105 protein-coding genes, 3 tRNA genes and 2 pseudogenes (2 of these 110 cut by a window edge) are annotated in these 115,343 nt (G+C 39.5%); 66 read left to right on the top strand and 44 right to left on the bottom strand.

From position 1 onward, the window contains the following. From PTUN_RS09385 to PTUN_RS09370, 4 genes are all read left to right on the top strand, one after another. Positions 1–1,144, top strand: partial view of a methyl-accepting chemotaxis protein gene (locus PTUN_RS09385; RefSeq protein ID WP_009840010.1) — the 3' portion only. It extends 848 nt beyond the left edge of the window; 1,144 of the gene's 1,992 nt are visible here — the last part of the coding sequence; its start codon lies off the left edge, out of view; the stop codon is at positions 1,142–1,144. 667 nt (positions 1,145–1,811) lie between these two features. Next, positions 1,812–4,055: a CTQ-dependent lysine 6-oxidase LodA gene (gene lodA, locus PTUN_RS09380; RefSeq protein ID WP_040644147.1), complete on the top strand. Its 2,244-nt coding sequence runs from the start codon at positions 1,812–1,814 to the stop codon at positions 4,053–4,055. Positions 4,056–4,057: 2 nt separating this feature from the next. Continuing rightward, positions 4,058–5,164: a lysine-epsilon-oxidase maturase LodB gene (lodB, locus tag PTUN_RS09375; RefSeq protein ID WP_009840008.1), complete on the top strand. Its 1,107-nt coding sequence runs from the start codon at positions 4,058–4,060 to the stop codon at positions 5,162–5,164. A 206-nt stretch (positions 5,165–5,370) separates the two neighbouring features. Next, entirely contained in the window at positions 5,371–5,616 is a 246-nt protein-coding gene (locus PTUN_RS09370; RefSeq protein WP_009840007.1) for a hypothetical protein, read from the top strand. A 79-nt stretch (positions 5,617–5,695) separates the two neighbouring features. On the opposite strand, the gene PTUN_RS09365 is transcribed toward PTUN_RS09370, so the two are convergent. Together PTUN_RS09365 and parS are read right to left on the bottom strand one after the other, a co-directional pair. Continuing rightward, entirely contained in the window at positions 5,696–6,169 is a 474-nt protein-coding gene (locus PTUN_RS09365; protein ID WP_009840006.1) for an RES family NAD+ phosphorylase, read from the bottom strand. Then, a complete protein-coding gene (gene parS / locus PTUN_RS09360; protein WP_009840005.1) occupies positions 6,169–6,603 on the bottom strand; it encodes a type II RES/Xre toxin-antitoxin system antitoxin in 435 nt (144 codons plus the stop codon). Before parS ends, PTUN_RS09365 begins: the two co-directional genes overlap by 1 nt. A gap of 234 nt (positions 6,604–6,837) precedes the next feature. Between parS and PTUN_RS09355 the strand changes: the two genes are divergently transcribed. From PTUN_RS09355 to PTUN_RS09325, 7 genes and pseudogenes are all read left to right on the top strand, one after another. Continuing rightward, on the top strand, positions 6,838–8,079 hold the full coding sequence (locus PTUN_RS09355; RefSeq protein ID WP_009840004.1) for a DEAD/DEAH box helicase: 1,242 nt from the start codon (positions 6,838–6,840) through the stop codon (positions 8,077–8,079). Positions 8,080–8,983: 904 nt separating this feature from the next. Beyond that, positions 8,984–9,112, top strand: a pseudogene (locus tag PTUN_RS22425) (transposase zinc-binding domain-containing protein); the annotation flags it as partial. Between the two features lie 499 nt (positions 9,113–9,611). Then, complete coding sequence (locus PTUN_RS09345; RefSeq protein ID WP_009840003.1) at positions 9,612–9,977, top strand: GntR family transcriptional regulator; 366 nt, start codon at positions 9,612–9,614, stop codon at positions 9,975–9,977. Next, positions 9,974–10,846 (top strand): ABC transporter ATP-binding protein, encoded by an 873-nt coding sequence (locus PTUN_RS09340; RefSeq protein ID WP_009840002.1) that lies wholly within the window; start codon positions 9,974–9,976, stop codon positions 10,844–10,846. The genes PTUN_RS09345 and PTUN_RS09340 overlap by 4 nt, the downstream gene beginning before the upstream one ends. Then, positions 10,846–11,748 carry a hypothetical protein gene (locus PTUN_RS09335; protein WP_009840001.1) on the top strand — a complete coding sequence of 301 codons (903 nt, stop codon included), beginning with the start codon at positions 10,846–10,848 and terminating at the stop codon, positions 11,746–11,748. Before PTUN_RS09340 ends, PTUN_RS09335 begins: the two co-directional genes overlap by 1 nt. Positions 11,749–11,990: 242 nt before the next feature. After that, positions 11,991–12,429 (top strand): annotated as a pseudogene (locus PTUN_RS22180) (transposase); the annotation flags it as partial. A gap of 220 nt (positions 12,430–12,649) precedes the next feature. Next, the gene (locus PTUN_RS09325) at positions 12,650–13,858 is read left to right on the top strand and encodes a serine hydrolase domain-containing protein (RefSeq protein WP_009840000.1); all 1,209 of its coding nucleotides are present in this window, start codon (positions 12,650–12,652) and stop codon (positions 13,856–13,858) included. A 585-nt stretch (positions 13,859–14,443) separates the two neighbouring features. Here the strand turns inward: PTUN_RS09325 and PTUN_RS09320 are convergent. Beyond that, a complete protein-coding gene (locus PTUN_RS09320) occupies positions 14,444–16,036 on the bottom strand; it encodes an L-lactate permease (protein ID WP_119081571.1) in 1,593 nt (530 codons plus the stop codon). A gap of 158 nt (positions 16,037–16,194) precedes the next feature. Between PTUN_RS09320 and PTUN_RS09315 the strand changes: the two genes are divergently transcribed. After that, complete coding sequence (locus PTUN_RS09315) at positions 16,195–16,389, top strand: helix-turn-helix domain-containing protein (protein ID WP_009839998.1); 195 nt, start codon at positions 16,195–16,197, stop codon at positions 16,387–16,389. Between the two features lie 631 nt (positions 16,390–17,020). After that, complete coding sequence (locus tag PTUN_RS09310) at positions 17,021–18,202, top strand: glycerophosphodiester phosphodiesterase family protein (protein ID WP_232285027.1); 1,182 nt, start codon at positions 17,021–17,023, stop codon at positions 18,200–18,202. A 380-nt stretch (positions 18,203–18,582) separates the two neighbouring features. Here PTUN_RS09310 and PTUN_RS22175 read toward each other — a convergent pair whose 3' ends face one another. Further along, positions 18,583–18,990 (bottom strand): tyrosine-type recombinase/integrase, encoded by a 408-nt coding sequence (locus PTUN_RS22175; RefSeq protein ID WP_009839994.1) that lies wholly within the window; start codon positions 18,988–18,990, stop codon positions 18,583–18,585. Continuing rightward, positions 18,960–19,400 carry a phage integrase gene (locus tag PTUN_RS22170; protein ID WP_009839993.1) on the bottom strand — a complete coding sequence of 147 codons (441 nt, stop codon included), beginning with the start codon at positions 19,398–19,400 and terminating at the stop codon, positions 18,960–18,962. Before PTUN_RS22170 ends, PTUN_RS22175 begins: the two co-directional genes overlap by 31 nt. 80 nt (positions 19,401–19,480) lie before the next feature. On the opposite strand from PTUN_RS22170, the gene PTUN_RS09290 reads away from it, so the two are divergent. Next, entirely contained in the window at positions 19,481–19,705 is a 225-nt protein-coding gene (locus PTUN_RS09290) for a helix-turn-helix domain-containing protein (RefSeq protein WP_009839992.1), read from the top strand. A gap of 306 nt (positions 19,706–20,011) precedes the next feature. Here PTUN_RS09290 and PTUN_RS09285 read toward each other — a convergent pair. The 4 genes from PTUN_RS09285 to PTUN_RS09270 form a co-directional block, all read right to left on the bottom strand. Beyond that, positions 20,012–20,088 (bottom strand) — tRNA-Val (locus PTUN_RS09285). A 26-nt stretch (positions 20,089–20,114) separates the two neighbouring features. Further along, positions 20,115–20,191: transfer RNA gene (locus tag PTUN_RS09280), tRNA-Val, on the bottom strand. 104 nt (positions 20,192–20,295) lie between these two features. Then, positions 20,296–21,315 (bottom strand): DUF3080 family protein, encoded by a 1,020-nt coding sequence (locus PTUN_RS09275; protein ID WP_009839991.1) that lies wholly within the window; start codon positions 21,313–21,315, stop codon positions 20,296–20,298. Then, the gene (locus PTUN_RS09270) at positions 21,299–22,648 is read right to left on the bottom strand and encodes an MATE family efflux transporter (RefSeq protein ID WP_009839990.1); all 1,350 of its coding nucleotides are present in this window, start codon (positions 22,646–22,648) and stop codon (positions 21,299–21,301) included. Before PTUN_RS09270 ends, PTUN_RS09275 begins: the two co-directional genes overlap by 17 nt. Positions 22,649–22,718: 70 nt before the next feature. Here PTUN_RS09270 and PTUN_RS09265 point away from each other — a divergent pair, with 70 nt between their 5' ends. Next, a complete protein-coding gene (locus tag PTUN_RS09265) occupies positions 22,719–23,348 on the top strand; it encodes a riboflavin synthase (protein WP_009839989.1) in 630 nt (209 codons plus the stop codon). A gap of 60 nt (positions 23,349–23,408) precedes the next feature. Here the strand turns inward: PTUN_RS09265 and PTUN_RS09260 are convergent, their stop codons facing one another. Both PTUN_RS09260 and PTUN_RS09255 read right to left on the bottom strand, forming a co-directional pair. Beyond that, positions 23,409–23,612: a CPXCG motif-containing cysteine-rich protein gene (locus tag PTUN_RS09260; protein WP_009839988.1), complete on the bottom strand. Its 204-nt coding sequence runs from the start codon at positions 23,610–23,612 to the stop codon at positions 23,409–23,411. 63 nt (positions 23,613–23,675) lie between these two features. Further along, positions 23,676–24,542, bottom strand: coding sequence for a fructosamine kinase family protein (locus tag PTUN_RS09255; RefSeq protein WP_009839987.1), 867 nt, complete (start codon positions 24,540–24,542; stop codon positions 23,676–23,678). 234 nt (positions 24,543–24,776) lie between these two features. Here PTUN_RS09255 and PTUN_RS09250 point away from each other — a divergent pair, with 234 nt between their 5' ends. Next, positions 24,777–25,478: a DUF445 family protein gene (locus tag PTUN_RS09250; protein WP_040644259.1), complete on the top strand. Its 702-nt coding sequence runs from the start codon at positions 24,777–24,779 to the stop codon at positions 25,476–25,478. 67 nt (positions 25,479–25,545) lie between these two features. Here the strand turns inward: PTUN_RS09250 and PTUN_RS09245 are convergent, their stop codons facing one another. From PTUN_RS09245 to cobT, 4 genes are all read right to left on the bottom strand, one after another. Further along, entirely contained in the window at positions 25,546–25,899 is a 354-nt protein-coding gene (locus PTUN_RS09245; protein WP_009839985.1) for a DUF3718 domain-containing protein, read from the bottom strand. A gap of 170 nt (positions 25,900–26,069) precedes the next feature. After that, entirely contained in the window at positions 26,070–26,666 is a 597-nt protein-coding gene (gene cobO, locus PTUN_RS09240; RefSeq protein WP_009839984.1) for a cob(I)yrinic acid a,c-diamide adenosyltransferase, read from the bottom strand. Beyond that, on the bottom strand, positions 26,656–27,438 hold the full coding sequence (locus PTUN_RS09235; RefSeq protein WP_415906961.1) for an adenosylcobinamide-GDP ribazoletransferase: 783 nt from the start codon (positions 27,436–27,438) through the stop codon (positions 26,656–26,658). The genes cobO and PTUN_RS09235 overlap by 11 nt, the downstream gene beginning before the upstream one ends. After that, positions 27,438–28,433, bottom strand: a complete 996-nt coding sequence (cobT, locus tag PTUN_RS09230) for a nicotinate-nucleotide--dimethylbenzimidazole phosphoribosyltransferase (protein WP_009839982.1) — start codon at positions 28,431–28,433, stop codon at positions 27,438–27,440. The genes PTUN_RS09235 and cobT overlap by 1 nt, the downstream gene beginning before the upstream one ends. Before the next feature lie 147 nt (positions 28,434–28,580). Here cobT and cobU point away from each other — a divergent pair, with 147 nt between their 5' ends. The 4 genes from cobU to PTUN_RS09210 all read left to right on the top strand — a co-directional run bounded on the left by cobU (position 28,581) and on the right by PTUN_RS09210 (position 32,519). After that, positions 28,581–29,150 (top strand): bifunctional adenosylcobinamide kinase/adenosylcobinamide-phosphate guanylyltransferase, encoded by a 570-nt coding sequence (gene cobU, locus PTUN_RS09225; RefSeq protein WP_009839981.1) that lies wholly within the window; start codon positions 28,581–28,583, stop codon positions 29,148–29,150. After that, a complete protein-coding gene (locus PTUN_RS09220) occupies positions 29,147–29,740 on the top strand; it encodes a histidine phosphatase family protein (RefSeq protein WP_009839980.1) in 594 nt (197 codons plus the stop codon). Before cobU ends, PTUN_RS09220 begins: the two co-directional genes overlap by 4 nt. Positions 29,741–29,858: 118 nt before the next feature. Continuing rightward, positions 29,859–31,241, top strand: a complete 1,383-nt coding sequence (locus PTUN_RS09215) for an amidohydrolase (protein ID WP_009839979.1) — start codon at positions 29,859–29,861, stop codon at positions 31,239–31,241. Positions 31,242–31,253: 12 nt separating this feature from the next. Beyond that, a complete protein-coding gene (locus PTUN_RS09210; RefSeq protein ID WP_009839978.1) occupies positions 31,254–32,519 on the top strand; it encodes an amidohydrolase family protein in 1,266 nt (421 codons plus the stop codon). Positions 32,520–32,706: 187 nt separating this feature from the next. Here PTUN_RS09210 and PTUN_RS09205 read toward each other — a convergent pair whose 3' ends face one another. Both PTUN_RS09205 and PTUN_RS09200 read right to left on the bottom strand, forming a co-directional pair. Continuing rightward, the gene (locus PTUN_RS09205; protein WP_009839976.1) at positions 32,707–33,159 is read right to left on the bottom strand and encodes a DUF3010 family protein; all 453 of its coding nucleotides are present in this window, start codon (positions 33,157–33,159) and stop codon (positions 32,707–32,709) included. A gap of 68 nt (positions 33,160–33,227) precedes the next feature. Next, the gene (locus PTUN_RS09200) at positions 33,228–34,220 is read right to left on the bottom strand and encodes an endonuclease/exonuclease/phosphatase family protein (protein WP_009839975.1); all 993 of its coding nucleotides are present in this window, start codon (positions 34,218–34,220) and stop codon (positions 33,228–33,230) included. Positions 34,221–34,477: 257 nt separating this feature from the next. Here PTUN_RS09200 and thrS point away from each other — a divergent pair, with 257 nt between their 5' ends. From thrS to rplT, 4 genes are all read left to right on the top strand, one after another. Beyond that, positions 34,478–36,388, top strand: coding sequence for a threonine--tRNA ligase (gene thrS / locus PTUN_RS09195; protein WP_009839974.1), 1,911 nt, complete (start codon positions 34,478–34,480; stop codon positions 36,386–36,388). Positions 36,389–36,445: 57 nt separating this feature from the next. Further along, complete coding sequence (gene infC, locus PTUN_RS09190) at positions 36,446–37,012, top strand: translation initiation factor IF-3 (RefSeq protein WP_009839973.1); 567 nt, start codon at positions 36,446–36,448, stop codon at positions 37,010–37,012. A gap of 187 nt (positions 37,013–37,199) precedes the next feature. Then, positions 37,200–37,400, top strand: coding sequence for a 50S ribosomal protein L35 (rpmI, locus tag PTUN_RS09185; RefSeq protein WP_009839972.1), 201 nt, complete (start codon positions 37,200–37,202; stop codon positions 37,398–37,400). Between the two features lie 15 nt (positions 37,401–37,415). After that, the gene (rplT, locus tag PTUN_RS09180; protein WP_009839971.1) at positions 37,416–37,775 is read left to right on the top strand and encodes a 50S ribosomal protein L20; all 360 of its coding nucleotides are present in this window, start codon (positions 37,416–37,418) and stop codon (positions 37,773–37,775) included. An 88-nt stretch (positions 37,776–37,863) separates the two neighbouring features. Here rplT and PTUN_RS09175 read toward each other — a convergent pair whose 3' ends face one another. Further along, positions 37,864–38,691 (bottom strand): SDR family oxidoreductase, encoded by an 828-nt coding sequence (locus tag PTUN_RS09175; protein WP_009839970.1) that lies wholly within the window; start codon positions 38,689–38,691, stop codon positions 37,864–37,866. A gap of 108 nt (positions 38,692–38,799) precedes the next feature. On the opposite strand from PTUN_RS09175, the gene PTUN_RS09170 reads away from it, so the two are divergent. From PTUN_RS09170 to PTUN_RS09140, 7 genes are all read left to right on the top strand, one after another. Next, the gene (locus PTUN_RS09170; protein WP_009839968.1) at positions 38,800–39,531 is read left to right on the top strand and encodes a substrate-binding periplasmic protein; all 732 of its coding nucleotides are present in this window, start codon (positions 38,800–38,802) and stop codon (positions 39,529–39,531) included. Between the two features lie 10 nt (positions 39,532–39,541). After that, positions 39,542–41,302 (top strand): M14 family metallopeptidase, encoded by a 1,761-nt coding sequence (locus PTUN_RS09165; protein WP_009839967.1) that lies wholly within the window; start codon positions 39,542–39,544, stop codon positions 41,300–41,302. Positions 41,303–41,305: 3 nt separating this feature from the next. After that, positions 41,306–41,947, top strand: a complete 642-nt coding sequence (locus PTUN_RS09160) for an MBL fold metallo-hydrolase (protein ID WP_009839966.1) — start codon at positions 41,306–41,308, stop codon at positions 41,945–41,947. 79 nt (positions 41,948–42,026) lie between these two features. Then, entirely contained in the window at positions 42,027–42,485 is a 459-nt protein-coding gene (locus PTUN_RS09155) for an Lrp/AsnC family transcriptional regulator (protein ID WP_009839965.1), read from the top strand. 144 nt (positions 42,486–42,629) lie between these two features. After that, entirely contained in the window at positions 42,630–44,186 is a 1,557-nt protein-coding gene (locus tag PTUN_RS09150) for a SulP family inorganic anion transporter (RefSeq protein ID WP_009839964.1), read from the top strand. A 134-nt stretch (positions 44,187–44,320) separates the two neighbouring features. Continuing rightward, positions 44,321–45,397, top strand: coding sequence for a sensor histidine kinase (locus tag PTUN_RS09145; protein ID WP_009839963.1), 1,077 nt, complete (start codon positions 44,321–44,323; stop codon positions 45,395–45,397). Further along, a complete protein-coding gene (locus tag PTUN_RS09140; RefSeq protein ID WP_040644144.1) occupies positions 45,390–46,214 on the top strand; it encodes a LytR/AlgR family response regulator transcription factor in 825 nt (274 codons plus the stop codon). The genes PTUN_RS09145 and PTUN_RS09140 overlap by 8 nt, the downstream gene beginning before the upstream one ends. Here PTUN_RS09140 and PTUN_RS09135 read toward each other — a convergent pair. Together PTUN_RS09135 and pyk are read right to left on the bottom strand one after the other, a co-directional pair. Continuing rightward, the gene (locus PTUN_RS09135; RefSeq protein WP_009839961.1) at positions 46,211–47,218 is read right to left on the bottom strand and encodes an ATP-dependent 6-phosphofructokinase; all 1,008 of its coding nucleotides are present in this window, start codon (positions 47,216–47,218) and stop codon (positions 46,211–46,213) included. The two genes, PTUN_RS09140 and PTUN_RS09135, sit on opposite strands and share 4 nt — an antisense overlap. Positions 47,219–47,331: 113 nt before the next feature. Beyond that, positions 47,332–48,768 (bottom strand): pyruvate kinase, encoded by a 1,437-nt coding sequence (gene pyk, locus PTUN_RS09130; protein ID WP_009839960.1) that lies wholly within the window; start codon positions 48,766–48,768, stop codon positions 47,332–47,334. A gap of 390 nt (positions 48,769–49,158) precedes the next feature. Between pyk and gndA the strand changes: the two genes are divergently transcribed. Continuing rightward, positions 49,159–50,532, top strand: coding sequence for an NADP-dependent phosphogluconate dehydrogenase (gndA, locus tag PTUN_RS09125; protein ID WP_009839959.1), 1,374 nt, complete (start codon positions 49,159–49,161; stop codon positions 50,530–50,532). A gap of 76 nt (positions 50,533–50,608) precedes the next feature. On the opposite strand, the gene ansA is transcribed toward gndA, so the two are convergent. After that, on the bottom strand, positions 50,609–51,619 hold the full coding sequence (gene ansA, locus PTUN_RS09120; RefSeq protein ID WP_009839958.1) for an asparaginase: 1,011 nt from the start codon (positions 51,617–51,619) through the stop codon (positions 50,609–50,611). A 39-nt stretch (positions 51,620–51,658) separates the two neighbouring features. After that, the gene (sppA, locus tag PTUN_RS09115) at positions 51,659–53,527 is read right to left on the bottom strand and encodes a signal peptide peptidase SppA (RefSeq protein WP_040644255.1); all 1,869 of its coding nucleotides are present in this window, start codon (positions 53,525–53,527) and stop codon (positions 51,659–51,661) included. A gap of 168 nt (positions 53,528–53,695) precedes the next feature. On the opposite strand from sppA, the gene PTUN_RS09110 reads away from it, so the two are divergent. From PTUN_RS09110 to PTUN_RS09070, 9 genes are all read left to right on the top strand, one after another. Beyond that, a complete protein-coding gene (locus tag PTUN_RS09110; protein ID WP_009839956.1) occupies positions 53,696–55,657 on the top strand; it encodes an FAD-dependent oxidoreductase in 1,962 nt (653 codons plus the stop codon). Positions 55,658–55,729: 72 nt separating this feature from the next. Beyond that, positions 55,730–56,407, top strand: coding sequence for an HvfX family Cu-binding RiPP maturation protein (locus tag PTUN_RS09105; RefSeq protein ID WP_009839955.1), 678 nt, complete (start codon positions 55,730–55,732; stop codon positions 56,405–56,407). A gap of 63 nt (positions 56,408–56,470) precedes the next feature. After that, positions 56,471–57,019: an NAD(P)H nitroreductase gene (locus PTUN_RS09100; RefSeq protein WP_009839954.1), complete on the top strand. Its 549-nt coding sequence runs from the start codon at positions 56,471–56,473 to the stop codon at positions 57,017–57,019. An 8-nt stretch (positions 57,020–57,027) separates the two neighbouring features. Next, positions 57,028–58,044, top strand: a complete 1,017-nt coding sequence (nagZ, locus tag PTUN_RS09095; protein ID WP_009839953.1) for a beta-N-acetylhexosaminidase — start codon at positions 57,028–57,030, stop codon at positions 58,042–58,044. Further along, positions 58,034–59,404 carry an SLC13 family permease gene (locus PTUN_RS09090; protein ID WP_009839952.1) on the top strand — a complete coding sequence of 457 codons (1,371 nt, stop codon included), beginning with the start codon at positions 58,034–58,036 and terminating at the stop codon, positions 59,402–59,404. The genes nagZ and PTUN_RS09090 overlap by 11 nt, the downstream gene beginning before the upstream one ends. Positions 59,405–59,497: 93 nt before the next feature. Continuing rightward, positions 59,498–59,875, top strand: a complete 378-nt coding sequence (locus PTUN_RS09085) for a hypothetical protein (protein ID WP_009839951.1) — start codon at positions 59,498–59,500, stop codon at positions 59,873–59,875. Between the two features lie 57 nt (positions 59,876–59,932). Next, positions 59,933–60,023: transfer RNA gene (locus PTUN_RS09080), tRNA-Ser, on the top strand. 55 nt (positions 60,024–60,078) lie between these two features. After that, the gene (locus tag PTUN_RS09075) at positions 60,079–60,468 is read left to right on the top strand and encodes a hypothetical protein (protein WP_009839950.1); all 390 of its coding nucleotides are present in this window, start codon (positions 60,079–60,081) and stop codon (positions 60,466–60,468) included. A gap of 60 nt (positions 60,469–60,528) precedes the next feature. Further along, positions 60,529–61,146, top strand: coding sequence for an FKBP-type peptidyl-prolyl cis-trans isomerase (locus tag PTUN_RS09070; protein ID WP_009839949.1), 618 nt, complete (start codon positions 60,529–60,531; stop codon positions 61,144–61,146). A gap of 113 nt (positions 61,147–61,259) precedes the next feature. Here the strand turns inward: PTUN_RS09070 and PTUN_RS09065 are convergent, their stop codons facing one another. After that, entirely contained in the window at positions 61,260–63,638 is a 2,379-nt protein-coding gene (locus PTUN_RS09065) for a TonB-dependent receptor (RefSeq protein WP_009839948.1), read from the bottom strand. A gap of 180 nt (positions 63,639–63,818) precedes the next feature. Between PTUN_RS09065 and PTUN_RS09060 the strand changes: the two genes are divergently transcribed. Beyond that, complete coding sequence (locus PTUN_RS09060; RefSeq protein WP_009839947.1) at positions 63,819–64,355, top strand: YaeQ family protein; 537 nt, start codon at positions 63,819–63,821, stop codon at positions 64,353–64,355. Between the two features lie 90 nt (positions 64,356–64,445). Here PTUN_RS09060 and yfaE read toward each other — a convergent pair whose 3' ends face one another. The 5 genes from yfaE to ubiG form a co-directional block, all read right to left on the bottom strand. Beyond that, positions 64,446–64,709, bottom strand: a complete 264-nt coding sequence (gene yfaE, locus PTUN_RS09055) for a class I ribonucleotide reductase maintenance protein YfaE (protein WP_009839946.1) — start codon at positions 64,707–64,709, stop codon at positions 64,446–64,448. Then, positions 64,709–65,839, bottom strand: a complete 1,131-nt coding sequence (gene nrdB / locus PTUN_RS09050; protein ID WP_009839945.1) for a class Ia ribonucleoside-diphosphate reductase subunit beta — start codon at positions 65,837–65,839, stop codon at positions 64,709–64,711. Before nrdB ends, yfaE begins: the two co-directional genes overlap by 1 nt. 53 nt (positions 65,840–65,892) lie before the next feature. After that, positions 65,893–68,175 (bottom strand): class 1a ribonucleoside-diphosphate reductase subunit alpha, encoded by a 2,283-nt coding sequence (gene nrdA / locus PTUN_RS09045; RefSeq protein ID WP_009839944.1) that lies wholly within the window; start codon positions 68,173–68,175, stop codon positions 65,893–65,895. 400 nt (positions 68,176–68,575) lie between these two features. Continuing rightward, entirely contained in the window at positions 68,576–69,229 is a 654-nt protein-coding gene (locus tag PTUN_RS09040; protein WP_009839943.1) for an HAD family hydrolase, read from the bottom strand. Positions 69,230–69,235: 6 nt separating this feature from the next. Beyond that, positions 69,236–69,943 carry a bifunctional 2-polyprenyl-6-hydroxyphenol methylase/3-demethylubiquinol 3-O-methyltransferase UbiG gene (gene ubiG / locus PTUN_RS09035; protein WP_009839942.1) on the bottom strand — a complete coding sequence of 236 codons (708 nt, stop codon included), beginning with the start codon at positions 69,941–69,943 and terminating at the stop codon, positions 69,236–69,238. Positions 69,944–70,097: 154 nt separating this feature from the next. On the opposite strand from ubiG, the gene gyrA reads away from it, so the two are divergent. The 10 genes from gyrA to PTUN_RS08985 all read left to right on the top strand — a co-directional run bounded on the left by gyrA (position 70,098) and on the right by PTUN_RS08985 (position 80,811). Next, on the top strand, positions 70,098–72,797 hold the full coding sequence (gyrA, locus tag PTUN_RS09030; protein WP_009839941.1) for a DNA topoisomerase (ATP-hydrolyzing) subunit A: 2,700 nt from the start codon (positions 70,098–70,100) through the stop codon (positions 72,795–72,797). A 158-nt stretch (positions 72,798–72,955) separates the two neighbouring features. Then, complete coding sequence (gene serC / locus PTUN_RS09025) at positions 72,956–74,038, top strand: 3-phosphoserine/phosphohydroxythreonine transaminase (RefSeq protein WP_009839940.1); 1,083 nt, start codon at positions 72,956–72,958, stop codon at positions 74,036–74,038. Further along, positions 74,038–75,315, top strand: coding sequence for a 3-phosphoshikimate 1-carboxyvinyltransferase (gene aroA / locus PTUN_RS09020; protein ID WP_009839939.1), 1,278 nt, complete (start codon positions 74,038–74,040; stop codon positions 75,313–75,315). The genes serC and aroA overlap by 1 nt, the downstream gene beginning before the upstream one ends. 94 nt (positions 75,316–75,409) lie before the next feature. After that, entirely contained in the window at positions 75,410–76,090 is a 681-nt protein-coding gene (gene cmk / locus PTUN_RS09015; protein WP_009839938.1) for a (d)CMP kinase, read from the top strand. 99 nt (positions 76,091–76,189) lie between these two features. Further along, the gene (rpsA, locus tag PTUN_RS09010) at positions 76,190–77,857 is read left to right on the top strand and encodes a 30S ribosomal protein S1 (RefSeq protein ID WP_009839937.1); all 1,668 of its coding nucleotides are present in this window, start codon (positions 76,190–76,192) and stop codon (positions 77,855–77,857) included. Positions 77,858–77,916: 59 nt separating this feature from the next. Further along, entirely contained in the window at positions 77,917–78,207 is a 291-nt protein-coding gene (gene ihfB, locus PTUN_RS09005) for an integration host factor subunit beta (RefSeq protein ID WP_009839936.1), read from the top strand. A 12-nt stretch (positions 78,208–78,219) separates the two neighbouring features. Continuing rightward, positions 78,220–78,483 carry a lipopolysaccharide assembly protein LapA domain-containing protein gene (locus PTUN_RS09000; RefSeq protein WP_009839935.1) on the top strand — a complete coding sequence of 88 codons (264 nt, stop codon included), beginning with the start codon at positions 78,220–78,222 and terminating at the stop codon, positions 78,481–78,483. A 3-nt stretch (positions 78,484–78,486) separates the two neighbouring features. Beyond that, positions 78,487–79,623 (top strand): lipopolysaccharide assembly protein LapB, encoded by a 1,137-nt coding sequence (lapB, locus tag PTUN_RS08995; protein WP_009839934.1) that lies wholly within the window; start codon positions 78,487–78,489, stop codon positions 79,621–79,623. A 10-nt stretch (positions 79,624–79,633) separates the two neighbouring features. Next, on the top strand, positions 79,634–80,335 hold the full coding sequence (gene pyrF, locus PTUN_RS08990) for an orotidine-5'-phosphate decarboxylase (RefSeq protein WP_009839933.1): 702 nt from the start codon (positions 79,634–79,636) through the stop codon (positions 80,333–80,335). Positions 80,336–80,421: 86 nt separating this feature from the next. Continuing rightward, on the top strand, positions 80,422–80,811 hold the full coding sequence (locus tag PTUN_RS08985) for a hypothetical protein (RefSeq protein ID WP_009839932.1): 390 nt from the start codon (positions 80,422–80,424) through the stop codon (positions 80,809–80,811). Between the two features lie 81 nt (positions 80,812–80,892). Here the strand turns inward: PTUN_RS08985 and PTUN_RS08980 are convergent, their stop codons facing one another. Both PTUN_RS08980 and PTUN_RS08975 read right to left on the bottom strand, forming a co-directional pair. Further along, a complete protein-coding gene (locus tag PTUN_RS08980) occupies positions 80,893–81,723 on the bottom strand; it encodes a CvfB family protein (protein ID WP_009839931.1) in 831 nt (276 codons plus the stop codon). Further along, positions 81,723–83,045: a DEAD/DEAH box helicase gene (locus PTUN_RS08975; protein ID WP_040644142.1), complete on the bottom strand. Its 1,323-nt coding sequence runs from the start codon at positions 83,043–83,045 to the stop codon at positions 81,723–81,725. The genes PTUN_RS08980 and PTUN_RS08975 overlap by 1 nt, the downstream gene beginning before the upstream one ends. Positions 83,046–83,228: 183 nt before the next feature. On the opposite strand from PTUN_RS08975, the gene trhO reads away from it, so the two are divergent. Next, positions 83,229–84,215, top strand: coding sequence for an oxygen-dependent tRNA uridine(34) hydroxylase TrhO (trhO, locus tag PTUN_RS08970; protein WP_009839929.1), 987 nt, complete (start codon positions 83,229–83,231; stop codon positions 84,213–84,215). 95 nt (positions 84,216–84,310) lie between these two features. Here trhO and asnB read toward each other — a convergent pair whose 3' ends face one another. From asnB to PTUN_RS08955, 3 genes are all read right to left on the bottom strand, one after another. Continuing rightward, on the bottom strand, positions 84,311–85,987 hold the full coding sequence (gene asnB, locus PTUN_RS08965; protein WP_009839928.1) for an asparagine synthase B: 1,677 nt from the start codon (positions 85,985–85,987) through the stop codon (positions 84,311–84,313). Between the two features lie 133 nt (positions 85,988–86,120). Beyond that, a complete protein-coding gene (locus tag PTUN_RS08960; RefSeq protein WP_009839927.1) occupies positions 86,121–88,775 on the bottom strand; it encodes an ATP-binding protein in 2,655 nt (884 codons plus the stop codon). Positions 88,776–88,783: 8 nt separating this feature from the next. Then, entirely contained in the window at positions 88,784–90,046 is a 1,263-nt protein-coding gene (locus PTUN_RS08955) for an ABC transporter substrate-binding protein (protein ID WP_009839926.1), read from the bottom strand. Between the two features lie 139 nt (positions 90,047–90,185). Here PTUN_RS08955 and PTUN_RS08950 point away from each other — a divergent pair, with 139 nt between their 5' ends. Beyond that, the gene (locus tag PTUN_RS08950) at positions 90,186–90,923 is read left to right on the top strand and encodes a dienelactone hydrolase family protein (RefSeq protein ID WP_009839925.1); all 738 of its coding nucleotides are present in this window, start codon (positions 90,186–90,188) and stop codon (positions 90,921–90,923) included. A 113-nt stretch (positions 90,924–91,036) separates the two neighbouring features. Here the strand turns inward: PTUN_RS08950 and PTUN_RS08945 are convergent, their stop codons facing one another. From PTUN_RS08945 to PTUN_RS08910, 8 genes are read right to left on the bottom strand one after another with little or no spacing between them, the layout of a single operon-like run. Then, complete coding sequence (locus PTUN_RS08945; protein ID WP_009839924.1) at positions 91,037–91,696, bottom strand: 3-oxoacid CoA-transferase subunit B; 660 nt, start codon at positions 91,694–91,696, stop codon at positions 91,037–91,039. A 14-nt stretch (positions 91,697–91,710) separates the two neighbouring features. Next, on the bottom strand, positions 91,711–92,409 hold the full coding sequence (locus tag PTUN_RS08940) for a CoA transferase subunit A (protein ID WP_009839923.1): 699 nt from the start codon (positions 92,407–92,409) through the stop codon (positions 91,711–91,713). A 21-nt stretch (positions 92,410–92,430) separates the two neighbouring features. Further along, positions 92,431–93,339 carry a hydroxymethylglutaryl-CoA lyase gene (locus PTUN_RS08935; protein WP_009839922.1) on the bottom strand — a complete coding sequence of 303 codons (909 nt, stop codon included), beginning with the start codon at positions 93,337–93,339 and terminating at the stop codon, positions 92,431–92,433. Then, positions 93,332–95,302: an acetyl/propionyl/methylcrotonyl-CoA carboxylase subunit alpha gene (locus PTUN_RS08930; protein ID WP_009839921.1), complete on the bottom strand. Its 1,971-nt coding sequence runs from the start codon at positions 95,300–95,302 to the stop codon at positions 93,332–93,334. Before PTUN_RS08930 ends, PTUN_RS08935 begins: the two co-directional genes overlap by 8 nt. A 23-nt stretch (positions 95,303–95,325) precedes the next feature. Beyond that, positions 95,326–96,096 (bottom strand): enoyl-CoA hydratase-related protein, encoded by a 771-nt coding sequence (locus PTUN_RS08925; RefSeq protein ID WP_009839920.1) that lies wholly within the window; start codon positions 96,094–96,096, stop codon positions 95,326–95,328. Positions 96,097–96,105: 9 nt separating this feature from the next. Further along, positions 96,106–97,713 carry a carboxyl transferase domain-containing protein gene (locus PTUN_RS08920; RefSeq protein WP_009839919.1) on the bottom strand — a complete coding sequence of 536 codons (1,608 nt, stop codon included), beginning with the start codon at positions 97,711–97,713 and terminating at the stop codon, positions 96,106–96,108. 9 nt (positions 97,714–97,722) lie between these two features. Beyond that, positions 97,723–98,898: an isovaleryl-CoA dehydrogenase gene (locus PTUN_RS08915; protein ID WP_040644141.1), complete on the bottom strand. Its 1,176-nt coding sequence runs from the start codon at positions 98,896–98,898 to the stop codon at positions 97,723–97,725. 18 nt (positions 98,899–98,916) lie between these two features. Further along, the gene (locus tag PTUN_RS08910) at positions 98,917–99,312 is read right to left on the bottom strand and encodes a MerR family transcriptional regulator (RefSeq protein ID WP_009839917.1); all 396 of its coding nucleotides are present in this window, start codon (positions 99,310–99,312) and stop codon (positions 98,917–98,919) included. 291 nt (positions 99,313–99,603) lie between these two features. Here PTUN_RS08910 and PTUN_RS08905 point away from each other — a divergent pair, with 291 nt between their 5' ends. The 9 genes from PTUN_RS08905 (at position 99,604) to rmf (ending at position 109,583) form a co-directional block, all read left to right on the top strand. Then, positions 99,604–100,788, top strand: coding sequence for an acetyl-CoA C-acyltransferase (locus tag PTUN_RS08905; protein ID WP_009839916.1), 1,185 nt, complete (start codon positions 99,604–99,606; stop codon positions 100,786–100,788). 62 nt (positions 100,789–100,850) lie between these two features. Beyond that, complete coding sequence (locus tag PTUN_RS08900) at positions 100,851–102,341, top strand: CoA-acylating methylmalonate-semialdehyde dehydrogenase (RefSeq protein ID WP_009839915.1); 1,491 nt, start codon at positions 100,851–100,853, stop codon at positions 102,339–102,341. A gap of 57 nt (positions 102,342–102,398) precedes the next feature. Beyond that, positions 102,399–103,556 carry an acyl-CoA dehydrogenase family protein gene (locus PTUN_RS08895; protein ID WP_009839914.1) on the top strand — a complete coding sequence of 386 codons (1,158 nt, stop codon included), beginning with the start codon at positions 102,399–102,401 and terminating at the stop codon, positions 103,554–103,556. An 11-nt stretch (positions 103,557–103,567) separates the two neighbouring features. Further along, a complete protein-coding gene (locus tag PTUN_RS08890) occupies positions 103,568–104,344 on the top strand; it encodes an enoyl-CoA hydratase (protein ID WP_009839913.1) in 777 nt (258 codons plus the stop codon). Further along, a complete protein-coding gene (locus tag PTUN_RS08885; protein ID WP_009839912.1) occupies positions 104,344–105,459 on the top strand; it encodes an enoyl-CoA hydratase/isomerase family protein in 1,116 nt (371 codons plus the stop codon). The genes PTUN_RS08890 and PTUN_RS08885 overlap by 1 nt, the downstream gene beginning before the upstream one ends. 4 nt (positions 105,460–105,463) lie before the next feature. Further along, positions 105,464–106,354 (top strand): 3-hydroxyisobutyrate dehydrogenase, encoded by an 891-nt coding sequence (gene mmsB / locus PTUN_RS08880; protein ID WP_009839911.1) that lies wholly within the window; start codon positions 105,464–105,466, stop codon positions 106,352–106,354. A 6-nt stretch (positions 106,355–106,360) separates the two neighbouring features. Continuing rightward, positions 106,361–107,122 carry an SDR family oxidoreductase gene (locus PTUN_RS08875; protein WP_009839910.1) on the top strand — a complete coding sequence of 254 codons (762 nt, stop codon included), beginning with the start codon at positions 106,361–106,363 and terminating at the stop codon, positions 107,120–107,122. A gap of 83 nt (positions 107,123–107,205) precedes the next feature. Beyond that, the gene (locus PTUN_RS08870) at positions 107,206–109,035 is read left to right on the top strand and encodes a protein kinase domain-containing protein (RefSeq protein ID WP_009839909.1); all 1,830 of its coding nucleotides are present in this window, start codon (positions 107,206–107,208) and stop codon (positions 109,033–109,035) included. Between the two features lie 377 nt (positions 109,036–109,412). Then, a complete protein-coding gene (gene rmf, locus PTUN_RS08865; protein ID WP_009839908.1) occupies positions 109,413–109,583 on the top strand; it encodes a ribosome modulation factor in 171 nt (56 codons plus the stop codon). A 48-nt stretch (positions 109,584–109,631) separates the two neighbouring features. On the opposite strand, the gene fabA is transcribed toward rmf, so the two are convergent. Next, positions 109,632–110,147, bottom strand: coding sequence for a 3-hydroxyacyl-[acyl-carrier-protein] dehydratase FabA (gene fabA, locus PTUN_RS08860; protein ID WP_009839907.1), 516 nt, complete (start codon positions 110,145–110,147; stop codon positions 109,632–109,634). Positions 110,148–110,341: 194 nt separating this feature from the next. Between fabA and PTUN_RS08855 the strand changes: the two genes are divergently transcribed. The 3 genes from PTUN_RS08855 to PTUN_RS08845 are packed head-to-tail and all read left to right on the top strand — an operon-like array spanning position 110,342 to position 112,445. Continuing rightward, positions 110,342–111,196 (top strand): 6-carboxytetrahydropterin synthase, encoded by an 855-nt coding sequence (locus PTUN_RS08855; RefSeq protein ID WP_009839906.1) that lies wholly within the window; start codon positions 110,342–110,344, stop codon positions 111,194–111,196. Further along, on the top strand, positions 111,189–111,998 hold the full coding sequence (locus PTUN_RS08850; RefSeq protein WP_009839905.1) for a M23 family metallopeptidase: 810 nt from the start codon (positions 111,189–111,191) through the stop codon (positions 111,996–111,998). The genes PTUN_RS08855 and PTUN_RS08850 overlap by 8 nt, the downstream gene beginning before the upstream one ends. A 15-nt stretch (positions 111,999–112,013) precedes the next feature. After that, positions 112,014–112,445, top strand: a complete 432-nt coding sequence (locus PTUN_RS08845; RefSeq protein ID WP_040644249.1) for an acyl-CoA thioesterase — start codon at positions 112,014–112,016, stop codon at positions 112,443–112,445. A gap of 50 nt (positions 112,446–112,495) precedes the next feature. Here the strand turns inward: PTUN_RS08845 and PTUN_RS08840 are convergent, their stop codons facing one another. After that, a complete protein-coding gene (locus PTUN_RS08840; RefSeq protein ID WP_009839903.1) occupies positions 112,496–113,818 on the bottom strand; it encodes a Na+/H+ antiporter family protein in 1,323 nt (440 codons plus the stop codon). Between the two features lies 1 nt (position 113,819). After that, positions 113,820–115,343: the 3' portion of a transglutaminase TgpA family protein gene (locus PTUN_RS08835; protein WP_009839902.1), read on the bottom strand. Its footprint extends 459 nt past the window's final position; the window shows 1,524 of its 1,983 coding nt (coding positions 460–1,983); its start codon lies beyond the right edge, outside the window; it ends in the stop codon at positions 113,820–113,822.

The raw sequence follows: 115,343 nt of genomic DNA, 5'->3' as shown, positions 1-115,343 counted from the left end.
GGCCTTATTAGATATGCCAGAACAAGAGATGAAAATTGGTATTGTACTGCCTGAAGCGGTTATTGAAGAACCCGTAAACAATTTGAGCTTTAGTTTATATGCCACCTTGATCCCAATGATTTTAGTGTTTGTAGCCATTTTGATTTTTAATGCTAATAAAGTAATGGGGTGGGTGAATGAAACCACGGAGCAAATTCGTATGCTGATCAGTGGCGGAAGTACCGCAAAACTCCACATTGAGCGACTTGATGAAATTGGTAAATTAAAAGAAGCGGTTAATCAATACGGTGAGCATTTAAATGGTTTGTTAGGCCAAATTGCCGAAGAAGCGACAGAATCTCAAGTACGTGCCAAACAATTAAACGAGATGTCATCGATGTTGAAACAGCGCGCTGAGTCACAGTTAACAGAAAACAACATGTTAGCTGCCGCTATTACTGAAATGTCGGCCAGTGCATCAGAAGTTGCACAAAATACTAAGGCGACCTCTGAATCTGTAGATGAAACACAAAACTTGGTGCATCGACGGATGGAAGATGTAACCGAAAACAGCAAAGCGAATCAAGCTTTGTCTGAGGTTTTGCAACAAACGGCCGATATTATTAATCGTTTAGCGACCGATGCGCAACAAATGGGTGCAATGCTTGATGTGATAAAAAGTATTTCAGAGCAAACCAATTTGTTAGCGTTAAATGCTGCAATAGAAGCGGCAAGGGCCGGTGAACAGGGTCGGGGGTTTGCTGTGGTTGCAGATGAGGTGCGCACTTTAGCTGGTCGTTCACAAGAGTCGGCAAGTAAAATAGAAGGTATGATAGCGCAGCTTCAAACATCTGCGGCAAAAGGTGTAGAGGTAATTGTAAGCTCACAAACCATGTCGGTTGAGTCTTTAAAACGAACTGAAAAAGTACTCGCGGGTTTTAAAGAAATTATTGAGGTATTTACCGGAATTGGCCTCAGTACCTCACAAATTGCTGTAGCGGCCAGTGAACAATCGAGTGTATCGAGTGAAATAAATCAACTGGCTGAAAGCATACGGGTGAGTAATGATCTCAACTCAAAAGATGCCACCGAGTTAGCCAGAGTGAGTCATTCGTCATCCGAGTTATCAAACCGTTTGTACGAATTAAGTAAAGGACATCGCTAAGCTTCTTTAATCTAACAGCTAAAAACGGGCTTAGTGCAAACACGCTAAGCCCGTTTTTTATTGGGCGCTACACCACATGACCGTAGTAACTTTTTTGTCATTTATTCTTATCTGCTGTTAAGCGAAAAACTTGTCGTTGTTGTCTATGTTGTGTGCGGCTGCAATAACGCAACCTATTACTAAAACACTTGCCATACCAGCCATTATTGGCCGCCAACTATAAAAAAAGTTAAGGCCGTTGCTAAAGCGATGTCGAATTTTGATACCTTCATGATGTTTATTCCTACGTTTATTTATTGTCTGTGATGCGGCGTTTTCGGTGTTTTGAGGTAACAATAGGTCTGAAATGTTGGGTTGTTTTTGCTTAAGTGATAATTGGTCAATCGTGCGGATGTTGGGTAAATGTTAGCAAGGGCGTTTTATAACAATCTATTACAGTTTTTTAGAATTTATCGATAGCTGTAAAAATAAAAATCATTATATAACATGGTCTTAAGTTATTTTTGTTCAGTGTTTTATTTTAGTTCTCTCTAGAATTACGAACACAGAGCTTAATTTTAATTCTGTTTCTGATTTATGTACTACACTTCGACGTACTTGAATTAATTCCCCTTTTTAGGTGTATTTTAATTTTAACTGAACCCATTAATCACTCAAGGATATGATGATGAATTTAAAAATCCATCCCTCAGTCGGTGTTGCCCGTCTCGGTAACAGCGAAATGTGCGATAAAATCGAAAGTCGCGAATGTTTGAGCCCAGAATCAATTGGTGGTTTACCGCTTGAACCAGAATCAGGCTTACCTGTTACGTTTTTTAAAGATACAGCGGGGCGAATAAAACGTCAGGGGCAGGTATTTAAGCTTTTTGATGGCGAAACAGAAATCACTTTAGATGATGATCGAATTGAAGCAATCGTCTGGACAGTTCATTTAGCCAATAAAAAAGCAGCTTGGTATCAATACAGTGAATTACAGGGAAATCTACTTTACGGCGAAACCAATAGCTATACAGCTCGAAAGGTACCATTGAGAAATGCCGATGCAGTTAACAGGAAAAGCTTAATAATAGATCCGGGTCCACGATCGATTTCTGGATGTAATGTATCTGGTGTTGATTTTGATAGAGCTTCAATTCCGCCAAGTTATAAACATGGCTCATTCCCTACAGCCAAACCGCAATATGGCTCTGCAGTTAATACATTGGGGACTTTAAAAACCGATAATAAGGGCCGTTTGATTGTATTTGGTGGTTATGGACATGCAGGAGGTGACGAAGCATTAACGAGTTACGGAGGCTCAGATACTTGGCATGACGATACTGCTGATGGTCCTGTTTATTGCGAAGTAACTTATAAAGATGGAACAACCGTGACTTTGAAAGCTTGGGTTGTGGTGGGGTCACCTGACTTTGCTCCTGAAATTGTCAATATTTCTAGCTTAGATGACACCTTTTTTGACATTGGTGTTCGCTATAAAAATTTAGTGCCAAGTTTATTTTCAAATGGCCATTTTAATGTTGATTACATTGCCAACTATAAGCGCGATATCCTGCCTATTATTGAACGGATCAGTAATTATCAGTGGGTAGCTAATGTTCAGTCCATGAGTGGTTTTTTTAGCTATCAGTTTAATTTTGCAGATAATTCAGAAGCAAACCGCAGCAAAAGACAGGCTTATTATGATTACTTTAGAAAACCGGATCTTAAAATTGGTGCCATAGAAAAGCCTCAGGAAACGCTTTTTAGTGATGTTAATGGCGGCCAATTGCCGATGATGCCAATGAATTCAGGTAGTAACTCGGTGAGTAATACCACAGTTGAAAAGTTTATGGCACTCGATGATACACAGCTGTTTTTACTGGGGCAGTGGGCGTTAGGTAAATTTGAAGACACTCCAGAACCTGCTCCATTTGCTGTACATCCATTAGACAAAGCGAGTATAGGTAATTGTGTTGGCTTACCAATGTGCCCGGGTATTGAAGTCACTTGGAGTTTACAAAACCCGAATTTGTATGAATCTGCTTATGTGATTGCTCATGACGGTGGCATAGGTGCCTATAACGAAACAGGCTTAACACCTTCACGTGATGAATGTGAGGGCGGAGGTTGCCAGCCAGGTGATCTCACAAAGCGTATGGCCTGTCCTTGGCAAGCTGACTTCTTCCAATGTACCGTTCAACCTGTGAACTTTACCGAGCCTTTAATTAACAAAGCAACGCTGAAAACTGAAGAAAAAACACAAACGATACAAACTTGGCTGTTGAGTGTTGAACAAGTTGACGAAGATATGTCGACTATTAAAGCAAGTTTGAATACCCCAACAGTGCAAATTGAAGGCGAGTTTGACAGTGCAGGGTTAAAAGCAATGAACGAAACGCTGCAATTAGGTTCGATTGAGCAAGTTACCGTAACCGATACCACTTCAACGCCACAACCAATTACGCCGACCTATTATAGTTATTGGTGGCCACCACAAAGCCCTTGGGACGTTTTAACTGGCGAACAAACCCAGTTAGGGCAAGCACAAAACCATTTAAGTGCAGGGCAACAAGTGAACTATCAAAGAGGAATTAATAGTTTTACTCAAATGGTTGAACATTGGTCAGCATTGGCATTTATTCGAAATAAAAATGCCCAAAATCAAGGTTTTCCTTACTTTACAGAGCAAGAGAGGAATAATGAATTATTTGAATATAAAGAAGTAACGACAAGTCAGCTTACTGGAAACTCCGCAGATGACGGGACCGCAGTACCTGTTTTTTTTATCAATGATGATAGAAAAGTGATTGAGCAAAAAAGTGAAAAAGGCAGGTTAATGGTTCAGTATTTTGCAGAACGAGCTTTTGCACCTATTAAAGTGAGCGCTGGCGGTTTAGGTTTGCCGCGCTCAGGCTCAAAAGTAAGGCGTTAACCATGGAACAACATGAAGTCGATGTACTGATTGTTGGGGCGGGCCCTGCGGGGGCCGCCTGCGGGATATCATTACGCAATCATGCCAATAAACAAGTCCTGATTATTGATAACAGTGACCTGCAACAAACTCGAGTAGGCGAGCATGTCACCGCAAGTATTTTTGAGTTTATGGATTACTTAAATGTGGCTGATATCAATCAGAGCAGTGAGTTTATAACTGAAAATTATGGCAATACAAGTTATTGGGGGAGTCAATCGGCTAATGAGCACAGTAGTTTATTTACCGCCGCTGGAAATACCTATCAATTACAACGTTCTGAATTTGATACATCACTTTTGTATAATTTTGTTGCAGTTGGGGGGAATGTTTTACTTGATTGCGCTGATATTAACTTTGAACAGCAAGCAGACAATACTTGGGTCGTACATTTACTGCATTCTGTTCGAGGTTCAATTCAGATCAGAGCTAATTTTTTAGTTGATGGTAGTGGCCGCAATGCTCATATTAGTAAATCACTTGGCTTAAGTCGGCACAAGAAAGACGATTTGATGGGAGTGGGTTGTTTTTTAAATGTATCTGGATTAGCGCTAACACAAGAGCAACTGATTGAAACAACTGAAAATGGTTGGTGGTATTGTGCAGCCTTACCAAATGAAAAAGCAGTGGTGACCTTTTTTACCGATATGGACATTATTAAAGAGCTTAAATTAAATAAACCAGATTATTGGAATTTTGAATTGGCGAAAACTAAGCACGTTAAAAAGCGCATTAGTGGCAGTCAGAGTGTGAGTGATAAGTTATGGTTACGTAATGCGAGTTCTCAATTGAGCGAAGGTACTCCCTTGAAAAACTTTGTGGCAATAGGTGATGCTGCAGCATCTTTTGATCCTATTTCTTCTATGGGATTAGGCTTTGCTATCAGTTCAGCTTGTTTTGCGGCTAAAGCAATTCATGCCTCTATTATTGAAAAGACCCAAAAACCTTTATTAGTTTATCAAGATGACGTTGTTAATAATTTTAAACAGTATTGTCAGATACATAAACAGGTATATCAGCAAGAAACAAGATGGAATAATTCTGATTTCTGGCAAAGACGATCTGCTTAAAAAATAAAAAAGCACTTAACCTTTCGGTATAAGTGCTTTTTATTCATTTTTATGCTTTTTATCAATGGTATAGGCGCGCTCTTTAATTTTCGATTTCTCGCTCTCTTGTAATGATAGGTTCCTTCCTTTAATTAACATTGCGTCATTAACGTATTTCTAATACCACCATCGCGCCAATAATTGTGCCGAGCACTAAGGCACTGGCTATGCTTGAAATAACTAATTCGCCTACCACCAATATTTATGTTATCTGCCCATGCATTGCTTTTGTAAACGCACTTGGAAACAGTCAAAGAACCAATCGGGTTAAAAAACTTTTTAAGTCGAATAGACATGTCATGCAAATTTTGACAGGCCAAGATAAGCTCAAAAATATAGCGCTATTTACTTATATACCCGGTTCAAAAGATGGCGTGGCGGCCTATTTACATAGCCGTGGTAAAAATGTTTAGCTCAGAGAAGAAGGCTGCTTGTCTTGGCTACGAAAAAACAACGATATTAAAAAATAGCTCAAATCAGTATGAACAGCAGTTACAGTTTTATGGCTAATCTATTGGGGTAGAAAAAATCTTTGCTATCAATGCATTTTATTTGATTGCAATCTGGATGTGCCGGATTAATTAAAAAGTTATATTCATCATGACACAAGCTCGATGGCACTTGCAGAACAGCAGATTCGAGAGAGTTTAGCCAGTGCGAGCCAATTGCTTGTGTATCGTTAATGTATGGGTGGTCATCCCAAGCGATGGGGAGCTCTGATGCGACAAGCCTTTTTATGCGCAAATCATCAGGGATTTGAATTGTGGTAACACTGAGATTGGTACTCAAAATATCGGTGGTATCGTTAACTAGTCGCTCCAGCATGGCAAGTGATCGAGAGCTTGCTGTGTAAACAACGGGTTTGCCAATAAAATGCCATCGACCCATTGCGTATAAGCCTCCAAGCCCAGTTAAAGCACTTGATATATCATTGTGTTTTTTGGGTGCAATTCGATAGCAGATCACTAAGCTGTGAATCCGTATTCTAGTCCTAACAAAACGCGCTTTATTAATTCTCTGCCGCGAATTGTATGTATCACTGATTTTGGCTCTTGATTACCAAACTGGGTGTTGGGTGTATTTAACCATTCATTCCAGCGTTTAACATCACCAAAGTAAGCCGTTCCTTGTGACGATATTCGCGCTATCTCTAATGCATTTTCGCTTACTTTTGCTCCTAAGCGTTTTTTGTCTGCACTGTAACGTTCGAGTGTACGGGTGGTTGTACCTATCGAAAAAGCCAGTAAATTGTGATCCCAATTTAATTTTTTTCCGAGGGATTTGACACCATTGACTGTGAGGCCCTCCGTCGCGATGTTAATCTCGTCGATTGCATTGGAATGGATGGTTACTTTGCCGTTAGTGACGATCCCTAAGTAGTCTGTATCGACTAAGTTCATGTTAACCTCTATATCTGACAGCTTTCATATATAGTAGCGACAACTGTCGGTTCATGCAATTTTATAATAGGCTAAGCTGCTATTTGTTGCTCTAAAAGTATTATCTGAAACATGGATGACTTTATTTTAGGATTCACTTTAAGTTTAGTCATCGATACCAAGAAAACATTAGCTCTTACCCTGCGCCAAGATGCATAATATGGCCATATTGGTCAATTTTAATAAAGTGAATGTATGTCATTTGACGCTTTAGGCTTATGCGATGAGCTGGTAAAAGCAGTAACAGAGCAGGGCTATACACAGCCAACACCGATACAAGTTGAAGCTATTCCTGTGGTGCTTCGTTTGCGTGATGTGATGGCGGTGGCGAATACTGGCACGGGTAAAACGGCTGGTTTTACCTTGCCTATGGTACAACTCTTATCGGGTGGGGCCATTGCGCAGCCAAAATCGGTGCGTGCGCTAGTGATAACACCTACACGTGAACTTGCGGCGCAAGTTGCACAAAATGTGCAAGACTATAGTCGCCATACGAATATTAGTTCGGCTGTTGTGTTTGGTGGGGTAAGAATTGAGCCACAAATAGCACAGTTAGCTACGGGGGTAGATGTGCTGGTCGCGACACCTGGGCGTTTAGTTGACCTCTATAATCAGCAAGCAATTAACTTCAACCAACTTGAATTGTTGGTATTAGATGAGGCTGATCGGATGTTGGACTTAGGCTTTATTGATGATATTCGACATATTCAAACCTTGCTACCGAGCGAGCGTCAAACTCTGATGTTTTCGGCGACATTCTCAGACGAAATAAAATCTCTGGCCAAAGGCATGCTAAACAATCCGCAGCTGATTGAGGTAAGCCCAGTTAATAGTACGGTCGATACGGTTAAACAAAAGATATACCCTGTTGATAAAACACGCAAAAGCGAAGCGTTAATTTATTTACTTAAAAAGCACCAATGGCGCCAAGTCTTGGTCTTTAGCCGCACGAAGCAAGGCGCCGATAGTTTGGTTACTCAACTGAACAATGCAGGTATTAATAGTGCATCAATCCATGCCAATCGCACGCAACATGCCCGCACCCATGCATTAAATGGCTTTAAATCAGGTGAAATTAAAGTATTAGTAGCCACTGATATTGCCTCGCGAGGCATTGATGTAAACCAATTACCGTGCGTGATTAACCTTGATTTACCTTATGTAGCCGAAGACTACGTCCATCGAATTGGCCGCACCGGCCGCGCTGGCACTGCAGGCTTAGCGATTTCCTTGTTTAGTATTGATGAATCGAATCAATTGCAGGCAATTGAACGTTTGCTAGGTCGCACCTTAGCACGCGAAGTCCTACCGAATTTTGCACCGAGTGAAAAGAAAGCCGTCAGTAAATTCGATGATGACGAGTATGGTAACTTTGAACCCGATCCCGAACCCCGAAGTGGCAAAGGCAAATCTCAAAAGCGAAAGGGTAAGAGGTAAGGGCGGCTAGCTAGAGCTAAACATGCATTGTCAGCAAGATAATGAAATACGGAATAAATACGCCCGTTGAAAATCTAGACGTAAAGATTTAAATGGGTTGTTGCTATAAAAATAGCAACCTGCAAATAATAAACTGGAGTAGTTAAGGTTATTATAAACATCGAAAAATCGTGAAGGTTTCCGATTTGTACATAACCGAAGAATCAGACTATTTTTGGTTATTCATATTATTTTTGATTGCTAAATGATGTGTAGTATTTTTTGGACAGGTAAAGAATATTTTTCGCGAATTAGAATAACGAGTGACTTTATAGGTGAATTATTGTTAATAATAGGAGTTTGGTACAACCGAGTGGATGCGAACTAACGACCCCTACCATGTCAAGACGTATTACATCAAGTTTCAACTAACTGATTTAGATTGATAGTTTAATAAAAACAAAGGGTTGCGTTGATGTGTTTAGGCTGTTTTTGGCTCTATTTAGACAAATAGCACCTATTACAAGGCACTAGATAGGCACAAGTTGAAATGACCAAAAAGACCACTATTTTTAGTGTTTTTTTTGTTTGAACGGCCTGAAATTTTAATAATTAAATAATCACACAAGCTAATTTTTGTTGTGAATTAGCATGCGGTGAGTGTGAGCAATCAAAAATTTTCGCGCATATTTAATCGCGCTTAAAGAATAAAAACGCTTATAGTAATTTACCAAAAAACAAACTGTCTTTAGCAAAATCACCAAATGCATTAATAGTGTTTGGGGTTAATTATAGGAGCTCGTTTTTTTATTGAATTTGCGGTAGGAGTAATTCTAAAGCCTTGTTGAACTAAGCCGGTACGCGGAGATCTAATCCCGACCATTTATGTCACACTTATCTTGGAGTCATCCCACTCCTTAGTTGTGATTATCAACAGATAGGGTGCCGTTGCCGAGACCGCCATTGTCCACGTTGCCAAGGCATGGCGACGGCCAAATGGACCCAAAGGCAGCAAGAAAATCTACTCTCGTGCGCCTACTTTCACCTTATTTTTATGTAGTGGTTTAATAAACCCCTAAATAAATCGTAAGAAAACCCATCTAAAACCCCGATTTAAAATCTCACCTCAAAACAGCCTAAACGATTGAATCAAAATAGGAACTCAGTTTTGGTTCGCTGATTAATTAAAACAAATTAAAAACGAGTAAATCTAAAGGTTCGTTGAGTATGAGCCCGTGACGCTTTAATGGTGTTCTACTTTGCTGCTCACTGAGAACACACAACAAAAAATTGAATCATGTGTACAGATAAAACCCAAGGTGAAGAATAAATCAAGCCACTCTTGTTTTAAATATCACTAAGGCATTGAATTTTAATTGTTATTTTTATCGTTGTTTATTTTAACTGGTTTAAAAATCACTCTTAAATGAGCACTTTGTAGCTGTGCTAAGTCATGATTGAATCAATTTTTAACCACTTTTCTCTTGTGTTATGGTGTGCTGGTGATGTATAACACATATATTGCTTTTAGCATTCAATAAGGAAGAGAGGTTATGACACTTCAGTGGGATACAGAAAAACCTATCTATTTACAGCTCTACCAACAAGTCGTGGCGCGTATTTTAGATGGGCATATCAAAGAAGGAGAGGCACTTCCTTCGGTTCGAACTGTGGCTGCTCAGTATCAAGTTAATCCGATCACTATCTCGAAGGCTTATCAAATGCTGCAAGATGAAGGCATCGTAGAAAAGCAACGGGGAAAAGGATTATTTGTGATGGCAGGCGCACAAGATCACATGTTAACGCGTGAGCGAGAAAGCTTTTTGACTCAGCAATGGCCTGAAGTTGTTAAGCAAATCAATCGATTAAAGCTGTCAGTAGAACAGTTGTTACAACAGAGCAAGGAAACATCACTATGAATCCAATGATAACGATTCGTGATTTGAATAAATCATATGGCAGTAAACGGGTGCTATCAGGCATCAATTTAACCTGCCAAGCAGGGCAGATCATTGGCTTAGTGGGGCCAAATGGCGCAGGTAAAACCACGTGTTTACAAGCGCTTTTAGGACTAACGGACTTTAGTGGCGAGATTGATGTACTGGGTCATCACCCGCAAAAAGATCGGGTCGCAATGCTCGAAGACGTCGCCTATATTGCCGATGTGGCCATTTTGCCTCGTTGGTTAAAAGTATCGCAAGCGCTCAGTTACATGAATGATATTCATAAAAACTTTAATTTAGAAAAAGCGCAGGCATTTTTGGCTAAAACTAACATCAAAACCAGCGATAAAGTTAAAGCCTTATCTAAGGGTATGATTACCCAACTGCATTTAGCGCTCATATTAGCCATTGATGCGAAAGTGTTGGTGCTGGATGAGCCAACTTTAGGACTCGATATTTTAACTCGGCGCCAATTTTACACCCATTTATTGGAAGAGTTTTACACTGACGATAAGTGCATCATCATTACCACCCATCAGATAGAAGAAATCGATCACATTTTAACGGATGTGGCGTTTATTCAAGATGGCCAAATTGTGCTGGCGCAAAACACCGATGACATTCGCGAGCGTTTTTGTTTGCTTGCTGTTAGCAATGAGCATTTAGAGCAGGCTATACAATTGAAGCCACTTTATAAAAACAGCCTATTAGGGCTAACGAGTTTGTTAATCGACCACACACAATTAGACGATACACAACGAGCGCATTTGCCCACACTCGGTGATGTTGCTGTGCCGAGTTTGGCCGATATTTTTGTGGGTGTGATGAGTAAGGAGGCATGCTAATGACACGTTCTATATTTAAAGCATCAATTAAAAAAGAGCTATGGGAATTTAATGGGGTGCTCAAATGGGTTCCTGTCGCATTAATCGCGTTATTGATTGCGATTCCGTTATTGTCTATGGCACTGAATGGTCTTAATGGTGAAAAATTCTTAAAAGGCGTATCACAACTTAACGAGTTTGCCCAAACACCCGAGCTACAAGGCTTTTTCTTTACGTCTGTTGTGTCGCTGTTTGCACCTTTTATTCTGATAGGTTTAATTGTGCAATGTTACTATTTCATCAACTGCTTATTTGATGAACGCCGTGATCGCTCTGTGATATTTTGGCGCTCTTTACCAGTGTCAGACAGCGTTACGGTAGGCAGCAAATTGTTTACAGGAGCATTGGTGATCCCGGCTATTTTTGCCTCTGCGGCCACCGCGTTATTTATTTTAGGTGCGGTGTTGAGTGTGATTTTAGCGCTTGTATTGAACGTCTTTTACGATATTTCGGTGTGGTCATTCTTAGCGCAATTAAACGTATTTTCGAGCCTCAGTGCCATTTGGCTAAGCTTGATTGCAATCGCGTTATGGCTACTTCCTTTGTACAGCTGGTTATTATTGACCTCAATTTATGCTAAAAAAGCGCCGTTTTTATGGGCCGTCTTACCGGTTGTTGCAGTGCTGATTGTTGAAGGGATTATTGTGCATTACTTACACTTGTCACAGCCTTGGTTTGCGTACTCATTAAAAGAGTACTTATCGATAAAGCCGATAATTGAAACCAATAACAGAGATTTATTACTGCCATTTGAAGCGGTTAAGTTACTGTTTAATCAAATCACACTAAGTACTTTTGTTGTCTCGGGTGTATTTATTTACGCGACTTACTGGTTCAGAGTGAACAAAAAAGACGTTGCTTAGTGAAGTAAGCCGATAAGCGCATAGCTAAATTAACGATGTAACACTAGCTGCATCTATCTCATCATCCTGCCGCACCTTTATTTTAGGCGCGGCATTTTTTATCTGATGCTTGACTAAAGAGTGTTAATCAGAGACATGTTTGATTGCACTTTTTGGTTTTTGATTGCTTTTACTGCTTCATAATTACATATTTAGGCTTTCTGATGAGGAACAGAACAAATATAAGACATAATTATTTCTTTTGTCGCGGCCACGCAGGCAATGAGATGTGGCGAAGTGGTACAAATGTAAAAAGCTACAACCAAGAATACACACGATTCTGCGATTACTTAAAAGACTGTAAAATCTGCCCGCAACAACAGCAATCTATGCGAAAACCACCGATAAAAACAGGACGGCAAGTGCAGTTTAAGAATGATGACTCGCGTAAAAAAGTCAGTTACATCGATAAAATGAAGGTCAAAATAGACAGCCCAGTAGGCCGGCGACATCTTTTTATTCAAGGAATGGCAAACGACTCGGCTGTATCGAACTCGCTTTCCTCTAAATAAAAGGCGGAATATCACGGTCAACAAAGGTATGAACAGGCTAACTTTACGCGGTCAAAAGAAAGTGAATGCGCAATGGCAACTGTATTGCTTGGTTCATAATCTAGAAAAACTAAGAAGCAGGATGCATTAAGCAGGGAAACCCTTTTTACACTTAAAAAGGCCTCAAAACCCCCACATAAACCGCAAGAAAACCCAGCTAAAACCCCGATTTAAAATCTCACCTAAAAACAGCCTAAACGATTGAATCAAAATAGGAACTAAGTTATGGTTTGCTGATTAATAAAAACAAATTAAAAACGAGTAAATCTACAGGCTCGTTATATGCCCTAGTAGATATAGTTGAGTCAAGGATGAATATTGTAAATAAAAAGTCTTTATTAGTGCTGCTACTTATCGTTTCAATGTTGATACCTGATCCAGTTGTTGCGAATAACCTACAGAATCAGGGCGTCAACTACCGCAATAAATACCAGCCAATGCTAGATAATCTTGTATCTAAACATATTCCCGGCGCAGTGCTTTTACTTGAATCAAAACGCGACAGGTTTATTGGTAGCGCAGGCTTTAAAGATTTGGAAAAAAAGCAGCCAATGACATCAGATATAGTGATGCCAAATGGTAGTGCAGGGAAGAAGTTAACTGCGTTACTGATCGCTTTGCTGGCAGAGGATGGGATCGTTGATCTTGATGCACCGATAAATAAATACCTTGATAAAGAATTACTCAGGCAAATCCAACATTCGAATAAAATGACTTTAAGGCATTTATTAAATCACACGAGCGGTATTTTTGAATATAACGATGCGGGTGAGTATGCTTTTTTTAAGGCGCAATATGCTCAACGAAATAAAGTGACAACTGACATGTTTCCATTACGCTTTGCGTTGAACCAACCCGCAGATTTTGAACCGGGCAAAGGATATTCTTACTCGAACACAGGGTATGCACTTGCTGGAGTCATTTTAGAGCGCATTTTAAAAGAACACCCATCAAAGGCAATCAGAAGCAGGATTCTAGAACCATTAGAAATGACTTCTAGCTACTCTAAGGGTGTTGAAAAACATCAACCAGAGCTGGCATCGGGATTTTTTATCAATGATGAAGATCCTTCTTTCCCAACCCCGTTGAATGTGTGGGTTGATACAAAAAACATTATTGGATCAACCGCCACTTCTGACGCTCCTTTAGCATCGAATGTTAATGATATGGCGAAACTTCTAAGGGCTATCGTACGCAAAAACAATATGGTCAGTGAAGATGTGAGAACCCAAATGATTGGCGAAGAGCACTTAGTTGAGTCTAGGGGGCCACGTTTTTATCGTGCATCTGATTTCTATTATGGACTTGGTATTTGGGTTGAAGAAATCAACGGGAGAAAATTCTACCATCATGGCGGTACTGAATTCGGCTATTTTACGCAAAATATTTATATACCAGAAGGAGATATCAGTATTACTGCTTTTGCGAATTGCGGTGTAAACGACCAGTGTGAAGAAGCGTTTCAAAACTTTACTTTTGAGGTGTTGGACTCCTTTTTAAACGTTAGTCCGGGCATATAACAAGCCACTCGCTACGCTCGCTGGGACAGTAACACGTAGGCTCTGTCGCTGCGCTCAAAATTTTAGCCTACGTATTACTGCCCCTTAGTGGAAGTTAGTTTTCTCCCACTACAAGTTTCAATTCAACCCACTATTCAAGTTGAAGAGATTGGGCACTTTGAAGATTATGTAGTGGTTTAATAAAACCGGACACTGTTCTGGTCAACTCCAACCGGATACTTTTCTAACTGAGATTTCAAAATCTATCGGTGACTGATCTGCATTTGCTGAATACAGTCGTACTACAGTGTGTTTTTTTTAAATACAAATTATTTAAACTCAATGAGATATTTATGAGTCATGTGTTTTCGATGAAAAAAATGGATATTCAATTGCAAGAACAAGGTAAATTGGTTGATTAATTGATCGCGAAATAATTAAGTAGCGGCGCAGCTAAAAACAAAAAACGACTAGAATCTCTGGGTTTGCCCAGTGTGTGGATTTTTTTATTAGGCCTTACTAAGTTTCGTAACGAGTTTTAATCACTACGTTGAGTATTTGTACTTCGGTGAAGGCGTTTGAACGAGATAAAGTACATTGTTATCTTTAAACAAACATCAACCAAGCCACTGCACTGGCACACAAACAATAATATAGCATTGGCAATAACGTGTAGCGGATGATTTCGCCTTCTCTGCCATGCAACCCCACAACACTCGCCGCGGCGACGACATTGACTACCGCAATCATATTACCGGCGTTTGCGCCTAACATTTGTAGCGCTAAGACTAGACTGGGTTCGAGATGGGCATCAGTCGCGACTGAATATTGAAAGCTGTCAAACATCAAATTCGAAAATGTCGCGGAGCCTGCAATAAACGACCCTAAGGCACCCACTAGCGGGGCGATGATTATCCAAACATCGCTTAAATGAGTTCCAACCCAATTTGCCAAAGCGATTGGCATAGCAGGTAGGCCTGCGCTGTTACTATCTGATTGCAAAAACAAACGCACCATAGGTACAGCAGCACATAGCGAAACCAATGAAGGAAGTAACATGGTTGCACTGTTTTTTAGAGCCGAAGCAAATTGGCTAGGCGTGCCTCTTTGCAACCAGATAGCAATCGCTGCGGTGATAATAAACAAACTACCAGGTAGGTATAAGGGCATAATACGAACAGAAATAGTGGTGCCCAACATCGCTTGCCACTCAAATTCGATGCTTTGTAACCATGCTTTAAATGGCAATTCTGGCAGTCGAGTGAGCACTAATAATAACGCGACAATCAAATAAGGTGCCCAAGCTTTTAGCAAACTCAATGAAGCAGACTTGTCTTGAGCAACCTGTAAATGGCTTGGTTCTAAATTACGATTGATAGATGCGGGGAGTAACATGCCTTTTTTTGCAAGAGGGCAGATAATACACAAGCCAATTAGCCCGCCTAAAATAGAGGGAAACTCAGGGCCGAAAAGCCAAGCCACACAATAAGCCGGTAGCGTAAATGCGAAGGCACCAGCAATCGCAAAGGGGGCCAACGCAAAGCCATCACGCCATTGACAAGACTCACTAAAAAAGCGGCAATAAATCAAAACCATCATCAAAGGCAACAGCGCAGCAACGAAAATGTCGATGCTAATAGCGATCAGCGCAATGTGTGCCACTTGTGCACTCGATATACCAACAATGCCTTGTCCGATCCCGACAATGGCAGGTGTACCCACGGCACCAAAGGAAACAGCACTTGAGTCAGCGATCAGAGCCAGCACAACAGCGCCAAGGGGCGAAAAGCCAAGCGCAACCATCAGCGGTGCAGCAATGGCTGCAGGCGTGCCAAATCCGGCTGCGCCCTCCAAAAAGCTGCCAAATAGCCAAGCGACAATAATCAGCTGCACCCGTTTATCAGGACTAATCTGGCCAAAACCCTGTTTAATGGTGGTGGTTGCGCCTGTTTGCTGCAAGACTTTTAAAAGTAACACCGCGCCAAATACAATCCATAAAATGGTTAGGGTCAAAATCACCCCCTCTAATGTTGCAGCGAGCATGTGCAGAGCGGGCACTTGCCACACAAAAAAGGCACCAAGCGCGGTTGCCGCCAAACTAAGCGGCATTGCATGCTTTGCCGGCAGCCGAAGGTGAACCAACAAAATAAACACACTTAAGACAGGGATTAACGTGGTGATAAGTTGGATCAGAGTCATTGCGCTTAACATCCTGTGCTATTGATAATTAATCTTATCACGTTGCGAAAGTAATGAAATGGCAGGATTAACATTGCATGATGGAACATGGCTAAACCGAATTTTAAGCATCAAATAAATCTATAAATTTATCTAATTCACCAATATCGGGCGACGAGTTGGTATCACCAAATAATGTCGCGCTATTCGATGTGGTATCGTTAGAAAACGCCGAGCAAAATTACTTAGCAAAGGTCGTGGAGCATTTTCAAGGCAACACCGAAGAGTTAGCCCTCAAGTTAGGTGTCAGTAGTCGTACTTTGTATCGCAAACTTACCAAATATGGCGTGTCTTTTACCAGTAAAAACAGTTAAATACATTTTTATTGGTTAACTCTGGAGAGGTTGTCAAGTTGTTTGATTTATGAAAATACGTTATGGATTTGTACTATCACAACATTAATTTTTTAGTGGCGCTCACGTTAGAGCGACGCAGGATGGTTAAATTCTTAAGCGACTTATTATACTCAAAAGACTTATCAGGCATAAAATGTGTTAAACAGCTAAAAGTAAGCCGCGTTATAGAAGCTCCTGAACAATACCGATGCACCAGCATGTGATTAAAGCCGATGATTAAAGTTTACCAACCACAACCAAAGGACGGTAGGATAACTGTTTAACAACTGCACTGCTTCAAGCAGACCAAATAACATGGCGCTCATCAGCGTACAGTCTACTAGCTAAGCTTGTATAGTTGCGCCAAACAAAAATGTGCCCAGTGTTTATCAGGGAATTGTTTGCCTTTGGTACATAAACAATGAATAGAAATCAATGGTTTTTCAACGCATCAGCAACTGACTATAGGTTGGTTTAAACTCCTCAATTCTTTAATACAAATGCAACAAAAAAAGAATAAAATTTAGTAAGTTATATTACTAATATTGAATTTTAAAAAATGAAAGCATTTGTTCTATTAATCCTTATTAGCGCTCTAAGTGGCTGTAACATGGCTAATAATTATATAACAGCAAAAGTAGGTACGCGGCCGTTGTATTTAATTGATGAAATGAAACCATCAGCCTTAAAAACAGCTTTAACTGAGTGTGAAAATATTAACTTTTATCGTACTGACTTTTCGATTGGTCATCGCGGTGCACCCATGCAATACCCTGAACACACTAAAGAATCTTACAGTGCAGCCGCTCGAATGGGCGCAGGCATTTTAGAATGCGATGTGACTTTTACCAAGGATAAAGAACTAGTATGTCGTCACTCCCAATGCGACTTACACACAACAACGAATATATTAGCTATTCCTGAGCTTGCAGCCAAATGCAGTGTACCATTCACCCCAGCAGAACCTAACAACGGCATACCCGCCACTGCAAAATGTTGTACTAGTGATATAAGCCTTGCAGAGTTTTTAACACTTGACGGTAAAATGGATGCGGCCAACACCGAAGCAACTAGCGTTTCAGAGTATTTAAAAGGAACGCCAAGCTGGCGCACGGATTTATACGCTACCTCAGGCACGCTCATGACTCACAAACAAAGTATTGCACTTTTTAAAGAACTAGGCGTAAAAATGACCCCTGAACTTAAGTCGCCTGAAGTTTCTATGCCTTTTAAAGGTATGACACAATCGCAGTACGCCCAAAAAATGTTAGATGAATACACACAAATGGGAGTCCCTGCAGAGCGTGTTTATCCACAATCGTTTAATCTAGAGGATGTAAAATACTGGATCAATTCTAACCCAGAATTTGCCAATAAAAGTATATATCTAGATGGCCGTGATAGTGATGCAGATTTTGACCCTAATACGGCAAGTACATGGCAGCCAAGCATGGTCGAATTGGCAAATGATGGGGTTAAAATAATAGCGCCACCAATTTGGATGCTCATAACAACAGACAAAAATGCAAACATTATACCTTCACGCTATGCGCTAGAAGCTAAAACTGCGGGATTAGATATTATTGCTTGGAGCCTTGAGCGTTCTGGTCCACTAAACAATGGTGGTGGTTACTATTACCAATCTGTTGCTGACGTAATAAATAATGACGGCAAGATGATGGAAGTGCTTGATGTACTGGCACAACAAGTAGGCATAATAGGTATATTTTCAGACTGGCCAGCCACAGTCAGTTATTATGCAAGTTGTAAGAAAATGCCAGTAAGCATTTAAACTTTGTAAATACCTCATGTGAAACGTTCACAAACGTGCTTAAGCGAATACTTGATGGTGATTTTGACCAAGGCATAAATACGCCACAATTTCATAAAGTAGCGAAATTCAGTAAGCCAATATCTTGGCGTCATTTAGCCTTTTGATAGAGCTCGGTTGCTTGGCGAAAAGTGAAGCAAGGGGCAAGAGTACTCGATATTAACTTGCTTATTTAAATCTAAACAAACGTGTTAGGTGAACTCCAAAAATTCAGATTGGTGTTTTAGTGAGGAGTTCTTGTTTGTGACAACTCTGCTCGTGCCATTTATCTAGAACTTAATCGCCCTGTATTCAAGAGCTCTTAATAAAAGCTGATTTAACGGATTTCGATAGAAAGTGGTTTATCGGATTTCGATAAAAGTGTGGTTGAAGGCACTGCCATCTTGTTTGGTATTATTGGGAACATATCGGCTGTAGACTTCAAATAACATTTTTGTGGTGCTGTGGCCCATTTGTTTGGCTATCCATTCAGGGCTTTCGCCTGCAGCAAGCCAAAGGGTGCCGCAAGTATGACGCAAGTATGACGCGTAAAGGTTTAAAGACGCTAAACTTGGATACCAGATGCGTTTAGTAACATTTCGATGATCGCGTGGATTACCTTCGGCATTACAAAATACATAAGGCCGATGACCCGTCACAAGCAATTGCCGTTTAAGTGCGGCAATGACAGGCTTTGATAACTGAATACTTCTATACGATGCTGATGTTTTTGGTGTTTCTACATTGCCATCGACCAATGTTTTTTGCATAAAATCTCTTGTCGATCGAGATTAACGAACTGCCATTTAAGGCCATCAATTTCTGTAGTGCGCATCGCAGTAAAGAATCTTACAGTATAATAATCTTGAAAATCCTCTCGTACGTTTGATAAAAAATATTGTACTTCTGCCAGAGAAAATGGCTCTATGGGCGTTTTATCAATTTTTAACGGTTTAATATTAATAAACGGAGTCGCAAACTCATAACGCAAAGCGGCCTCATTTAAAATCCCACGAAGCGGTGTCATGACATGATTAATCCAATCATTACTTAGTTTTTTATTTCTTGATGACCTTTTCGGTTCGCAGGTTAAAGCACGAAATTTAATAACGTGTGTGCGTGTAATTTCATCGAGGCGTAAATGCCCAAACTCAGGCAGCAAATACCGTTCGAATTTCATCAACACATTTTTATAATGGCTTATTTTCCATAAAATAAGGAACATTTTGTGTTTTTTAAATTGTTTTAGGATGAAATCGAGTGATTAGATTTAAAATCAAAGAGTTAATTGCAGAAAAAGAATTTAATGAGCGTCGTAAAATTACACTCCAAGAGATAGCAGATTCAGCAAATGTAAACCGTACTGCTTTGTCTAAAATGATGAATCCGAGTTATCAGTATTCAACGACAACAAAAGCGATTGAATCCTTATGTCGTTATTTTGAATGTAAAGTTGAAGACGTTATTGAATACTTTGAAGATTGAAGATTGAAGATTGAAGATTGAAGATTTATTTTCCTATTTGTTGTAATCAAATATTCTGCAAAAAATGTAGATAGTGGTCATAGATTCAAGAGGTGCTTTTAACTGTGTCAATTTGATTGTCACCGAATTGGCACATAATCGAAACGCCACGCTATATCTAGCGCTTGACACTATTTTTAGATTGATAAAGTAAGGGTACTATTTTAAGGAGTATTTTTTATTTGGCACATAAAGAGATATTTTTGTCGCAAAATAGAAAATTTATAAGTTTTTAAATTAATGATTTATTGGGATAAAATGAAGTTTTGGTACAACCGAGTGGATTCGAACCACCGACCCCTACCATGTCAAGGTAGTGCTCTAACCAACTGAGCTACGGTTGTATTGCAGGTTTTAACTTGTAAAGAGTTGGTACGACCGAGTGGATTCGAACCACCGACCCCTACCATGTCAAGGTAGTGCTCTAACCAACTGAGCTACGGTCGTACTATATTGCTAGGGCTGTGCCTTAACTGGTCGCTAATATATAGTGAGTTGGTATGTGGATCAAGCCTGAATTTAATATTTTGATTTGTTTGCCGTTTTTTTACTCATTTTGGTGCAATTTTACAGATTTGGTAAAATTGTTGCCACCACTGCACGTGTTTTTTGGCGCTAAGACTCAATTGACTTTGCAAGTTGGTTATTTCTGAATTACCAATGATATGACTCAATTCGGCAGCGATGAGATGACCATTTTCATCATGCCAAAGTAGTGATAAATAAGGCTTGAGTTGTTGAAATTGACCGATTAATTGCGCTTGATAGCCCTGTAAGTTTTGTAAATAAAAGCGAGTAAAGATATTACTAAAGATTGCTACCTTAGGATTACTTTTACCCAGAGGGCAAAATTGCGCCAAGTCTATATTCGATAAACTCGCAGTCAGTTGTTGATTAAGCGCAATTTGTTTTTGCATACTGAGGATGAGTTTGGCGCTAAATTGTGTTTGTTTGAGGAGTGTTAATGCAAGCATTAAATCGTCGGTATTTGTGTGTTCAACATCGGCTAACTTAAGTGCTTGGTCCCATTCTTTTAAGATAGCAAGCGCACTTAAAGTATCACTTAAGCCAGCGGCTTCCTCATTTATAAGTTCTTGACTGCTAAGGGTGAATAAACTTTTTGTTTCAGCCTCGGTCAGTAAAAAGTGTTTAAATTGCGCGTAAATTGTTTGCCGTTTTTGCAGGCTTACTTTTGCGAGAATATTGACTATTTTTTCTTGATCTTGCAGTTGGTTTTGGCAGCTTTCGCTATGCTTTAAAAACTCAATTTGGTATTTAAGTTGTAAGCTCGGCAGGGCTGTTTTACCGAGTTGGTTGTTATGCTGTGCAATCAGTTGGCTTAAATGGCACTGATTGATTTTGGCCAGTTCTAAAATATTAAATTGATTGGTATTTTGCGTTGCAAAAGGCGGCAGATTAATCTTAATTGCCTGAATGTCATTGCGCGGTTCTGCTGGAAAATCAAGGGTATTATGTAAACGTTTAATATAGGTGTTGTAATCCTCACTGGGTGATGGTGAGCACCCTGTGAGGCATAAAAGCAATAATATGACGTTAGTTATAGGTTTCATTTTTAAGTCGTTTAACTACGGTGGTTATTAACAGCACCGCCGCAATCGTTAGTCCTACAATGATGCCAAGCCAAAACCCGTGAGGACCAAGTGGCTCAACTATTAAGTCTGTACGAGCCAATACATAACCTAAACTAAACCCGATCACCCAGTAGGATAAAAAGGTGATATATGAAATTGGTTTGGTATATTTTAAACCCCTTAATACGCCATTTGCAGCCACTTGTAGTGCATCAGGGAGTTGATAAAAACATGCGAGGACCAAAATAGATGAAGCTAAGATTATGACCTCAGGATCATCTGAATAAATTCCGCTAATAAATTCTCGACCAATAAAGGTGATGCTCGCAACAATTGCTGATATGCCGATAGCAAGCATAAAACTAGTAAAGATGGCTTGTTTCATTTGCGAGTAATTTTTTTGCCCTGCAAGATTACCAACACGAATGGTAATGGCCATTGCGAGGCTAAGTGGCATCATAAACAGCACTGTTGAGACACTCGCTGCTACTTGATGCCCAGATACCACCACAGCGCCCATGCTGGCAATAAACAGGGGAATACAAGCAAATAAAGTTACTTCAAAAAAGGTTGCTAAAGAGATAGGCAAACCCATTTTAAACATGCTGTAGATAGCAGGAAAATCAGGTTTCATAGGATTTTTGAGTAAGAAACGGCCATCAATTTTTTTACTGAAATAGCTATAGGTTATCATGCCCGCTGCCATCGCCCAGTATACAATCGCAGTAGCAACACCACAGCCAGCACCACCTAAAGTAGGCATACCAAATTTACCATGGATAAAAATATAATTTGCCGGAATATTGACCGCAAGACCTAATACACTAATAAAAAGAGCAGGTTTTGTTAGTGTTTTGCCTTCAGCAACATTTCTAAAGGTGCAAAATAACAAATAAGCAGGCAGGCCGAATTTGACAAAGTTAATATAATCCAAACTCATGGCTGCTACAGCGGGTTCCATATTGATGTAACTAATCGGAATGCTGACCCAGTTAATGACAACAAAACCAACAATTGTTAAGCCAAAAGCGAGATAAAGGGCTTGGTGAAATTGTTGGCGAATACTGTTTTGATCGTTGGCACCATGATGCTGGGCAACGATGCCAGTTAATGCCAGTAAAATTCCTTGTAAAGTCAACATTACAGGGATCCATAAGCCGGTTGCTATCGATAAAGCAGCTAAATCAGTGGGACTGACTTGACCGGCCATGATAGTATCAACCACGCCCATGAGAACTTGAATGACTTGTGCAATAAAAACAGGAATTGCTAAACGCAATAGGTACTTTGCTTCCCAGGGACTAAATCGCATGTGTATCTTAGATGTAAAAATAAAAAGAACCGTGATTGTAATCTAAATTACCTTAGATAAGGAAAATAAAATGTTTACCGGTATTGTTCAAACTAAAGCCTCAGTTGTTGCTATTACCCAAAGTGAAGGGGTAAAACGTTTGGTGTTGTCTGTATCTGGTCAATATTTAAGGCAGCTTGATATTGGCGCAAGTATTGCCGTTAATGGTTGTTGCTTGACTGTGGTGCATTACGAGCTGGGGATGAAGGATGTGGTTGGCCAAGTCCATTTTGATATTATTGATGAAACGTTACGTTTAACAAATTTAGGTGAATTACAACAAGGTCATCAAGTTAATTTGGAGCGTTCAGTGACGTTTGGTACTGAATTAGGTGGTCACATTGTATCGGGTCATATTCATACTACGGCTAAAGTTCAGACCATAGAGCACACCGGTGATAACTGCTTTTTTTACCTCACACTTGAGCCAAAATGGTTAAATTATATTCTGCATAAAGGCTTTGTATGTGTGAATGGCGCAAGCTTAACGGTTGGTGACGTGACGGAGCAAGGTTTTTATCTGCATTTAATTCCCGAAACACTCGGAGTGACTAATCTTGGATTATTAAGTGAAGGCAGTTTAGTTAATATTGAGGTTGATCAGCAAACCTACACCATAGTTGAGACAATTGAACGTTATATGAAACGTCATCACAGCTAAAAAAGCAGTGTCTAAACGTTAAAAAAACCATCTGTTTGATAAAAACAGATGGTTTTTAGTTTAAAACACTTGTTCATCATCGCTATCGATATGAAGTTCAATCTTGTGGTGTAAATCATCGATATGCATATTGAGGTGAATAGGGTTACAACAGGCTGAGCAATCTTCGTAATAGTCTTGGTCGCCACAGGTAGTATCAATTTCAACAAATACATGATGGCCACAGTGAGGGCAGCTAATTGATTGCATTTTATGGTTTTTCATAAAAACGACTCAATTGTGTAATTTGTAATTAATAAAGTGTAGTTCAAGAGGGTTAAATTATCTCTAATTACGCTCGATAAGCTGCTTAATAAGTGATTTAGCTTGCGTTAAGTACATACCTTGAAAAACATTCGCTTGATTGAGCAAATAGTAAAGTTGGTAAAAAGGTTTACGTTCGCTTGCAGTAGCAGATAACGGATAGTGGGCTTGGTATGCGTGATAAAAGTCTGCGGGAAAATGACCAAATAGTTCACTCATGGCTAAATCGACTTCTCGGTCACCATAATAACAAGCAGCATCAAATACGGCGGCTTGGTGATTGACAAATCCAACGTTTCCTCGCCATAAATGACCATGTAACAATGAAGGTTCAATAACATGGTTATGCAAGGTATGTTTGGTAATTTCAATAAATTCGTTGATATCACAAAAGTGCAGCCCTTTTTCGTGTAATAACTGTAATTGCCAACCAATACGTTGCTCAGCAAAAAAAATATCCCACCGCTTATGCCACCGATTTGTTTGAATGCTTTTACCCAAAAAATTATCTTGTTGCCAGCCAAACATCGCCTGTTCATGTTTTTGGTGCATTTGGGCCAAGCCTTCACCTAATTGCTGCCAATTATCGGTACTTTGATTCGAAAAGGTTAACCATTCAAGCACAATAAAGCTGTGATCTAAGGTGATCCCTGTACAAATACAGTCGGGGACAAAAAACGTGCTATGTAAGGTAAGTTCAGTCAAATTGAAACTTTCTGCTTCAAATTGATCCAGACCATTAAGCTCATTTAATTTAACAAAGAAGTGATGTTGACCATCAGAAATTTTAAAAGCCAAGGTTTGTGCACCTTGATTAAGCTGTTCTTTGTGAGTAATCACAAAATCGATATTTAAATTCTCACTAATTTGTTTAGCTATGGTATGCCACATAGATTGTTCACTCTAAGTTGAAGTAACATTCAGGATTGGAGTTGACGCTTTAAAGTATGGTTAAAAAATCATAAAACTGTTAATTTTTTAATGATTTGCTGCAAATAATAGATTCATTATTTTTAGTTAAAAAGCGCTGCTCTGTCGGCTTGTCATAACCGCTTTGATGCGCATACAATAGCTACGTTTTGGCACACCGTGTCGTATCAGTATTTATTGATGTTGGGAGAGCATGTGAATAAAAGTTTAGTAACTAATTTGGTTACATTATTGTTAGTTTTATGCGGATATGTATTTAATCAAGCTTTATTATTTTCTGTCGGATTATTTGCGTTATCGGGTGCTTTTACAAATTGGCTTGCGGTGCATATGTTGTTTGAAAAAGTCCCTCTCTTATATGGTTCAGGTGTGATCCCGGCAAAATTTGAAGAGTTTAAAGCAGCGATAAAAACCCTGATTATGGAGCAGTTTTTTACTGAAGAAAATATCAATAAGTTTATGTCAGAACAAAATGGTCACGCTCATCATTTTGAATTAACACCCATTATTGAGCAAGTTGACTTAAGCCCTGCGTTTGATTCTTTGGTCGATGTAGTGCAAAACTCCCAATTTGGTGGCATGTTGGCGATGTTTGGTGGCACCGAAGCACTTGAGCCAATGAAACAGCCGTTTGTGGAGAAAATGAAAGCTTCAATGATTGAAATAACGCAAACGGATGACTTTAATGAGTTACTCAAAGCACAAATTGCAAAACCTCAAGTTATTGGTGAGTTACAGCATAAAGTCGCAACCATTATTGATGCACGCTTACTCGAATTAACTCCTCAAATGGTAAAAGAAATGGTGCAGCAGATGATAAAAGCACACTTAGGCTGGTTAGTGGTCTGGGGTGGGGTATTTGGCGGTTTATTTGGTTTAGTAGCAAACATGATTTAATAAATTAAAATCATAAAAAACCGCTCGAACTATGAGCGGTTTTTGAATTGTGTAGCATCACAAAATATTAGCGTGAACCTGCAATAACCACCGAATCTCCTGCTGTCATTGTAATATCTTTAATATAGGTACTTGATACATTCTCATATTTTAGATAATGACCCGTTTTATTTAACTCATAGACCCTTGCAAAAACTGCAAGTGGAGTATCATTACAACGAATATATTGATTTGCCGATTTTCGACTCATAGATTGCTCTTTTAGTGCAACAATAAGCGCAATAGGTCGATTACTTGCTGTTGCCATACAAATACGTGTTTCTTTAGAGTTGTTGGCGGCGATAAATCGATCTGCAGCGGCTTGAGCATTAAGGCTCACTAAAAAAGAGCACGCAGCGACGACTAAGAGAGACTTTTTCATGACGATTCATCCATAGGTGAGTAACCATTAAAGTATGAATGATTTGATATTCGACGATGTTAACAAAAAGCAACAATGTGTAAGTAAGTGTGCAATTCGACACATCTCTATTTAACGTTTTGTTTCGTTTAACTATTGATGTGTCGAGTAATTTAAATTGGACGCTATTTTTACCAATCAACGCCTTTGAGGGCTTTGACACCAGAATCAAATGCATGTTTTACATTTCTGACCTCTGATACGGTATCTGCCATTTCGGTTAATTCACGATGCGCAGCACGCCCTGTAACAACCACGCTTTGCATGAAGGGGCGATTTCGCAGCGCCGTTAATACGCGCTCAAGTGGCACATAATCATAAGTGATCATGTAAGTTAGCTCGTCGAGTAAGACTAAATCAAGGCTTTCGTCTTGTAGCATTTGTTCACATTTTTCCCAAATAGCTAATGCTGCTTCGGTATCTGCAATGCGGTCTTGCGTATTCCAGGTAAATCCGGTACCCATTACATGAAATTCAACGCCATTTTTTTCAAGGAGTGCGCGTTCACCGCATTCCCAATTGCCTTTAATAAATTGCGCCACAGCACATTTTAAACCATGACCAACACCACGGGCGACAGTACCAAAACCTGAAGTCGATTTTCCTTTACCATTACCAGTTATTACAATCATCAAACCTTTTACTGTTTGTGCATTGGCGATTTTAGTATCGACAGCTTGTTTTAGTTTTTCTTGGCGTTCTTTGTGGCGTGTTTCTTTATCTGACATCGGGAGTTCCTAATAAAATAATAAGGGTGAGGTAACCGAGCAATTCACTTGTTTGTTGGGCAAAACCCAAGCAGTCACCGGTGTAACCGTCTAAATGGTGTTCAAACCATTTGATTAATATGCTGCGTAGTACAACTAAAATTAGGATTAAGATCACTAAATTGCTTATGGTTAAATAAACAAAAGTGCTTAAAGCGAGTATAAGTGCGGTACTTATCAGTAAAATAAGTAATGAAGTCAGGCTCATACTATTAGCTAACGGTTTGGTTTTACTGATTAAATCGGCACTGGCATAGTGTGCTGAAAATATGATACTACTGGCAAGGGTGCGACTTAAGGTGTGCATTAGAATTAAAGCAATAGCAGGATCTGCCAGTTCATTCAGTAATAAAAACTTTAATAGCAGGGCACTGAAAAGCCCTAGACTGCCATAAGTACCCACTCGGGAATCTTTCATGATTTCAAGTTTGCGTATTTTGGTATAACCACCACCAAAACCATCGCATACATCAGCTAGGCCATCTTCGTGAAAACCACCCGTTAAGTAAAAACCAACCACCATACTCAATAAAATCGCAATTTCTTGGCTTAATACTAAATGTGCGGTCAAAAATACTGCCGCGCATAACAAGCCAATCAGCGCTCCAACCAGAGCAAAATAACGGCTGGCCTTATTGAGCTTTTCTGGACTAAAGTCAACGATTCCAATAGGTATGCGAGTTAAAAAACCAAGCGCGATTAAAAATATAGACCATTGATTACGCAGGCTTATCACAGCTCAATTCCAACCTCAGTAAAACTGGCCATGTCATTAAAAAAGCTGGCCGCAGCAAGTACTAAAGGTAATGCAAGCGCAGCACCTGTTCCTTCGCCTAATCGTAAGCCTAAATCTAATAGTGGTTCAGCATTAATTGAGCGCAACATTTTTTGGTGGGCTTGTTCCATCGAGCAATGGGCAAAGACCATGTTTTCTTGGCATTTTGGATTAATTTTTATCGCAATCAATGCCGCTGCGGTGACAATAAAGCCATCAATCAGCAGAATCATATTATGTTTAAACCCCGCCAAAATGGCAGCCACCAAATGCGAAATTTCAAAGCCACCAAGTTCAAGTAACAGTTGCTCTGGTGTCAGGTCTGCAAGATTCGTTAGGCGGGCAAGGGCGCACTCTATTAGTTTAAGTTTGGCTTCAAGTTGGCTTGAATTAATGCCAGTGCCAGCGCCAATCGTCTGTGAGGCTGGCAGTTTCAAAAGTGCTGCGCACAATGCCGCGGCTGGCGAAGTATTGCCAATGCCCATTTCGCCAAATCCTAATAGGTTAGTGCCTTGTCTGGCAAGTTGAGCGATAAAATCATCACAAAATGAAAATGCTTGGTCGAGCTGTAGCTTATCCATTGCAGGCGCTTTGCTAATGTCACCAGTGCACTGACCTAAACGGCTTTTGATTAATGAAGGGTGGGTGATATCGGTTAAAATACCACAGTCAATCACCTTAAGTTGCCAACCTAAAGTACGGGCAAAACAATTAATGGCAGCCCCCCCATTTAAAAAATTATTTACCATCAGCGTTGTAACAGCACTAGGTGCAATGCTGATATTATGTGCTGCAATACCATGATCACCGGCAAAAACGAGCATTTGAGGCTGGGTAATGGCTATTTTTTCAGAGCTTTGGATGGTAGCCAATTGCAATGCAAGCTGCTCTAATTTACCCAAAGAACCTAAAGGCTTGGTTTTATGATTAATAATGTCTTGAAAGGTTTGCATGATGACGGCTCATATTAAAGATGGGCTATTGTAAGTAAAACGCTGCTTTGTTACCAGTTTTAACACTAAAACGAGTAGCAAATTAATAACTAAGACTTTGTTTTATCTGCAGCTTTGTTATGCTTACCAAAAATTTAGGAGTGTGGTTTGAAGCATTTAATTATAGGCGGCGTACGCTCTGGCAAAAGTCGATATGCAGAGTGTTTAGCCTCGTTATCGAGCAAACCCGTGCTTTATCTTGCCACGGCAGAGCCAATTGATGCAGAAATGCAAGCGCGGATTGCCCATCATCAAGCTCATCGACCTTCAACCTGGCCAACCATTGAAGCCCCACTGAAGCTTGAACCTATTTTACTTAACCCAAACTATCAACAACACCTTATTTTAATTGATTGTATGACGCTGTGGTTAAACAACTGGTTATATTATTTATCACGAGAATACAAAGGTTTAGAAGCTATTGTTTTAAGTGAATCCGAATATGTCAACAATTCATTTCAACAAGTAAAAAGCGATTTTTTAGGGGCTTTAAAGAACACTCAAGCAGATGTTGTATTAGTGAGTAATGAAGTTGGTTTTTCAATTACGCCAGAAAATGCGTTGGCGCGGCAATTTTGTGATCAGCAAGGCTGGCTCAATCAAGCGATAGCCGAGCAGTGCGAGCAGGTGAGTGCGGTAATGGCAGGTTTACCGTTATTGTTAAAGGGAAAAGTATGAGCCAGATCTTTTTGTTACGCCATGGTGAGGTACAAGGAGGTAAAAAACTACGGGGTAAAACCGATGAACCTTTAACGTCAAAAGGTTGGCAGCAAATGCACCATGCTTTAATAAACATGCAATTTGACCGTGTTATTAGCTCACCATTGTTACGTTGCGCGGAGTTTGCCACTGAATATGCTCATTTACAGCAATTACCGATAAAAATCACAACCGATTTAGCTGAAATAGACTTTGGTGATTGGGATGGCCTCACTTATGAAGCGTTATTCGCTGAACCAAACAGTGCTGCAGAGCGTTATTTTTCAGACCCTTATTCTCACACTATTCCCAATGGTGAAAGCATGGCAGATTTTGCAACAAGAGTTGAAAATGTAATTGAGTTAATCGCCAAACGCTATAAAGAACAACGTGTTTTAGTGGTGACTCATGGAGGTGTTATTCGTCACTTTTTAACACATTTACTTGGTTTTAATCAGGCCCAAATCGGTGCTAAATATTTACCGATTGAAATAGGGCATGGTGCATTAATTAAGCTCGCTTGTTACCAAAGTGACTCCAGTAACCCTCAGTTTTGCTGGCAAATTTAATAAATTAAATAAAAGTTAAATTTTCAGCTTTATTCTTTGTGATTTTGCCGCCAAAGCATCGCAATCTTAAAAATAGTTCGCTAAAGTGTTTTTAACTATAAAAAGGAGAACAATAACAATGCGACATTTTGCCCCATCGGTAATGATGATTGCACTTAGTGCAGCACTTGTTGGCTGTAATGAGTCAGGTCCTCAAGATCCTAAAGTTTCAATCGCTAAAAACCCATACCCAAGCACTTACAAAGTATTACCAAGTTCAACGACTTTAATTCAAAATGCCACCGTTCTAACTGGAACAGGTGAGCGTTTAGATGACGCTGATGTACTTGTTGTTGATGGAAAAATTAGTAAAGTCGGTAAAGATTTAACGGCTGAAGGTGCCACCGTTATTGATGCCAAAGGTAAATGGGTAACACCAGGCATTATCGATGTTCATTCACATCTTGGCGCTTATCCAAATCCAGGAGTTGAGTCTCATCAAGATGGCAACGAAATGACTAATCCTGTGACAGCCGAAGTATGGGTTGAACACTCAGTATGGCCACAAGACCCAGGCTTTAATACTGCACGTGCCGGTGGGATCACTACGCTACAAATTCTCCCAGGTTCTGCTAATTTAATTGGTGGCCGCGGTGTGACGCTTAAAAATGTGCCTGCACATACCATGCAAGCAATGAAATTTCCTGATGCGCCGTATGGCTTAAAAATGGCGTGTGGTGAAAATCCAAAACGTGTTTATGGTAGCCGTAAAGAAGCGCCATCAACACGTATGGGTAACATGGCAGGTTATCGTCACGCCTTTATTGAAGCGACAGAATACAAACGTGCTTGGGAAAAATACGAGCGTGATTACGCCGCTGGTAAAAACCCACAAGCACCAGAGCGAGATTTAATGCTTGATACGCTAAAAGGCGTATTAGATGGCGAAGTGATGATCCACAATCATTGTTATAAAGCTGAAGAAATGGCAATGATGATTGATTTATCTAAAGAGTTTGGTTATCACGCCGGTACATTCCATCATGGTATTGAAGCATACAAAATTGCCGATATGCTTGCTGAAAACAAAAACTGTGCTGCGCTTTGGCCAGACTGGTGGGGCTTTAAAATGGAAGCCTACGACATGGTGCATGAAAACATTGCTATTGTTGATGCGGTTAAAAATTCATGTGCCATTGTGCACTCAGACTCAGATACCACTATTCAACGCTTAAACCAAGAAGCAGGCAAAGCGATGGCGAGCGGAAATAACAAAGGTTTTGCGATTAAAGAACAAGATGCCATTAAATGGATTACAGCGAACCCTGCTAAGTCATTAGGTATTTTAGATAAAACAGGTACGCTAGAGCCAGGTAAACAAGCCGATGTTGTTATTTGGAATCAAAGCCCATTCAGTGTTTACGCCCATGCTGAGCAAGTATTTGTTGACGGTGCAAAAGTATTTGATCGTTTCGATGACAAATATCAAGCAAAAAGTGATTTCATGTTAGGGCAACGCTAAGGAGATATAATGATGAAAGTATTTAAAAAATCGATGCTTGCGGCTGCTTTATTAACGGGTTTTTCAGCTTATGCTGCACCCATTGCGATTACCAATGCAACAGTTTACACCGCCAATGAGCAAGGCATTTTAAAGAATGCAACCGTGGTGATGGATGAAGGTAAAATTATTGCAATTAATCCAGAATCTCACAATGCAACACAAGTTATTGATGCTAATGGGCGTATTTTAAGTCCAGGTATCATCAGTACAATGAATCAACTTGGTTTAGTTGAAGTAGGTGCGGTTGCTGCATCACGTGATGCAGGTGATAAAAAAGCAGACATCACATTTGATGCCAGCCTTGCATACAATCCACGTAGTTCACTTATTGCTTATGCACGTAAAGGTGGGATCACCCGTGATTTAGTTATCCCAACGGGCGGAGAGGATATTTTTGCAGGTCTTGGTTTTGTTGTTGATTTAAGCGGTGAGTTTGATAGCGTTTTAACTAAAGAAGCTGCTGTTGTGGTTAGCTTAGGTGAACGTAGCAGTGGTTCACGTGCATATTCCCTGCAAACTTTAATTGATACCCTAGATGGCCAAGTTAAAAAGTTAGCAAAAGCAGAGAAAGCCAGCAAGAAAACAAAAAAAGACGACAAAGCTGACAAAGAAGATAAAGAGCCATCTAAATCTGAAAAACTACTCACAGCCGTGCTTAAAGGTGAAAAACCTTTAGTTGTTTATGTATCAAGAGCTGCGGATATGCTTGAACTGATTAAAGTTAAACAACAATTTAACGTTAATATGGTTTTCGTCGGAGCACATGATGCAACCTTAATTAAACAGCAATTAGTTGATGCTAAAGTGCCAGTGGTATTAAGTGTTGTTGCTAATTTACCAGGTAGCTTTGATTCACTTCATTCATCGTTAACCACAGCGGGTGAACTTGAAAAAGCGGGTGCTAAGGTATTGTTAACGATAGGCGGAGATGCAAGTCATAACATGTATCAACTTCGTTATGATACAGGCATCGCAGTCGCCAATGGCATGTCGGCACAAGGTGCTTTAAAAGCAATTACTGCTAATGTTGCAGAAGTCTTTGGTATCAATGCTGGTGAAGTTGCAGTTGGAAAAGCCGCTGATTTAGTACTTTGGAGCGCAGACCCATTTGAGTTAAGTTCAAAAGTAGACCAAATGTGGATTGGTGGTAAAGAATACACCACCGAATCTCGTCAAGATAAACTTGCTGAGCGTTATATCAAACAATCAGCGATGCCACGCGCGTACACTAAGTAAAAACTAGTTACGTCAACAACCGCTTAAGTTCACATGCTTAAGCGGTTTTTTTATATCCTTAATTTAACCGCAATACAGCAAAATCTAGCTCATCAGGCAGCAATGTTCACAATGAGCGGGCTAGTGAATAAGATAAAGGGATTAAAAAAGGCCGTTAAGGCCTTTTTAGTTTGATTTAACTCAATGATTAGATTTCATTTTTTGGACGAGGATAGGTTTGTTCCATAATTTCAACATAAGCAGATATAAAAGCGTGCTCTTGAAACTTTTTTAAGCCTGTTGATTCAAAATCAATTGGTAGAGGGTTACGTTTTAATTGCTCTTTAATATCATTGGCTGAAAGCAAGACTACACGAACGTTATTGATGAGCTGTATTGCAGCTTCCATTTTAAAACCAACAGCACTGCCAGAAAATTTTCCTGTGTGCGGGCGCTGCTTGATTGCAACTGTATCTATTTGATAATCTTCAAGTAATTTTTTGAAATCAAATTGGAATTTATGTAGCTGTTCAGCATCGTTAGAATTAGATAAGGTAAAGCGAGTTTGACGGATATCTCGAATATCAAACACGTCCTCTTCTTTGCTTAATAAACATAAAAGAACTTCACTTCCCTTAATCTCAACACCACATGTTCTCATTATCTGTTCCGGTAAACTAAAAATTTTTTTTATTATATCATCGAAAAGTTTACGCTGTAGTGAAGTTTTTATTTTTTAGTAATATCGATATAAATAAAAGCGTGATCACTGCTTAGTTTTTGCTCCAAACCTGATGTATTGAGTATGTGTTGGTCAATAGCATTAAACTCAACAGAAAAAGGGGATTGAGGTAAAAGTAAAGGCGTTGAAAGCAAAATGTAATCAAGTACTTTTCCTTGATTTTGATAATAATGTGTCCCTGCGCGATGCTGCTCACTCCCTTGATAGGAATCAGTTACACCAAACGATGGAGTTTGGGCTAAACCATCACTGATAACTTGATTGAAGATAAAACCTAAACCATCACTAGTGATTTGGTCATTAAAATCTCCCATGATTAAAGTACAGTGCTCACCTTCGGTCTGGCTTTTGATTACATCTTGATAGATAAGGGCTAATTCAAGGCTCCGCTGCATGTCGCTGTGATAACGCCCAAGCGTTGCATTGAGCAAGGCACTTGCGATTGGCTGCTCTTTAAAGGCGACGTCGGTATAGCTTGATAATGATGTTGGACGTTTTGATTTTAAATGTACGATATAAAAAGTAGCTGCGCCAAGTACAGGAATTAAGATTTTAGCTTTAATCGGTTCACGATTAAATTGAAAATCAATCGGTAAATTAAAAGCCGCTAATAACTGAGTATCAGGCTTTAATACTGTAATGGTTTCGATTGGATAAAGAGATGCCAATGCGACCACAGGTTTAATAAATAAAAAAGGGTCATCTTCTGCAAGTACTGGATTACTCACAGTTGAAAAAAAAGGTAAACCACAAGACTGACAAATACGCGCTAGCTCATCAGGGCTAAATACTTCTTGAAAACCAATAATAGCTGGCTGAACGTGTTTTAACTGTGATGACAGCCAGAGACACTTTTCTTGCCATTGTTGGGCTGAATAATGCTCATCGGGATGGTAAAAGCTAAAAGGTGGTTTGGCAAAGTTGTACAAGTTTAAGCTTGCTATGCGTAACGATGATTGCAAGGAAGAAGGTGGAGTCATTAGCATTACTTTTTTGATTGGATACCAAAGTATGGAAACGAATAGCAATATGTCAAAATTGTCATACTTTTATCGAGGGATTAATCCTTGTAATTACGAGGTAAAACAGACAAAATGCTACCTTGTAGTTTTTTTGAAACTACCCATGCAGCCAAATGCTTACTCGTAAAAGTGTTTTATGCGTTGTATCTCTTTTTTATAAATTATTAACTACACGTGATGCATTGTAGGGATCACCACTGTAGAAAGGAAAAAACATGCCAGTTATTACTCTTCCAGACGGTAGTCAACGTCAATTTGAACATGCTGTGTCAGTGATGGATGTTGCTTTAGACATTGGTCCTGGTCTTGCTAAAGCAACGATTGCAGGGCGGATCAATGGCGTACGCGTTGATGCGTGTCAATTGATTACAGAAGATAGCCGCTTAGAAATTATTACCGCCAAAGATGATGATGGATTAGAAATTATTCGTCACTCATGTGCGCATTTGTTAGGTCATGCAATTAAACAGCTTTATCCAGATGTGAAAATGGCGATTGGACCAACAATTGATAATGGTTTTTACTATGACATTGATATGGAACATTCGTTAACGCAAGATGATTTAGAAGCGCTTGAAAAACAAATGCTTAAACTTGCTAAAACCCATTATGATGTTGTAAAAAAGGTAGTGACCTGGCAAGAAGCTCGCGATGTTTTTGCAGCGCGTGGCGAACAATATAAAATTGAAATCTTAGATGAAAACATCAGTCGAGATGATACTCCTGGTTTATATCATCATGAAGAATATGTCGACATGTGTCGTGGCCCTCATGTGCCAAATATGAAGTTCTGTGAACACTTCAAAATAATGAAGGTTGCAGGCGCTTATTGGCGTGGTGATTCAGAAAACAAAATGCTGCAACGTGTTTATGGCACCGCTTGGGCAGATAAAAAACAACTTGCTGCTTATTTAAAGCGCCTTGAAGAAGCCGAAAAACGTGATCATCGTAAAATTGGTAAAGCCCTTGATTTATGGCACTGGCAGGAAGAAGCGCCAGGCATGGTGTTTTGGCACAATGACGGTTGGAGCATTTATCGCGAACTTGAAGACTTCGTCCGTGAGAAGTTACGTGAATATAAATACGAAGAAGTAAAAGGCCCATTAATGATGGACCGTTCATTATGGGAAAAATCAGGTCACTGGGATAAATACGCTGATGCGATGTTTACTACTGTGTCTGAAAAGCGCGAATATGCAATCAAGCCAATGAACTGCCCAGGTCATGTTCAAATCTTCAATCAAGGCTTAAAGTCGTATCGTGATTTACCATTGCGTATGGCTGAGTTCGGTTGTTGTCATCGTAATGAACCATCAGGTGCGTTACATGGTTTAATGCGCGTTCGTGGCTTTACTCAGGACGATGCTCATATTTTCTGTACAGAAGAGCAGGTGATGGATGAAGTGTCAGCCTGTATCAAAATGGTTTACGATACCTATGAAACATTTGGATTTGAAAAAATCGTTGTGAAGTTATCGACACGTCCAGAAAACCGTATTGGTGATGATGCAACGTGGGATCAATCAGAAAAAGCACTAGCAGAGGCGCTTACACACAATGGTATTGAGTTTGATTATTTACCAGGTGAAGGTGCATTTTATGGTCCGAAAATTGAGTTCACGTTATACGATTGTTTAGATCGTGCATGGCAATGTGGTACAGTTCAGCTAGATTTCGCTTTACCAGGGCGTTTAGGTGCAACTTACGTTGCTGAAAATAATGAACGCCGTACACCAGTGATGATCCATCGTGCTATCTTAGGTTCAATTGAACGTTTCATTGGTATTTTGACCGAAGAGTATGCAGGCTTATTTCCAACATGGTTAGCGCCAAAACAAGTTGTGGTAATGAATATTACCGATAAACAAGCCGATTATTGTCATAATATTGTCGAAAAGTTAAATAAACTTGGATTTAGAGCCTGTGCTGACTTGAGAAATGAGAAGATTGGCTTTAAAATCAGGGAGCATACTTTAAAGCGTATTCCTTACTTATTAGTTGTTGGCGATAAAGAAGTAGAACAAGAAGAAGTTGCCGTTCGTACACGTACTGGTGATGACTTAGGAAAATTTAAAGTTGATGATTTCATCGCTAAATTGTCTGATGAAATTAAAAATAGAATTTAATAGTGTAAAGCGCGCGATTTATGTACAATAGCGCGCTTTATTTTAATTTAGTATCTTTTGGAGGAACGCATCATTAGAGGCGGAAAAAAGGGTCCACAAACGGCTCAAAAAAATCAGAATCGGATCAATGACGAGATCACTTGTAAAGAAGTCAGACTGATTGGTATCGAAGGTGAGCAAGCAGGTATTGTTTTACTTCGTGAAGCACAAGCCATGGCTGAAGAAGCAGGCGTTGATTTAGTAGAAATTAGCCCAAATGCTGAACCACCAGTTTGTAAGTTGATGGACTACGGCAAGTTCCTTTTCGAAAAGAGCAAAGAACAAAAAGAGCAAAAGAAGAAACAAAAGCAGATCCAAATTAAGGAAATTAAATTCCGACCTGGAACTGATGATGGTGATTACAACGTGAAATTACGTAGCTTACGTAAATTCTTAGAAGCTGGCGACAAAGCCAAAATCACCGTAAGATTTCGTGGTCGCGAAATGGCGCACCAAGAAATCGGTATTACTCTTTTAAACCGAATTAAAACTGATTTAGAAGATGTTTCATCTTTAGAATCTTTCCCAAGTCGAGTTGAAGGTCGCCAAATGGTGATGATGTTAGCTCCGATTGCGAAAAAATAAGTCAGTAAAGAATTTAGAGTTAGGTAACCAAGCATTGGCTTTAAGTCATTCACCTAGCTTTAACCGGCATTAAGTAGTGTGTTATCGCACTCGCCGGACTTGGTAGTAAGCTAGGCCAATAAAGTGTCAATGAAAATTGTCCGCCTACTTACTTAATATTAATGCAATATTCAATGGAGTTATTGCAATGGCCTATAAATTAAAAAGCCACCGTGGCGCTGCAAAGCGTTTCAAGAAAACTGCTTCAGGCGGTTTTAAGCGTAAACAATCGCATCTTCGTCATATCCTGACTAAGAAATCTTCTAAGCGTAAGTTAGCCTTGCGTTCTAAGACTATGGTTCATAAGAACGATATTGGTCTTGTTTCACGTATGTTACCATTCGCATAATAGAGGTTTTTAATCATGGCAAGAGTTAAACGCGGTGTTGTCGCACGTGCACGTCACAAAAAAGTTTTAAAGCAAGCTAAAGGTTACTACGGAGCACGTTCACGTGTTTACCGCGTAGCATTCCAAGCGGTTACAAAAGCAGGTCAATATGCTTATCGTGACCGTCGCGCAAAGAAACGTACTTTCCGTCAATTATGGATCGCTCGTATCAATGCTGCTTCGCGTCAAAATGGTCTATCTTACAGCCGTTTCATTAACGGTTTGAAAAAGACTTCTGTAGAAATCGATCGTAAGATCCTTGCAGATATCGCAGTATATGACCAAGTAGCTTTCGCAGCATTAGTTGCTAAAGCAAAAGAAGGCATTGCAGCGTAAGCTTTTTGATTAAAAGCAAACGTTAAAAGGGAACTTAGGTTCCCTTTTTTGTTTTTCAATTTAGCCTAAGGTAGGTTTAGAATTTAGGTTATTTTGCTCTGTTCAGCACTTTATCTAATAACCGAGTTGACAAAATACGCTTTAAAAAACCAAATAAATAGGTTGGAAAAGTAACATAGTACCGTGCTTTAGGATTCTTACTTTCCATTGCATGACGCAATACTTTTAATACAGCGTCGGGACCTAAAGTAAAAGGTTGTGGTTTGTTCCTGCTATTAAGGCGTTGCTGCTGGGCTAAGTAATTGTCTTTGTGGGCACTATTTTCAATATCGATATGTGTCAAAAATGCCGTTAGTGCATTTTCTCTAAATTTAGATGCAATTGGTCCAGGCTCTATTAAACAAATTTTAATATTGGTATTGCAAAGCTCAAGTCTTAAAGTATCGGTTAATCCTTCTAATGCAAATTTACTTGCGTTATAAGCACCTCGATACGGCAGGGTAACTAACCCTAGCACTGAAGAGTTTTGAATAATGCGGCCACTTGTTTGTTTACGCATAATTTTAATGACTTGAGTGGTTAAGTCATGCCAGCCAAATAAGTTTGCTTCAAATTGTAGGCGCAAGGCATCAGTAGGCAAATCTTCTACAGCTCCAGGCTGACCATAAGCACCATTATTAAAAAGATAATCGAGCTTTCCACCTGAAATTTCAAGTGCATGACTAAGCCCCTGAGAGATACTTTTGCTGTCAGCTAAATCAAGTTTCACGCAATGCAATCCCAATGCTTGTAACCGTGTAACATCTTCTTCTTTTCGACAACTGGCTATGACTAAATAGCCTAGTTGATGTAACTCTTTGGCACAATAAAAGCCAATTCCACTAGAACAACCTGTAATTAAAATTGATTTTTTCATCAGTATTTCAACAAATTAATTATAATTCTATCTCTGTTAGGTTTGAGCTTATCATAAATTTTGTTAGGCTTAATAGAATCAGTTGTTAGTCTAGTAAATTGAGTGATCATGATAAAAAAAAGTCTTAGCCTATTATATATTTTATTTTTAATAGGGTTTAATGCTCAGCATGCCGTTGCAGAAGAAAAAACGGTGGTGATCAGCATTGATAATTATCCCCCTTATCTTGATGCAAGGCGCAACGACAAAGGCTCACTTGGTAAAATAGTGCAACAAGTATTTTCAGAGCACAAAATTAAGCCTGTATTTGAATTTATGAGTTGGCCAGAGACCCAACTAAAAATTTCAGCTGGAAATGGTTTTACCTTTATGTGGTATAAATCAGAACAAACTGAGAATGACTGGATTTATTCAGAACCTCTTAGCTACTTAACGACACAACTTTTATTTTTAAAAGATAAAAAAATTCAATTTGACCGTATAGATCAACTGCGCAAATACAAAGTCGGTTTAACCCATGGTTACAGCTATGGCTCGGTTTTTGACCACTATAAAACCGAGCTAAAGCTAGTTGAATCCCAATCTGATTATCAAGGGATAAAACAGCTATTAAATGGCCAAAGTGATGTGTTATTAGTTGAACCCTCGGTTGCGCAAAGTTTGATAAAAGATTGGTTCTCAGATGAGATGGCACAATTTGTATTTCAAGAGGTTAATTATCTCACGTCGCAACCGGTTTACTTAGTGTGCAGCCAAAAATACGCCGCATGCGCCCATTCAATGCAGTTATTTAATCAATCACTTCGTCGATTAAAAGCACAAAATACAATAACAAAATAGAGAATTAATCATGTTAACTCCCATCTTAATGGCTGCGGCACTTGCAAGTGACTTTCATCTTCCTATCCAAGAAGTGTGGCATGGTAAAAGTGAGCTGTTAATGCAGCAACAAGGGCCTTTAATCACTGAATTTGAACTAAGTGGCGGCTTAGCTTCACCTAACTACCAAATGACGATGGAATATGTTGATAAATTAGTATCTGTTAACCCTGATATTTTTGCCCTTGAGATAATTGGTTATAGCGATCAAAAGCGCGCAATTAAAATGCTTAAAGTCACTGCGAGCAAAGATAAACATCAATTGAATGACAAAAAACCGACTTTGTTGATTCAAGCAGGGATCCATAGCGGTGAAATTGATGGAAAAGATGCGGGTTTTATGTTGCTGCGAGACATCGCTGTGGGTGACAAAAAAGCCTTGCTCGATAAAGTAAATATCTTATTTATCCCAATTTTGAATGTGGATGGCCATGAACGCAGTTCTGAATTTAATCGTATTAATCAGCGTGGTCCCGTTGAGATGGGCTTTAGAACCAATGCTAAAAATTTAAATTTAAATCGCGATTATACTAAGCTTGATACGCCGGAGATCCGTGCACTTGTTAAAGTTGTGAATCAATATAATCCGCAACTTTATCTCGATATTCATGTGACTGATGGCGCTGATTATCAATACGATGTGACGTATGGTTTTATGCCTACTTTTGCCAGTGAATCACCGAAAATTTCAACGGTATTAGCAAATGATTTTCGACCTAAAATTGATAGCCAGCTTCATGCAATGGGACATTTACCAGGCGATTTTGTGTTTTTAATGGATCCTCGAGACTTAAAACAGGGGTTAGCAGGGTGGGTTGCAACGCCCAGGTATTCAAATGCTTGGGGAGATTTACGAAATTTACCGACTATATTAGTAGAGAATCATTCTTTAAAACCTTACAAACAAAGAGTGTTAGGTACTTATGTGTTTTTAGAGGCGGTTATTAATACGCTTGCAGAGCAAAAAGATAAACTCATAGCCGCTGTAAAGTTTGAGCAGCAAAATTTACCATCCCAGTTAGTAGTTGAGCGTGGATATAGCAAAGAGCCTGATCATATTGATTTTGCAGGGATAAGTTATGAGCATTTTGACAGTGAACTAACAGGACATAAAGAAGTTCGTTATACAGGCAAAAAACAGCAGTTCAACAAATTACCAATTTACTGGCAAAAAGATAAAAAAGTGGTTGTTGATGTACCTAAAGCATTTTATGTCCCCGCTCAGTATCCCGAAGTACTCCAGAGTCTCTCTCTGCAAGGAATTGAATATCAAACAGCATCTGAAGCTGAGCTGTCAAATCTAGAGCAATGGGCTGTGAATGAATTTAAGTTTGCAGCATTACCCTTTGAAGGGCGCATGCGAGTATCAGCCTCTTTTGACGTGCGTGCAGCATCACCAGATAAATCGATTTCATGGTATAAAGTGCCAACGTCCCAACCGCTTGGAAAATTGGCAGTACATTTACTGCATCCCCAAGCGCAAGATTCGTTATTTCAATGGGGATTTTTTAATACGATTTTTCAACGTACTGAGTATGTTGAAAATTATGCATTAGAGCCTTATGCAAAAGTGATGTTAGCGCAAAATAGTAAAGTTAAAGCTGAGTTTGATGCAAAACTCGCCGATCCTGCATTTGCCAACAGTGCTGATGCCAGAGCTGCATGGCTTTATAAACAAACCCCTTATTACGACCAAGCTTATTTGCAATATCCTATTTTGATCGAGCGTTAACTTATGCATGTGATTATTGAGCCGGTAACGGCTTTTGCCCAAAATTGTAGTTTATTAATCTGTGAGCAAAGCGCTCAAGCAGTAATGATTGACCCAGGGGGAGATCCTCAACAATTAATTGCTTTAACCACAAAACAGGGTTGTAAAGTGGTTAAAATTATTTTAACTCATGGGCATTTAGATCATGTAGGAGCAGCCAAAGAATTAGCCGAATATTTTCAGGTTGATATTATCGGGCCGCATCATGATGATCAATTTTGGCTTGATGCTTTACCTCAACAAGCGCAAATGTTTGGATTTAATGCAGCCGAGCCATTTTTACCAACTAGTTGGCTTGTACATCAACAGAGAGTTCACTTTGGCGAGCAAGAACTTGAAGTTCGCCATTGCCCAGGACATACCCCTGGACATGTTGTATTAATAAGCCATCAAGATAAATTCGTCATTGCGGGTGATGTTTTATTCAAGGGGTCAATCGGTCGTACTGATTTTCCAAAAGGAAATCAGGCGCAATTGGTTAGTTCAATCAAGCAGCAGCTTTTTGATTTACCTGATGGTTATGTTGTCTATCCTGGCCATGGACCGATCACGACAATTGGTGATGAGAAACGTCATAATCCGTTTTTAAGCGGTCGTTTTGGTTAAATATTTTTTATCAAGCACAGACTTAGTTAAAAATTGAATGTATAATTTTGCTCACTATTGATTAAATTAAGAATTAATAATGTCATTGAATCAAGTTGATCGTCAAATATTGGCTCTTTTACAAAAAGATGCCAGTTTATCTACGGCAGAAATAGCCGATAAAGTTGGCCTTTCGCAGTCACCTTGTTGGCGTCGTATTGCACGTCTTGAGCAAGAAGGCTATATCACTAATAAAGTAGCTATCTTAGATGCTAAGTTGTTAGGTTTTGACATGCTGGTTTACGCACATGTCCGTTTATCAAGCCATGGGCGTGATCAGCTCGCTCAGTTTGAGAAATTGATCATGAGTTATGATGAAGTAACCGAGTGCTACTCTATGGCGGGTACTATGGACTTTATGTTGCGCATTATTTCTAAAGGTATTGAAGGCTATGAGTTGTTTGTTCGCGACAAACTACTGTGCTTAGAATACGTACAAGAAGTACATTCAAACGTAACGATGACATGTGTTAAACGTAGTACCGCATTACCGCTTTAATTATTAAAAATTAAAACACTGATTATTCTTGTAATAGTCAGTGTTTTTTTATTTAAATCAAATAATGATGAATTTGTCGCAAGGTGGTTTTTTTGCTAAAATTCGCAACCATTTTTCTTTGTATCAACATAAACGGGATAAAGAATGTTTAATTTGTTGAGTCGTGCGCCTAAATCGGCCAAAAATGATGTGCTGTCGGGATTGACCGTAGCGCTGGCCCTGGTGCCAGAAGCTGTCGCATTTGCCTTTGTTGCACATGTAGACCCTTTGGTAGGGTTGTACGCCGCGTTTATCGTTGGTTTGATCACCGCTATTTTTGGCGGTCGTCCTGGGATGATCTCAGGTGCAACAGGTGCACTTGCTGTTGTAATGGTGAGCTTAGTATTAGATCACGGTGTTGAGTATTTATTTGCCACCGTTTTGTTAATGGGTTTGCTGCAAATATTAGCCGGTGTATTTAAACTGGGTAAATTTATTCGTATGGTGCCGTATCCGGTTATGCTTGGATTTGTAAATGGCTTAGCGATAGTGATTTTCTTAGCGCAATTAGGCCAATTTAAAGTGCCAGATGACACAGGTGTAATGCAATGGATGCAGGGCAGTGCGCTTTATATCATGCTTGGTCTCGTGGCTCTGACCATGGCAATTATTCATTTTTTACCTAAACTTACTACCGCTATTCCATCATCGCTTGCAGCAATAGTGGTTGTAACAGGCATTGTGGTCGGCTTTGACTTAGATACCCGCAATGTTGTTGATTTTTTACGTAGTATGACCGGTGATGCCTCTGCAACACTTGCCGCTGGTTTACCGAGTTTTCATATCCCAAGTGTGCCGTTTAATTTAGAAACGTTACAAATTATTTTCCCATATGCACTTATTTTAGCGGCAATTGGTTTAATCGAGTCATTATTAACCTTAACCTTAATTGATGAAATTACCCAAACGCGCGGCAATGGTAATAAAGAATGTATTGGTCAAGGTGCAGCGAATATGACATGTGGTGTCTTTGGTGCCATGGGTGGCTGTGCCATGATTGGTCAATCGATGATTAACATCAATTCAGGTGGTCGAAGCCGACTTTCGGGGATCACCGCTGCATTAATGCTATTGGTGTTTATTTTATTCACATCAAGTTTAATTGAAATGATACCGCTCGCTGCGCTTGTTGGTGTGATGTTTATGGTGGTCTTGGGCACGTTTGAATGGTCAAGTTTAAGGATCATGAATAAAGTACCAAAAAGTGATGCCTTTGTGATTGTATTAGTTTCTGGTGTTACGGTACTAACCGACCTAGCAATTGCAGTATGTGTGGGTGTTATTGTTTCTGCATTAGTGTTTGCTTGGGAGCATGCTAAACATATTTATGTTTCAGCATATATTGATGCACAAGGGTCTAAAGTATATGAGTTACACGGTCCTTTATTTTTTGGCTCGGTAAAAAACTTTTTAGATTTGTTTGATATTCAAAATGATCCTAAAGATATTATTATTGAGTTTAAACATAGCAGAGTGGCCGATCATAGCGCGATTGATGCGATTGATACACTTGCTGAGCGTTATACCAAAGCAGGAAAGAAACTCCATTTGAAGCACTTAAGTAACGATTGTATTCAACTACTTGAAAAGGCATCGGGTTTAGTTGAATTTAACGTAATAGAAGATCCAACTTATAAAGTTGCATCCGATAAGCTTGGTTAATCAATAAAGACAAAAGGCGCTACGGCGCCTTTTTCATTTGCGTTAAGGCGTAACAAAAGCAGGATAGTTAACAGTGCACTCTTGAGCGAGCATTTTATAATGTTTAAAAATTACAAACAGATATCTAACCTATTTTGAACTGGCAACAATTAGTAGAAAACAGACATAAGTTCTTTTGGATCCTGCAAATAGCTGGTTGGATAGGCTATGCGCTTGTCAATTATATTGGTTCAAAAGTTTTTGAAATGCGTGATATCTACATTTTCGTTATTATTTTAAACGCCTATGCCGGTTGTTTAATGACTATTCCATTGCGTTATCTGTACCGTAAAATTTGGAATGCAAAACCGCTGATTTTAGTTGGTGTGGTGTTTGGTGCCTCTTATTTGGTTGGAACCTTATGGTCAGTGGTGCAAAAATTTAATTTATGGGAAATTTATCGTCATGGTTATCGCCCATCTGAATGGTTTTATTACTTTCAACAAGGCTTAGATGCTGTTTACATCGTATTGTGCTGGAGCGGTTTGTATTTTGGCGTTAAATACTACCAATTATTGCAAAGTGAAAAGCAAAAGGCATTAAAAGCAAATACTATGGCACATGAAGCACAACTTAAAATGCTGCGTTATCAGCTCAATCCACATTTTCTATTTAATACATTAAACGCTATTTCAACCCTAGTCTTGGTGGAAGAAAATAAAAATGCCAATACCATGGTGAGCCGTTTAAGTGATTTTTTACGTTATACCTTAAATACCGATCCGATTAAAAAAGTGCCTCTTGAGCAAGAGATCCATGCATTAATGCTGTATCTAGAAATCGAAAAAGTGCGCTTTGAAGATAGATTAACTGTACTTGTTGATATCAGCCCCGATGCAAATAAAGCACTTGTACCTAGCCTTATTTTGCAGCCCTTAATTGAAAACTCAATTAAATATGCGATTGCAACTTTAGAGCAAGGCGGCACAATAACCATTAAAGCACAGGTTTTTGCTAATGAACTGTTATTAGAAGTAACAGATAACGGACCAGGTGCAGATTTACATGAGGGTGATTTAATTAAACTTTCTGGTGTTGGTTTAGCTAATACCAAAGACAGATTAAAAACTTTATATGATAATAACTATTCGTTTGTATTATCGAAAAACGAACCCACAGGTTTAAAAATAAATATCCGTGTACCTTATGAAAGGGCAAAAAAAGATGTTTAATATCAAAACAATTATTGTTGATGACGAGCCTTTAGCCCGTAAAGGTTTAGCGGTACGTTTAAGTGACTATCCAGAACTTGAGATAGTGGCACTGTGTAAAAATGGTGCAGAAGCATTAGATGTATGTCGTAGTCAAAAAGTAGATCTCATTTTTTTAGATATTCAAATGCCAGGAATAAATGGCTTCGAAGTGGTGCAACAACTATTAACGTTTGACATGATCCTCCCTGCAATTGTGTTTGTAACAGCGTTTGATCAGTATGCGGTGAAAGCTTTCGAAGTGCATGCCTTGGATTACATACTTAAACCCGTTGATGAAAATCGATTAAAACAGGCGGTAGAAAAAGTGCACTCTCATATCAAAACACAACAAGATCAGGTTCATAAACGAAAATTAGCAAGTTTTGTCGCAGGGATCACAGGCAATGACTGTGAAGATATTTTAAAGAAATTGGCATCAGGTGTTAAGTTAGAAGATAAACGTTATCCTGAATCAATTGCAGTTAAAGAGCAGGGCGAAATTATTCGTGTTCAGGCGGCTTCTATTCAGTGGGTTGATGCTGCGGGTGATTACATGTGTTTGCATTGCTCTGACGGTAAAACGCATATTTTACGAAAAACGATGAAAGAGCTTGAGCAAGAGCTAGACCCTAATTTGTTCGTTCGAGTTCATCGCAGTGCAATTGTTAATACTAAACAAATTAATAAATTGGTAACACAAGTTAGTGGTGAATACCAATTAGTATTAGCCAATGGACAAGAGCTAAAAGTGAGCCGAAGTTACCGTGATAAAGTAAAATCGGCTTTAGCGAGTTAATCAGTTAAATCAAAATTAAAATGTTTTAATCGCTTGATCAGGTCTTGATTATGTGTATTTTTAAGACCTGTTTGCGCAAATGGAATTTCGACCATTTCATTGTTTTTCATGCCAATCATTAATCCCGTTTTACCTTCGCATACCGCTTTCACTGCGCTGATCCCAAGCTGGGTTGCAAGCACGCGATCCATGGCAACTGGTGCGCCACCGCGTTGAATGTAGCCTAAAATAGCACTTTTGGTGTCCACACCGGTAAAATCGGCAATGCGTTTAGCCAGCTCTGCACTGCAGATTGATAACGAATGCTCTGCAATTACAATAACGTAGCTTTGAGTTTGACGCCATGTTACCGCGTGCAAAATTGCGTTATAAAGTTGTGCTAAATACGTTTCTTCGTCTTCAATTAACTCATGGCAAATTATTTGCTCTGCACCGCAGGCAATGCCAGATTCCATTGCAATAAAACCACAATCGCGTCCCATGACTTCCACTACAAAAATGCGCTCAAACGCATCGGCGGTATCGCGAATTTTATCAATTGAATCAAGGGCTGTATCAATTGCAGTCCAAAAGCCTATCGTTTGATCTGTGCCATTGATATCGTTATCTATGGTGCCAGGAATCCCAATAATAGGCTTTGGCCAAAACTCAGCTAGTTTGACTGCGCCACGAAAGCTGCCATCGCCGCCAATGATAATGAGTGCATCAAGTTTTAATTGAGTAAGTTTTTCTGCTGCTAAGCGCGGGCCATCTTCTTCGCGTAATTGTGAACAACGGGCTGTTTTTAAAAGAGTACCACCACGCTGAATGATATTATCAACGGACTGAGCACTCAGTATTTGTGTATCAAGGTTAAAAATACCATTGTAGCCAGCGTTGATGCCTACAATTTCAAAACCAGCGCTGAGCCCTTTTAAAGTGATAGCGCGAATTGCTGCATTCATCCCTGGTGCATCTCCGCCAGAGGTTAATACACCGAGCCGAAACAAATTTACAGTAGTCATACGATCCCTTTGATTACAATAATAGCTTGATAGTAAAAGTAATATCGCAAAGGCGCAAGGCAATAAAAAAGCGGCTCAAAGGCCGCTTAATAAATAGCTTAAATCGATTACAATTATTGGACTGTTACAATCTTCATTGTATTAGTTGCACCAACAGTTTCCATTGAATCGCCATGAGTTAAAATAACTTGGTCGCCTGCAACAAGTACGCCTTTGGCAACAAGCGCTTTCACTGCTTCAGTGACCATCGCATCTTTACTGCATGCGGTTGAATCAAAGTAAACAGGGTAAACGCCACGATAAAGTGCTGTTTGGCCAAGTGTTGATGCATGGCGCGACAATGAATAAATGGGTAAACCAGAACTAATACGTGACATTAATTTTGCAGTATTACCTGATTCTGTTAAAGCAACAATCGCTTTTACACTGCTTAAGTGATTGGCAGCATACATAGCCGAAAGCGCTAATGTTTCAGATGTATCTGCAAACATGCTGTCTAAACGATGTTTTGAAACGTTTGTTTCAGGTTGAGATTCTGCACCAACACAAACACGCGCCATTGCTTTGACGGTTTCTACCGGGTAGTCACCTGCAGCAGTTTCAGCAGAAAGCATCACGGCATCTGTACCATCAATCACCGCATTAGCAACATCCATTACTTCAGCGCGTGTTGGCATTGGGTTATCAATCATTGATTCCATCATTTGAGTTGCAGTGATCACAACACGATTTAATGAACGAGCACGACTAATTATCAGTTTTTGTTTACCGACTAATTCAGCATCACCAATTTCAACGCCTAAATCACCACGAGCTACCATCACAGCATCAGATGCTAGAACGATATCATCGATAGCGGCAACAGAGCACACAGCTTCAGCACGTTCAATTTTAGCTAGTAGTTGCGCATTACTGCCGGCTTTTTCTGCTAGAGCACGAACATGACGCATATCATCACCACTACGAGGGAAAGACACTGCGATATAGTCAACACCAATTTCAGAGGCGGTAATTAAATCTTGTTCATCTTTTTCTGTGAAAGCAGGGGCTGTTAATCCACCGCCTAAACGGTTAATCCCTTTATTATTTGATAACACACCACCAATTGTGACGATACAATGCACTTGTTGGCCTTGAACGCTATCAACTGTAAGTTGAATTAAACCATCATTAAGTAATAATAAGTCACCAGATGATACGTCTTGTGGTAATTCTTTATAATCAATACCAACCGCATTAATGTTACCTTCGCCTTTAGCCATTTGGGCATCAAGGATAAATTTAGCACCTTCTACTAAGGTTACTTTGCCATCTTGGAAGGTTGAAACACGGATTTTAGGGCCTTGTAAATCGGCTAAAATTGCAATGTGCTTGCCTAATTTTGCCGCGATTTCACGTACTTTTGCCGCGCGGTCTTTATGGTCTTGTGCAACACCATGAGAAAAGTTTAAACGAACAACATTGACGCCAGCTTCTATGATTTTTTCTAAATTATTATCTCTATCTGTAGCCGGTCCAAGTGTAGCGACGATTTTAGTACGTCTAGCCATGAAATTCTCCAGTTATCTTGTTGCAAAATATCGAATGAGGGAAATTTTGTTTCATCTTAATGATTAAGAAAGATTAGACTAAATTTATAAAACAATTATGACACCGGTGTCAGCAGTGGTCAATCGAAGATTATTCAGGTTACAAAATTGTAATGCAAAATTAGTCTGTCGCAAGGTTCTTTGTTTCTAACTCGCTTCAATAGCATTATTGTGTTTGCTCTGTAACTATGTTTTTTTAATCTATGGACGGCTAAATTTAGTTTATTTTTAACGAGTGCATTGAAAGCACACTAGAATGACCTATAATGCGCGCCGTTAGAGCTTGCGTATTTAATTTTAATGCAATCAATGATGCTTTGATTGTTACAACTGTGTCGATGAGGAGTTTACATGCAGGTCGCTTTAATTGGTTTAGGCGTAATGGGGAAAAACCTAGCGCTAAATTTAATCGAAAAAGGGATATCGTTAGTTGCTTATGATAAAAACCCAGATGCGGGTGAAGATCTATTAAGCATTGCTAAATCTGATGGCCTAGCTGAACGTTTACATATTGTATCTGACCTAACTGATATGATTAAACGTCTTGAAACCCCTCGCTCAATTTTGCTGTTAGTACCTGCAGGTGAACTGGTTGACCGTGTGTGTCAGGAGTTGATTGAAGCGGGTGTAGACGCCAATGATTTAATCGTTGATTGCGGTAATAGTAATTATAAAGACGGTATTGCCCGTAAACTGAAATATCAGAATAAATTCGAATTTGCCACTATGGGTATTTCAGGTGGCGCTGAAGGCGCGCGTCATGGCCCGGCTATGATGGCCAGTGGTTCTGAAGGCGGCTGGGAGCGTGTTGAACTTGCACTTGAAAAAGTAGCCGCCAATTACAAAGGTGAATCTTGTTTTGCTCGAGTTGGTCAATCTGCCAGCGGACATTTTGTTAAGATGGTGCATAACGGAATTGAATACTCGTTAATGCAATTAATTGCCGAAGTGTATCAATTATTACGTTTAGGCTGCGGTAAGTCACCTCAAGAAATAGCGACTATTTTTGACGCTTGGTCTGAAACAGAACTTAATAGTTACTTATTATCGATTTCAAGTCATATTTTAAAACTGGAAGGTCATAATAATGAACCACTTGTTGACTTAATTGATAATAAAGTTGGCGCAAAAGGCACCGGTCTTTGGACTGCACAAAATGCCCTTGAGTTAGGTATTGCTGTGCCATCTTTAGTGGCAGCAGTAGAAGCGCGCCATTTAACAAATACGTATTCAACTCATGCTGCAAAAGAAATGACGTATCAAACACGTCCAACCTTAGTTGCACAACTTGATTTAGATGAATTGAAACAAGCATTCCATTTTGCAAGTTTATTATGTTATCGCCAAGGTTTAGCCCTGATCAAGGGTGCATCGCGTACACATCAGTGGAAAGTTGATTTAGCTAAAACGCTGCAAACATGGCGTGCTGGTTGTATCATTCGTGCCGATTATTTGCATCAAGTAGCCCAAGGCAATGAGTTTATTGATGCGCTTGAGTCTGAAGTGACTGCGCTTCGTAACGTTACAGGTATTGCGATTACAACTGGGCTTGCGTTTCCTGTTTTAGCGGCAAGTCAAACGTACTATGCAACACTCAGTACTCCAAGTAATGGTCACCTTGTTCAAGCACAACGTGATTATTTTGGTGAGCACGGTTTATTAACCCATGCTGGCGAATTATGTCATTTAACCGACCTTGCAGATATTGATGCAAAAGTGCGTTAATTAACTCGCTTTAAAATAATGAATAAAAAAGGCCATAACACACTGTTATGGCCTTTTTATTGATATTCATTTACATTTAGCGCTCGAGTTCACCACGTAAATTATCTTGCATTAAATGTCGGATAGTCTCGACTTCAAGTCCCTTACTTAATAAATAATGTAATTTGGTTAAACAGGCTTCTAAGGTCATATCATACCCACTGATCACACCAACATTGAGTAACGCATTACCCGTAGCATACCCGCCCATGTTAACACTGCCTTTAATACACTGAGTTAAATTGATGATCACCACGCCACGTTTTGAAGCAGCTTCAAGCTCAGCTAACAGTTGTGGATTTTGCGGTGCGTTACCAACGCCAAAACTCATGATGATCAGCGCTTTTACGGGGTCATTAAGCATACTTTTTACAATTTCAACACTGATCCCTGGATATAAATACAATACGCTAATAGGCTGTGGTGTGATGTTACTCACTTGCAGCTCATTTTCAATTGAGGGACTTAAGCAGCCATTAATTAACTCAATATTAATGCCGGAGAGGGCGAGTGGCTCAAAATTAGGTGAAGCAAATGCATTAAAACCATCAGAGTGGACTTTTGTTGCGCGGTTACCTCTAAATAATTGGTTATTAAAAAATAAGCTCACTTCTGCAATTGGATAGTTTGCAGCTAAAAACATGGCGTTAAGTAAATTCACTTGGCCATCAGAGCGCAATTGCGATAACGGAATTTGAGAACCCGTAACAATCACTGGTTTGGTTAAATTCTCTAGCATAAATGATAACGCAGATGCGGTATAGGCCATGGTATCTGTGCCATGAAGTACCACAAATCCATCGTAGTCGAGGTATTTGTCTTTTATATCATTGGCGATTAATTGCCAATGTGCTGGAGACATGTCGGAAGAGTCAATCAGAGGGGCGTATTCATGAATATCAAAATGCGGCATTTCTTCACGGTTGAATTCTGCGCTGTTTTGAACGGTTTTAGTGAGGTAACCATCAGCAGGAATGTAGCCCTGCGCTGATTTTTTCATGCCAATTGTACCGCCTGTGTAGGCGATGTAAATTCGTTTTTTATTCATAAAATTAGCCCGGTTAAGTAACCGGGCTAGTATAATCGCTTATTGGGCTAAATTACAGACCAAGCATCGCGCATATACACCATTAGGATCGTTATAATCCTCAAGGCTTGTTACTTCTTGTTGTAACTGATGCACGACAGATTTTATGTTGGTTTGTAGGCTCGTTTTAATCGTAGCTTGAGCTGGTTCGATTGCGATTAAACTTTGTACATGAGCATTTGATAAAAATTCTTTCATAAATAACTCACGCGGTGACAATGTTTGCTCAACGGTAATAACATCATAATGATCTAAGCTTGCTAATTTTGCCGCAGCTTCAATCGCATCTTGTTTATTACCTAAGTGATCAACCAAACCGAGTTCTTTTGCTTGTGTAGCAATCCATACACGGCCTTGTGCAATGTGATCGACTTCTTCAATGCTCATGCCACGGGCTTCAGCAACAATGGTTAAGAAACGGTTATAGCCGCGTTCAATACTCATTTGGATCATATTACCCAATTGAGGATTCAGTTCTCGCATTGGTGAAAAACCAGCCATTTCGGTGGTAGAAACACCATCGGAATAAACACCTAAACGAGCGAGGCTATTTTCAAATGTCATTACTGTACCAAAAATACCAATTGAACCGGTAATAGTGCTTGGCGCTGCCCAAATTTCGTTTGCTGCGGAGGCTATCCAGTAACCCCCTGATGCAGCAACTGAACTCATTGAAGCAATCACAGGTTTACCCGCAGCTTTTAACGCTAAAACTTCAGCGCGAATGAGTTCAGATGCAAACATGCTGCCGCCACCAGAATCGATGCGAAGAACGACCGCTTTAACTTTGTCATCAAGACGCGCTTTGCGTAATAAGGCTGACGTTGAATCACCACCAATTTCACCTGCTTTACGCTTACCATCAACAATATTACCTTTGGCTACTACAACCGCAACTTTTTCAGTCAGGGGGTTATCGTAAGGAAATGGCATTTTGATGGTTGATAGATAGTCGCTAAATGATACTTGGTTAAATGATTTACCTTCAGCATTAAGTCCGACTAATTTAATTAAATCTTGGCGAACTTCTTCTTTAGTTTTTAAGTTATCGACCCAACCATTTTTAAGAGCATATTCACCTGAGTCACCCGACTGCGCAGCGAACTTTTCTAAAAAGGTAGTCATTGACTCATCAAAATTTGAGATATCAAAGTTACGTTGTGCAGCTACATCGGTTTTATATTGCAGCCAAAGTGCGCCTAACCATTCTTTATTAGCTAATTTCGCAGCATCAGACATATCATTTCGTATAAAAGGCTCAACTGCTGATTTAAAGGTACCAACACGGAAAATATGCTGAGAAATCGAGAGTTTTTCGAGCGCATCTTTAAAATACACCGGATACATAGCATAGCCTTCTACACCGACCCAGCCATATGGATGCATAGAGATTTCATCTGCGTAAGCAGCGAGATAATATTGCGCTTGGGTGTACGAGTCACCAGTGGCAATAATTTTTTTACCCTGCGCTTTAAATTCAGTTAGCGCAGCGCCAATTTCTTGGAGTTTATTGAGGTGAGCATTTTGCATTTGTTGTAATGCAAGCACCATCACACTTATTTTTGGGTTATGTGCGGCATCATTGATAACATTGATCACATCATCAAGCAAAACTTCAGGTGGCTCGTCATTTTGTCCCATTGAATCACCAATTGCGGCTTCAAGTGGGTCAACATACTTTTCTTGTTCAACAATTTGACCTGAAAGATTTAGTACTAAGGCTGAGCCTGGAGTGATGATGACTTTACCATCATCGGAACTAAACCCTACAATCACACTGATAATAATAACAACAAATAAAATGTTAAAAATGAGTCTTCTTGAAAAATTCAAGCCATTCCATAACATTTGAAAGAATTTTTTAATCAAAATCATGTCCTTAAAATAGATTTGATAGCAAATACACAATATTCACTAATACTAACCGATTTTAATCTTAAACTTAAATCTAAATAGTATCTAAGTGTGACACTTGTACATATTGCGAAAAAAAGCTAATGTTGCCAGAGGTATGACCAGTATAATTAAGGCTTATTTGTGTTAGAACAAGAATTAAAACTAAAAAATAACCATTTAAAAAATCGTTTAGTAATGGGATCGATGCACACCGGCTTAGAAGAAGGGCTTGGTAACCTAAAAAAGCTTAATGCTTTTTATCAAGCAAGAGCAGAAGGTGGCGTTGGCTTAATTATTACTGGTGGTTACAGCCCTAATTTACGGGGTAAATTAACACCATTTTCATCGACTTTTAACAGTTGGTTTGATGTATTAAAACATCGAACGGTCACTAAAACAGTTCATCAGGCAGGGGCAAAAATCTGCTTGCAGTTACTCCATGCTGGTCGTTATGCATATCACCCATTTAATCATGCACCGAGTGCGATTAAAGCACCAATTAATCCTTATAAACCTAAAGCAATGTCAAAGCGTGCAGTGCTTAGCACCATAAAAAGTTTTGCACGTTCTGCTCATTTAGCGGAAAAAGCGGGCTATGATGGGGTTGAAATTATGGGCTCGGAAGGCTATTTAATTAACGAATTTATGGCTGCTCATACCAACAAACGTACAGATGAATTTGGTGGTAGTAATGAAAACCGTATGCGTTTTGCATTAGAAATAGTCAAAGCAGTGCGTGCAAATGTATCATCAAAATTTATTATTGTATTTCGATTATCTGTGCATGATTTAGTTGAAAACGGCTCTTCGGGATCTGATGTTCAGGCACAAGCTAAAGCACTCGAAGCGGCAGGCGTTGATATTTTTAACACGGGAATTGGTTGGCATGAAGCGCGCGTGCCAACTATTGCCAGTATGGTGCCACAAGGCGCTTTTCAAGATGCTTCATTATTATTAAAACAAACGGTTTCAGTGCCTGTTATTGCGGTAAATCGTATTAATACTCCTGAACTTGCTAATCAAATATTGCAAAATGGCAAAGCAGATTTAATTTCAATGGCACGCCCATTGCTTGCAGATCCTGACTTTTTTAATAAATACAGTCAAAATAATAGCCAGAACATTAATGTTTGCATTGCATGTAATCAAGGTTGTTTAGATAACGTATTTAAAGGTAAACGTGCCACCTGTTTAGTTAATCCGCGCGCGGGTTTTGAGCTTGAATACCCGCTTGAAAAAGCTGCTAAAGCCAAGAAAGTTTTGGTGGTAGGCGCGGGGCCAGCAGGTATGGCAAGCGCGTGTTATTTGGCTGAGAAAGGTCATACGGTGACCTTAATTGATCGCAGCAATCAAATGGGCGGACAATTTAAATTAGCAATGCAAATACCAGGCAAAGAAGATTTTAATTACACCCTTACGTATTATCAAAGTGAACTCGACAAACAAGGTGTTACGGTTAAGTTAGCAACTGAATATAACGATAAAATGGCAGCAGATTATGATGATGTTGTTTTTGCAACGGGGGTACGGCCGCGTTTAGCACCAATAAATTGCTTAGATGGCAAGCGTATTTATGCATACGATGAAGTCATTCGTGGTGAAGTACCGATTGGCAAGCGCGTCGCTATTTTAGGCGCTGGCGGTATTGGTTTTGACATGGTAGCGTTTTTGACTGAGCAAAAAAATAAGTCAATTGCACAATTTAAATCTCAGTGGGGGATTGATGAAACAGCTAATTCTCATCAAGCCTTAGAGCAAATTTATATGCTCAAACGCAGTGCGGGTCGTTTTGGTTCTGAACTTGGCAAAACAACAGGTTGGATCCATCGCGCAGTTGCCAAGCAGCAAGGTGTTATTCAACTTGAGCAGTGCAACTATGTTGGCTTTTCAAACCAAGGTCTTGAAATTGAACATAAAGGACAGCAACAATTTCTAGATGTTGATACCGTTATTGCCTGCATTGGCCAAGAATCTAACAATGAACTTTATAATCCGCACCAAGGTGAAGCCAAGTTCCATGTTATTGGTGGCGCTAAATTGGCTGCCGCTATTGATGCAAAACGCGCTATTTTTGAAGCGCTAATGGTCGCGCGCCACATTTAACTTTTATTACTTGAAATTATTTTTTCACTGAGTGGGTCTTTGTTAACTCAATAAGATTTACAAGGTGAAAAAATGTTTCAAGCGCTACAACTTCAATATCAGTCAATTCTGCTTCATCTTAAATTCGCAGACGGTATTGCACCATTACTTTTTCGCCTTATTTTGGCTCCGGTAATGATCATTGCGGGTTACAGCAAATTGGGCTTTAGTGAGCAATGGCAAGGTTTCCATTCTTTACTTGCCGATCCGAATGTAGTTGCTTGGTTTGGCAATTCAGAATGGGGCTTAGGTTTACCTTTTCCTGATTTATTAGCTTTTTTAGCCGCTTGGAGTGAATTTTTAGGTGGCTGGTTGTTGCTATTTGGTTTACTCACCCGCCTTGTGACTGTTCCCCTGATGATCACTATGATTGTTGCTGCAACGACAGTCCATTGGTCAAATGGTTGGTTTGCCATTACCCCGCTTGATCCGAATACATCTTCAGCAACAGTATTTCAGTGGGCGGGGTTTAATCAGGCGCAATTAAGCCTAGATAACAGCATTGAAACTAAAAAACGCCTTGAGATAATTCATGACATTGTGGATGAACATGGTAATCGCGATTATTTATACCAAAATGGTCGAGCCGTTATCTTAAATAATGGGATTGAGTTTTCTGCGATGTATTTTGTAATGTTGCTGAGTCTGTTTTTTAGCGGTGGTGGGCGATTTACCAGTTTAGATTATTGGTTTTCATCAAAAAGAGCTTAATTTTACGCACTGTATTTATAAACAGAAAATGTTATTCTGAAAAAAAATTTAGAATAACATTTTATGAATGCACTTGAATTATTATTAACCCGCCAATCTGATGCTCGATTAACCGAACCGGGCCCAAATTCTGAACAACTTTCAATTATTAAACAAGCCGCTTTGCTTGCACCTGATCACGGAGCGTTAACGCCTTGGCAATTTATTGTGGTTCAAGGAGAGGGCCGAGAGCGACTAGGTGATGTTTTTTATCGCTCAGCTTTTCATCATCAACTCGATGAGCGTAATTTAGAGCGAGCCAAAACTTTGGCTCTAAGAGCACCGCTTGTTATTATTTGTATCGCTAAATATGTTGAGAACAATAAAGTTCCTCGTATTGAACAAGTCCAATCAGCGGCTTGTGCTGTGTTTGCGATGCAACAAGCGACCTTTGCCCAAGGTTTAGGTGGTGTGTGGCGTACAGGCCATTACGCACAATGTGAGCTTATAAAAGCGGAGCTTGGTCTAAACGTAGATGATGAAATTGTAGGTTATTTGTATCTTGGCACCCCTGAAGTGAAGCACGTTAAAACCAGACGCCTCAGCACAGAACAATTTTTTAGTGATTTTTAGGAATTATCATGGGTCCAATTTTAACTGGTATTTCAGGCTTGAGTTTATTACCTGAAGAAGTTGAATATTTACAGCATCCTTTAGTGGCAGGGGTGATCTTATTTACTCGAAACTATCATGATAATGAACAACTCATTGCATTAACGGCACAGATTAAAAAAATATCGCCGATGCTGTTAATCAGTGTTGATCATGAAGGTGGACGTGTTCAACGTTTTCGAGATGGCTTTTCGGCCATTCCCGCGATGTTTGAAGCGACCTCTTTTCAAAAAAAACATAATAGCCCGATTTTAGCAGATCTAGGCTTTACGCTTGCGGCAGAGTTGCGCGCTCATGGCGTTGATTTTAGCTTTACGCCTGTGCTTGATTTAAATGGTATATCACAAGTTATCACTACTCGTGCTTTTGCAATCAGTCCGATTGAGGTAATTGATGCGGCAAAACATTTCATTGGCGGTTTACATAGCGCTGGGGTGAAAAATGTGGTGAAACATTTTCCTGGTCATGGTTCAGTAGGGCCGGATTCACATATTGCTATGCCTGTGGATGAGCGCAGTAAAGCTGAAATATTTAACTCCGACATGAGTGTCTTTAAAGCGCTAGTTGATTCAGGCTGCGCTGATGGTGTAATGCCTGCACATGTAATTTATCCTCACTGCGATCCTAAACCTGCTTGTTTTTCTGATTATTGGCTAAAACAAGTGCTGCGTAATAAATTAGGTTTTAAAGGTCCAGTTTTTTCAGATGATATGGGCATGCAAGGCGCGGTTCAAATGGGGGATTATGTTACCCGAACCCAAAGTGCACTTGATGCTGGTTGTGATCTTGCATTATTGTGTAACGAGCCCCATGGTTTATATGAGGTTTTAGATGGACTTGAGATTAATCTGTATCAAAATCATGGTCAGCGTGGTCTTGCATACTTACAGAAAAAAAATGTCACTATGATGGAATTAAAAACTGATCACCGATGGCTCGCAGCTCAATCAGTTATTTCTAAAATGGAAGATTACCGTGCAAATTAACTGGCATATTGGACTCGGACTAGGCTTTTCATTCTCGGTATGGGTAATTGCACAGTTTTTTGCATTGTCTGATGCTATTAGTTACACCTTAGCTATCACCGCTTTGACAGGATATTGGTGGATCTCTGAGGCAATAGCCATTCCTATTACTTCATTATTACCTTTGGTTTTATTTCCCTTTTTTGGTGTGCTTGATCATAAAACAGCAGCAAGTGCGTTAGGTAATCATGTCATTTTACTTTTAATGGGCGCGTTTATGTTGGCGGTTGCGATAGAGCAATCTCAAGTACATAAACGACTCGCGTTTAAAATAATTGAGATTATTGGCGGTAACAGCGCTCAGCGAATAGTAATGGCTATTATGGTAACAGCTGCGATTTTATCGATGTGGATTTCAAATACCGCGACAGTTGTTGCGTTGTTACCTGTTGTGCTTGCCATTTGTAGTACTACCGATAATACCCGTTTTAAAATCGCGCTTTTGCTTGGCTTAGCATATGCGGCATCAATAGGCGGGCTAGGGACCATTATTGGCACACCACCTAATGTTATTTTTGCATCCGTTTATGAAAAGTTTTCTGGTAAAGAATATGGATTTTTAAATTGGATGAAGGTTGCAGTGCCCATTGTGGTTGTATCAATTCCACTTTGTGCATTATGGCTAACGCGTAATATTAAATTAACCTCAGCCATTATTTTACCAAAAATGGGAGCTTGGCAAAAAGCAGAATGGCGGGTATTGGTTATTTTTGCCTTTGTTGCTTTTTTATGGATTTTTCGTAAAGAACCGTTTGGCGGCTGGTCGGGCGTATTAAATCTTGCTGATGTTGGTGATTCAACCATCGCGTTGCTCGGTGTTATGCTGATGGCGATTACTTCAAACGGTAAAGGTGGACGTTTACTTCAATGGAGTGCAGCAAAAGAAATCCCATGGGGCATGTTATTGCTATTTGCTGGCGGTATTTGTATTGCAAGCGCATTTGTTGCAAGTGGGCTAAGTAACTTAATTGGCGAGTATTTAACTGCGCTTGGTAAATTACCAGTATTATTAATGTTATTAGCGATTACCTTGTGCGTTTCCTTTTTAACAGAAATCACCTCAAATACCGCAACTGCAACATTGTTGATGCCAATTATTGCTTCAGCTGCAATCGCACTTAATTTACCGATTGAGCTCTTAATGATCCCAGTTGTAATTAGTTGTTCATGTGCGTTTTGTTTACCTGTTGCAACAGCGCCAAACTCAATCGTATTTGCCAGTGGTGAGCTTACCATTGCGGCTATGGTCAAAGAAGGCATTTTGTTAAACGTTTTATTAGCCGTGATTGTCAGTTTAACCTGCTATTTATTATTATTTTAGCCAGTAGACTATAAATTTAACTTTGTCAGTTTTTAATTTGTACATTTTTTGTTATGGTAGGGTAATAATTATAATAAAAATGAGGCTGGTAAGATGAATAATCTTTTTTATCGAGAAAGAGAAAACTGGTTTGTTTGGTTGTTATGGGGACTTGTCGGTGCATCGATAGGAATTGTAATTTCAATCTATACAAAAAATAGCTCATTTAGTTTGTTTGCTGTGACTGGAATAATTGCATTACTAACATGGCGAATGGCAAAAAGTCGCCGTTTTAGTTTTAACCGTGCCTTTAAAGTGTGTTTTACCGTATTTTGTTGCAGTATAGCCCCATTAATTTTTATCAATGCACTCAGTAATGGTGTTTTTGCTAATGTTGAAGTTGTGATGCAGGTTGTATTTGCCGCAATAATTGGTGTAGTTGTTTGCTTAATTAGTGCGGTAATTGCAAAAACACCACCACAATATTATTAATTTTTCTTTTTTGTACTTTACATTAGTGCGTTAAATCAGTAGTATGCGCGCAACAACGGAGAGATGGCAGAGTGGTCGATTGCACCGGTCTTGAAAACCGGCATAGGTTTGTAGCCTATCTAGGGTTCAAATCCCTATCTCTCCGCCACCTCATTCCCGAAACCGCCCTAGTGGCGGTTTTTTTCGTTTAAGGGTCTCTAAAAATGAAATCTTGGTTGATTAAGTTATTCAAGTGGACTGCATTTAGTTTATTTTATTACCACGCATACAAAATGGTTAAAACCATGGTTTTTGATGCTTACCCAGAGGCACAAGAGCAAGGTGTATTAGTCTGGCAAGCTACGGGCGCATTTATTCTTTTTTGTATTTTAATTGTACATTTGATTGTTAAATACGAGAAAGAGTCTGCCAGATTATGCACTTGGTTTTGCGCGCTTATCGGTCTGGTAGGATTTAGCATAGTAGACCAAGCGAGTATTCAGTCTTTTTCTGTATTATTTTCTCAATCATTTTTATGGCTTAATTTAGTTTGCCTGCTTATTTCGTATGAAATTATGCGTGTTATTCAATTGAAAAGCTTAACTAAACAATAAATGACGAGAAAACTATGATAAAATCTCATTTTTAACTCAACTTTTTATATAGTGGTATTTATGTCTGATAAATTTACAACTCACGCTGAGCAAGCAAGCTACGGTATCGGTTTACAAATGGGTGATCAATTAAAAGCAAATCCATTTGATGGCTTAAACTTAAACGCTGTGTTTGAAGGTATGAAAGACGCTTATACTGATGCTGATTTCCAAGTTGAAATCCCAGCAATCCAAGCTGCATTTGAACTTATTAATACTGAAATTCAAGCTCGTCAAGAAGAGCAAGCTAAAGTATTAGCTGCCGAAGGCGAAGCTTTCCTAGCTGATAATGCACAGCGTGCTGAAGTGACTGTAACTGCATCTGGTTTACAATATGAAGTACTAACGACTGGTGAAGGCGAAAAACCGACTGCGGCTTCAACTGTGCGTACGCATTATCATGGTACATTAGTCAATGGTACTGTGTTTGATAGCTCTTATGAGCGTGGCCAACCAGCTGAATTTCCAGTAGGTGGCGTGATCAAAGGTTGGACTGAAGCATTACAAATGATGACTGTTGGCTCAAAATGGCGTTTATACGTACCACATGATCTTGCTTATGGCGAGCGTGGTGCTGGTGCTTCTATTGCGCCATTCTCTACATTAATCTTTGATGTTGAATTAATCGCTATCGTTTAATGTCGGCGGCGTTTATGCCAAGAAAATTAAATAAAAAGCCGCTTTTAAAAGCGGCTTTTTTGTGTCTTGTCCTGAAATGTGTTTACACATTTAGGACTTATTTATGAAGACCATCAAAAGAAAGCACGGATCCCAATTGCGATATTACGTCCTGGTAACGGTGCAATTTCTTTGATAAATGAACTATGTACAAAAGCAAGTTCATTGGTTAGGTTATTTGCTTTTAAATAAACGGAGCTATCAACAGATGCTAAGTTAAATTGGTAGCTTACAGCAGCATCGAGTAGGGTATAGCCAGCAGTGCTTGTTTCATTAAATGCGATTTTATTTTGTGCAAAATAATGAGTTGCTGTCGCCGAGATATCAAAATCAGCTATTTGCCAATTGATTGTCCCACCTAATTTATTAGCAGGAACTCGAGGTAAATAGTTGTCATCTTCTAGCGTGATACGGCTGTTATCACCAAATAATTTAACGGATAATTCATCCGTTAACGAATAATGCAAATCAAACTCAACACCATATAAAGTCGCATCTTGACTGGTGAATTGGTAAACCGGTGCGCTATCTTCATCAGCCATTGCGACATGAATTAACTCATGATCATGTTGATCGAACACATAATCAGTTGCTTGTTGGAAGTAGAAGTTATTTACACGGTTATAGTAAAAATTAACGGTAAAACCAAGATTATCAGAATATTTTCTAAAGCTGATGTCTAAGTTATTTGCAGTTTCCTGTTTTATATTTTCAGGTTCAAAATGGACTTCACCATCTTCAATTACATAACCTAGGCCTAAGTCGTACGTACCAGTTGAAATATGTAAACCGTTTGAAAGTAGCTCGGCAGCTGAAGGCGCTCGCTCAGAGTGAGTAACATTTATGGAGGTTGAGTAACCTGAGCCAATATTCCAGACTAAACCGGTAGAAAGGCTAATATTGTTAAAAGATTCAAGATAACTTGAAGCCTCGTGATGATCAACGTCATGATGACTATGGCCTGTATCAATATCTGATGAATCTAATTCATATTTTTCGACTCGGGCGCCAAGTTCTAGGGTGATACCATCAAAATTACGTTCTTCTAATAAAAACAAACCGTGTTGACGAGTTTCGGTCGATGGAGTGAAAGCTTCTTCACCAAGAGCTTGATAGTCCGAAAAATAATAATGATATCCAACAACACCATGCCATTGCCCTAAGGTATGCTCCACTGAAAAACGCGCTTCTTGACTGTCATTTTTGAAGGTTGTTCCAATTTGACCATCTTCAATTTCAGCATGTTGATATTGTGTATAACCTATACGTGCTTCAACTTTTTCCACAATGTTATTGTGAGGCGTCCAGACTGCTAATGCTTGCCAGCGATCTTGCTCTAAAAGTGCATAAACACTATGTTCATCTACTGTTTCAGCGATAGCTACTTGATGCTCATGTCCATCTTCGTGTTCATGATCATGCTCATGGTCGTGTCCCGGGATCCCATATTCTGTATTTACATTTCCGTACGATAAACCAAGAGTTAAGTGTTCAGAAACATAGCTTGCACCGATATCAATCACTGTTGAGTCGATAAACGTATTGTCGATTTTTTTAGTCGTTTCATGAGTATGATCTGCGTCATCAGCATGTTCATCGTGATCATCTAAATGCATTTCTGGGATTTTATAATCGTCAGATTGTCTTTTGAGGCCGTTGATATTGAGGTTAAAGCCTTGATCACCGCCAGCTAAATTAAATGCTGCTGTTTTTCCATTTGATACACTGTCGTATTTTATCTCAACAGCACCTTCTAATTGATTGAGCTGATCAGTGGGAATACGTTGATCGACTACGTTAACAACACCACCAATAGCCCCAGAGCCGTACAGTAAAGTAGCAGGGCCTCTTAATACTTCGATTTGTTGGGCTGTTAGTGATTCGTTGGTCGTTGCATGATCAGCGCCAATACGCGAAGCATCACTACTATCTAAGCCATTTTGTAATACTTTCACTCGAGGGCCATCAAGACCACGAATGATTGGAGAAGATGATACCGGGCCAAAATAAGTGGCATTAACACCCGGCAAGCCTTTTAAAGTTTCACCTAAGGTTGCTTGTGCGTTATTTTTTAATTCATCGCCCGCGAGCACTGTCACAGGTGAGGCCATATCCATATTGGTTTTATGCAAACCAGAGGCAAAGACAGTCACAGTCTCAATAGACGATTTAGCAAGGGTTACATCAACTGCTGTTTGTGTCGCTGTGACTGTAACTCGTTCGTCGATATAATCATCTTTTGAAATATGAAGTTGGCCATCATTATCAATAACAATTGTAAACTCACCGTTTTCATTACTATAGACAGCCTTATCTTTGCCGTGGATATGAATGCTGGCTGCATTAATGGGGTGATTATTTTTATCAACAACTTTACCGGTAATAGTGGCAGCCTGCGCTGTTGAAAGACTTAGAGCGGCAATAACCGTGGAATATAATATAGAGTACTTCATAATTTCATCTTAAAAGAGAACAATTGAGATAGTGTAACATTACATTTTAGATAGGATCAACAACTGTGATGCTATAACATTTGTTATTGATTAATATTTCAGTCGACTGATTATAAACACATGCGTCTAATACTAATTTCGCGGCTATACTTTTAAAGAAAGTATTGTTGGATAGCTCACATGGCGAATAAACAAACCGTATTTAAAGCGCATTTAGATGTTGCTGATTTAAATCACCATAGATATGAACACAAAGATGTGACAGTCGCATTATTACCAAAAGAAGATTTAGAACATTTTTTATTAAAGCTAATTGGTTTTTGTTTATTGCCACTTGAAATGGCCTCATGGTCAAAAAATAATGATAATCCAATGCATCCTGACTTATCTTTAAAAGGTGATTTTGAACGCTATTTATTATGGATTGATGTCGGTTTTCCATCTCAAAAACGTCTTGATAGGGCGGTCCAGCAATCTGATCAGGTAATCGTAATTACACCAAAAAATTCGATTTGGTTAAAAGATAACGAACGTTTTTTTAAACGAAAAAATATTAAAGTATTGCCGATTGAAGCTGAGTTTTTGCAACAGTTAAGCAACGATATAACGCAACGACTTGATTGGTCTGTAGTGGTTGATCAAAATAAACTGACAATTGCAAATAGTCATGGTTTTTATGAAACCAGTTTTAAGGAGGATGTAGCGATTAATTATTAGCGATAGCCAGTTTTAATTTTATAACTCAGAAAACCTCACTTTCATCATTAAACTTTAGCGTTCTATCACTTCAACTTATCTTGTTCACGATTAAAAATGTGGCAGGGTAAGGTCAACATCTTCAAGTGGTTTTGCACAGCACAACAATATTTCACCTTGACGAATAAATGCCAATGGCTCTTGCAGGTACTCAACGCTACCCGAATTTAATTTACAGCGACATGCACCACAATAGCCTTCTCGGCATTGATATTGTACAGGAATTTTGTGCTGTTCAAGATGTTCTAACAAAGTAAAACGATCAGATCCGTACTCTAGGATCTGATCGGTATTTCGAATGATTACTTGCTTCATTACAAGTCGAAGTCACCAAAGTCAGATGCTTCAACTTGAGAATCAATTTGGCCCACTAGGTATGAGCTGATCTCAGCTTCTTGCGGTGCAACTTGAACGTTATCAGAGACTAACCAAGAGTTAATCCAAGGAATTGGGTTGCTAGTAATACTAAATTGTTGAGGTAAACCAACGGCCGACATACGTACGTTAGTAATGTACTCAACATATTGGCAAAGAATATCTTTGTTTAAACCAATCATTGAACCATCTTTAAATAAGTATTCTGCCCACTCTTTTTCTTGCTGAGCAGCGGTTCTAAACATTTCAATAGATTCTTCGCGTAATTGCGCAGCAACAATGGCCATCTCAGGATCATCTTGTCCATCTTGCATGATATTGAGCATGTGTTGTGTACCAGATAAATGCAATGCTTCATCACGTGCGATGAGCTTGATTATTTTCGCATTACCTTCCATCAGTTCACGCTCAGCAAAGGCAAATGAACATGCAAAACTGACATAAAAACGAATCGCCTCAAGAATGTTTACCGACATAATCGCGCGATAGAGTTTCTTTTTGAGCTCAAATAAATTGATGACAACGGTTTGGTCATTAATTTGATGCTTACCTTCGCCATATAAATTATAAATTGAGGTATATTCAATTAAATCATCATAATAACGTGTAACTTCATCAGCGCGTTCTTTAATTTTATCGTTATCAACAATATCGTCGAAGATCAATTCTGGTTGCTTGGTGACATTACGAATAATGTGAGTGTATGAGCGACTGTGAATGGTTTCGCTAAATGACCATGTTTCTATCCAAGTTTCTAACTCAGGTAATGAGACGATAGGGAGTAAAGCCACATTGGGTGAACGGCCTTGAATACTATCTAATAAAGTTTGGTACTTTAGATTACTTAAGAAAATATGTTTTTCATGATCGGGTAAGTTTTCGAAATCTACACGGTCTTTACTTACATCAACTTCTTCTGGGCGCCAAAAAAAGGAAAGTTGTTTTTCAATTAACTTTTCGAAAATAGGGTGCTTTTGTTGATCGTATCGTGAAACATTGACAGATTGGCCGAAAAACATCGGTTCTTTTAATTGGTTATTATGATTACGGCTAAAAGTTGAATAAGACATAGTATTTCTCAAAGACAAACAGAAAATGGGCAAGAAAGCTTGCCCAATATTTTTTATATTTTACACGCACCGCCTGCGCAATCGTCGTCAGCATCGGCAACAATTTCGTTTTGGGCATCAGATGCACCATCGCGGGTATTATGGTAATAAAGCGTTTTAACGCCAAATTTGTATGCTGTTAATAAATCTTTTAATAACAACTTCATCGGCACTTTGCCACCCTCAAATTTACCCGGATCATAATTGGTATTGGCAGAAACTGTTTGGTCGATAAATTTCTGCATAATGCCAACTAATTGTAAATAGCCATCATTTGAAGGAATATCCCACAATAGCTCATATTGATCTTTGAGTCTTTCATACTCAGGTACAACTTGTTTTAAGATCCCGTCTTTGCTGGCTTTAACACTTACATGACCACGTGGTGGTTCGATACCGTTGGTTGCATTAGAGATTTGTGACGAAGTCTCTGAAGGCATTAATGCAGATAAAGTAGAATTACGCATACCATATTGTTTAATACTTTGACGAAGACCATCCCAATCTAAACGCAGTGGTTCAGAACAGATTTGATCTAAATCTTTTTTATAAGTATCAATTGGCATTAGACCTTGAGAATAGGTTGTCTCATGGAATTTAGGGCATGCACCTTTTTCTTTAGCAAGTTCATTCGACGCTTTCATTAAATAATATTGGATCGCTTCAAACGTTTGATGAGTTAGTGCGTTAGCACTACCATCAGAATACTTTTTACCATTTTTTGCTAGATAATAAGCGTAATTGACCACACCTACACCAAGAGTACGGCGGTTCATGGTTGCATTTTTAGCAGCCGGAACAGGATAATCTTGATAATCTAGTAAGTTATCTAATGCACGTACGGCTAATTCAGCTAATTCTTCCAACTCGTCTAATGAATCAATCGCACCTAGGTTAAAGGCTGATAAGGTACAAAGTGCGATTTCACCTTCTTCATCCATAACGTGTTTTAAAGGTTTTGTTGGTAATGCAATTTCCAAACATAAGTTTGATTGGCGAATTGGAGCAACCTTTGAATCAAATGGGCTATGGGTATTACAGTGATCAACATTTTGTAAATAAATACGACCTGTACTTGCACGCTCTTGGACAAACATTGAGAACAATTCAATGGCCTTGATGCGTTTTTTACGAATTGCAGGGTCTTGTTCATATTGTACATACAAGCTTTCAAACAATGCTTGATCTTCAAAGAAAGCATCATATAAACCAGGTACATCTGATGGACTAAATAAAGTGATGTAATCATCTTTAATTAATCGAGAATACATAACCTTGTTAAACTGTACGCCGTAATCGAGATGACGCACGCGGTTATCGTCAACACCACGATTATTTTTAAGTACCAATAAGTTTTCAACTTCTAGATGCCACAGAGGGTAAAAGAGTGTCGCAGCGCCGCCACGAACACCACCTTGTGAACAGCTTTTAACAGCAGTTTGAAAGTGTTTATAAAATGGAATACACCCTGTATGGTATGCTTCGCCATTTCGAATAGGGCTACCTAACGCACGAATTCGACCAGCATTAATACCAATCCCAGCGCGTTGGCTCACATATTTAACAATCGCAGATGACGTCGCATTTATTGAATCTAAACTGTCACCACACTCAATTAGTACACAAGAACTAAATTGACGAGTAGGGGTACGTACACCGGCCATAATTGGCGTTGGTAAGGAAATTTTAAACTGCGAAACTGCATCATAAAAACGTTTAATATAATCTAAACGAATTGATTGTGGGTATTTTGAAAATAAACTTGCCGCAACTAAGATATATAAAAACTGGGCGCTTTCGTAAATTTCACCTGTTACGCGGTTTTGAACTAAATATTTACCTTCTAGTTGCTTAACCGCAGCATAACTGAATGTTAGATCTCGGTTATGATCAAGTACTTCGTCGAGTTGTTCAAATTCAGCTTGCGTATAATCCGCTAAAAGATGCGCATCATAACGGTTGTCTTCCACCATTTTAACAACATGGTCATACAGACGTGGTGGTTCAAACTGACCATAGGCTTTTTTACGTAGGTGAAAAATCGCCAAACGAGCCGCTAAAAATTGATAATCAGGCGATTCTTTTGAAATTTGATCAGCTGCCGCCTTAATGATGGTTTCATGAATGTCTTCAGTGCGGATCCCATCATAAAACTGGATATGAGATTTTAGTTCTACTTGTGAGACTGAAACGTTGTTAAGTCCCTTTGCAGCCCATTCAATGACACGATGGATTTTATCAAGATCAAGCAATTCCTTGCGCCCGTCTCGTTTACTCACAGATAGTTGTTTATTCATATTTATGCCTGCATTTCCTAGGGTGTTAGCGAAATTTATTGTTTTATTTTTAGGCGAGTGGCCTGAATATTAATGTTGTGCCGAAGTGGTTAGCATTTAAACACTATATATAGGGGCAACTTAATTATGGATCACAAGATAGAGTGGTATGATTTTATTTGCAAGGGACAGAATTGGCTATGATTGTGGATAAGTTGGCGATAAATATAAAAGGTTAGCTAACACTAACCTTTTGTCTTTTGATTCATTAGAAATAATTAAAAATCAACATCTGATCTTCAATAAAAAATTATTTATTTTTTTTTATTCTTTTGCTGGTTTTTAGTACCAACAAAACAATTAATTAACGGCAATGAATAATAAATAAACTACATGTAGTGTTATCGGTTGGTGAAAAACACTATATATAGTTGCTTAGTTGTTGAGCATCTGCGCATATAAAATCAGCATACCAGCTTAAAATATCGTCTGTTGACGCAATGTAACCCCAATTGGCGATGGCTGTTTTCATCTGTGCAGCTTGTCCTGCCTGAATGTCCCTTTGAGCATCACCAACGTATAAACAAGCACTTGGAGCCACATCTAATCGTGTCGCAGCTAATAACAAAGGCTCGGGGTAGGGTTTGGCAACTTGTAATGTATCGCCACATACCACAGCCTTACATTCTGCCAGTAACGTAAAATGCTGCAGCAAAGGTAAAGTTAAAAATGTTGGTTTATTTGTCACTATTCCCCATTGGATGTTTCTTTCATTGAGTGACAGTAATAAAGATTCGATGGCTGGATAGTAATGTGTGTGCTGAGCAATATTTGCTAGGTAATAATCTAAAAATTGCTGCTGCAAAATTGTGTGATTAAGACTTGGCCAATCTTTGGCACCAAATCCAGCCCTCAACATGGCTAAACTACCATTTGACGCTTCAACAGTGTAGAGCGCTTTGCTAAGCGGTTGCCGACCATGTTTTATTAGCACGGTATTAAGTGCTACGCCTAAATCATCTGCTGTGTTTAATAAGGTGCCATCTAGGTCAAACAGTACGGCTTGAAAAGTCATATAATGTTACACCTTTTCAAAATAAAGAATGTAATTGACGCTTACGTCAGAGCCAAGAGAATATTGGCCCGATATTGGGTTATAGCTCAGTCCCTTACTTGCACGCACTTTAAGGTCATATTTCTCAGCCCAGTTGATTAATTGCGCTGGACGAATAAATTTTTGATGGTCATGGGTGCCATTAGGAACCATTTTTAAGATTTTTTCTGCGCCAACTATGGCAAAAAGATAGGATTTAAGAGTTTTATTGAGTGTTGAAAAGAATACTTGGCCTCCCGGTTTTACTAATTGCGCAATCGATTGAATGATTGATTCTGGATCGGGCACATGTTCAAGCATTTCCATACAAGTAATGACATCGAAGCTTGCTGGATGCTGATTGGCAAAATCTTCAGCAGTAGTTTGCACATAGTCGACTTTTACCCCAGTTTCTAAACTGTGAAGTTTTGCGACATTAAGTGGCTCTTGACCCATATCGATACCGGTCACACTTGCGCCCATTCGGGCCATGCTTTCACTTAAAATGCCCCCACCACAGCCTACATCTAACGTTTTTTTATCAAATAAACCACCTGCATGATCCATGATAAAATCAAGCCGTAGCGGGTTTATCTCATGTAATGGTTTAAAATCACCCGTCAGATCCCACCAGTGTTGTGCCACGGCTTCAAATTTGGCTATTTCTTGTTGATCTACATTCTGATGTACGGTCATAAAAAGCTTCCTAGTTAATCTGAGCGCATTATAAAGGGGTAAATTACAAATTCACAAAGATTTACGCCCTGTAAATTCTTTAATTATGTGATAGCATGTTACCGACAACAATAATGATTAACAAATTTTAGTCGACTGAAGGAAGTGAAATCGAATGACTGATCGCGCCAATGAAATCCTTCCAGTTAATATTGAAGACGAACTAAAGAACTCTTACCTTGATTATGCCATGAGCGTAATAGTAGGACGTGCTTTACCTGATGTTCGTGATGGCTTAAAGCCTGTTCACCGTCGTGTATTATTCGCGATGAATGAACTCAAGAATGATTGGAACAAACCTTATAAAAAATCTGCTCGTGTCGTCGGTGACGTAATCGGTAAATATCACCCACATGGTGATAGCGCAGTGTACGATACCATAGTTCGTATGGCTCAGCCTTTCTCACTGCGTTATATGCTAGTAGATGGCCAAGGAAACTTTGGTTCGGTTGATGGCGATTCTGCAGCGGCAATGCGTTATACCGAAATCCGTATGGCGCGTGTTTCTCACGAGCTATTAGCCGATTTAGAAAAAGAAACCGTCGATTATGTAGATAACTACGATGGTACTGAAAAAATTCCAGCCGTATTACCAACTAAAATACCAAATTTACTTGTTAATGGTGCTTCGGGCATCGCTGTTGGTATGGCGACAAACATTCCTCCGCATAATTTAAATGAAGTCATCAATGGCTGTTTGGCGTTAATTAATAACCCAGATATTACTATTGATGAACTCATTGACTATATTCCAGGTCCTGATTTCCCAACCGCAGCTATCATCAGCGGTAAAAAAGGCATTGAACAAGCCTATAAAACGGGTCGTGGGAAAGTGTATATTCGTGCAAAAGCAGAAGTCGAAACTGATGAACGTGGTAAAGAAACTATTATTGTTCATGAGTTACCGTATCAGGTTAATAAAGCACGATTAATCGAAAAAATTGCAGAATTAGTTAAAGACAAAAAGATTGAAGGGATCAGTGCATTACGTGACGAGTCTGATAAAGATGGTATGCGTATTGTGGTTGAAATCAAACGTGGTGAAGTGGGTGAGGTTGTTTTAAACAACTTATATGCACAAACATCGATGCAAACCGTATTTGGTATGAATATGGTTGCGTTAGATAATGGCCAGCCTAAGTTACTTAACTTAAAAGAAATGCTCCATGCGTTTGTGGTCCATCGCCGCGAAGTAGTCACACGCCGTACCGTATTTGATTTACGTAAAGCGCGCGACCGTGCTCATACGCTTGAAGGTTTAGCAATTGCACTTGCTAATATCGATCCAATTATTGAATTGATCCGTCGCTCGCCTACACCTGCTGAAGCAAAAGAAGCGCTCCTTGCTCGTCCGTGGGACTTAGGTCATGTGCAATCAATGCTTGAACGCACAGGTGAAAGCAATGTAGCACGTCCTGAGTGGCTAGATGCTGAATTAGGTATTCGTGATGGTCAATATCATTTATCACCACAACAAGCACAAGCAATTCTTGAATTACGTTTACACCGTTTAACTGGGTTAGAACACGAGAAAATTTTAGCTGAGTACCAAGAGCTACTTGACTTAATCGCTGAGCTATTGCATATCTTGTCATCGCCTGAGCGTTTACTTGAAGTGATCCGTGACGAGCTGGCACTTGCAAAAGAACAATATGGTGATGAACGCCGTACTGTGATTACTGCAGCGGCGCATGACATCAGTTTAGAAGACTTAATTAATGAAGAAGATGTGGTTGTAACACTTTCTCATGAAGGTTATGTGAAATATCAGCCGCTAAGTGATTATGAAGCACAGCGTCGTGGTGGTAAGGGCAAATCAGCAACTAAAATGAAAGATGAAGATTTCATTGAACGTTTACTTGTTGCTAATACTCACGATACGATTTTATGTTTCTCAACCGCGGGTCGTTTATACTGGTTAAAAGTATATCAATTACCTTTAGCAAGCCGTGCTGCACGTGGTAAGCCGATTATTAATTTACTTCCTCTAGAAGCAAATGAACGTATTACCGCTATTTTACCGGTGCGTGAATATGAAGAAAATAAATACATCTTCATGGCAACTGCGTTTGGTACAGTGAAGAAAACCCCATTAACTGCTTATAGCCGCCAGCGTTCAAGTGGCATTATCGCCGTAAACTTAAACGAAGGTGATAGCTTAATTGGAGTAGATATCACAGATGGCACTAACGAAATCATGTTGTTCTCTGATGCTGGTAAAGTAGTACGTTTCAAAGAGTCTGAAGAAAGTGAAGTGCTTGATGAAAACGGTAATCTAGTTTTAGATGAAAATGGACAACCAGAGATTAAGTTTAAAGGTGTCCGTCCTATGGGTCGTACCGCAACGGGTGTTCGTGGTATTAAAATGGGCGAAGGCCAACGCGTAGTATCGCTTATTGTACCTAAAAATGACGGCTCTATCTTAACAGTAACCGAAAATGGTTATGGTAAACGTACTAACTTAGAGGATTACCCATCGAAGAGTCGAGCGACTCAAGGTGTAGTATCAATCAAAGTTAGCGAACGTAATGGTAAAGTGGTTGGTGCTGTTCAAGTACTCGAAAATGACGAAATCATGCTGATTTCTAACCGCGGTACATTGGTTCGAACTCGTGTTCAAGAAGTCTCGACTGTTGGGCGAAATACCCAAGGTGTTATTTTGATCCGAACTATTGACGAAGAGCTAGTAGTTGGTTTACAACGTATCGATGAGATTGAAGAAGCGGAATATTTTGAAGAAGTAGTAGCAACTTCAGATGACACTCCTGCTTCAGAGACTCCTGATAACGAGGCCGAAATACCAACGGCTGAGTAATTAAAAAAAGCGGCGAAAGCCGCTTTTTTTAACAACATAAAACACCAGTTGTTATCACTCAAAAATGTAACTATCTGTTATTCCAAGTCTCTTGGCTTCGATCACGGTGCACTGTTTTGAATCATAGCAATTAAATATAAACAATGAGGGAGAGGGGAATGAGTGTTTATAATTTTTGTGCGGGTCCTGCGACTTTGCCACCTGATGTAATGAAAAAAGCACAAGCTGAGTTTTTAAATTGGCAAGATATGGGGGTTTCTGTGATGGAGATCAGCCATCGCAGCGAGCCTTTTTTAGCTGTAGCGGCGCAAAGTGAAGCGCGTTTACGTCGTTTAATGAATATTCCAGATGATTACGCTGTGTTATTTATGCATGGTGGGGGTCGTGGTCAATTCTCTGCTGTGCCATTAAATTTGCATGTTGAGGGTAAAGCCGCTGTTTATTGTAACAGTGGTGTATGGTCGCAGGGTGCGCTCGATGAAGCTAATAAGTTTATTGAAACGGTGAATATTAACGTTCGTAAAGACACAGCGACTGGTTTTGATGTCACTCCTGCAAGTGATTGGAATCTACCTCTTGATGCTTCATATGTACATTATTGCCCGAATGAAACAATTGATGGGGTTGAGTTATTTGATGTGCCTAAGCATCCAACTGCGCCAATTGTAGCTGATATGTCGTCAAATATTTTATCGCGAGAAATTGATGTTAGCGCGTTTGATTTAATCTATGCGGGCGCGCAAAAAAATATCGGCCCATCAGGTTTAACTATCGTTATCATTAAAAAATCATTATTAGAGCGTAAAGGATTGCCACGCCCTGGTATCTTAGATTATAGCCTTGAGCATAAGCAAGGCAGCATGTTTAATACACCACCTACCTTTGCTTGGTACCTTGCCAATGAAGTATTTGCATGGCTAGAAGCCCAAGGTGGTGTTAAAGCTATGGAAGCAATAAACAAACAAAAAGCCGAATTACTATATGACTTTATTGATCAAAGTGGTTTTTATTCCAACAAAGTAGCTAAACATTGCCGTTCACTGATGAATGTGCCTTTTTGGTTAAATAATGAAAAGCTGAATGATTTATTTCTAAGTCAAGCTAATCAAGCAGGCTTATTAGCATTAGAAGGACACCGTTCTGTTGGCGGTATGCGTGCAAGTATCTATAACGCGCTGCCTCTTGAAGGCGTACAAGCATTAGTCGATTTTATGGCTGTATTTGCAAAGGAAAATGGCTAATGGAATCACTACTGTTAAAAGCAATTAACAAAGTAAACGGCAGTGTGACTTTACCTGGCTCTAAAAGTTTATCAAACCGAATTTTACTGCTCGCTGCATTATGTGAAGGGGTAACTCAAGTTGATAATCTTTTAGATAGCGATGATATTCAGCGCATGCTTGAAGCACTTGCGTTGCTTGGTATTAAAGTCGAGCTTAATGAAACTAAAACAACCGCATTAGTTTATGGTACTGGTGGAAAATTTATTCAGCCAGAGCAAGCATTATTTTTAGGCAATGCAGGCACCGCGTTTCGTCCACTGACGGCTGTTCTTGCCGCCTCTAATATCGATACCAAGCTCACTGGCGAGCCTCGGATGAATGAAAGGCCAATTGGTCACTTAGTTGATGCCCTTGATGCGTTAGGTGCAAATATTACCTACCTAGAAAATAAAGATTATCCGCCACTTAAAATACAGGGGCAGGGCATTGAAGGTGGTGAAGTTGAAATTGATGGCAGTATATCAAGCCAATTTTTAACCGCTTTACTGATGGCCGCGCCACTATTTACCAATACTACAACCATAAAAATCAAAGGCGAATTAGTATCAAAACCTTATATTGATATCACGTTAAATGTAATGAAACGCTTTGGTGTTGTAGTTACGAATGATAATTATCAAACATTTATTATCGAAAAAGGTCAATGCTACCAATCACCAAGACAAATTATGGTTGAAGGGGATGCTTCATCCGCTTCTTATTTCATTGCAGCTGCTGCGATTAATGGTGGGTGTATTGAAATAAATGGCGTAGGTAAAAGCAGTGTTCAAGGCGATATTGCTTTTGCAGATGTGATTGAGCAAGCGGGTGCGAAGATAACTTGGTTCGATAACAAGATTGTAGTTGAAAAAGGTCAACTTTATGGCGTGGATTTTGATGCTAATGCCATTCCTGATGCTGCAATGACAATGGCTACAGTCGCTTTATTTGCTAAAGGTAAAACCGCGATTCGTAATATTTACAATTGGCGAGTGAAAGAAACTGACCGCTTAAATGCGATGGCAACGGAGCTGCGTAAAGTAGGTGCTATCGTTGTCGAAGGACATGATTTTATCGAAATCACCCCACCTGATGTTATCGAATTTGCGACGATTGATACTTACAATGATCACCGGATCGCGATGTGTTTTTCAATGGTAGCGGTCGGGGGACATGATATTGTTATCAACGATCCTAAGTGTACTCATAAAACATTTCCTACTTATTTTGAGACCTTAGCAACAATTAGTAATTAATTTTATTTATAAAATTGTATGAAAAGAGCGATAAATTTTACTTTATCGCTTATAATGCGCCCGACAATTTTTGTATGCATTGGTGGAGGTTTAAATGCAGGCAATAGAACCGGTGATCACTGTTGATGGTCCAAGCGGCTCTGGTAAAGGGACTGTCTGTCGTTTGTTAGCTAATAAGCTAGGCTGGGACGTGTTAGATAGTGGTGCAATTTATCGAGTGTTGGCATTAGCCGCAATACATCATCAAATTGCAGATTCAGATGAAACTGCACTTGTACCATTAGCTGCGAATTTAGATGTACAATTTTTGATTGACGCTGAAAAAGGAATTGGAAAAATAATTCTAGAAGGCGAGGATGTCACTAAACGAATTCGTAATGAACAAGTAGGTGGCGTGGCTTCTAAAGTAGCTGCATTACCTCGTGTTCGTGAAGCATTATTGAGACGACAACGTGCATTTCGTAGCGACAAGGGCTTAATTGCCGATGGCCGTGATATGGGCACCGTTGTGTTCCCAGACGCAAAATTAAAAATATATTTAACAGCCTCAGCTCAAGAGCGAGCAAATCGCCGCTTTAACGAGTTGAAGGATTCGGGTCTTGATGTTAAAATCGAAGACTTGCTGTATGATATTCAAGCTCGTGATGAACGAGATATGAATCGCAGTGTAGCACCTTTAGTGCCTTCAGCAGATGCGATTATTGTTGATACTACGTTGCTAAATGCAGAACAAGTATTCAACAAAATATATGATTTATATAAAGAATCACTTTAATCTACCTACAGCGAACATAAAGGATTGTGGACGCTAAATAAACAACCCCATGCGGCAGGATGTCCAATTGGTGATTAATATTTTAGAGACGTATCTAGTATGTCAGAAAATTTTGCGCAGTTATTTGAAGAAAGCTTAAAAGGTTTTGAAGCTCAACAAGGTTCAATCGTTCAAGGTACAGTTATTTCAATTGAAAATAACATTGTATTAGTTGACGCTGGACTTAAGTCTGAAAGTGCAATTCCTGCCGAGCAATTCAAAAATGCTGCTGGTGAACTAGAAGTAGCGGTAGGCGATGTTGTTGATGTTGCTTTAGACTCAATGGAAGATGGTTTCGGTGAAACAATTCTTTCTCGTGAGAAAGCAAAACGTCACGAAGCTTGGATCCGTTTAGAGAAAGCATGTGAAGAGCAAGTAACAGTTATCGGTGTTATCAACGGTAAAGTTAAAGGCGGTTTCACTGTTGAAGTGGATACAATCCGTGCATTCTTACCTGGTTCATTAGTAGATGTGCGTCCAGTACGTGATACAACACACCTTGAAGGCAAAGAGCTTGAGTTTAAAGTTATCAAGCTAGACCAAAAGCGTAACAATGTTGTTGTTTCTCGTCGTGCGGTTATTGAGTCTGAAAATTCTCAAGAGCGTGATGAACTTCTAGCTAACTTAATTGAAGGCCAAGAAGTTAAAGGTATCGTTAAGAACCTTACAGATTACGGTGCGTTCGTTGACTTAGGTGGCGTTGATGGTCTTCTACATATCACAGATATGGCTTGGAAGCGCGTTAAACACCCATCTGAAATCGTTAACGTTGGTGACGAAATCGCTGTTAAAGTATTAAAATTCGACAAAGATAAAACTCGTGTTTCTCTAGGTCTTAAACAACTTGGCGAAGATCCATGGGCAGCTATCGCTGGTCGTTACCCAGAAGGTTCTAAACTTACAGGTCGTATCACGAACTTAACTGATTACGGTTGTTTCGTTGAAATCGAAGAAGGCGTTGAAGGTTTAGTACACGTTTCTGAAATGGATTGGACTAACAAAAATATCCACCCTTCAAAAGTTGTTAGCTTAGGCGACACAGTTGAAGTTATGGTATTAGAGATCGATGAAGAACGTCGTCGTATTTCTTTAGGTCTTAAGCAATGTATCGCTAACCCATGGCAAGAATTTGCTCGTCTACAAAACAAAGGCGATCAAGTTACTGGTAAGATCAAATCAATCACTGATTTCGGTATCTTCATCGGTTTAGACGGTGGTATTGATGGTCTAGTTCACCTTTCTGATATCTCTTGGAATGCTCCAGGTGAAGAAGCTGTACGTGAGTACAAAAAAGGCGACGAAATCACAGCTATCGTATTACAAGTTGACCCAGAGCGTGAGCGTATCTCTTTAGGCGTTAAGCAAATTGAGAGCGATCCATTCAATAACTACCTAGACGCCAATAAAAAAGGTGCTATTGTTAAAGGTAAAGTTACTGAAGTAGACGCAAAAGGCGCTACAATTGAAATTTCTGAAGGCGTTGAAGGTTACATTCGTGTAGCTGATATTGCTCAAGAGCGTGTAGAAGATGCTACTACAGCTGTTTCAGTTGGTGATGAAGTTGAAGCGAAATATGTTGGTGTTGATCGTAAAAACCGTACATTAAGCTTATCTGTTAAAGCTCTTTTCGAAGCTGAAGAGAAAGAAGTTTTAGAGAAACTTAAGAAAGAAGAGCCAGAGTTCGAAAATGCTATGGCAGCTGCTTTCAAAAATGCACAAAAAGACTAATATAGTCTAAAGCAGTGGAAGGGCGAAAGCCCTTCCTATTATCACGTTAAGGAATAAATATGACAAAGTCAGAACTTATAGAACAATTAGCTGAACAACATCCACAACTTTCTGCCAAAGACGTAGAAAACTCAGTTAAAGAAATTCTTGAGCAAATGGCGGATTCATTATCTGAATCTCAAAGAATCGAAATTCGTGGTTTTGGTAGTTTTTCTCTTCATTTTCGCGCACCACGAGTAGGCCGCAATCCAAAAACGGGTGATACAGTTGAGTTACTTGGAAAGTATGTGCCTCATTTTAAACCTGGTAAAGAGTTAAGAGACCGTGTAAACGAAAGTTTGAACAACTAAAATCGGAGTTTTATGTTGTTTAAATTAATTAAGCAAATATTTATATTGCTTATAATAGTAGTGGCTTTCTTGATTGGTGCACAAAACCCTCAAATTGTTACTTTAAACTATGTTATTGCAAGTATAACAATGCCTCAGGCTATGGTTATTAGTCTCAGTTTTAGTGTCGGTTTAATCGCAGGTTGTATTATAAGTTTTAAAGTTTTTACTTCATTAAAATGGCATAATTATCGTCTAAAGCGACAAACAAGACTAGCTCATCAAAAAGATAGCTAAAACATGATAGAACTATTATTTCTATTATTGCCTATTGCAGCTGGTTACGGTTGGATTATGGGACGCAATAGTGCCAAATCTCAAGCTCATATTATCAACCGCCAAATTACCTCCCAATATAGCAAAGGTTTAAAGTTTCTCCTCGATCGGGAGGAAGATCAAGGTTTAGAGCACTTAATTAATTTGCTAGAAGTTTCTGCTGACTCTGTTGAGCATTATTTGACATTAGCAACTATGTTTCGTCGCAGAGGTGAGCTGGACAGGGCGATTAAAATACATGAGCTTTTACTTAAACAACCTTCTTTAGATGCAGCTACCTTAGAAAATATTGTAATTGAGCTTGCCGAAGATTATATCATGGCTGGGCTATTTGATAGCGCAGAGCACCACCTATTAAAATTACTATCTCATGGCAATTGCCGAGCGATTGAATTGTTATTTGGTATTTACCAACAAACCAGTGACTGGCAAAAAGGTGTCAGTCTATATGAGTCCTATCCTAAGTTATTTATTAAATCCCAACAAAAAATTGCAGTCGCTAATTTCTATTGTGAACTTGCACTTGAAAAACAAAATACAAAAATAATTAAAAAAAGTCTTAATTTAGATCAGCTAGTTGTAAGACCTCTATTTGAGCTCGGAAAAAGTGCTCATAACCGTGGCGATTATGTCAAAGCAATTTCTTATTGGCGCGATTTACTGATCCAATCTCCTTTTTACGCCCCAATATTTATTTATGAACTTGAGCAATGTTACCAACAATTGAATTTACTTTCTGATTTTGAAAAATTAATTGTTGCAGAAGTAAATCGTGGCGGTGTGATGATTAAAATTCGCTACTGTAAATTTCTAATCGAGTCTGAGCAGACCGAAGAAGCAATTTTATTTTTATCACAATCTTTGCAAAAACATCCGAATATTCGAGGGTTCAGCTATTTATTGGAATTAGTCGCTTCTAAAAATTCAGATATTAATGACTTAATTTCAAAGTTGAATCAATTAGTGCAATCTTATATTGCAACCAAATCTGAATTTCAATGTAAACACTGTGGTTTTACAAGCCACACTCTTTATTGGTCCTGCCCATCATGTAAACACTGGGAATCTATAGTTCCAAGTCGTGGTTTAGATGGTTTTTGATAGGTAAGTTATGTCACACTTAAATGATCCAAAAGTATTAATAGCGCTTGATTTTGATGATGAAGAAGCTGCGTTGAACTTCGTGAATCAATTATCACCTCAAGATTGTCGCTTAAAAGTTGGCAAAGAAATGTTCACCTATTTCGGCCCTGAGTTTGTTAAAAAGCTGATAGCTAAAGATTTTGATGTTTTTTTAGATTTAAAATTCCACGATATTCCAAATACTGTTGCTAAAGCGGTAGTCGCTGCTGCTAAGATGGGTGTCTGGATGGTTAATGTTCACGCAAGTGGCGGGCCTGAAATGATGATAAAGGCAAAAGAAGCATTACTGCCATTTGGTGAAAAAGCACCATTACTTATTGCCGTAACGGTTTTAACGAGTATGGATGCTGATGAATTATCTCGATTAGGTGTAACTAAAAGTCCTCAAGAGCAAGTTTTATATTTGGCAACACTTGCTAAACAATCGGGATTAGACGGTGTAGTTTGCTCAGCACAAGAAGCGAGTAGTTTAAAAGATAAATTTGGAAAGAATTTCAAATTAATAACCCCAGGGATCAGACCGCAAGGAAGTGAAATTGGTGATCAAAAAAGAATAATGACACCTAAATTAGCACTTGAAAATGGAAGTGACTACCTTGTGATAGGTCGGCCAATAACTCAAGCAGAAGATCCAGTTGCTGCACTGGCTGCAATAAATTTATCTCTTTAAATTTCTTAATTTTTTAGTTAGTTTTTGTCATTAAATATGGCACAATAATTATTAATATAAAAACAATAATTATGTAGTGCCATATTATGAAGTATGTTTTAGCCTTAGTTGCAATTTCAATCGCCAGTTACCTTTACTATCAAGAAATGAAAATAGAACAAGCCAAAGAGCAATATAGTTTATTATTGCAAAAGCTTGATTCAACCAAGGTAAATACCCTTGAGATAAAAAATGCGTTATCGTTAAAATTACAAGTCAGTTGCAATGAAGCGCAAGAGCAGTTGCTTAATCAAGGTTCAACGAAGGAAGAGTGTCTTTCTTATTATCAAAGTTTTAATCAAGAATGTTTAGACAAAGTATTTCGTCTTGCACCAATCGAGTTATCGAGTAAGAGCGAATTTATGGATTATGCAAAGCGCTACCAGCGATGTATTTTACCGATTGATTTAGCGAACATTAGTGCGACTTTTTTATAACATAAAGGTTTAACTAAATTTTTTAAATCAAAACAAAAAAGGAGAGCTAATGCTCTCCTTTTTTTAATGGTTTTAAACAACTTACTTTAGAGAAATATGTGTAGCTTCAATTTCAATAAGACCTTGTTTATACAAACCACCAATTGCTTTTTTATAATTAGCTTTACTGGTAGCAAACAACTTTTTAATTTTTTCGGGATCAGATTTATCACCTAACGCTAAAAAACCATTTTGCTTATTCAATTCATCTAAAATCTTCTGAGAGAGCGAGTCTATCTTTTCCATTCCTGGTTTTTCTAGAGTGATATCGAGCTTATTGTCCTCACGAATTTTTCGCACAAAACCTTTAAATTTTTGACCCGGGAATAATGGACGAAAAACTTGATCATGATAAATAATTCCCCAATGGCTCTGATTTACAACTGTTTTATAACCTAAATCAGTTTTACCGGCGATGATCAAATCAACTTCTTGTAATGGAATATAATTAGCAGGCGTTTTGTCTAAAAATTTATTTAATTTTGTTGAGCCACACATTCTGCCACTGGCTTTATCTAAATAAAAATGTATCAGGTATGAGCGGCCTTGCTCTAATTTTGGACCTTGCTCATTAAACGGGACTAATAAATCTTTATCAATACCGATATCAACAAATGCTCCAGTAGAATTTATTTCTTTCACGCGTAACAAACAAAAGTCGCCAACTTGTGCATGAGGTTGTTTGGTTGTTGCCGTTGCTACACCTTTTGAATCCAGGTAAACAAATACTGAAATGATAGAGTTTGCTGATGCATCAGCTGGGACTTCGGCATGAGGTAAAAATACTTCACCTAATTCTAAACCATCAAGATATGCACCTTCAGGGGCAAGTTCAGTAATGGTGAGTGAATTAAACTTTCCTAAAGATGGCATTAAATATTCTCCGATTTTGGTTTGCGACGTAGTGGGGCATGGCCATCTATATCAAAAGGTTGTGCTATGGCTTTCTTGACAGCTGGTTTTATTGTACGTTTTGGAGCAATGGATTTTTTTGGTGCCGCTACTTTGTTGGCAATTTGTTTTTCACCTAGTTTAGGCGTTTTAATACCTTTAAATTTTGCAGCTAGTCCATCAACAGTTAAGAAGGTTATTTCATGTTGTAAGAAGGCTTTAATTGCGACAAAACTATCCCAATCTTTTGGTCCGACAAATGAAATCGCATGACCTTTAAAACCAGCTCGGCCTGTGCGACCAATACGGTGCACATATTCTTCTGCTTGTTTTGGCAAATCAAAATTAATAACATGAGTTACATTGAGTAAGTCTAAACCCCGTGACGCGATATCCGTGGTGATTAATACTTGAGATTGACCGCGACTAAAACTATCCATAATCGATAAACGTTTGCTTTGAGGCATATCACCCGCAAGCGCTTGAGAGCTAAGACCTTTACCAGAAATTAACTCGCTTAAGCGGTAAGTATCTTCACGAGTTGCAGTAAATACGATGCATTGACCAATATTTGGCTTCGATAAAAAGTGCGCCAACAGCGCTTCTTTATGCAGCAAGTTATCAGCAAAAAACATATTCTGAGTAATATCAGTATGCTCTTCATTTGATTGACTTAACGTTACTTTTTTCGGTGATTTTAATAAGTTACGACTTAAAGCATCTATTTGGCTGTGCTCAAGCGTAGCCGAAAACAATAACGTTTGACGTAAACGATGATTAGCTTCGGTATTAATTAAATCAATTTCAGCTTTAAAACCAAGATCCATGATGCGGTCTGCTTCATCTATGATCAAAAGCTCAAGCCCCGCTAAAAAACATGATTTTTGTTTTATGTGATCAGCCAAGCGCCCAGGAGTGGCGACAATGACATGAGGATCTTTTTTTAGCGCTTTAATTTGGTCATTAAAATTATCACCACCTAAAATTTTCGTGGCGACAATGTTTGAACCCGCCACCAATAAACGCAATTGTGCAAACACTTGATTAGCAAGTTCACGAGTTGGAGTTATGATCACAGCACGTGGATCACGTTTACTCAACGGTTTTTGTTTAATTATTCGTTGAAGAGCAGGGACTAAAAAGGCAAGCGTTTTACCTGAACCTGTTTTTGATTGAACAAATAAATCTTGGCCTGAAAGTGCAACAGGTATTGCCTGCTGCTGTACATCGGTCGGGGAAGTAATTCCTTGATGTGCTAATTGCGTTAACAATCGTTTATCAATGCCAAACTCTTCAAATAACAAAATAGAACTCCAAAATAAATCAAACAAAAAGCGCGATATTGTACATTAACATCATAGCAGCTCACAGCTTAATTAGAATTTTTTGCGTTTTAGCCTGACTTAGGTAGAATATGCGCCCTCAATGCGCCGGATTTACGATTCGGTTTCGGTTAATTCCAAAAAATGCAAACTAAGTAGGTTATTATGTCTTCACAATTTGTTGTCTGTGCTCTATACAAATTCACAGCTTTACCAAACTTCGAGTTATTACGTCAACCGCTTCATGATGTGATGGAACAAAATGAAGTAAGAGGCACTTTGTTACTAGCTTCCGAAGGGATCAATGGCACAATTTCAGGTTTACGTGCTGGTATTGATGCGGTTTTAACATGGTTAGATAACCAAGATAATTTAAAAAATATTGTGACAAAAGAATCATTTGATGAAACATGTCCGTTTTACCGTACTAAAGTCAAACTGAAAAAAGAAATCGTCACTATGGGTGTTGAAGGCATTGATCCGTTAAAAGTCGTCGGAAGTTATGTCAAACCTGAGGATTGGAACGCATTAATCTCAGATCCAGAAGTTATTTTAATTGATACTCGAAACGATTATGAAATAGAAATCGGTACATTTCAAAATGCGGTAGATCCAAAAACAAAAACTTTTAGAGAATTTCCAGCCTGGGCAAAAGAAAATCTTGATCCACAAAAACATAAAAAAGTGGCGATGTTTTGCACTGGTGGGATCCGCTGTGAAAAATCAACGGCCTATATGAAAGAGCAGGGGTTTGATGAAGTGTATCACCTTGAAGGTGGTATTTTAAAATACCTTGAAGAAGTGCCTAAAGAGCAAACCATGTGGCAAGGTGAGTGTTTTGTTTTTGATAACCGTGTTGCGGTTGATCATGATTTACAAAAAGGTAGCTATGATCAATGTCATGCTTGTCGTATGCCTATCACTGAAGACGAAAAACAATTAGCAAGCTACATGGAAGGGGTATCGTGTTTACATTGCCATGATGCATTATCTGAAGAGCAAAAATTACGTTTTGCTGAACGTCAAAAGCAAGTTGAACTTGCTAAGGTACGTGGTGAAGGTCACATTGGCCATGAAGCTCAAGTGGCATTAAAACAACGTAAAGAAGAAAAACAGCAAAAGAAAGACCTACAACGTAAAAAATCAGCTTAGAGATTAAATACAGTAGTAGAAATTTAAATTATGTTTGATGGTGTAATCAAGCTTAATAAAAAAGCCAATTGAGTAATCAATTGGCTTTTTTGTAACTATTTTGTTTTGTTATAAGCATCATTATGAACACCAGCAGCTCGACCAGAAGGGTCTGCATTATTGGCAAAAGACGCATCCCAAGCCAGAGCTTGTGGTGTTGAACAGGCGACTGATTTACCAAAAGGTACACACAATGCAGCTGCATCACCTGGGAAATGTTCTGCAAAGATACAACGATAGAAATAAGCTTCTTTGCTGTCAGGTGTATTGATTGGAAATTTAAATGCAGCCGATGCAAGCATCTGATCGGTCACTTGCTCAGCGACATATTCTTTTAGAGAATCTATCCAGCTGTAGCCGACACCATCAGAGAACTGCTCTTTTTGACGCCACAATACTTCATGAGGTAAATAACCTTCAAAGGCTTGACGTAAAATATGCTTTTCAATTTTGCCATTTTTACCGCACATTTTAGCAATTGGGTTGACGCGCATTGCGACATCGACAAACTCTTTGTCTAAAAATGGAACCCGGGCTTCAACACCCCAAGCGGCCATAGATTTATTGGCGCGTAAACAATCAAATAAATGCAGTTTTGAGACTTTTCTATTTAGCTCTTCATGAAACTCTTTTTCATCAGGCGCTTTATGAAAATACAAATAACCACCAAATAGCTCATCGGCACCTTCACCAGAAAGAACCATTTTAATTCCCATCGCTTTTATCTGGCGCGCCATTAAATACATTGGCGTAGAAGCGCGAATAGTGGTGACGTCATAAGTTTCTAAATGATAAATCACCTCTTTTAACGCATCAATTCCTTGTTGTACTGTAAAAATAATTGGGTGGTGCACGGTACCAATCATATCTGCAACTTTTTGTGCCGCCGCTAAATCAGGAGAACCTGCAAGCCCGACAGAAAAAGAGTGAAGCTGAGGCCACCAAGCATTCGAATTATCATTATCTTCGATGCGTTTAGCGGCAAAACGTTGGGTGATAGCTGAAATAACTGACGAGTCTAAGCCGCCCGAAAGCAATACCCCGTATGGAACATCACACATTAATTGACGTTTAACCGCGGCCTCTAAAGCAACTTTAACGTCTTGAGCAGTGGCGCTATTGTCTTTGACAGCGTCAAAGCTGGTCCAGTCACGCTGGTAATAGGGGCGTAATTCACCATCTTGACTCCACAAGTAATGACCTGGTGGAAACTCTTTAATATGGTTACAGATTGGTGATAACGCTTTTAACTCTGAGGCGACGTAAAAATTGCCATGCTCATCGGTACCTGTATAAAGCGGAATGATACCGATGTGATCACGACCAATTAAATAGGCATCTTGTTCTTCATCATACAAACAAAAAGCAAAAATCCCATTAAGGTCATCTAAAAACTCAGGGCCTTTTTCTTTATAAAGAGCCAAAATAACTTCACAGTCTGATTCAGTTTGAAACTCGAAATCAACCTTTAGATTTTTTGCTAATTCTTTATGATTATAAATTTCACCATTCACCGCTAAGATGTTTGTTTGCTCAGGGTTATAAAGTGGCTGAGCACCACTTGTAACACCAACAATTGCTAATCTTTCATGGACTAAAATCGCTTTTTCAGACGAATATACTCCAGACCAATCGGGCCCTCGATGCCTAAGTAACTTTGACATCTCAATTGCTTGGCTACGTAACTGGATTGGGTCTGACTTGATGTCTAACACCCCAAAAATTGAACACATATGGATTCCTCATTCCTACGACAACATATTTTTAAATTGTTTTTAACAGATATATCGAGTTAAGTCACACCTGTTTTACAAAATTAATAGAATAAGATAGCGCCAAAAATTTGAGGTGGTTTAGATTGCTGGTTTAATGTTCAAAAACCCGGTTGTTAACCGTGAAGTAGCGAATAAGTAACGCGGCGAGTTTTTCCTTTACGATTGGTTTAGTTAAATAGTCATTCATACCACATTCAATCGCTTTATCATGATCTATCTGCATGGCATTGGCCGACAAACCACAAATTAGGAGATCATTGTAACCGAGTTGACGTAACTCTTTGGTTGCCGTATAGCCGTCTTTTACCGGCATTTGAATATCCATTAGGATAAGATCAATTTTTTTAGTCTCTTGTACAATATCGAGCGCTATTTGACCATTCTCGGCCATAATCACCGTTACGCCCAATTGCTTGAGCATTTCACTGGCAACAATTAAATTAATATGATTGTCATCGACCAGTAGCACTATTATTTCTGAGTCAAAGACAAATGTTTGTTCACGTGGTTTGCTTAGTGATGATAATGGTGTTATTTCATCGCTGAATAATTTCTTTAGCTGTGAGGGTAGTATTGGCACAGTCAAACATGAAAATTGAAAGTCATTTTGAATCCCTTGCAACATAGATACTTGGTTATTTTCGCATAATAAACAAACAGACACAGTTTTGTTTTCTAATCTCCGCAGCACTTGTGCAATATCTTCAATATCATCCGTCTCTTGTACATCTATAAGCACAAATTTTATATCTGCATGCTCTGTAAAGTCGATGGCATTGAGGTTATCGGCACGTAGTAATGCGCTTTGCAGATAATCGCAATAACGTTGATTCAGTAACGGAAGTTCTTCGTTTAAATAAACGATACTATTTGGTTTTAAACTTGAGCAATCGAATAATATATCTGTTTGGTCAACAACATCGAGCATCAGCTCAACACAAAAGCTGCTTCCGACATCAGGGGTTGAGTTAACAGATATTTCACCACCCATAAGCTTAACGAGCTGTTTTACAATGCTTAAACCTAGGCCTGTACCACCATATTTTCGACTAATAGAACCATCGGCTTGAATAAAAGCATTAAAGATATTATCGATTTGTTGCTCCGTTAGACCGACTCCTGTATCGCTTACACTAAGAATTAATTTAATTTGTTTGTCGTTATTAGGAATTGCTTCAAATAATACAGTGATCGTTATGCTACCAATTGAGGTGAATTTGACTGCATTAGTACACAAGTTAAATAATATTTGATTGACCCTAAGCGGATCTCCCATAAAAAGTCTGGGTAAGTTTGGGGCAATTTCACAATTTAAATGGAGGTTTTTTTCGTAGCTTCGCGGGGCAATATTAGCAATCAAATTATCAATAATTGCTTCAAGTGAAAACTGAATGTATTCAATACTGAGTTTACCGGCTTCAATTTTAGAAAAGTCTAAAATATCATTAACTAGGCTCATCAGGAGATTAGTTGAATAAGCCGCCTTATCTAAAAAATCACGTTGGCGGTGAGTTAATTCGGTTGCAAGGCACAAATCAATTAATCCTGAAATACCATTTATAGGAGTTCTTATTTCATGACTCATATTTGCTAAAAATATGCTTTTAAATTCAGTTGCTTGTTCTGCTTTTTCGGTCGCTTTCAATAAGTCTTGGTTAAGTTGATTCGATTGTGCTAACAAAGAGATGGTATTTTTATTGTTTTTCTGAAAAACATGCGCGGCTCTAGCTAACTCACCAATTTCATCTTCTCGTTTTAGATTTGGAATTCTTTTAATGTCTTCTGCATCAGCTAATTTTCTAAAAATTTCTGTTAACGATTTGATGGGGGTAATAATCCGATAAACAAAATAGAGTGCGCAGGTGATTGCCGCCAAAATACCAATGAATGCAATGATATTGTTACGCAGTTGGGCATGAGTCAAAGTGGCTTTAACTTGTTCATTGGTTGTTGATAATTGCGACGCAACATACTTATTAAGCTGCTGACTTAAATATAAAAATTCATTTGCAGAACCTGTCATTACAACATTGGTGAGAAAAACATAACCCCGAGTCACTTGGCTTAATTTCGCAAAATCATTTTTTATTATTTGTAACTGTTTTAAAAGAGGTTCAGCTTGTGTCGGTTGAACAAGCTGGCTTGCTTGCGTGATATGATGATTAAAAAGAGTAATATTTTCGTAGTCTTGGCTTAAAAGATACAGCAGTGCAATATTTCTGCTTTGACTTAAATGGTTTAAAAGCTGATTTTTATTTTGGGCTGCTAACCCATTATAAGCAATCACTTGCTGTTCTAATTCAGCTAACTCAACCAATAATTTTTGATTAAACAGTATTTCACGTTGCCGGCGACCATCAATCACGGCAAGAAAATTATCATGATAATCTTTTAAATGTTGTTTCATTCGGAAAATATAATCACGATATTTTATGGCATCAATATCATTAGATGACATTGTATCAAGGGTATCTAAGCCTTGTTTAATTTCTTGTAAAATAGTATTAAAACGATTGATGATTGAATCATTAGCTGTTTCTTTGTAGATAAGTACGTTGCGCTGTAAATCAAGTACACCACGCTCCACTTCGCGAACTAAACCAACTTTTGTGACTGCTTGTTCTGTTAAATCAATACCAGAAATAAACGAATCCTGATTCGTATACGATAAATAAATTTGTACTAATAATGCAGAGGCTAATAAACCTAGCATAAAATAGATTTGTGCTTTAATAGAATTAAACACAGTAATCTCTACGTACTGAGGAATTCATACCACTTTTGCAAGCTATATTCATACGTTGGCATAACTGTATTCCATACAGCAACATGACTGAGTCTTTTTTCATAACTTCCACCTGTTCTCATGTGTCCTTTTTTAACTGATATAAGCCCATCAGTGCCTGTTAGATCTGAAGTGGCAATTCTTCCTTGATACCAATAGTTCCATTCGTCCATGGATAGAAATAATTTAGATCGCTGTGGATTTGAAATATAATAGCCCTGTCTTGCGATAAATGCACCGGGCCAACCTGATAACCACCAATTCATATAGTCGTAGGCGGCATCTTTTACGTTGCCTTTAGCCATTGATGATAAACACATAACACCATGCCAACCGCGGTAGCCTTCTTTCGGAGCTGCGAAATTTACCGTGACATTTTGACCATTTAAAGCCGAGACTGCAGGTGAAAACATACTTTCAATATGAACTCGTTCAGTTTTCATAAATTCAACAGATTCTGGCACTGAAGTCCAAAAACCACTGAAGTGATTTTGCTGTTTGAATTCGAGTAATATTTTAAAAAGTTGGTTTAATTCACTTTTTGTCATCGCTCCAATATTATTAAACTGCATTAGCCCTTGTGCTTGAACTGCTAAAGCCAAGTCAAATAATCCAATCGTTGGCGCATTAATAATGCCGACTTTTCCACTGTAAGCGGGGTCAAGTAACCAACCCCAGCTTTCCGATTCGTAAGGCACACCTTTTTTAATAAAATTCGTATTATAGCCAAATGAATCAACATTATGGACATAAGGTAGAAAACTGAGTTGGTCAGTATGATCTTCACCTAAAGAACCATCATGCTGTACATGAAGGAGTTTATAAGGAGCATCACCAGCACCTATCTTCGCATCTGGCGTTATTCGTCCCGTTTTAGTTAATGAGTTAATCTCACCCCAATTTTTAATACGATTTTTTTCAATTGGTTGGATTGCACCACTGTGCCACAATATATTGATACTGTTTGACCATTGTTCATACAAATCAAAAGATTGAGGAGACATAGACGCTTTTTGCAGTACTTGGGCGCTACCTTTCGCCTCAAAAACCAATTCAATGCCTAAGTCTTTCATGGCTTGTTCACGAATAGCTTCTTGCAAGGTAACGTGCGTTCCTAAAATGCGTAAAACAACCTTTTGTTTGGAAAATACAAACGGGACTTTAAAAGCTGCAGTAGTCGCAAGAGTAGAAATAGCGATTTTTTTTAAGGCTTTTCGACGAGTAGGGTCCAATTAGTTGATTTCCATTATAAGTTTGTTAAACAGTACCGTATAAAATTAGTTCACAAAAAACAGCTTTTCAATAAGTTAAAGTAATTTAGGCATTTAATAATAAACTAACATTCATTTGAGGTTAGTTTTCGGAGTTTCAATGCAAGTTCGAAGCGAGATTATATCTATTCAAACTGAAACAGGGCCTATGCGCACTGTACAATTTTCACCTGTTGGCTTAGATAGCGCGGCAACAATTATTTTTTATTCAGAGATATTTCAATTGACTGCACCAATTATGCGTTCAGCACAAGTATTGGCAGGTCATGGCTTTAATGTATTAGTGCCAGAAATATTTCATGAGTTTAATCCTGCAGGAACTGTGCTTGAGTATGACGAAGCAGGTAAAGATAAAGGCAATGCGGATAAATGGCAAAAGCCATTAACATATTATGATAGCGATGTTGTAGCTCTGATTAACTATTGCCATAACAGTGGTACAAGTAGTGGTGGAATAGGGGTGATGGGGGTGTGTATTGGTGGCCATTTGGCTTGTCGTGCAGCTCTTAACCCTGCAATTAAAGCCGCGTTTTGTTTATATGCCACCGATATTCATAGCGATACGTTACCTGCAGATCCCAAAGAGCAAACATTTGCGCGGTTAGATGAAATAGCCGGGGAAATTCATTTTATTTGGGGTAAACAAGACCCCCATGTGCCAAGAGATGGACGATTAAAGCTGTATCAAAAACTAAATCAGTCAGCAATTAATTATCAATGGCTAGAAGTGAATGCAGAACATGCTTTTATGCGAGATGAAGGTGAGCGGTACGACCCAGCGTTAGCGCTGGAAATGTATCAAAAAGCGGTGGCATTGTTCCATAGAACACTACGTTAAGAGCTTTTACGTTAAGTTCTATCGTATTTAGGCAAAAAAAATCCCTCTTGCGAGGGATTTTGAGGGTTTCTCAGTATCTTAGACACTGGGAATGAGGTCGGTACATTTAACTGTTAAGCGAATACCATCTCTGGAATATCGCCTTCAACAATTAATTTACCTGCTGTTTTGCTGATGATTTCATCAACACTAACACCAGGCGCGCGTTCTAATAAGTAAAACGCGCCGTTTTTCACTTCGAGTACAGCCAAATCAGTTACGATTTTTTTAACACAGTTAACACCGGTAAGAGGTAACTCGCAGCGTTCTAATAATTTTGATTCGCCCGCTTTATTGGCGTGCATCATAGTAACGATAATATTTTGCGCGCCTGCAACTAAATCCATTGCGCCGCCCATGCCTTTGATCAATTTTTTAGGGATCATCCACGAGGCGATAGAACCATTTTGATCAACTTCAAATGCGCCGAGTACGGTTAAGTCGACATGGCCACCGCGGATCATAGCAAAGCTTTCGGCACTGTTAAATATGGCAGCACCAATTGCCGCTGTAACGGTTTCTTTACCCGCATTAATCATGTCGGCATCAACAGCATCTGCTGTTGGGTAAGGACCCATGCCTAATAAACCATTTTCAGACTGTAGCATAACTTCAATCCCTTGTGGGACATAGTTTGCAACTAAGGTCGGAATACCTATTCCTAAGTTAACATAGAAGCCATCTTGAAGTTCTTGAGCAACGCGCATTGCAACTTGTTCACGTGATAAAGCCATAATTATTCTCCGTATTAGTTACGTGTTGTCACGCGTTCGATACGTTTTTCAAAGCAACCTTTGATCACGCGATTAACATAAATGCCAGGTGTATGGATTTCTGACGGATTTAATTCACCTGGTTCGACAATTTCTTCGACCTCAACAACGGTAATTTTACCTGCCGTTGCTGCAATTGGATTGAAGTTCATTGCGGTATGGCGAAAAACCAAATTACCATAGCGGTCAGCTTTCCACGCTTTAATAATGGCAAAGTCACCGGTGATTGATTCTTCTAAAATGTATGGGCGACCATTAAATTCTTTGACTTCTTTGCCTTCAGCAACAGGAGTACCAAAACCAGTTGCAGTATAAAAAGCGGGGATCCCAGCACCACCGGCACGCATTTTTTCAGCAAGTGTACCTTGCGGAGTGAGTTCAACCTCTAATTCACCGCTGAGTAGTTGTTGCTCAAAGAGGGCGTTTTCACCAACATATGATGCAACCATTTTTTTAATTTGTTTGTCTTTTAATAAAATGCCCAAACCAAAATCATCCACACCACAGTTATTTGAAACCACAGTTAATTCTTTGGTTTGCTTGCGTTTAATCTCAGCAATTAACCCTTCAGGAATACCACATAAGCCAAAACCACCGGCAATAATGGTATCGCCATCTTTTAAACCTTGCATCGCCTGCTCGTAGCTTGTCACTACTTTATCAAAACCGGCCATGGCCAACTCCCTTAATAATTGTTAAGCGTTTAATTTACTGCGTAAAGCGTTCGATACTTTGCTGACAGCTGATTTATTTAATGCATCAGAAATCAGCCATCCCGCTTTAGCAAGCCTTTCTAAATCAATTCCACACTCAATGCCAAGCCCTTGCAGTAAGTAAACTACATCTTCGGTGGCAACATTTCCTGACGCACCTTTGGCATAAGGGCACCCACCTAGGCCTGCAACTGCACTATCAACCGTTGCTATCCCTAGGTTTAGGGCCGCGTAAATATTTGCTAACGCTTGGCCATAAGTATCATGAAAGTGCACAGCTAGCTTATCTACAGGTATTTGTTGAAGTAAGGTGGTGAGCAATTGTGTGACTTTAAGAGGTGTGCCTACGCCAATTGTATCACCAAGGCTTATTTCATAGCAGCCTAGGTCTAATAACGCTTGGCTCACTGCCAATACTTGTTCAGGTGCCACATCACCTTGGTAAGGGCAACCCATGACACAGCTCACATAACCGCGCACTTTAATACCGTGCTCTTTGGCAAATGCCATTACAGGCTCAAAACGGGCAATACTTTGCTCTATTGAACAGTTAATGTTTTTTTGGCAAAACGCTTCGCTCGCGGCTGTAAAAATTGCAAACTCTTTAACCCCAGCATTTAAGGCTGCTTGTGCGCCTTGTAAATTGGGCGTTAATGCTGCTAATTCAACATTGGGTAAATTTAATGCATTAATTACATCAGCAGAATCTGCCATTTGTGGCACCCATTTAGGTGATACAAAGGCACCGGCTTCGATGTAGCGTACGCCAGCATGTGCTAAAGCATTAATTAATGCAACTTTAGTCTCTGTTGACACTTGGGCTTCGTTTTGTAGTCCATCACGCGCACCGACTTCAACAATTTTAACATGAGCAGGAAAATGATTAATCATTGTTAGGGCTTGCCTCTACAATTGCAAGCATTGCGCCATGGGTAACAAGCTCACCTTCGGCAAAACAATAACTCATCAGTTGACCATCAAATGGAGCAGCCAAGGTGTATTCCATTTTCATCGCTTCAATCACCACTACGCCCATACCTTCGGTTACTTGGCTGCCAATTTCACATAAGTGCTTGACCACTGTGCCATTCAGCGGAGCAGCTAATGAGGCGGCAGCATTTTTAATTTCGCTAATGTAATGTTTATGCTTGAATTTATAATGATGTTGGCTGGCTAAATACATTAAATCAATGGCGTGAGCCTCTTGATCGTAATAAAAATCAGCGGTGTATTTTTCACCATTAATTGTTGCTGTGATCGATTGCTGTTCAATAAATGCTTGGGCAGCAAACTGATTGCCATCAAGGGTTATCACATAACCATGCTGACCTTCAATTGCGCTAATTGTTTGAGGTAAATCGAGGGCAATATGAATTTTATTATGTTGATTAAGTCTAAAGCCTGCTTGTTTATCCCATGCATCTGCTGACTCTTTATTCTTTATCAATGACAGATAAAGCAACGAAGCAAGGACTAAACTAACATCTTCTTGCTGTGGGTTTACTGCGGTCAATTCATCCAAATTGTGGGCAATAAAATGTGTATCGGGTTGTGCTGTCACAAACCCCTCATGTGAGGCCAATTTATGGAGAAATTCAACATTACAGCTAAAACCCGCTAAGTGAAATTGCTCAAGGGCACTTTGTAAGCGTTTAATGGCAAGTGGGCGGGTTTCATCCCACACAATAAGTTTAGCAATCATAGGATCATAAAAACTACTGATCTCAGCGCCTGCTTGAACACCAGTATCAACTCGAATATGTTTGTTTTGCAATGGTGTAAGCATGGCTTTGATGGTGCCTGAGCACGGAATAAACTCATTGCTTGGATCTTCTGCATAAATTCGTGCTTCAAGGGCATGACCGCTGAGGGTCACTTGTTCTTGCGTAAGCGACAAAGCCTGTCCCGACGCTATCTTAATTTGCCATTCAACTAAATCAACACCGGTGACCATTTCGGTAACAGGGTGTTCTACTTGCAAACGAGTATTCATTTCCATAAAGAAAAAGTCATTGCCGCACAGTAAAAACTCAACTGTGCCAGCACCAACATAATTTATAGCCTGCGCGCAGCGCACCGCGGCTTCACCCATCGCTTTACGAAGTGAATCACTTAGCATGGGGGCAGGGGCTTCTTCAATGACTTTTTGATGACGACGTTGCAACGAGCAATCACGATCGCCTAAATAAACACAGTGGCCGTGACTATCAGCAAAAACTTGTACTTCAACATGGCGAGGTTTTGTTACATAACGCTCTAAGAGAACTAAATCGTTACCAAAGCCAGCAATGGCTTCGCGTTGTGCACCTTGCAAAGCAAGTTGGAATTCATCCGCATGTTCAACCACACGCATTCCTTTACCACCGCCGCCAAAGGCTGCTTTAATTAGAACAGGGAAGCCAATTTTAATGGCTTCTTGTTTTAAAAACTCTGGATCTTGGTTTTGACCGTAATAACCTGGAACTAAAGGTACATTCGCCGCAGCCATGATTTCTTTAGAGCGAGATTTTGACCCCATCGCCGTAATAGCAGCAGCTGGCGGACCAATAAAAACTATATTATTTTTGGCACACGCCTCAGCAAATTGGTCGTTTTCTGATAAAAATCCATAACCTGGATGAATGCAATCTGCACCAGAACGTTTCGCAACCGAAAGAATTTTTTCGCTCACTAAATACGAGTCTTTACTTGGAGATGCACCAATGTGATATGCCTCATCGGCATGCTTAACATGCAGGGCATTGGCATCAGCATCTGAATACACGGCAACGGTTTTTAAACCTAAACGTTTGGCGGTTTTGATGATCCGACAAGCAATTTCACCCCGATTTGCGATTAATATTTTTTTTAACATGTTTTTACCTGCATCGTTATAGGTTAGTTTTGCCAGCTTGGAGCACGTTTTTCAAAAAAAGCACTCAGACCTTCTTGCCCTTCAGCGGATACGCGAATGGTTGCAATACGTTCAGCGGTCAGATCGGTAAGTGTTTGGTCTATCGTTTGACCTGCAACTTCTTTAATTAAGGTTTTAGCAGCCATCACAGCACAAGGTCCATTGTTTATGATTGCTTGTAAAATGCCATCGGCGCATAGGGTTAAATCATCACTAACTTGATGGATAAGACCCATTTCTAAAGCTGTATTTGCTTTGAAAACCTCTGCGGTTAAAAAGTAACGGCGTGCTTGGCGCTCACCCATAGCTTTAATCACATAAGGGCTAATAACCGCAGGAATTAAGCCTAATTTAACTTCACTTAAGCAAAATTTGGCATCGGGTGTTGATATAGCAATATCGCAACAAGCAATTAAACCCACCGCACCACCAAAGGCTGCACCTTGCACTAAACATAACGTTGGCACAGCAACATTGGCTAATAAAAACATAAGCTTGGCAAGTTGTTTGGAGTCGGCAAGATTCTTTGCAAAATCGTTATCAGCCATGGATTTCATCCAAGCTAAGTCAGCGCCGGCCGAAAAATGTTTACCTGCGCTTTTTAATACTAAAGCACGAATAGGTAACGTATTGGCATATTCAATGGTTTCAATTAGCTTCGCGATTGTTTGAGCATCAAATGCGTTATGCACACTTTGACGATCAAGTTCAATGGTCGCAATACTGGATTTTGAAATAGATAAAGTGACAGACATACAGCTTCCTTACATCCTAAATACGCCAAATTGAGAGTCGCGTTTTGGCGCATTGCTCGCAGCACTGAGCGCAAGTCCTAAAACATGTCGGGTTTGCGCCGGATCAATAATACCGTCATCCCATAAACGAGCGCTGGCATAATAAGGGTGACCTTGCTGTTCATACTGAGACACAATCGGCTTTTTAAAGTCTGCAATTTCTTGCTCAGACATGCTCAAGCCTTTGCGTGCTAAACCATCTTGTTTAACTTGGGTTAATACGCCAGCAGCTTGTTCGCCGCCCATAACTGAAATGCGGGCATTAGGCCACATCCACATCATGGTAGGTTCAAATGCACGACCACACATACCGTAGTTACCTGCACCGTATGAGCCACCAATTAATACCGTGAACTTTGGGACATCAGCACAAGAAACCGCAGTCACCATTTTGGCACCATGTTTGGCAATACCTTCGGCTTCGTATTTTTGCCCAACCATAAAACCAGTAATGTTTTGTAAAAATATCAATGGAATATTGCGTTGGCAGCACAATTGAATAAAGTGCGCGCCTTTTTGCGCCGATTCAGAAAATAAAATTCCATTATTGGCGACAATACCAACAGGATGGCCGTAGATAGATGCAAAACCAGTCACTAAGGTTTCACCAAAATAACGTTTGAATTCATCAAAAGAGGAATCATCTACCACGCGAGCTATCACTTCGCGCACATCAAAAGGTTTTTTCAAATCGGTGCCAACAATGCCGTAAATCTCTTCAGCAGCAAAGCGTGGTGGTTTAACCTCATCAAGAAGTGGTTTTGTAGGGCGTTGATGATTAATACGCGCAATACATTGACGTGCAATGGACAAAGCATGGGCATCATTTTCGGCATAATGATCGGCAACACCAGAAATTTTACAGTGCACATCTGCACCGCCTAATTCTTCTGCTGTCACTTCTTCGCCTGTTGCGGCTTTAACCAGCGGTGGGCCAGCCAAGAAAATTGTGCCTTGCTCTTTAACGATGATGCTTTCATCGGCCATGGCTGGTACATAGGCACCGCCTGCGGTACATAATCCCATGACCACCGCAATTTGCGGGATCCCTTTTGCTGACATACGAGCTTGGTTATAAAAAATACGACCAAAATGAAGTTTATCAGGAAATACTTCGTCTTGTTCAGGCAGGTTTGCGCCACCAGAATCGACCAAATAAATACAAGGTAAATGACAACGCTCTGCAATATCTTGTGCGCGTAAGTGTTTTTTTACTGTCAGTGGAAAATAGGTGCCACCTTTTACCGTGGCATCGTTGGCGATGATCATACATTCAACGCCTTTGACACGGCCAATACCTGCAACAACACCTGCACAAGGGATATCTTGCTCGTAAACACCAAACGCTGCAAATTGGCTGATCTCTAAAAAGGGTGAGCCTTCATCAAGTAGCGTGTCTATTCTGTCACGGACAAATAATTTGCCTCGGTTAACATGGCGGGCGATAAGTTCTTCGCCACCACCTTTTATTATTTTGTCGACTTGCAGGTGTAAATCATGGATTAAATCCTGCATTTTTTGTTTGTTAGCAACAAAAGTAGGATCGAGTGGATTTACCTTAGAGGTTAAAATTGTCATATCTATCCCTTAGCGACTTTCGTTAAATAACTCACGGCCAATGAGCATTCTGCGAATTTCTGAAGTACCAGCGCCAATTTCATAGAGTTTGGCATCGCGCAGTAATCGACCTGTGGCATATTCATTGATATAACCATTTCCACCTAAGATTTGAATAGCATCAAGCGCCATTTTTGTTGCTAATTCAGCAGCGTATAAAATCGCACCGGCAGCATCTTTACGAGTCGTTTCACCACGATCGCACGATTTTGCCACTGTATAAACATAGGAGCGGGCTGCATTCATTTGGGTGTACATATCCGCAATTTTGCCTTGAATTAATTGGAATTGGCCAATTGGGCTGTCAAACTGTTTACGCTCATGAATATAAGGCACCACAATGTCCATACACGCTTGCATAATACCCAGTGAGCCACCAGATAACACAACTCGTTCATAATCAAGACCGCTCATTAATACTTTGACGCCATTGTTAAGCCCACCAAGAATATTTTCTTCAGGAACTTCACAGTCAATAAACACTAATTCACAGGTGTTAGAACCGCGCATGCCTAATTTGTCGAGTTTTTGCGCTTGCGTAAAGCCAGGAAAATCACGTTCTACGATAAAAGCGGTGATGCCTTTGGCACCCGCGTTTAAATCTGTTTTTGCGTAAATAACATAAGTATGGGCATCGGGACCATTAGTGATCCACATTTTATTACCGTTTAAAATGTATTTATCGCCGCGTTTTTCTGCTTTTAATTTCATTGATACAACGTCTGAACCCGCGTTTGGTTCGCTCATTGCCAATGCACCTATGTGCTCACCTGAAACAAGTTTAGGTAGGTATTTTTCTTTTTGTGCTTGTGACCCGTTACGGAAAATTTGATTAACACATAAATTTGAGTGCGCACCGTAGCTTAAACCAATCGATGCGCTTGCACGGCTAATTTCTTCCATTGCAATAACATGTTCAAGATATCCCATGCCCGCACCACCGAACTCTTCGCTGACGGTCAAACCTAACAGTCCCATCTCACCTAATATTGGCCACAGTTGATTGGGAAACGCATTATCATGATCAGTTTTTTCAGCGAGTGGCGCGATTTCGGCTGTTGCAAAGCTATTTACGTGATCACGCAACATGTCAGCTGTTTCACCTAGGCCAAAATTCATTTCTTTATATAGTGAGATAGTGCTCATCAGGGGAACCTCTATTAATTAATCTTGTAAACTTTTAAGGGTATCGTGGCAACGACGTTCAGCTGTAACTAGCTCCATCAAAACCACTTTAATATCATCCATTTGTTGGCTTAGATGGGCTTTTTTTTCTTCTATTAATGCCAACATAGTCACCAATTGTTTCGCACTGGATTTATCTGCATCGTACAGCTCAAACAAACGGCCGGTCTCGGCTAAAGTGAAACCTAAACGTTTACCACGTAAAATCAGTTTCAATCTCACCTTATCCCGTTTACTATAAATACGAGTTTGGCCATTACGTTGTGGGCTGATCAAACCTTGATCTTCATAAAAACGAATGCTGCGTGTTGTAATATCAAACTCTTTTGCAAGATCGCTGATACTAAATGTTTGTTCTGTGTTTTCTTGATTCATACTTTCCACCTCAAATGACCGAACTAATATAAGTGAAGTTTACGTAAAGGTAAAGCGCGTGGATTTTAAAAGCATCATAACTAGCATAATATGGCTAACGAATTCTTCAGTTGTTTCACTCGTATGATCAGTTTCATTGTAAAATATGAACCAAAAACCTGAAGTGGCAACATATCTTGGCACTTTAGTTGACTTCAGATTACGCCATTTCTTTTTCAAATTTACATTTACGTTGGCGTAAACGTAAATTTTATGTATTCTCTATTCATCTTTGTTTAGGAGAATATAAACATGTCAGTACAAGACCCTATCGTTATCGTTGCAGCCAGTCGTACCCCTATGGGTGGCTTTATGGGTGCGCTAAGTGATGTTCACACCACAGATTTAGGTGCAACCGCGATTGCACATGCTGTAGCACAAAGCGGTGTATCAGTTAATGACATTGATGAAGTGATTATGGGCTGTGTACTTCCAGCTGGTGTAGGCCAAGCGCCTGCGCGTCAAGCCATGTTAAAAGCACAATTACCACTAGGAACCGGTGCAACCACAATCAATAAAGTATGTGGTTCAGGTTTAAAAGCAGCCATGTTTGCCCATGATTTAATCTCAGCAGGTTCGATTAATATTGCAGTGGCAGGCGGTATGGAAAATATGTCCGCTTCTCCGTATTTTTTACCAAAAGCCCGTGGTGGTTTTCGTATGGGCCACGGTGAAATTAAAGATCACATGATGGCTGATGGTTTAGAAGATGCCTACGATAAAAAAGCCATGGGTTGTTTTGCTCAAGAAACAGCAAATGAGTATGGCATTACACGTGCCGATATGGATGCGTTTGCCATAAACTCACTGCAAAAAGCGCAAGCTGCTATTGCAAGTGGTGCATTTATTGGGGAAGTAGCACCTGTGACATATGCGACTCGTTCAGGTGATGTTGTGGTCAGCATTGATGAACAGCCTGGCAACGCTAAAGTAGATAAAATACCAACACTTCGCCCAGCATTTGCCAAAGAGGGCACTATTACAGCGGCTAACTCTTCATCTATTTCTGATGGTGCAGCAGCCCTTGTATTAATGAAAGCGTCAGATGCGCAAGCAAAAGGTTTAACGCCCCTGTGTAAAATTGTGGCACATGCAACCCATTCACAAAAACCAGCCGAATTTACCGTTGCCCCCGTAGGCGCAATGAACAAAGTACTTATTAAAGCGGGTTGGTCTACTGAGCAAGTTGATTTATGGGAAATTAATGAAGCCTTTGCCATGGTCACTATGCTTGCAATCAACGAAATGAAACTTGATAGCGCTAAAGTAAATGTCAATGGTGGTGCTTGTGCGCTGGGCCATCCTATCGGTGCAAGTGGTGCACGTATTTTAGTCACACTGATTCATGCATTAAAAAATCGTAATTTGAAAACTGGGGTTGCCTCGTTATGTATCGGTGGTGGTGAAGCCGTCGCAATGGCAATTGAACTAATTTAAACAAAATGATGGCGCGATAATTACAATACTAGCGCCATTTTTATTTGGGGAGACGTTTTAATATGCATAAAGTTCCATTATATATCGCAGGCGAGATGTGCCAATCTGAGACATCACAATGGATAGATGTACTCAATCCAGCCACGCAAGAAATCATTGCACAAGTTCCGTGTACTACCAATGAAGAAATGGCCCGTGCTATTACATCGGCTAAAGAAACATTTAAAACATGGAAAGAGGTACAAATTTCTGAACGTGCACGCATCATGATGCGTTATGCAGCGCTATTAAAAGAACATCATGATGAAATTGCCACTATTATCTGTCACGAACTCGGTAAAACATTTGAAGATGCCAAAGGTGACTTGTGGCGCGGTATTGAAGTGGTAGAGCAAGCAGCCAATGCACCGTCGATGATGATGGGTGAAACGGTTGAAAACGTAGCTCGTGGTATTGATACCTATTCATATATGCAACCACTGGGTGTTTGCGCGGGGATCACGCCGTTTAATTTCCCAGCCATGATCCCACTGTGGATGTTTCCAATGGCGATTGTGTGCGGTAATACTTTTATTCTGAAACCATCAGAACAAGACCCACTTACGCCAATGCGTTTAGTGGAGCTGTTTGAAGAAGCAGGTGCGCCTAAAGGGGTTTTACAAGTAGTTCACGGCACTAAACCTCAAGTAGATATCTTGCTTGAAGACCCTGCAATTCGTGCTATTTCATTTGTTGGTTCATGTGGTGTTGGTGAATACATTTACAGCAAAGGCACTGCAAATTTAAAGCGAGTCCAAGCCTGTGTGGGTGCAAAAAACCACATGGTCATTATGCCTGATGCAAAAAAAGAGCGTTTAATTAGTAACCTAGTGGGTGCTTCTGTGGGCGCTGCCGGTCAACGTTGCATGGGTATTTCGGTTGCTGTATTTGTTGGTCAAACTAAAGAATGGATCAACGATTTAAAAGAAGCCTTTTCTCAAGTGCGACCTGGTGTGTGGGATGACCCAAAAGCGGCTTATGGTCCACAAACCACCCCTCAAGCAAAAGCGCGTATTTTATCGTTAATTGCAAATGGCAAAAAACAAGGTGCAACGTGTTTACTTGATGGCTCTGATTTTACAGTTGAAGGCTATGAGCAAGGTAACTGGGTCGGCCCTACATTATTTACTGACGTTACAACTGAAATGGATTTATACAAAGAAGAAATCTTTGGTCCAGTATTGGCTTGTATTTGTGTTGATACCCTTGATGAAGCCATTGCATTAATTAACAACAGCCCTTACGGTAACGGCACTTCACTATTTACAGCATGTGGTGCGGCAGCACGTAAATTCCAACATGAAATTGAAGTAGGCCAAGTCGGCATTAATGTGCCTATTCCGGTACCACTGCCGTTTTTCTCATTCACGGGTTGGAAAGGGTCGTTTTATGGCGATCAACACACCTATGGCAAACAGGGCATTCGTTTTTATACCGAAACAAAAACGATTACCGCGCGCTGGTTCGAAGATGACATCGCAACTGGCCCAAATATGAGTATTAACTTGAAGTAATTTCTTTAGCAGGAGGGCGACAGCTCTTCTGCTAACATCAGCATAAAAGAGGTCGTTATGGACTTTAATCTTACCGAAGATCAACAAGCCTTCGCAGAAACCGCGCGTCAGTTTGCGCAAACCGAACTTGCCCCTAATGCAGCTCTTTGGGACAGAGAACATATATTTCCAAAAGAGGTCATCAAAGCTGCAGGTGAATTAGGCTTTTGTGGTTTATATACCCCCGAAGAAGCCGGAGGCTTAGGACTTTCTCGTTTAGACTCAAGCATCATTTTTGAACAACTAGCCATGGGCTGTACGGCAACCACGGCGATGCTCACAATCCATAATATGGCCACCTGGATGATCGCAAGTTTTGCAACTGATGCCATTAAAAACCAATATGTAGACCAATTAGTAATGGGACAGTTATTGGCGTCATATTGTTTAACCGAACCTGGTTCAGGATCGGATGCCGCATCGCTTAAAACAAAAGCCGAGAAACAAGGTGATAACTATGTTTTAAACGGCTCAAAAATGTTTATTTCAGGCGCCGGTGAAACCGAAGTCTTAGTGGTGATGGCACGTACAGGTGGCGAAGGTGCGGCGGGTATTTCTGCTTTTGTTGTTCCTGCAGATGCCAAAGGCGTTATTTACGGCAAAGCAGAAGAAAAGATGGGCTGGAATGCTCAGCCAACACGTCTCATTACCTTTGAAAACGTCATCATTAGCCAAGATAATTTACTCGGTCAAGAAGGTGAAGGCTTTAAATTTGCTATGCAAGGCCTAGATGGCGGTCGCATTAATATTGCAACCTGTTCAATTGGCACTGCCCAACAAGCACTCAATACCGCTAAAAATTACATGCAAGAGCGTGAACAATTTGGCAAACCACTTGCAGCTTTTCAAGCGCTGCAATTTAAACTCGCTGATATGAATACTGAACTTGTAGCGGCACGTCATATGGTGCGTTTAGCTGCATTTAAACTCGATCAAAATGATCCAGAAAAAACAGCTTATTGCGCCATGGCAAAACGCTTTGCCACCGATGTTGGGTTTAAAGTGTGTGATGATGCCCTGCAAATTCATGGCGGTTACGGCTACATCAAAGAATACCCACTTGAGCGCCACGTGCGTGATGTACGCGTTCATCAAATTTTAGAAGGGACTAACGAAATCATGCGATTGATCGTTGGTCGTCGTTTATTAGCGCAAGGCGCTGGTGATATTTTATAAGGAATACCAAGATGACAGCACAAATTAAGGTTGAAAAACGCGGTACAATTGCCATTTTAACCATGTCGAATCCGCCAGCGAATACCTGGACACGTGATACCTTAGTAAACTTAAAAGAAATTGTCACAGAGCTCAATCTCGACAAAAATATTTATTCGTTAGTGATCACCGGTGAAGGTGAAAAGTTTTTTTCAGCCGGCGCTGATTTAAATGTATTTGCTTCGGGTGATAAAGGCATTGCTGCCGATATGTCACGCGTATTTGGCGAGGCCTTTGAAACATTGAGCGATTTTCGTGGTGTTTCAATTGCCGCCATTAATGGATTTGCAATGGGCGGTGGATTAGAAGTAGCTCTTGCATGTGATATCCGCATTGCAGAGGCGCAAGCTCAAATGGCTTTACCTGAAGCAAAAGTTGGCTTATTACCTTGTGCAGGCGGTACACAAAACCTTGCCTGGCTGGTTGGTGAAGGCTGGGCAAAACGCATGATCTTATGTGGCGAGCGGTTAAAAGCTGACAAAGCCCTTGAAATTGGTTTAGTTGAAGAAGTTGTCGAAACAGGGAGTTCATTACAAGCCGCACTCGCGCTTGCAGAAAAAGTTGAGCAACAAAGCCCAGTTGCGGTCACTGCATGTAAAGCATTAATTCAAAAAGGTCGATTTGGCACCATTAATAGCGCTTTACCCCTTGAACGTGAACTATTTGTGACACTGTTTGATAGTAAAGATCAAACAGAAGGTGTAAATGCGTTTTTAGAAAAACGTGCGCCAAAATGGGTTAATGGCTAATGAGCGCTGTAATTTTCCGTGAAGTTGAAGCGATTTCAGGATTAAAAATCGGCATTGCCACTTTAAATGCCGAAAAATCCCTAAATGCACTTAACTTCGAAATGGTTTCTTTGTTAACTCCGCAGCTTAAACTTTGGCAAAGCGATAAAACCATTGCCATGGTGTTATTGCAAGGTGCAGGTGAAAAAGCATTTTGCGCTGGCGGTGATGTTGTCAGTCTATATAAAGCGATGAACGACGCCACCAAGAATGAGTATGTTGAGCGTTTTTTTAGTGCAGAGTATGAGCTTGATTATTTAATTCATTGCTTTGAAAAGCCTCTACTTGTATGGGGCAATGGCATCATTATGGGTGGCGGGCTTGGTTTGATGGCGGGTGCAAGTCATCGAGTCGTCACCGAAACCTCACGTATTGCAATGCCTGAAATTACCATTGGTTTATACCCTGACGTTGGAGGCAGTTATTTTCTAACAAAAATGCCTGAGCAACTCGGTTTATTTTTAGGCCTAACCGGTGCATCAATTAATAGTGAAGATGCCAAATATGTCGGCTTAGCAGACTACTTTTTGAAAGCGGAATTTAAAAATAAGTTATTTGATGAGTTGGTTGTGACCAATTGGGGCCAAACAGTCGCGTTAAACCATCAAAAACTCGACTCAGTACTGTTAAAACTACAACAAGAGTCAGGCAAGCCGCTGCAATCGAATATCAAGGCAAATTTAGCTGTTATTAAGCAAATGAATGCGTTAGCAACACTTAATGAAAAAATAAGCTTTTTAGCCAATGTAGACACTGACAATGTGTGGTTGCAAAAAGCAATTAAGAGCCTGAAACACGGCAGTCCGCTGAGCATGTGTTTAATTGAACAGCAACTTATTCGTGGTCAAGATTTACCCTTGGCGGAATGCTTTCAAATGGAATTAGGCTTGTCAGTGAAATGTGGTCAATTTGGTGAGTTTGAAGAAGGTGTACGCGCATTATTAATCGATAAGGATGGCCAGCCAGTGTGGCGCTATCAGTCGATTGAGAATGTTCCCGTTGATGTTATTGCTGATTTTTTTGAATCACCATGGAGTGCACAGACCCATCCACTAAAAAGTTTATTGAAGGATTAGAACAATGGCGAATATTGGTTTTATTGGTTTAGGAAATATGGGCGGCCCGATGGCTGCAAATCTTGTTAAAGCCGGCCATGTTGTTACCGTATTTGATTTAAGTCAACAAGCAATGCAAACACTGGCTGATGTTGGTGCTAAAGTTGCCAGTGATGTGATTGAATGCGCTGTTAATCAAGATATTACCATCAGTATGTTGCCTGCGGGTAAACATGTTAAAGGACTTTATCTGGGTGAAAAAGGTTTAATCAATCATCTATCAAAAACGAGTTTAGTGATTGATTGCAGCACGATTGATGCAGCAAGTGCTAAAGAAGTAGGCTCTCAATTACAAAAAGCGGGGATCCAATTTGTTGATGCTCCGGTATCGGGGGGAGTTGCTGGCGCTACGAATGGCACATTAACATTTATTGTCGGTGGCAGTGATGAGAGTTTTAGCCGTGCAAAAACAGTGTTATGCGATATGGGTAAAAATATCTTTCATGCCGGTGAATTAGGCGCAGGCCAAGTGGCTAAAATTTGCAATAACATGTTGCTCAGTATTTTAATGGCCGGCACCAGCGAAGCGTTGCAAATGGGCATAGATAACGGGCTCGACCCAAAAGTATTATCTGAAATTATGCTGCAAAGCTCTGGGCGTAACTGGACGTTAGAGCTTTATAATCCGTGTCCAGATGTATTACCTAATGTGCCTTCATCTCGAGGTTATACTGGTGGCTTTATGGTTGATTTAATGGCCAAAGATCTTGGTTTAGCTATTGAAGCTGCCAATCAAAGTAATTCAGCGACTCCGATGGGGGCACTGGCGAAAAACTTATACAACTTGATGCAAAATCAAGGCATGGGCGGTGAAGATTTTTCGGCCATTTTTAAATTATTTTCTAAACAGGGCTAGAACGTCATGGATATTAAAAACAAGACGATTGTGATCACAGGTGGCGCCCAAGGGCTTGGGTTTGCAATGGCTGAGCGTTTTGCAGCGCAAGGGGCAAATCTTGCACTAGTTGATATGAACCGCGAATTACTCGATAACGCTTGTAATAGCCTAAATCAATTAGGAATTAGCGCCAAGGGGTATGTTGCAAATGTGAGTAACGAAGAACAAGTCGAAGCAACGTTCTTAGCCATCAATCAAGATTTTGGTTCTATTGATGGTTTGATTAACAATGCCGGCATATTACGTGATGGCATGTTTATTAAAGCAAAAGAAGGCAAAGTGATTGCAAAAATGTCTCTTGAGCAATTTCAGTCAGTCATTGATGTTAATTTAACTGGCGTGTTTTTATGTGGCCGCGAAGCTGCTCAGTATATGATTGAAAATGCCACTGGTGGTGTGATCATCAATATGTCGAGTGTGGCGCGCTCAGGTAACATAGGGCAAACTAATTATTCGGCTTCTAAAGCCGGAGTAGTAGCAATGACAACAACCTGGGCGCGTGAATTAGGCCGATTTGGTATTCGTGTTGGGGCAATTGCACCGGGGGTTATTCGCACCGCAATGACCGATGCGATGAAACCAGAGGCAAAAGAGCGCATGATAGCGATGAAACCGGTTGGTCGTTTTGGTGAAGCCGAAGAGGTTGCCCATACAGCTCACTATATTTTCGAAAATGACTTTTTTACTGGTCGTGTTATCGAAATAGATGGCGGTATTCGTTTATAAGATGATTATCTGATTAAATTCGTTATACAATTGGGCAGCTTTGGCTGCCTTTTTTATGTTTTATTGTTACCAAATGGAATGCTATGACACTCAATAAATCTATTCATAATTTTTATATCAATGAAGAGCAATCGATTTATTTGTTATCGCATCATGATGCAAAAAAACATAAGCAATGGTTAAAAATTTGTTCTAAACAATTGACGCTTTTAGGGTATGAACAAGTTGAACTTATTGGCTCAGGTGCCTTTGGTTTTGTCTTTGCAGGCGTAGACGATGAGCAAGAGCAGTGGGTTTTTAAGTTTTCACGTATTACCCTTGCACAAGCGGTACGAGACCGCCTTGAAGATGAAGCGTATATGCTGTCTCAAATTGATAATCCTTATGTACCTAAGTTTTATGCATTTGAACGAATAAAAAAACAGGGCATTTTAATGATGGCCCGAGCTCCAGGCGAAGATTTAGAAAAATTTTCGCTGCGTAAAGGTAAATTATCGCCACAATTTATCACCCAACTTGCGCTTAAATTACACAGTATTTTACTCGACTTGCGTAACAATAAAATAGGGATGTCACCAGCGCCCATTGCTCATGGCGATATCAAACCATCAAATCTAGTCTGGAATGATACTAGCAAACAATTATCTTTGGTTGATTGGGGCTCATCAGTTTACGCACAAGAAGATGGCTTGGGTAATCCTATCGCTTCAAACATCATGGATTTAATGTCTCATGATTTACAACACTCCAATGCACGTATGGGAGATGTTTATTTTATTGGTGATGAACAAATGGCGGGCATGAAATCATCCCCACGATTTGATGAGCAAGGTGTTGCATCAACACTTTACGCTTTAGCTTCAGCGCAGTCTTGTCGCTTTGGTAATACTGTGATTCCCGCAGCCAGTTTAGGGTTACCAATGGAACTTGCTCGCGTTATTGATGGTATGTTGTCAAAAAATAAAACTGAGCGAGACCAAGCTGGTGATTATTTCATTCGTAATATGCCCAAAATTGCGAAAACATATTTACCCGAAATACCAGTACAAGAAACCAAAAACAAAATTCCTTTTTGGTTTGCGGAAGCTACCACAGAGCCCGAGACCGTAGTATATAGCTCGCGTAAATCTTTTTTGCGCCAAGCGGATGCAGAGCTGGTACTCGTTGATGTTAACGATGCGCAGCTCGATCGTTATTATCGTGATTTTTTACTTGATATGGGCGATACCGAAAAAGCATTTTTGGCTTCTATTAGTCGTTTGGCGAAATATCCAGTGGTTGGAGGGCTTAGTTTTCATTGGAAAGATGAGCAGTTATTCATAGAATCGAGTCTTATTTTGCATCAACAATCACTAAAAAAAGCATTTACAGATGCAGTTAATAATACGGTGAAATTAGCTCAAGGTATTGTACAAAAGGGCTTGTTTAAGTGCTGTTTATTTGATGCGCGCACAACAATTCAACTAGCCCGTAATAAAAATGGCCAATTAGTTTATGACACATTACCGATCATTGGTTATCAAGTTATGAATGTCAACGTGAGTGAAATAACCCGCCCACATTCTTATTTTGAAGATGGAAAAGACCCAGATGAGCAGCTCACGTTACCCAAAGAAATGCTCAAAGGGGTATTTGCGCTGAACCAAATACACCATACCGGATGTATTATTGTTGAATCTTTACCTGATAGGCTCAAAGTGCATCATTATTATCGTTTACTTGATCCAACTAAAGAGCAGCAATTTAATAGTTTACTGCAAAAAATAATGGCCAGTATAGTGACGATCACAGATTTTGGGGTGGCTGGTTTTATGAAATTACCCTACAAAAATACGCGGCAGTTTGATTTATGTGCTGTTCAAGCCGAGCATTTTTATCCTCGCAATCCAAAGCAATTCCTAAGCCAAGGCTAAAGACTAAATAGGTATTAAAATATGCTGCTTAGATTATTTTGCTGTTGAGTTTTTGTAATTAACTGATCTTAAATAATTCATGCAAATAAGCTGGTTTTTAAGCAGTTTTTAGTATTGATCTCTTATAAGAGCTATGGTTATCTTAGTACTAAGTCAGGTGAAGCAAGCACCATTTTACCTGAACTTTTTATCCATTTTGGACTCAAACTTATTTGTAGCCTTGCTACAAACTTACAACGATACAACGTATTACTTGTTTTAGAACATGTTATAAATGTAGTTGCCTTCTTTGACATATTTATAACGCTTTAATTAACTATTTGTTAAACGTGGTTTTACCACTGTTCAAGATCAATAATAAGGTGAGGACGTTACCTATGAAGAGACAAAAACGAGATCGTCTTGAAAGAGCACACGCACAGGGTTTTAAAGCTGGATTAGCTGGACGCTCTAAAGAAATGTGCCCATATGAAAACTTAGATCCACGATCTCATTGGCTCGGGGGGTGGCGAGAAGCCATCGAAAATCGAATTATGTATAAAGTTTAAATACAAAACGCCCCAAATGGGGCGTTTTTGTTTAACGAATTGCTGGATTTAGAAGCTGCTAGTATCTTGGAATAAACCAACTTTTAAATCTTTTGCTTCATAAATAACACGGCCATCTACTTCAACCGTACCATCTGCTAAACCCATAAATAATTTACGTTTAATAACACGCTTCATCTCTAAGCGATAGGTTACTTTTTTAGCCGTTGGTAATACTTGACCAGTGAATTTTACTTCACCTACGCCAAGTGCGCGACCTAAACCAGGGCCGCCCGACCAACCAAGAAAGAAACCAACTAATTGCCACATGGCATCGAGACCTAAACAACCTGGCATCACTGGATCACCTTTAAAGTGACAAGCGAAAAACCATAAATCAGGGTTGATGTCGAGTTCAGCAACAATCTGACCCTTACCGTGCTCGCCGCCATCGTCATTGATGGTAATGATACGATCCATCATCAACATATTGTCACTTGGTAAACGACAATTACCCTCACCAAACATCTCACCACGGCCACAGGCCACTAATTCTTCTTTTGTAAAACTATTTTTTTGAGTCATATTCTTCTACTTTGCGTAAAAATTGCCGTTACTTTAGCGAACAGATGTACGCTAAACAACTCCGAACAGTTAATTAATCGTTATTTTTTGCTAAATACCATCGATTACATCGAATTCATGGTGGCATTTTGTGCTTTTTCAGCAAGAAATCTTTATAATGCCTCGGTATTTATTTAATAGGGTAACGCATTATTATGATCCTTTTTGTGAACGATCTAACTGTCATTGATTTTTCTTATTTATGTCATCAGCGTGGCGCGGTCGGTGAAAGCTGGATTGTTGATTTAACGCTTCATGGTAGCCTTAATGCGCAATCTATGGTGCTAGATTTCGCCTTAGTAAAAAAACAGGTTAAACGCATCATTGATGAGCAAATAGACCATAAATTAGCGGTGCCAAAGCACCCTAATGTCACGGTAACGCATCAAGATGTTCAAACCAACGTCAGTTTTAACTATGCCGATGCTCAACTAGCGCTAAGTTGTCCAGCGCAAGCGTATTGTTTTATCGAATCACCAGAAATTAACATTGCATCGGTAACCGAATACCTTATCAAAACGATTATGCCTCAATTGCCTCAAAACATTGATAAAATTGAAATTACCTTACGTCCAGAAAAAATTGATACCTTTTATTATCATTACAGTCATGGTTTAAAAAAACATGATGGTAATTGTCAACGTATCGTCCATGGCCATCGTTCAAAAATTGAAATTTATGAAAATGGTATGAAAAGTCCTCGTTTACAAAAACAGTGGGCAGAACTGTGGCAAGATATCTATTTAGTCAGCGAAGAAGATATTATTACAGCTGGCCAACTTAAATTTATCAGCGCACACGAGAACAGTCTTTGCTGCGCGTATATCGCACCACAAGGCTATTTTGAATTAGCAATTAATCAAAATCGTACTCATTTATTACCCTACGACACCACAGTTGAATGTATTGCCCAATACATAGCTGAACAGTTAAAAGCGCAAAATCCGAATAATGATTTTAAAGTGGTAGCCTATGAAGGGGTTGCAAAAGGGTCTATTGCGTATGCTTAAACTTGTCGCTGCCATAGTGCTAGGAGTGAGCTCTTTAACACTTCAAGCACTTGAGTTAAAAGGAAATCTCACTCAAGGTGGTTTGGTGATGGGGTCATTGGCTGGTAGCCATGATGTATATTTGAATGACACCCCATTAAAACTAACCTCAAAAGGGGAGTTTGTGTTTGGTTTTGGTCGTGATAGTGAGCTTGAACATGTTTTGCGCTGGACCGATAAAAACGGTAACAAACAGCAAAAAAAAATCTTGATCACCAAACGTGACTATAAAATTGATAAAATTACTGGTGTAGCGCAAAAATATGTCACGCCTCCAGAAAGTGTGTCAAAGCGCATAGCAACAGAAGCTGCTGCAGTTAAAAAAGCGCGCGCTAATGTCTCTGCACGAACTGACTTCTTAAACCCAGTATATCGACCAGCAGAAGGGCGGATATCTGGTGTCTATGGCAGTCAGCGTTATTTTAACGGTGTGGCAAAAACCCCGCATTTTGGCTTAGACATAGCTAATAAAAAAGGTACGCCTGTACTTGCGCCATTGTCTGGTAAAGTAGTTTTTGCAAATCCTGATCTTTACTATTCAGGCGGTACGCTTATTTTAGATCATGGCCATGGTGTAACCTCAACATATATCCATTTACATACTTTAAATGTTAAAGAAGGCCAAGAAGTGAAGCTTGGTGACAAAATTGCTGAAATTGGTGCAACAGGGCGTGTAACTGGCCCCCATCTCGATTGGCGTTTTAATTGGATGCAAGAACGCCTAGATCCCGCTTTATTAATGATAGATACCATAGCGAAATAAATTTTAATGAATGTGATGACACAAACGCAAAAAGAAGCCATTTTGGCAACCCGTATAGAACAATCTTTAACACGAATTACTAAAACCGTGTTTCCAAGTCGTACCAATCACCATAATACCTTGTTTGGTGGTGATGCACTTGCTTGGATGGATGAAGCTGCATTCATTGCCGCAACACGTTTTTGTCGCAAACCCTTAGTGACAATTTCATCTGATCGCGTTGATTTTAAAGAAGCCATTCCAGCTGGAACATTTGCTGAACTTGTTGCAAAAGTGGTTCATGTAGGTAATACCAGTTTACGAGTCGAAGTCGAAATCTATCTAGAAACCATGCACAGAGATGATAAGCATTTGGCTATTTCTGGTAGCTTTACCTTTGTTGCTGTTGATGATGACCATAAACCAACACCTGTGGTATGTGAGGGTATGTACAAAGGTTTTGTTTGAACTAACAGACATATCAAAAGAAAACGCAGCCGAGGCTGCGTTTTTTATCACTATAAAATAAGTGCGGCTATCCAACCGAATACTAATAGTGGAATATTAAAATGTAAAAAGGTTGGAACAACAGAATCCCAAATATGATCATGTTGTCCATCTGCATTTAAGCCCGATGTTGGTCCTAAAGTTGAGTCAGACGCCGGTGAGCCTGCATCGCCTAATGCCCCTGCGGTACCTACTAATGCGGCGGTTGCCATTACTGAAAAATTAAGCTCCAAACAAAGTGGTACAAACAAGGTTGCTATGATTGGTACTGTTGAAAAAGAGCTGCCAATACCCATAGTAATAAACAAACCCACTAATAGAATTAGTGCTGCTGCAACCGGTTTATTGCCATCAATCAAATTAACCGCTGTATCGACTAAGCTTGCTACATCACCAGTTTGTTTTAATACCTCTGCAAAACCTTGTGCAGAAATCATGATAAAACCAATCAGCGCCATCATTGCAACGCCTTTACTGAATAAATCATTACTTTCTTGCCATTTTACTGCGCCAAAAAGGGTAAAAGTGACAACACCAGTTAAGCCACCTAAAATCATCGAACCTGATGAATATTGCGCCAATAACGAAAGCCCTATGGCTGCCAAGCCAATCAATAAAACCTTACTTTTGTTTTCAATCTTTTTTTCACTTGGTTGATTTAGTGAATTATCTTGGTAATAACGTTTTTTACGGTAAGTAAAAAATACCGCAATAAAGAGGCCAACCACCATGCCACAGGCAGGAATAATCATCGCTTGTGGTACGGCAGTATTAATAATTTCTAACCCGTTATCGGTCAGGTTTTTATGTAAAATACTATAAAGATAAATTCCACCAAATCCATAAGGTAACACCATGTATGAGGTGGCTAAACCAAAGGTTAGAACACAGGCTACTAAACGACGGTCGAGCGCTAATTTATTTAAAATAATTAAAATAGGGGGGATCAAAATAGGAATAAATGCAATATGAACGGGGATCACATTTTGTGAAGCAACCGAACACAATAAAATAACCGTTAAAATTAAATAACTTAAACTCATTTTTTCATGAGCATTGTCGTGTTTGTTTACTTTTGCTAATAACCTTTCGGCTAATATCTGGGTTAGGCCTGATTTTGAAATTGCTACCGCAAAAGCGCCTAGCATGGCATAACTTAACGCAATCTCAGCGCCACCGGCTAGACCTGAATTGAATGCCTGCAAGGTATCGACAATTGTCATTCCTGAGATTAAACCGGCCACCAAAGCACTTATGGTCATGGCAACAATAACATTGACCCGAATTAAACTGAGTCCTAGCATCAAACTGACGCCAATGATGACTGCATTCATATTACTTCTCTCTTTTTATTATTTTTGCGACTAAATTTTTTGCATCTTGCTGTTGTTGAATCGTGCAATGCTCAGACTGATAACGCACTTGTGACCAAAGTGAAGCAAACTGTTGTAATAGTGTTGCTTTTTGTGGAAAGAGTTCAGCTAACAAGTTAAGTTGCGCCAGCGGTGTTGCGCCTGAATGAAATAAATCTTGGCAATCAATTTTAGATCCATTCTTTTTTGCCCAATTTTGAAGTTGTAAGAACTCTTTTGCAAGTGCGGTGCGATAGATTTGACGGTTTTGCCAGCGGTATAACAGGTAATAACACAACAACAGTAAAAATATAAATGCTAAAACTGACATAGCAATGGTCAAAGGTGACCAATTGCCAAACAAGTCAGCTAAAAAAGACTGCTGAGTATCGTTATCATAACCAAGAACCCAAGCCGTCCAAACAAAATCCAGATAATCAACTTGATTGTAAAGCCAATTTACCATTGGATAATTAGCCAATGATAACCAACCAAACTCAATGTTATTTAAAAATTCGCTACGATGTGATTCACTTTGAGATAAAGACCCATTTAGACGATCTGGCGCGATAACTTTTGTCGCATCAAAAATTGTCCAGCCTTGCCCCTCTAGCCAGACTTCAGTCCATGCATGGGCATCGTATTGATAGATATTGTAATAATCTGTATCAAGTCGTTTTTCGCCTCCTAAATAACCCGATACAACACGTGCGGGGATCCCAGCTGAGCGAAAAATAAACGCAGCACTACTGGCATAATGACCACAAAATCCTTTTTTACTGCTTTGCATAAATTGATCTATGGTATTAAGGCCTCGTAACGGCGGTGGGGTGAGCGTATAACTAAAGCCTTGTTTAGCAAAATATCCCATTAATGAGTTAAAAAATGCCTCATCGTTTGCAGCAACCGCCCGAAGCGCTTGGGCTAGTTGTTGTGAATAAGGATTATCAAGGGTATCAATCTCAGTATTTAAACGTTTTTTATATGACGATAAGCGGGTGTTTTGCCAAAATGTTGGCTCGCTTGACGCCTGATATTTAATACTTTGAGAAAGGTTTTTATTTCGTGCCAGAATACCATCGTAACGATTAACCATATCATCCGAACTAGACTGAGCATAATTTAAACCATATAACCAAGGAATAGATGATTTTTCAGCAATGATTTCATATTTAATCGCAGTTGATGACTGTTCGATAGTGTCTAAAAAAGGTTCTGGTCGTTCTGCGTGTTCTAAAATATCCCAGCCTTGATCTGCATATTCTTCATGGATCATCGCTCGCCAATAAAAAGGTGTACTGGGTGGATTCTGGTTAAATTTAGCCCTAAATACGAGTTCAGATGAGCGCGATAACTTTGCAATATCAAATGGATTGACTGTTTCATTTAGCCCTGTTGTTGCACCTGTTGGCCCAGGTAAAGCCCAAAATGAAGGCAGTTTTGGAATAATTAAAAAACAAACAAGGGCAATAGGGAGGCTAAATACCAGCGTTTTAGCCGCCAAACG

The organism is Pseudoalteromonas tunicata, assembly GCF_002310815.1.
Classification (GTDB): Bacteria; Pseudomonadota; Gammaproteobacteria; order Enterobacterales; family Alteromonadaceae; genus Pseudoalteromonas; species Pseudoalteromonas tunicata.
Note: the sequence above shows the minus strand (reverse complement) of the source record. Positions and strands in the feature narration are given on the sequence as shown.

What these genes read in the sequence shown, in the direction of transcription:
- nagZ (WP_009839953.1), top strand. Translation starts at nt 57,028, where the DNA reads ATGGGTCCAATTTTAACTGGTATTTCAGGCTTGAGTTTATTACCTGAA.
- PTUN_RS09255 (WP_009839987.1), bottom strand. Translation starts at nt 24,542, where the DNA reads ATGTGGCATACCATAGCTAAACAAATTAGTGAGAATTTAAATATCGAT.
- ihfB (WP_009839936.1), top strand. Translation starts at nt 77,917, where the DNA reads ATGACAAAGTCAGAACTTATAGAACAATTAGCTGAACAACATCCACAA.
- rplT (WP_009839971.1), top strand. Translation starts at nt 37,416, where the DNA reads ATGGCAAGAGTTAAACGCGGTGTTGTCGCACGTGCACGTCACAAAAAA.
- PTUN_RS09070 (WP_009839949.1), top strand. Translation starts at nt 60,529, where the DNA reads ATGTCTGATAAATTTACAACTCACGCTGAGCAAGCAAGCTACGGTATC.
- PTUN_RS08855 (WP_009839906.1), top strand. Translation starts at nt 110,342, where the DNA reads ATGATCCTTTTTGTGAACGATCTAACTGTCATTGATTTTTCTTATTTA.
- lodB (WP_009840008.1), top strand. Translation starts at nt 4,058, where the DNA reads ATGGAACAACATGAAGTCGATGTACTGATTGTTGGGGCGGGCCCTGCG.
- PTUN_RS09155 (WP_009839965.1), top strand. Translation starts at nt 42,027, where the DNA reads ATGTCATTGAATCAAGTTGATCGTCAAATATTGGCTCTTTTACAAAAA.
- PTUN_RS09275 (WP_009839991.1), bottom strand. Translation starts at nt 21,315, where the DNA reads ATGAAACCTATAACTAACGTCATATTATTGCTTTTATGCCTCACAGGG.
- PTUN_RS08890 (WP_009839913.1), top strand. Translation starts at nt 103,568, where the DNA reads ATGACAGCACAAATTAAGGTTGAAAAACGCGGTACAATTGCCATTTTA.
- cobO (WP_009839984.1), bottom strand. Translation starts at nt 26,666, where the DNA reads ATGTCAGATAAAGAAACACGCCACAAAGAACGCCAAGAAAAACTAAAA.
- PTUN_RS08910 (WP_009839917.1), bottom strand. Translation starts at nt 99,312, where the DNA reads ATGAATCAAGAAAACACAGAACAAACATTTAGTATCAGCGATCTTGCA.
- PTUN_RS09150 (WP_009839964.1), top strand. Translation starts at nt 42,630, where the DNA reads ATGTTTAATTTGTTGAGTCGTGCGCCTAAATCGGCCAAAAATGATGTG.
- PTUN_RS08870 (WP_009839909.1), top strand. Translation starts at nt 107,206, where the DNA reads ATGACACTCAATAAATCTATTCATAATTTTTATATCAATGAAGAGCAA.
- ansA (WP_009839958.1), bottom strand. Translation starts at nt 51,619, where the DNA reads ATGAATAAAAAACGAATTTACATCGCCTACACAGGCGGTACAATTGGC.
- PTUN_RS09270 (WP_009839990.1), bottom strand. Translation starts at nt 22,648, where the DNA reads ATGCGATTTAGTCCCTGGGAAGCAAAGTACCTATTGCGTTTAGCAATT.
- PTUN_RS09135 (WP_009839961.1), bottom strand. Translation starts at nt 47,218, where the DNA reads ATGACTACTGTAAATTTGTTTCGGCTCGGTGTATTAACCTCTGGCGGA.
- PTUN_RS08945 (WP_009839924.1), bottom strand. Translation starts at nt 91,696, where the DNA reads ATGGCTTTATCACGTGAACAAGTTGCAATGCGCGTTGCTCAAGAACTT.
- PTUN_RS09105 (WP_009839955.1), top strand. Translation starts at nt 55,730, where the DNA reads ATGTTTCAAGCGCTACAACTTCAATATCAGTCAATTCTGCTTCATCTT.
- PTUN_RS08935 (WP_009839922.1), bottom strand. Translation starts at nt 93,339, where the DNA reads ATGATTAATCATTTTCCTGCTCATGTTAAAATTGTTGAAGTCGGTGCG.
- pyrF (WP_009839933.1), top strand. Translation starts at nt 79,634, where the DNA reads ATGTCACACTTAAATGATCCAAAAGTATTAATAGCGCTTGATTTTGAT.
- PTUN_RS08850 (WP_009839905.1), top strand. Translation starts at nt 111,189, where the DNA reads ATGCTTAAACTTGTCGCTGCCATAGTGCTAGGAGTGAGCTCTTTAACA.
- PTUN_RS09075 (WP_009839950.1), top strand. Translation starts at nt 60,079, where the DNA reads ATGAAATCTTGGTTGATTAAGTTATTCAAGTGGACTGCATTTAGTTTA.
- PTUN_RS09175 (WP_009839970.1), bottom strand. Translation starts at nt 38,691, where the DNA reads ATGAAAAAATCAATTTTAATTACAGGTTGTTCTAGTGGAATTGGCTTT.
- PTUN_RS08875 (WP_009839910.1), top strand. Translation starts at nt 106,361, where the DNA reads ATGGATATTAAAAACAAGACGATTGTGATCACAGGTGGCGCCCAAGGG.
- PTUN_RS08840 (WP_009839903.1), bottom strand. Translation starts at nt 113,818, where the DNA reads ATGAATGCAGTCATCATTGGCGTCAGTTTGATGCTAGGACTCAGTTTA.
- PTUN_RS09370 (WP_009840007.1), top strand. Translation starts at nt 5,371, where the DNA reads ATGCTTGAAATAACTAATTCGCCTACCACCAATATTTATGTTATCTGC.
- PTUN_RS08885 (WP_009839912.1), top strand. Translation starts at nt 104,344, where the DNA reads ATGAGCGCTGTAATTTTCCGTGAAGTTGAAGCGATTTCAGGATTAAAA.
- gyrA (WP_009839941.1), top strand. Translation starts at nt 70,098, where the DNA reads ATGACTGATCGCGCCAATGAAATCCTTCCAGTTAATATTGAAGACGAA.
- PTUN_RS09260 (WP_009839988.1), bottom strand. Translation starts at nt 23,612, where the DNA reads ATGAAAAACCATAAAATGCAATCAATTAGCTGCCCTCACTGTGGCCAT.
- rpsA (WP_009839937.1), top strand. Translation starts at nt 76,190, where the DNA reads ATGTCAGAAAATTTTGCGCAGTTATTTGAAGAAAGCTTAAAAGGTTTT.
- nrdB (WP_009839945.1), bottom strand. Translation starts at nt 65,839, where the DNA reads ATGTCTTATTCAACTTTTAGCCGTAATCATAATAACCAATTAAAAGAA.
- yfaE (WP_009839946.1), bottom strand. Translation starts at nt 64,709, where the DNA reads ATGAAGCAAGTAATCATTCGAAATACCGATCAGATCCTAGAGTACGGA.
- PTUN_RS08920 (WP_009839919.1), bottom strand. Translation starts at nt 97,713, where the DNA reads ATGACAATTTTAACCTCTAAGGTAAATCCACTCGATCCTACTTTTGTT.
- PTUN_RS09335 (WP_009840001.1), top strand. Translation starts at nt 10,846, where the DNA reads ATGACACGTTCTATATTTAAAGCATCAATTAAAAAAGAGCTATGGGAA.
- PTUN_RS08940 (WP_009839923.1), bottom strand. Translation starts at nt 92,409, where the DNA reads ATGGCCGGTTTTGATAAAGTAGTGACAAGCTACGAGCAGGCGATGCAA.
- PTUN_RS08980 (WP_009839931.1), bottom strand. Translation starts at nt 81,723, where the DNA reads ATGCCATCTTTAGGAAAGTTTAATTCACTCACCATTACTGAACTTGCC.
- PTUN_RS09040 (WP_009839943.1), bottom strand. Translation starts at nt 69,229, where the DNA reads ATGACTTTTCAAGCCGTACTGTTTGACCTAGATGGCACCTTATTAAAC.
- PTUN_RS09345 (WP_009840003.1), top strand. Translation starts at nt 9,612, where the DNA reads ATGACACTTCAGTGGGATACAGAAAAACCTATCTATTTACAGCTCTAC.
- PTUN_RS09140 (WP_040644144.1), top strand. Translation starts at nt 45,390, where the DNA reads ATGTTTAATATCAAAACAATTATTGTTGATGACGAGCCTTTAGCCCGT.
- PTUN_RS09170 (WP_009839968.1), top strand. Translation starts at nt 38,800, where the DNA reads ATGATAAAAAAAAGTCTTAGCCTATTATATATTTTATTTTTAATAGGG.
- PTUN_RS09325 (WP_009840000.1), top strand. Translation starts at nt 12,650, where the DNA reads ATGAATATTGTAAATAAAAAGTCTTTATTAGTGCTGCTACTTATCGTT.
- PTUN_RS08895 (WP_009839914.1), top strand. Translation starts at nt 102,399, where the DNA reads ATGGACTTTAATCTTACCGAAGATCAACAAGCCTTCGCAGAAACCGCG.
- thrS (WP_009839974.1), top strand. Translation starts at nt 34,478, where the DNA reads ATGCCAGTTATTACTCTTCCAGACGGTAGTCAACGTCAATTTGAACAT.
- aroA (WP_009839939.1), top strand. Translation starts at nt 74,038, where the DNA reads ATGGAATCACTACTGTTAAAAGCAATTAACAAAGTAAACGGCAGTGTG.
- PTUN_RS09210 (WP_009839978.1), top strand. Translation starts at nt 31,254, where the DNA reads ATGAAAGTATTTAAAAAATCGATGCTTGCGGCTGCTTTATTAACGGGT.
- PTUN_RS09165 (WP_009839967.1), top strand. Translation starts at nt 39,542, where the DNA reads ATGTTAACTCCCATCTTAATGGCTGCGGCACTTGCAAGTGACTTTCAT.
- PTUN_RS08925 (WP_009839920.1), bottom strand. Translation starts at nt 96,096, where the DNA reads ATGTCTGTCACTTTATCTATTTCAAAATCCAGTATTGCGACCATTGAA.
- PTUN_RS09205 (WP_009839976.1), bottom strand. Translation starts at nt 33,159, where the DNA reads ATGAGAACATGTGGTGTTGAGATTAAGGGAAGTGAAGTTCTTTTATGT.
- fabA (WP_009839907.1), bottom strand. Translation starts at nt 110,147, where the DNA reads ATGACTCAAAAAAATAGTTTTACAAAAGAAGAATTAGTGGCCTGTGGC.
- mmsB (WP_009839911.1), top strand. Translation starts at nt 105,464, where the DNA reads ATGGCGAATATTGGTTTTATTGGTTTAGGAAATATGGGCGGCCCGATG.
- PTUN_RS09320 (WP_119081571.1), bottom strand. Translation starts at nt 16,036, where the DNA reads ATGACTCTGATCCAACTTATCACCACGTTAATCCCTGTCTTAAGTGTG.
- ubiG (WP_009839942.1), bottom strand. Translation starts at nt 69,943, where the DNA reads ATGACCGTACATCAGAATGTAGATCAACAAGAAATAGCCAAATTTGAA.
- parS (WP_009840005.1), bottom strand. Translation starts at nt 6,603, where the DNA reads ATGAACTTAGTCGATACAGACTACTTAGGGATCGTCACTAACGGCAAA.
- PTUN_RS09265 (WP_009839989.1), top strand. Translation starts at nt 22,719, where the DNA reads ATGTTTACCGGTATTGTTCAAACTAAAGCCTCAGTTGTTGCTATTACC.
- PTUN_RS22170 (WP_009839993.1), bottom strand. Translation starts at nt 19,400, where the DNA reads ATGAAATTCGAACGGTATTTGCTGCCTGAGTTTGGGCATTTACGCCTC.
- PTUN_RS09065 (WP_009839948.1), bottom strand. Translation starts at nt 63,638, where the DNA reads ATGAAGTACTCTATATTATATTCCACGGTTATTGCCGCTCTAAGTCTT.
- PTUN_RS22175 (WP_009839994.1), bottom strand. Translation starts at nt 18,990, where the DNA reads ATGCAAAAAACATTGGTCGATGGCAATGTAGAAACACCAAAAACATCA.
- PTUN_RS08900 (WP_009839915.1), top strand. Translation starts at nt 100,851, where the DNA reads ATGCATAAAGTTCCATTATATATCGCAGGCGAGATGTGCCAATCTGAG.
- serC (WP_009839940.1), top strand. Translation starts at nt 72,956, where the DNA reads ATGAGTGTTTATAATTTTTGTGCGGGTCCTGCGACTTTGCCACCTGAT.
- PTUN_RS09000 (WP_009839935.1), top strand. Translation starts at nt 78,220, where the DNA reads ATGTTGTTTAAATTAATTAAGCAAATATTTATATTGCTTATAATAGTA.
- rmf (WP_009839908.1), top strand. Translation starts at nt 109,413, where the DNA reads ATGAAGAGACAAAAACGAGATCGTCTTGAAAGAGCACACGCACAGGGT.
- PTUN_RS09100 (WP_009839954.1), top strand. Translation starts at nt 56,471, where the DNA reads ATGAATGCACTTGAATTATTATTAACCCGCCAATCTGATGCTCGATTA.
- gndA (WP_009839959.1), top strand. Translation starts at nt 49,159, where the DNA reads ATGCAGGTCGCTTTAATTGGTTTAGGCGTAATGGGGAAAAACCTAGCG.
- PTUN_RS09085 (WP_009839951.1), top strand. Translation starts at nt 59,498, where the DNA reads ATGAATAATCTTTTTTATCGAGAAAGAGAAAACTGGTTTGTTTGGTTG.
- rpmI (WP_009839972.1), top strand. Translation starts at nt 37,200, where the DNA reads ATGGCCTATAAATTAAAAAGCCACCGTGGCGCTGCAAAGCGTTTCAAG.
- PTUN_RS08845 (WP_040644249.1), top strand. Translation starts at nt 112,014, where the DNA reads ATGACACAAACGCAAAAAGAAGCCATTTTGGCAACCCGTATAGAACAA.
- trhO (WP_009839929.1), top strand. Translation starts at nt 83,229, where the DNA reads ATGTCTTCACAATTTGTTGTCTGTGCTCTATACAAATTCACAGCTTTA.
- lodA (WP_040644147.1), top strand. Translation starts at nt 1,812, where the DNA reads ATGAATTTAAAAATCCATCCCTCAGTCGGTGTTGCCCGTCTCGGTAAC.
- PTUN_RS09160 (WP_009839966.1), top strand. Translation starts at nt 41,306, where the DNA reads ATGCATGTGATTATTGAGCCGGTAACGGCTTTTGCCCAAAATTGTAGT.
- PTUN_RS08985 (WP_009839932.1), top strand. Translation starts at nt 80,422, where the DNA reads ATGAAGTATGTTTTAGCCTTAGTTGCAATTTCAATCGCCAGTTACCTT.
- nrdA (WP_009839944.1), bottom strand. Translation starts at nt 68,175, where the DNA reads ATGAATAAACAACTATCTGTGAGTAAACGAGACGGGCGCAAGGAATTG.
- PTUN_RS09060 (WP_009839947.1), top strand. Translation starts at nt 63,819, where the DNA reads ATGGCGAATAAACAAACCGTATTTAAAGCGCATTTAGATGTTGCTGAT.
- PTUN_RS08915 (WP_040644141.1), bottom strand. Translation starts at nt 98,898, where the DNA reads ATGAGCACTATCTCACTATATAAAGAAATGAATTTTGGCCTAGGTGAA.
- cmk (WP_009839938.1), top strand. Translation starts at nt 75,410, where the DNA reads ATGCAGGCAATAGAACCGGTGATCACTGTTGATGGTCCAAGCGGCTCT.
- cobT (WP_009839982.1), bottom strand. Translation starts at nt 28,433, where the DNA reads ATGCAAACCTTTCAAGACATTATTAATCATAAAACCAAGCCTTTAGGT.
- PTUN_RS09220 (WP_009839980.1), top strand. Translation starts at nt 29,147, where the DNA reads ATGAGCCAGATCTTTTTGTTACGCCATGGTGAGGTACAAGGAGGTAAA.
- PTUN_RS09215 (WP_009839979.1), top strand. Translation starts at nt 29,859, where the DNA reads ATGCGACATTTTGCCCCATCGGTAATGATGATTGCACTTAGTGCAGCA.
- PTUN_RS08930 (WP_009839921.1), bottom strand. Translation starts at nt 95,302, where the DNA reads ATGTTAAAAAAAATATTAATCGCAAATCGGGGTGAAATTGCTTGTCGG.
- PTUN_RS08905 (WP_009839916.1), top strand. Translation starts at nt 99,604, where the DNA reads ATGTCAGTACAAGACCCTATCGTTATCGTTGCAGCCAGTCGTACCCCT.
- PTUN_RS09245 (WP_009839985.1), bottom strand. Translation starts at nt 25,899, where the DNA reads ATGAAAAAGTCTCTCTTAGTCGTCGCTGCGTGCTCTTTTTTAGTGAGC.
- PTUN_RS09310 (WP_232285027.1), top strand. Translation starts at nt 17,021, where the DNA reads ATGGCTAATAATTATATAACAGCAAAAGTAGGTACGCGGCCGTTGTAT.
- PTUN_RS08950 (WP_009839925.1), top strand. Translation starts at nt 90,186, where the DNA reads ATGCAAGTTCGAAGCGAGATTATATCTATTCAAACTGAAACAGGGCCT.
- asnB (WP_009839928.1), bottom strand. Translation starts at nt 85,987, where the DNA reads ATGTGTTCAATTTTTGGGGTGTTAGACATCAAGTCAGACCCAATCCAG.
- PTUN_RS09355 (WP_009840004.1), top strand. Translation starts at nt 6,838, where the DNA reads ATGTCATTTGACGCTTTAGGCTTATGCGATGAGCTGGTAAAAGCAGTA.
- lapB (WP_009839934.1), top strand. Translation starts at nt 78,487, where the DNA reads ATGATAGAACTATTATTTCTATTATTGCCTATTGCAGCTGGTTACGGT.
- PTUN_RS09200 (WP_009839975.1), bottom strand. Translation starts at nt 34,220, where the DNA reads ATGACTCCACCTTCTTCCTTGCAATCATCGTTACGCATAGCAAGCTTA.
- pyk (WP_009839960.1), bottom strand. Translation starts at nt 48,768, where the DNA reads ATGGCTAGACGTACTAAAATCGTCGCTACACTTGGACCGGCTACAGAT.
- PTUN_RS09340 (WP_009840002.1), top strand. Translation starts at nt 9,974, where the DNA reads ATGAATCCAATGATAACGATTCGTGATTTGAATAAATCATATGGCAGT.